Annotated in this window: 99 protein-coding genes, 4 tRNA genes and 2 riboswitches (1 of these 105 running past the window's edge); of the genes, 90 read left to right on the plus strand and 13 right to left on the minus strand. The window is 28.2% G+C overall.

The annotated features are described in order from the left end of the window. Positions 1 to 102 precede the first annotated feature (102 nt). From QP548_RS00005 to metK, 3 genes are all read left to right on the plus strand, one after another. Positions 103 to 178, plus strand: a tRNA-Thr gene (locus QP548_RS00005). Between the two features lie 5 nt (positions 179 to 183). Then, positions 184 to 269 (plus strand) — tRNA-Tyr (locus QP548_RS00010). 76 nt (positions 270 to 345) lie between these two features. Then, positions 346 to 451: riboswitch (SAM riboswitch) on the plus strand. Positions 452 to 699: 248 nt separating this feature from the next. Further along, positions 700 to 1,875 carry a methionine adenosyltransferase gene (metK, locus tag QP548_RS00015; protein WP_061429096.1) on the plus strand — a complete coding sequence of 392 codons (1,176 nt, stop codon included), beginning with the start codon at positions 700 to 702 and terminating at the stop codon, positions 1,873 to 1,875. A gap of 137 nt (positions 1,876 to 2,012) precedes the next feature. Here the strand turns inward: metK and nagA are convergent, their stop codons facing one another. Next, positions 2,013 to 3,149, minus strand: a complete 1,137-nt coding sequence (nagA, locus tag QP548_RS00020) for an N-acetylglucosamine-6-phosphate deacetylase (RefSeq protein WP_061429095.1) — start codon at positions 3,147 to 3,149, stop codon at positions 2,013 to 2,015. A 136-nt stretch (positions 3,150 to 3,285) separates the two neighbouring features. Between nagA and QP548_RS00025 the strand changes: the two genes are divergently transcribed. The 6 genes from QP548_RS00025 (at position 3,286) to prfB (ending at position 12,230) form a co-directional block, all read left to right on the plus strand. After that, positions 3,286 to 5,520 carry an ATP-dependent RecD-like DNA helicase gene (locus QP548_RS00025; protein WP_003462673.1) on the plus strand — a complete coding sequence of 745 codons (2,235 nt, stop codon included), beginning with the start codon at positions 3,286 to 3,288 and terminating at the stop codon, positions 5,518 to 5,520. Between the two features lie 17 nt (positions 5,521 to 5,537). Then, positions 5,538 to 6,500: a hypothetical protein gene (locus QP548_RS00030; protein WP_061429094.1), complete on the plus strand. Its 963-nt coding sequence runs from the start codon at positions 5,538 to 5,540 to the stop codon at positions 6,498 to 6,500. Then, positions 6,476 to 7,135, plus strand: a complete 660-nt coding sequence (locus QP548_RS00035; protein WP_061429093.1) for a ComF family protein — start codon at positions 6,476 to 6,478, stop codon at positions 7,133 to 7,135. Before QP548_RS00030 ends, QP548_RS00035 begins: the two co-directional genes overlap by 25 nt. 452 nt (positions 7,136 to 7,587) lie before the next feature. After that, entirely contained in the window at positions 7,588 to 8,127 is a 540-nt protein-coding gene (hpf, locus tag QP548_RS00040) for a ribosome hibernation-promoting factor, HPF/YfiA family (RefSeq protein WP_003452413.1), read from the plus strand. A gap of 234 nt (positions 8,128 to 8,361) precedes the next feature. Further along, the gene (secA, locus tag QP548_RS00045) at positions 8,362 to 10,881 is read left to right on the plus strand and encodes a preprotein translocase subunit SecA (protein ID WP_061429092.1); all 2,520 of its coding nucleotides are present in this window, start codon (positions 8,362 to 8,364) and stop codon (positions 10,879 to 10,881) included. Positions 10,882 to 11,134: 253 nt separating this feature from the next. Then, positions 11,135 to 12,230, plus strand: a protein-coding gene (gene prfB / locus QP548_RS00050; protein ID WP_096516759.1) for a peptide chain release factor 2 whose coding sequence is annotated in 2 segments (ribosomal slippage) — positions 11,135 to 11,212 and positions 11,214 to 12,230 — 1,095 coding nt in all. Because the reading frame shifts where the segments join, the coding sequence is not laid out codon by codon here. Between the two features lie 265 nt (positions 12,231 to 12,495). On the opposite strand, the gene QP548_RS00055 is transcribed toward prfB, so the two are convergent. After that, a complete protein-coding gene (locus tag QP548_RS00055; RefSeq protein WP_061429091.1) occupies positions 12,496 to 13,839 on the minus strand; it encodes a M28 family metallopeptidase in 1,344 nt (447 codons plus the stop codon). A gap of 111 nt (positions 13,840 to 13,950) precedes the next feature. Here QP548_RS00055 and tex point away from each other — a divergent pair, with 111 nt between their 5' ends. Then, positions 13,951 to 16,113, plus strand: a complete 2,163-nt coding sequence (tex, locus tag QP548_RS00060) for an RNA-binding transcriptional accessory protein Tex (protein ID WP_061429090.1) — start codon at positions 13,951 to 13,953, stop codon at positions 16,111 to 16,113. A gap of 102 nt (positions 16,114 to 16,215) precedes the next feature. Continuing rightward, positions 16,216 to 16,333, plus strand: a riboswitch (FMN riboswitch). A 125-nt stretch (positions 16,334 to 16,458) separates the two neighbouring features. Next, complete coding sequence (locus QP548_RS00065; RefSeq protein WP_003468145.1) at positions 16,459 to 17,055, plus strand: ECF transporter S component; 597 nt, start codon at positions 16,459 to 16,461, stop codon at positions 17,053 to 17,055. A 93-nt stretch (positions 17,056 to 17,148) separates the two neighbouring features. Here the strand turns inward: QP548_RS00065 and rimI are convergent, their stop codons facing one another. From rimI to tsaE, 3 genes are read right to left on the minus strand one after another with little or no spacing between them, the layout of a single operon-like run. Further along, positions 17,149 to 17,595, minus strand: coding sequence for a ribosomal protein S18-alanine N-acetyltransferase (gene rimI, locus QP548_RS00070; RefSeq protein WP_061429089.1), 447 nt, complete (start codon positions 17,593 to 17,595; stop codon positions 17,149 to 17,151). Further along, positions 17,595 to 18,299, minus strand: a complete 705-nt coding sequence (tsaB, locus tag QP548_RS00075) for a tRNA (adenosine(37)-N6)-threonylcarbamoyltransferase complex dimerization subunit type 1 TsaB (RefSeq protein WP_003457395.1) — start codon at positions 18,297 to 18,299, stop codon at positions 17,595 to 17,597. Before tsaB ends, rimI begins: the two co-directional genes overlap by 1 nt. Beyond that, positions 18,293 to 18,757: a tRNA (adenosine(37)-N6)-threonylcarbamoyltransferase complex ATPase subunit type 1 TsaE gene (gene tsaE / locus QP548_RS00080; RefSeq protein WP_003457392.1), complete on the minus strand. Its 465-nt coding sequence runs from the start codon at positions 18,755 to 18,757 to the stop codon at positions 18,293 to 18,295. Before tsaE ends, tsaB begins: the two co-directional genes overlap by 7 nt. Before the next feature lie 292 nt (positions 18,758 to 19,049). Between tsaE and QP548_RS00085 the strand changes: the two genes are divergently transcribed. The 16 genes from QP548_RS00085 to rpsA all read left to right on the plus strand — a co-directional run bounded on the left by QP548_RS00085 (position 19,050) and on the right by rpsA (position 37,935). After that, positions 19,050 to 19,670, plus strand: a complete 621-nt coding sequence (locus QP548_RS00085) for a CBS domain-containing protein (RefSeq protein ID WP_003457372.1) — start codon at positions 19,050 to 19,052, stop codon at positions 19,668 to 19,670. A gap of 242 nt (positions 19,671 to 19,912) precedes the next feature. Then, positions 19,913 to 19,988 (plus strand) — tRNA-Trp (locus tag QP548_RS00090). Between the two features lie 28 nt (positions 19,989 to 20,016). After that, positions 20,017 to 20,092, plus strand: a tRNA-Trp gene (locus tag QP548_RS00095). 157 nt (positions 20,093 to 20,249) lie between these two features. Beyond that, positions 20,250 to 22,427, plus strand: a complete 2,178-nt coding sequence (locus QP548_RS00100) for a 5'-nucleotidase C-terminal domain-containing protein (RefSeq protein ID WP_061429087.1) — start codon at positions 20,250 to 20,252, stop codon at positions 22,425 to 22,427. A 139-nt stretch (positions 22,428 to 22,566) separates the two neighbouring features. Beyond that, entirely contained in the window at positions 22,567 to 22,749 is a 183-nt protein-coding gene (locus QP548_RS00105; RefSeq protein ID WP_003452440.1) for an alpha/beta-type small acid-soluble spore protein, read from the plus strand. A gap of 280 nt (positions 22,750 to 23,029) precedes the next feature. Beyond that, positions 23,030 to 24,169, plus strand: a complete 1,140-nt coding sequence (locus tag QP548_RS00110) for a metallophosphoesterase family protein (RefSeq protein WP_061429086.1) — start codon at positions 23,030 to 23,032, stop codon at positions 24,167 to 24,169. After that, positions 24,159 to 26,927: an AAA family ATPase gene (locus tag QP548_RS00115; protein ID WP_061429085.1), complete on the plus strand. Its 2,769-nt coding sequence runs from the start codon at positions 24,159 to 24,161 to the stop codon at positions 26,925 to 26,927. Before QP548_RS00110 ends, QP548_RS00115 begins: the two co-directional genes overlap by 11 nt. A gap of 225 nt (positions 26,928 to 27,152) precedes the next feature. Continuing rightward, the gene (locus QP548_RS00120; RefSeq protein WP_061429084.1) at positions 27,153 to 28,049 is read left to right on the plus strand and encodes a metal ABC transporter substrate-binding protein; all 897 of its coding nucleotides are present in this window, start codon (positions 27,153 to 27,155) and stop codon (positions 28,047 to 28,049) included. Positions 28,050 to 28,219: 170 nt separating this feature from the next. Continuing rightward, positions 28,220 to 29,749, plus strand: a complete 1,530-nt coding sequence (gene ptsG / locus QP548_RS00125) for a glucose-specific PTS transporter subunit IIBC (protein WP_075808091.1) — start codon at positions 28,220 to 28,222, stop codon at positions 29,747 to 29,749. Positions 29,750 to 30,047: 298 nt separating this feature from the next. Next, positions 30,048 to 31,835: a MutS family DNA mismatch repair protein gene (locus QP548_RS00130; protein ID WP_061429082.1), complete on the plus strand. Its 1,788-nt coding sequence runs from the start codon at positions 30,048 to 30,050 to the stop codon at positions 31,833 to 31,835. Between the two features lie 181 nt (positions 31,836 to 32,016). Further along, on the plus strand, positions 32,017 to 33,762 hold the full coding sequence (locus QP548_RS00135) for a DUF262 domain-containing protein (protein WP_061429081.1): 1,746 nt from the start codon (positions 32,017 to 32,019) through the stop codon (positions 33,760 to 33,762). Positions 33,763 to 34,016: 254 nt separating this feature from the next. Further along, positions 34,017 to 34,919 (plus strand): 3'-5' exonuclease, encoded by a 903-nt coding sequence (locus QP548_RS00140; RefSeq protein ID WP_003452466.1) that lies wholly within the window; start codon positions 34,017 to 34,019, stop codon positions 34,917 to 34,919. 85 nt (positions 34,920 to 35,004) lie between these two features. Then, complete coding sequence (locus QP548_RS00145) at positions 35,005 to 35,415, plus strand: CBS domain-containing protein (protein ID WP_003452437.1); 411 nt, start codon at positions 35,005 to 35,007, stop codon at positions 35,413 to 35,415. A 165-nt stretch (positions 35,416 to 35,580) separates the two neighbouring features. Beyond that, positions 35,581 to 36,345: a peroxide stress protein YaaA gene (gene yaaA, locus QP548_RS00150; protein ID WP_061429080.1), complete on the plus strand. Its 765-nt coding sequence runs from the start codon at positions 35,581 to 35,583 to the stop codon at positions 36,343 to 36,345. Between the two features lie 104 nt (positions 36,346 to 36,449). Further along, complete coding sequence (locus QP548_RS00155; protein ID WP_003452305.1) at positions 36,450 to 36,653, plus strand: heavy-metal-associated domain-containing protein; 204 nt, start codon at positions 36,450 to 36,452, stop codon at positions 36,651 to 36,653. A gap of 145 nt (positions 36,654 to 36,798) precedes the next feature. Continuing rightward, the gene (rpsA, locus tag QP548_RS00160; RefSeq protein ID WP_061429079.1) at positions 36,799 to 37,935 is read left to right on the plus strand and encodes a 30S ribosomal protein S1; all 1,137 of its coding nucleotides are present in this window, start codon (positions 36,799 to 36,801) and stop codon (positions 37,933 to 37,935) included. 402 nt (positions 37,936 to 38,337) lie between these two features. Here rpsA and pyk read toward each other — a convergent pair whose 3' ends face one another. Beyond that, a complete protein-coding gene (pyk, locus tag QP548_RS00165) occupies positions 38,338 to 39,762 on the minus strand; it encodes a pyruvate kinase (protein WP_061429078.1) in 1,425 nt (474 codons plus the stop codon). A gap of 132 nt (positions 39,763 to 39,894) precedes the next feature. Between pyk and QP548_RS00170 the strand changes: the two genes are divergently transcribed. The 27 genes from QP548_RS00170 to QP548_RS00300 all read left to right on the plus strand — a co-directional run bounded on the left by QP548_RS00170 (position 39,895) and on the right by QP548_RS00300 (position 66,127). Continuing rightward, positions 39,895 to 41,346: an aminoacyl-histidine dipeptidase gene (locus QP548_RS00170; RefSeq protein WP_061429077.1), complete on the plus strand. Its 1,452-nt coding sequence runs from the start codon at positions 39,895 to 39,897 to the stop codon at positions 41,344 to 41,346. 321 nt (positions 41,347 to 41,667) lie between these two features. Further along, the gene (locus QP548_RS00175) at positions 41,668 to 42,486 is read left to right on the plus strand and encodes a PHP domain-containing protein (RefSeq protein ID WP_061429076.1); all 819 of its coding nucleotides are present in this window, start codon (positions 41,668 to 41,670) and stop codon (positions 42,484 to 42,486) included. A 261-nt stretch (positions 42,487 to 42,747) separates the two neighbouring features. Then, positions 42,748 to 43,551, plus strand: a complete 804-nt coding sequence (locus tag QP548_RS00180; protein ID WP_061429075.1) for an SPOR domain-containing protein — start codon at positions 42,748 to 42,750, stop codon at positions 43,549 to 43,551. A gap of 225 nt (positions 43,552 to 43,776) precedes the next feature. Next, on the plus strand, positions 43,777 to 44,355 hold the full coding sequence (locus QP548_RS00185; protein WP_061429074.1) for a Maf-like protein: 579 nt from the start codon (positions 43,777 to 43,779) through the stop codon (positions 44,353 to 44,355). Between the two features lie 46 nt (positions 44,356 to 44,401). Beyond that, the gene (gene radC / locus QP548_RS00190) at positions 44,402 to 45,085 is read left to right on the plus strand and encodes a RadC family protein (RefSeq protein ID WP_003471078.1); all 684 of its coding nucleotides are present in this window, start codon (positions 44,402 to 44,404) and stop codon (positions 45,083 to 45,085) included. Positions 45,086 to 45,104: 19 nt separating this feature from the next. Beyond that, on the plus strand, positions 45,105 to 46,133 hold the full coding sequence (locus tag QP548_RS00195; protein WP_003452282.1) for a rod shape-determining protein: 1,029 nt from the start codon (positions 45,105 to 45,107) through the stop codon (positions 46,131 to 46,133). A 3-nt stretch (positions 46,134 to 46,136) separates the two neighbouring features. Further along, on the plus strand, positions 46,137 to 46,988 hold the full coding sequence (mreC, locus tag QP548_RS00200) for a rod shape-determining protein MreC (protein WP_061429073.1): 852 nt from the start codon (positions 46,137 to 46,139) through the stop codon (positions 46,986 to 46,988). 15 nt (positions 46,989 to 47,003) lie between these two features. Next, a complete protein-coding gene (gene mreD / locus QP548_RS00205) occupies positions 47,004 to 47,501 on the plus strand; it encodes a rod shape-determining protein MreD (RefSeq protein ID WP_003452267.1) in 498 nt (165 codons plus the stop codon). 8 nt (positions 47,502 to 47,509) lie between these two features. Further along, a complete protein-coding gene (locus tag QP548_RS00210; protein ID WP_061429072.1) occupies positions 47,510 to 50,581 on the plus strand; it encodes a penicillin-binding transpeptidase domain-containing protein in 3,072 nt (1,023 codons plus the stop codon). A 246-nt stretch (positions 50,582 to 50,827) separates the two neighbouring features. Then, positions 50,828 to 51,463 (plus strand): septum site-determining protein MinC, encoded by a 636-nt coding sequence (gene minC, locus QP548_RS00215; protein WP_003452463.1) that lies wholly within the window; start codon positions 50,828 to 50,830, stop codon positions 51,461 to 51,463. A gap of 28 nt (positions 51,464 to 51,491) precedes the next feature. Further along, complete coding sequence (gene minD, locus QP548_RS00220) at positions 51,492 to 52,289, plus strand: septum site-determining protein MinD (RefSeq protein ID WP_003452408.1); 798 nt, start codon at positions 51,492 to 51,494, stop codon at positions 52,287 to 52,289. 10 nt (positions 52,290 to 52,299) lie between these two features. After that, positions 52,300 to 52,572 carry a cell division topological specificity factor MinE gene (minE, locus tag QP548_RS00225; protein WP_003452508.1) on the plus strand — a complete coding sequence of 91 codons (273 nt, stop codon included), beginning with the start codon at positions 52,300 to 52,302 and terminating at the stop codon, positions 52,570 to 52,572. 148 nt (positions 52,573 to 52,720) lie between these two features. Then, positions 52,721 to 53,845, plus strand: a complete 1,125-nt coding sequence (gene rodA / locus QP548_RS00230) for a rod shape-determining protein RodA (RefSeq protein WP_003454998.1) — start codon at positions 52,721 to 52,723, stop codon at positions 53,843 to 53,845. 151 nt (positions 53,846 to 53,996) lie between these two features. Then, entirely contained in the window at positions 53,997 to 54,839 is an 843-nt protein-coding gene (locus tag QP548_RS00235; RefSeq protein WP_061429071.1) for a peptidoglycan DD-metalloendopeptidase family protein, read from the plus strand. Then, complete coding sequence (locus tag QP548_RS00240; RefSeq protein WP_061429070.1) at positions 54,836 to 55,690, plus strand: site-2 protease family protein; 855 nt, start codon at positions 54,836 to 54,838, stop codon at positions 55,688 to 55,690. Before QP548_RS00235 ends, QP548_RS00240 begins: the two co-directional genes overlap by 4 nt. A 131-nt stretch (positions 55,691 to 55,821) precedes the next feature. Continuing rightward, the gene (locus QP548_RS00245) at positions 55,822 to 57,675 is read left to right on the plus strand and encodes a TIGR03960 family B12-binding radical SAM protein (RefSeq protein WP_004457875.1); all 1,854 of its coding nucleotides are present in this window, start codon (positions 55,822 to 55,824) and stop codon (positions 57,673 to 57,675) included. Continuing rightward, positions 57,659 to 58,360: a TIGR03936 family radical SAM-associated protein gene (locus tag QP548_RS00250; RefSeq protein ID WP_003455013.1), complete on the plus strand. Its 702-nt coding sequence runs from the start codon at positions 57,659 to 57,661 to the stop codon at positions 58,358 to 58,360. Before QP548_RS00245 ends, QP548_RS00250 begins: the two co-directional genes overlap by 17 nt. Positions 58,361 to 58,376: 16 nt before the next feature. After that, on the plus strand, positions 58,377 to 59,819 hold the full coding sequence (locus QP548_RS00255) for an Rne/Rng family ribonuclease (RefSeq protein ID WP_061429069.1): 1,443 nt from the start codon (positions 58,377 to 58,379) through the stop codon (positions 59,817 to 59,819). 125 nt (positions 59,820 to 59,944) lie between these two features. Continuing rightward, positions 59,945 to 60,256 carry a 50S ribosomal protein L21 gene (rplU, locus tag QP548_RS00260; protein WP_003452389.1) on the plus strand — a complete coding sequence of 104 codons (312 nt, stop codon included), beginning with the start codon at positions 59,945 to 59,947 and terminating at the stop codon, positions 60,254 to 60,256. 9 nt (positions 60,257 to 60,265) lie between these two features. Then, entirely contained in the window at positions 60,266 to 60,637 is a 372-nt protein-coding gene (locus QP548_RS00265) for a ribosomal-processing cysteine protease Prp (protein ID WP_011592937.1), read from the plus strand. Between the two features lie 3 nt (positions 60,638 to 60,640). After that, positions 60,641 to 60,943 (plus strand): 50S ribosomal protein L27, encoded by a 303-nt coding sequence (rpmA, locus tag QP548_RS00270; protein WP_003454907.1) that lies wholly within the window; start codon positions 60,641 to 60,643, stop codon positions 60,941 to 60,943. A 166-nt stretch (positions 60,944 to 61,109) separates the two neighbouring features. Further along, a complete protein-coding gene (obgE, locus tag QP548_RS00275) occupies positions 61,110 to 62,396 on the plus strand; it encodes a GTPase ObgE (RefSeq protein ID WP_003454769.1) in 1,287 nt (428 codons plus the stop codon). A 17-nt stretch (positions 62,397 to 62,413) separates the two neighbouring features. Further along, on the plus strand, positions 62,414 to 62,716 hold the full coding sequence (gene yhbY, locus QP548_RS00280) for a ribosome assembly RNA-binding protein YhbY (protein ID WP_003453740.1): 303 nt from the start codon (positions 62,414 to 62,416) through the stop codon (positions 62,714 to 62,716). A 1-nt stretch (position 62,717) separates the two neighbouring features. Further along, entirely contained in the window at positions 62,718 to 63,326 is a 609-nt protein-coding gene (gene nadD, locus QP548_RS00285) for a nicotinate-nucleotide adenylyltransferase (protein ID WP_003453701.1), read from the plus strand. Between the two features lie 2 nt (positions 63,327 to 63,328). Continuing rightward, entirely contained in the window at positions 63,329 to 63,898 is a 570-nt protein-coding gene (gene yqeK, locus QP548_RS00290; protein WP_003454731.1) for a bis(5'-nucleosyl)-tetraphosphatase (symmetrical) YqeK, read from the plus strand. 22 nt (positions 63,899 to 63,920) lie between these two features. After that, positions 63,921 to 65,234, plus strand: coding sequence for an LCP family protein (locus QP548_RS00295; RefSeq protein ID WP_061429068.1), 1,314 nt, complete (start codon positions 63,921 to 63,923; stop codon positions 65,232 to 65,234). Then, positions 65,231 to 66,127, plus strand: coding sequence for an RluA family pseudouridine synthase (locus QP548_RS00300; RefSeq protein ID WP_061429067.1), 897 nt, complete (start codon positions 65,231 to 65,233; stop codon positions 66,125 to 66,127). Before QP548_RS00295 ends, QP548_RS00300 begins: the two co-directional genes overlap by 4 nt. 32 nt (positions 66,128 to 66,159) lie before the next feature. Here the strand turns inward: QP548_RS00300 and QP548_RS00305 are convergent, their stop codons facing one another. Beyond that, positions 66,160 to 67,494, minus strand: coding sequence for a D-alanyl-D-alanine carboxypeptidase family protein (locus tag QP548_RS00305; protein ID WP_061429066.1), 1,335 nt, complete (start codon positions 67,492 to 67,494; stop codon positions 66,160 to 66,162). 195 nt (positions 67,495 to 67,689) lie between these two features. Here QP548_RS00305 and QP548_RS00310 point away from each other — a divergent pair, with 195 nt between their 5' ends. From QP548_RS00310 to QP548_RS00360, 11 genes are all read left to right on the plus strand, one after another. After that, positions 67,690 to 68,454, plus strand: coding sequence for a ComEA family DNA-binding protein (locus QP548_RS00310; RefSeq protein ID WP_061429065.1), 765 nt, complete (start codon positions 67,690 to 67,692; stop codon positions 68,452 to 68,454). A gap of 44 nt (positions 68,455 to 68,498) precedes the next feature. Then, on the plus strand, positions 68,499 to 69,530 hold the full coding sequence (gene selD / locus QP548_RS00315; protein ID WP_081109965.1) for a selenide, water dikinase SelD: 1,032 nt from the start codon (positions 68,499 to 68,501) through the stop codon (positions 69,528 to 69,530). Positions 69,531 to 69,546: 16 nt separating this feature from the next. Next, entirely contained in the window at positions 69,547 to 70,935 is a 1,389-nt protein-coding gene (selA, locus tag QP548_RS00320; RefSeq protein ID WP_061429063.1) for an L-seryl-tRNA(Sec) selenium transferase, read from the plus strand. Further along, positions 70,936 to 72,843 (plus strand): selenocysteine-specific translation elongation factor, encoded by a 1,908-nt coding sequence (gene selB, locus QP548_RS00325; protein ID WP_061429062.1) that lies wholly within the window; start codon positions 70,936 to 70,938, stop codon positions 72,841 to 72,843. A 186-nt stretch (positions 72,844 to 73,029) separates the two neighbouring features. Next, positions 73,030 to 73,479 (plus strand): RDD family protein, encoded by a 450-nt coding sequence (locus tag QP548_RS00330; protein ID WP_061429061.1) that lies wholly within the window; start codon positions 73,030 to 73,032, stop codon positions 73,477 to 73,479. Positions 73,480 to 73,506: 27 nt separating this feature from the next. Next, positions 73,507 to 74,874 (plus strand): 23S rRNA (uracil(1939)-C(5))-methyltransferase RlmD, encoded by a 1,368-nt coding sequence (gene rlmD / locus QP548_RS00335; protein WP_061429060.1) that lies wholly within the window; start codon positions 73,507 to 73,509, stop codon positions 74,872 to 74,874. A gap of 861 nt (positions 74,875 to 75,735) precedes the next feature. Further along, entirely contained in the window at positions 75,736 to 75,936 is a 201-nt protein-coding gene (locus QP548_RS00340) for a hypothetical protein (protein WP_061429059.1), read from the plus strand. 92 nt (positions 75,937 to 76,028) lie between these two features. After that, entirely contained in the window at positions 76,029 to 76,319 is a 291-nt protein-coding gene (locus tag QP548_RS00345; RefSeq protein ID WP_236907304.1) for a helix-turn-helix domain-containing protein, read from the plus strand. After that, positions 76,312 to 77,217: a reverse transcriptase family protein gene (locus tag QP548_RS00350; RefSeq protein WP_061429058.1), complete on the plus strand. Its 906-nt coding sequence runs from the start codon at positions 76,312 to 76,314 to the stop codon at positions 77,215 to 77,217. Before QP548_RS00345 ends, QP548_RS00350 begins: the two co-directional genes overlap by 8 nt. A gap of 306 nt (positions 77,218 to 77,523) precedes the next feature. Beyond that, positions 77,524 to 79,344, plus strand: coding sequence for a S8 family peptidase (locus QP548_RS00355; protein WP_075808089.1), 1,821 nt, complete (start codon positions 77,524 to 77,526; stop codon positions 79,342 to 79,344). A gap of 1 nt (position 79,345) precedes the next feature. Next, complete coding sequence (locus QP548_RS00360; RefSeq protein ID WP_061429056.1) at positions 79,346 to 81,100, plus strand: S8 family peptidase; 1,755 nt, start codon at positions 79,346 to 79,348, stop codon at positions 81,098 to 81,100. A 124-nt stretch (positions 81,101 to 81,224) separates the two neighbouring features. Here the strand turns inward: QP548_RS00360 and QP548_RS00365 are convergent, their stop codons facing one another. After that, a complete protein-coding gene (locus QP548_RS00365; protein ID WP_061429055.1) occupies positions 81,225 to 82,646 on the minus strand; it encodes an MFS transporter in 1,422 nt (473 codons plus the stop codon). A gap of 286 nt (positions 82,647 to 82,932) precedes the next feature. Here QP548_RS00365 and QP548_RS00370 point away from each other — a divergent pair, with 286 nt between their 5' ends. From QP548_RS00370 to QP548_RS00395, 6 genes are all read left to right on the plus strand, one after another. After that, entirely contained in the window at positions 82,933 to 83,382 is a 450-nt protein-coding gene (locus tag QP548_RS00370) for a GNAT family N-acetyltransferase (protein ID WP_061429054.1), read from the plus strand. A gap of 200 nt (positions 83,383 to 83,582) precedes the next feature. Continuing rightward, positions 83,583 to 84,629, plus strand: a complete 1,047-nt coding sequence (locus QP548_RS00375) for a hypothetical protein (RefSeq protein WP_061429053.1) — start codon at positions 83,583 to 83,585, stop codon at positions 84,627 to 84,629. Between the two features lie 12 nt (positions 84,630 to 84,641). Beyond that, on the plus strand, positions 84,642 to 87,875 hold the full coding sequence (locus QP548_RS00380) for a hemoblobin-interacting domain-containing protein (protein ID WP_061429052.1): 3,234 nt from the start codon (positions 84,642 to 84,644) through the stop codon (positions 87,873 to 87,875). Positions 87,876 to 88,046: 171 nt separating this feature from the next. Then, on the plus strand, positions 88,047 to 89,078 hold the full coding sequence (locus QP548_RS00385; RefSeq protein WP_061429051.1) for an FAD:protein FMN transferase: 1,032 nt from the start codon (positions 88,047 to 88,049) through the stop codon (positions 89,076 to 89,078). Next, entirely contained in the window at positions 89,079 to 89,453 is a 375-nt protein-coding gene (locus QP548_RS00390; RefSeq protein ID WP_003463119.1) for a NusG domain II-containing protein, read from the plus strand. Positions 89,454 to 89,470: 17 nt separating this feature from the next. Next, positions 89,471 to 89,986: a Gx transporter family protein gene (locus QP548_RS00395; protein WP_061429050.1), complete on the plus strand. Its 516-nt coding sequence runs from the start codon at positions 89,471 to 89,473 to the stop codon at positions 89,984 to 89,986. 336 nt (positions 89,987 to 90,322) lie between these two features. On the opposite strand, the gene QP548_RS00400 is transcribed toward QP548_RS00395, so the two are convergent. Next, complete coding sequence (locus QP548_RS00400) at positions 90,323 to 91,183, minus strand: 50S ribosomal protein L11 methyltransferase (protein WP_061429049.1); 861 nt, start codon at positions 91,181 to 91,183, stop codon at positions 90,323 to 90,325. A gap of 263 nt (positions 91,184 to 91,446) precedes the next feature. Between QP548_RS00400 and QP548_RS00405 the strand changes: the two genes are divergently transcribed. From QP548_RS00405 to QP548_RS00440, 8 genes are all read left to right on the plus strand, one after another. Further along, positions 91,447 to 93,204, plus strand: a complete 1,758-nt coding sequence (locus QP548_RS00405) for an SUV3 family DEAD/DEAH box RNA helicase (protein WP_061429048.1) — start codon at positions 91,447 to 91,449, stop codon at positions 93,202 to 93,204. 11 nt (positions 93,205 to 93,215) lie between these two features. Continuing rightward, the gene (locus QP548_RS00410; protein ID WP_061429047.1) at positions 93,216 to 93,506 is read left to right on the plus strand and encodes a DUF503 domain-containing protein; all 291 of its coding nucleotides are present in this window, start codon (positions 93,216 to 93,218) and stop codon (positions 93,504 to 93,506) included. Positions 93,507 to 93,638: 132 nt separating this feature from the next. Continuing rightward, positions 93,639 to 94,034 carry a hypothetical protein gene (locus QP548_RS00415; RefSeq protein WP_061429046.1) on the plus strand — a complete coding sequence of 132 codons (396 nt, stop codon included), beginning with the start codon at positions 93,639 to 93,641 and terminating at the stop codon, positions 94,032 to 94,034. Between the two features lie 201 nt (positions 94,035 to 94,235). After that, a complete protein-coding gene (locus QP548_RS00420) occupies positions 94,236 to 94,934 on the plus strand; it encodes a response regulator transcription factor (RefSeq protein ID WP_061429045.1) in 699 nt (232 codons plus the stop codon). After that, positions 94,924 to 96,372 (plus strand): sensor histidine kinase, encoded by a 1,449-nt coding sequence (locus tag QP548_RS00425; RefSeq protein ID WP_061429044.1) that lies wholly within the window; start codon positions 94,924 to 94,926, stop codon positions 96,370 to 96,372. The genes QP548_RS00420 and QP548_RS00425 overlap by 11 nt, the downstream gene beginning before the upstream one ends. A gap of 116 nt (positions 96,373 to 96,488) precedes the next feature. Continuing rightward, positions 96,489 to 97,748, plus strand: coding sequence for a hypothetical protein (locus tag QP548_RS00430; protein WP_061429043.1), 1,260 nt, complete (start codon positions 96,489 to 96,491; stop codon positions 97,746 to 97,748). Positions 97,749 to 97,766: 18 nt separating this feature from the next. Further along, positions 97,767 to 98,588 (plus strand): hypothetical protein, encoded by an 822-nt coding sequence (locus QP548_RS00435; RefSeq protein ID WP_061429042.1) that lies wholly within the window; start codon positions 97,767 to 97,769, stop codon positions 98,586 to 98,588. A gap of 522 nt (positions 98,589 to 99,110) precedes the next feature. Further along, entirely contained in the window at positions 99,111 to 99,527 is a 417-nt protein-coding gene (locus tag QP548_RS00440; RefSeq protein ID WP_061429041.1) for a DUF86 domain-containing protein, read from the plus strand. Between the two features lie 123 nt (positions 99,528 to 99,650). Here QP548_RS00440 and QP548_RS00445 read toward each other — a convergent pair whose 3' ends face one another. Next, positions 99,651 to 100,430 carry an EFR1 family ferrodoxin gene (locus tag QP548_RS00445; RefSeq protein ID WP_003463200.1) on the minus strand — a complete coding sequence of 260 codons (780 nt, stop codon included), beginning with the start codon at positions 100,428 to 100,430 and terminating at the stop codon, positions 99,651 to 99,653. A gap of 172 nt (positions 100,431 to 100,602) precedes the next feature. Between QP548_RS00445 and QP548_RS00450 the strand changes: the two genes are divergently transcribed. Both QP548_RS00450 and QP548_RS00455 read left to right on the plus strand, forming a co-directional pair. After that, positions 100,603 to 102,111: an ABC transporter permease subunit gene (locus QP548_RS00450; protein ID WP_061429460.1), complete on the plus strand. Its 1,509-nt coding sequence runs from the start codon at positions 100,603 to 100,605 to the stop codon at positions 102,109 to 102,111. An 18-nt stretch (positions 102,112 to 102,129) separates the two neighbouring features. Beyond that, complete coding sequence (locus tag QP548_RS00455; RefSeq protein ID WP_003451387.1) at positions 102,130 to 102,867, plus strand: amino acid ABC transporter ATP-binding protein; 738 nt, start codon at positions 102,130 to 102,132, stop codon at positions 102,865 to 102,867. 46 nt (positions 102,868 to 102,913) lie between these two features. Here the strand turns inward: QP548_RS00455 and QP548_RS00460 are convergent, their stop codons facing one another. The 3 genes from QP548_RS00460 to QP548_RS00470 form a co-directional block, all read right to left on the minus strand. Beyond that, entirely contained in the window at positions 102,914 to 103,219 is a 306-nt protein-coding gene (locus QP548_RS00460; RefSeq protein WP_003451687.1) for a PadR family transcriptional regulator, read from the minus strand. A 362-nt stretch (positions 103,220 to 103,581) separates the two neighbouring features. Further along, complete coding sequence (locus tag QP548_RS00465; protein ID WP_061429040.1) at positions 103,582 to 104,919, minus strand: lipid II:glycine glycyltransferase FemX; 1,338 nt, start codon at positions 104,917 to 104,919, stop codon at positions 103,582 to 103,584. 265 nt (positions 104,920 to 105,184) lie between these two features. Beyond that, a complete protein-coding gene (locus tag QP548_RS00470; RefSeq protein ID WP_061429039.1) occupies positions 105,185 to 105,862 on the minus strand; it encodes a DUF624 domain-containing protein in 678 nt (225 codons plus the stop codon). Between the two features lie 221 nt (positions 105,863 to 106,083). Here QP548_RS00470 and QP548_RS00475 point away from each other — a divergent pair, with 221 nt between their 5' ends. The 9 genes from QP548_RS00475 to QP548_RS00515 all read left to right on the plus strand — a co-directional run. Beyond that, complete coding sequence (locus tag QP548_RS00475) at positions 106,084 to 107,820, plus strand: sensor histidine kinase (protein ID WP_061429038.1); 1,737 nt, start codon at positions 106,084 to 106,086, stop codon at positions 107,818 to 107,820. A 4-nt stretch (positions 107,821 to 107,824) separates the two neighbouring features. Beyond that, on the plus strand, positions 107,825 to 109,348 hold the full coding sequence (locus QP548_RS00480) for a response regulator transcription factor (RefSeq protein WP_061429037.1): 1,524 nt from the start codon (positions 107,825 to 107,827) through the stop codon (positions 109,346 to 109,348). Positions 109,349 to 109,688: 340 nt separating this feature from the next. Then, positions 109,689 to 110,180: a MogA/MoaB family molybdenum cofactor biosynthesis protein gene (locus tag QP548_RS00485; protein ID WP_061429036.1), complete on the plus strand. Its 492-nt coding sequence runs from the start codon at positions 109,689 to 109,691 to the stop codon at positions 110,178 to 110,180. Next, positions 110,165 to 110,935, plus strand: coding sequence for a molybdate ABC transporter substrate-binding protein (gene modA, locus QP548_RS00490; RefSeq protein ID WP_061429035.1), 771 nt, complete (start codon positions 110,165 to 110,167; stop codon positions 110,933 to 110,935). The genes QP548_RS00485 and modA overlap by 16 nt, the downstream gene beginning before the upstream one ends. Before the next feature lie 3 nt (positions 110,936 to 110,938). Then, complete coding sequence (modB, locus tag QP548_RS00495) at positions 110,939 to 111,595, plus strand: molybdate ABC transporter permease subunit (RefSeq protein ID WP_060670964.1); 657 nt, start codon at positions 110,939 to 110,941, stop codon at positions 111,593 to 111,595. 36 nt (positions 111,596 to 111,631) lie between these two features. Then, the gene (gene moaC / locus QP548_RS00500) at positions 111,632 to 112,108 is read left to right on the plus strand and encodes a cyclic pyranopterin monophosphate synthase MoaC (RefSeq protein WP_003470675.1); all 477 of its coding nucleotides are present in this window, start codon (positions 111,632 to 111,634) and stop codon (positions 112,106 to 112,108) included. Between the two features lie 228 nt (positions 112,109 to 112,336). Continuing rightward, positions 112,337 to 113,305 (plus strand): ABC transporter permease, encoded by a 969-nt coding sequence (locus QP548_RS00505; RefSeq protein ID WP_170869532.1) that lies wholly within the window; start codon positions 112,337 to 112,339, stop codon positions 113,303 to 113,305. Between the two features lie 18 nt (positions 113,306 to 113,323). Beyond that, positions 113,324 to 114,280 (plus strand): carbohydrate ABC transporter permease, encoded by a 957-nt coding sequence (locus QP548_RS00510; RefSeq protein ID WP_061429033.1) that lies wholly within the window; start codon positions 113,324 to 113,326, stop codon positions 114,278 to 114,280. A gap of 318 nt (positions 114,281 to 114,598) precedes the next feature. Continuing rightward, positions 114,599 to 115,343, plus strand: partial view of an alpha-mannosidase gene (locus QP548_RS00515; protein WP_061429032.1) — the 5' end (the start) only. The gene runs 2,390 nt beyond the window's last position; the window shows 745 of its 3,135 coding nt (coding positions 1-745); its start codon is at positions 114,599 to 114,601; its stop codon lies off the right edge, out of view.

The following is a 115,343-nucleotide window of genomic DNA, read 5'->3' on the forward strand; positions in this document are numbered from 1 at the left end:
CCCGAGTGGCCAAAGGGGGCAGACTGTAAATCTGTTGTCGGACGACTTCGAAGGTTCGAATCCTTCTTCCACCACCATTTATAAAAAATAAAATATTAATATGCTGGTGTGGCTCAATTGGCAGAGCAGCTGACTTGTAATCAGCAGGTTATCGGTTCAAGTCCGATCATCAGCTCCATAAGTGGTGGAATTCCCGAGTGGCCAAAGGGGGCAGACTGTAAATCTGTTGTCGGACGACTTCGAAGGTTCGAATCCTTCTTCCACCACCAGAAAGAGACACTATTAATTAAGTGTCTCTTTATTAAAATAATATCTTAATAAAATAGAATAATTAGTATTTATATACTCTTATCCAGAGAGGTGGAGGGAAAAAGGCCCTATGAAACCCGGCAACCAGTGAGAAATCACTACGGTGCCAATTCCGGTAAAGAAATTCTTTACAAGATGAGAGAAGATAAATTTAGTATATAACTAAAATCTCTTCTTAAATCTTTAAAGGTTTGAGAAGAGATTTTTTTATTAACAAAAATATTTTAAAGGCGCGCATTAAAATAAAGTTTGTTAATTAAGCTTTAAAGATATTATTTTGAATCGTGGGAAGATAAATTAAGTTATTTGTTTAAATAAACAGGGTTGGAATAAATAAAAATGAAAGGGGTGAATTAGCTATCTTATTATGATAGTAAGATAGCATTAGCCATGAGAAGATTATTTACATCAGAATCAGTTACTGAAGGGCATCCAGATAAAATATGTGATCAAATTTCAGATGCAGTTTTAGATGCTATATTTGCAAAAGATCCAAATGCAAGAGTTGCTTGTGAAACAGCTGTTACTACAGGATTAGTAATGGTAATGGGAGAAATAACAACTAATTGTTATGTTGATATCCCTAAAATAGCTAGAGAAACTATAAAGAATATAGGATATGATAGAGCTAAATACGGTTTCGACTGTGAAACTTGTTCAGTTATGACTACAATAGACGAGCAATCATCAGATATCGCTATGGGTGTTGATGAAGCTTTAGAATCAAGAGCTGGAGAAAAAATTGACATAGATGCAGTTGGAGCAGGAGACCAAGGAATGATGTTTGGCTTTGCTACTAATGAAACTGAAGAATTTATGCCAGCACCAATAGCTATGGCTCACAGATTATCAAGAAGATTAACAGAAGTAAGAAAGAACGGAACTTTACCTTACTTAAGACCAGATGGAAAAACACAAGTTACTGTTGAATATGAAAATGACAAACCAGTTAGAATAGATGCAATAGTAATTTCAACACAACATGGTCCAGAAGTATCTCAAGAGCAAATACAAGCTGATTTAATGGAACATGTTATAAAAGCTGTTATACCAGCAGAATTATTAGATGAAAATACTAAGTATTACATAAATCCAACAGGAAGATTCGTTATCGGTGGACCTCAAGGAGATGCTGGATTAACAGGAAGAAAGATCATAGTTGACACTTACGGTGGATATGGAAGACACGGCGGTGGTGCTTTCTCAGGAAAAGACCCAACTAAGGTTGATAGATCAGCTGCATACGCTGCTAGATGGGTAGCTAAAAACTTAGTTGCTGCAGGAATTGCAGATAAATTAGAAGTTCAAGTTGCTTATGCTATAGGAGTTGCTAAACCAGTATCAATTATAGTAGATACTTTTGGAACTGGAAAAATATCAGAGGAAGAAATAGTTAATATAATAAACAAAGTTTTCGATTTAAGACCAGGAGCTATAATAAGAGATTTAGATTTAAGAAGACCTATATATAGACAAACAGCTGCTTATGGACACTTTGGAAGAACAGATTTAGATCTTCCATGGGAAAACTTAAACAAAGTTGAAGAAATAAAGAAGTGTCTTTAATATATAGAAAAGCTTAGGATATAATATCCTAAGCTTTTTATTTTTCTATAAATTTATTCTTTTAAGATGAAATAGTGATTTTAAAATTAAGATAAAATAAAAAAGCACTTTGAAAAAATCAAAGTACTTTTTTTATATTAAGCTTTATGAACTAATTTTCCATTAACTATTACATATTTTATATCTATATTATCATCAAAAAGAATTAAGTCAGCATCATAGCCTTCTTTAATTAATCCTTTTTTGTCATCAACTTTGCAGTGTTTAGCACCATTATAAGTAGCCATTTTTATAACTTCATTAAGTGGGTAATTAGTGTTAGCAAATATATTTTTAACTGCCACATCTAAAGTTAAAATTGATCCTGCTAAAGAACCACTTAATAATCTTGCAGCTCCATTTTTAACTTCAACATCTTGTCCTCCTAATGAATACATTCCATCAGGCATACAGCAAGCCATCATAGCATCAGTTATTAATAAAACCTTATCTGTTCCTTTTTGTTTATAGGCAACTCTTAAACTTGGATATGCTATGTGAATACCATCTGAGATTGTTTCAGTAGTTATTTCACTATCAAAAACAGCACCTACAACTCCAGGTTCTCTATGAGTAAATGGAGTCATTGCATTGAATAAATGAGTGGCATGAGAGCATCCACATTTTATTCCTTCCATAGCTTCTTCATAAGTAGCCTTAGTATGTCCCATTGAAACAACTATACCTTTTTCACTTAAGAATTTAATAAGTTCTTTAGCACCTTCTACTTCAGGAGCAAGAGTTATTGAAACAACATCATCTTCATTTTCCCCAACTAATTTATAGAAGTTTTCTTTTGTTGGAGGTATTAAGAAATCAGGATTTTGAGCACCTATTGCACTTGGGCTTATAAATGGTCCTTCTAAGTGAGCCCCTAAAACATTAGCTCCATCTGTTCCTTCAGTTTTTGCTTTATGAATAGCTTCCATTGACTTGCATACGTCTTCAGCAGCTACAGTCATTGTTGTTGGTAAAAATGAAGTAGTACCATGTTTAACTATAACCTTTGATATTTCATTTATAGCTTCATAAGTACCATCCATAGTATCGTGACCACCAGCACCGTGTATATGAACATCTATAAATCCTGGAGATAGGAATAAGCCTTCTCCGTCAATTACTTCACAATCACATTCTTCTTTAGGATTTATAGCCTTTATCTTTCCGTTTTCTATAAGTATATTTCCCTTTTTAATCTTATCTAAATATACTATATTACAGTTTTTTATTAACATACGAATCACCTTCCTCATAATAATCTTAAAATTTTAATTTGTGTAAGTCAACAAAATAAGCACTATGATTTAAATTTAATAATTGTGATATAATTAATAGTAATAACAATTCAAGAGAAACCTTTTAGGAGGTAATATGGAAGCATTAAATGGAATAGTTGAGAGTATAGTATTTAAAAGCTCAGATACAGGATATACAGTTATAAAATTTAGAGAAAATAATATTATTCATACAGCAGTGGGAGTTTTACCACATGTAAAAGAAGGTCAAAATTTAAAAATTACAGGAAGTTGGGTTAACCATTCCCAGTTTGGAAAACAATTTAAAGTAGAAGAATGTGAAGAGATATTACCTACTTCAAAGGATGGAATAGAAAAATATTTATCTTCTGGGATAATACAGGGGATAGGACCTGTTACGGCAAAAAAAATTGTAAATAAATTTGGAGAAGATACTCTTAATATTTTAGATAATAATATTGAGAGATTAAAAGAAATAGAAGGAATAGGTAAAAAGAAGTTAGAGACCATAATTGAGTCTTATAGAGAACAAAGAGAATTAAAAAATATAACTATATTTTTGCAAACCCATGGATTAAGTGTAAATCAGTGTTTGAAGATTTATAAAAAATATGGAGCTAGCTCAGTTGATACAGTTAAAAATAATCCATATATACTTTGTGATGAAATTTCAGGAATAGGATTTAAGACTTCTGATAAGATTGCTAGGAGTTTAGGAATAGAAATTGATTCACCTTTTAGAATTCAAAGTGGTATAAGATATGTAATAAATGAATTTTGTGCTAATGGGCATACTTTTATGCCAAAGGATGAACTTATAAAGGAAGCAAGTAATGTATTAACTGTAAGTGGAGATATAATAGAAGAAAATATTAAAAATGCAGCTTTAGATAGAAAGATAAAGTTAGAGAAAGTTAATGATAAAGAAGGTGTTTTCACAATACCTAATTATTATTGTGAGCTTGGAATAACTAATAGGATTTTAACTTTAGCTATAAGCAATTTCCAGGATATAAGTGTAGATGTAGATCACTTAATACTTCAATTTGAAAAGAAAAATAATATAACTTTTGCAGAATCACAGAAAGACGCTATAATAAGTGCTTTTCAAAATGGAATAGAGATAATAACTGGGGGACCAGGAACAGGAAAGACCACTATAATAAAGTGTATAATTGAAATTTTTGAAACTTGTGGATTAAAGGTTCTTTTGGGAGCACCTACTGGAAGAGCGGCTAAAAGAATGAGTGAGTCTACAGGAAAAGAAGCTACCACAATACATAGAATGCTTGACATGGGAGTCTTTGAAAAGGAAGAAAGTGTTTTTGTAACTAATGCAGAGGAACATTCCTTAGAGGCTGATGTGGTTATAATAGATGAGGCATCAATGATTGATATAACTTTAATGAATGCTTTACTTAAATCTATTAAGGTAGGTACTAGGCTTATAATAGTGGGAGATGTTGATCAGCTTCCATCAGTAGGAGCTGGAAATGTATTAAATGATTTTATAGAGAGTGGATTTACAAAGGTTGTACGTCTAAAAGAAATATTTAGACAAGGAAAAGAGAGTATGATTGTAGTAAATGCACATAAAATAAATAAAGGTGAGATGCCTAAGTTAAATGAAAAAGGTACTGATTTCTTCTTCATAAGAAATGATATTCAAGAGGGAATATTAAATACTATTATAGATTTAATAAATACTAGGTTGCCTAAGTTTAACTCAAATTGGGATAAGTTAAAAAGTATACAGGTTTTAGTTCCTATGAAAAAGGGTGTATTAGGAGTTACAAATTTAAATGAAAGAATTCAAAATGTCTTAAACCCAAAGGCTCCATATAAAAAAGAAAAAGAATTTAGAAGTATGGTATTTAGAGAGGGAGATAAGGTTATGCAGATAAAGAATAACTACTCTCTAAAATGGACCAGAATAGCTGGAAAAGGTGAGCATGAAGGCTTGGGTGTATTTAATGGAGATATGGGATTTATAGAAAGTATAGATTTAGAAGGAAAAAAACTATCTATAATCTTTGATGATGAAAGAAGGGTTATTTATGATTTTATGTATTTAGATGAATTAGATTTAGCTTATGCAATTACAATACATAAAAGTCAAGGAAGTGAATTCCCTGTAGTAATAATACCTGCATATATGGGTGCACCATTACTTATGAATAGAAATTTATTATATACAGGAATAACTAGGGCAAAAGAAATGGTTGTAGTAGTTGGAATACCTAAAGCATTAAAATATATGGTTGATAATACAAGGAGTATGGAGCGTTATTCCTCTTTAAATTGGAGAATAAAAGAAGTAATATCTAATGAGGTTTTTGAACAAGATTAAATTAGGGGGATTTAGAAGTGAGCTTATATGGCAATAATTTAAGGGTTGAGAATAGATATAGTCATATATTAAAGAAATGGTATGTAAAAAGCAATGATAGGTTTATAAATTTAATATGTGAGCCTTATCAAAAGTTGAACTTTATTGAAAGTTTAATTAGTGATTGTTTAATAAATAATGAAAAAGTTTTGTATGTAGGTAAGAGTAGAAAAGTTTGTAAGAATGAGCAATTAAATTCTATGAATTTTGATTTTATAAATTTTAATAATATTTTTAATATAAAAAAGAATTTTGATTTAATAATATATGATGATGTAAGTTTATATTCAAATAAGAGTAGTATTGAATGCAATGAGGATTTAATGTACTTAAAACGCCTATCTAAGAAAATAGTAATATGTTCAGTAGATAAGGTATTTAATAATATAAAGCACATAGAAATATTAAATAATCAAAGAAAAACACATTTCTTAGAGCCGAGACTAATAACAACTAGAGTTAATTTAGAAACTTCAATGCCTTATACCTTATATGATTATATTGAATGGTTTATAAGAGAAAAGAGAATCTTGGTTGTATATGTTCCAAATAAATTTAACTTAAATAAAATTTATGAATATTATACTGAGGATTTAAATTTAGAAAATAAGGTTAAAATAGTAAAAGAAGATAAAAAGAATTCCTTTTTAAATATAGTAAATGAAAGTAGATTTAAAAAAGAAGGAATTATTTTTATAACAGATTCATTACATGAATATTTTGATTCTATTCCAGAGTGTGATATGGTGATTTATTCTTTTGAAAAAGATATTGTTGATTACAAAAAAATAATATTTGCCTGTGGAGCTTTATGCAAAGATAAATGCACTGGAAGAGAAGTAATATTATTAAGTAATGAAGAGGGAGATAACATAGAAACTGCTAGGAGGTTAGCAAGAGGCTTTAACAAAACTTTATGGAGAGAGTCAGAGATAAGGTAGATTATTTATTTCAATGTTTTTTAGAAGCTATTTATCCAACAGAAGAAAAGTGTTATGTATGCAATAAAGATGGAGAAAAAATAATTTGTGATAAATGCAAAGGGGAAATACAAAAGGCAAATGAAACTCTGATTATTGAAGAATGTGAAATGTTAATCTGTTCTTATTATTCTTTTATAGTTAAGGATTTAATATTAAGACTTAAATATAAAGGAGATTTTCATGCTGGTGAAATATTAGTTATGTTACTAGAAGAAAAAATAAAAGAATCAAATTTAGATGTTGATTTTATAACATATGTTCCTGTAGCTAAGGATTCCCTTAGAAAGAAGGAATTTAACCAATGTGAATATTTATCAAAAGAATTAGGAAAGCGACTAGGGATTAAATCCATAGAAACTTTAAAAAAGAGAAATAAGGTGAAAGAACAAAAGTCATTATCTAAAGAAGAAAGAGAAAAAAATGTGAAAAATGCTTTTTATCTTAAAAGATATAAGAATTTAGAAGGAAAAAGTATTATACTTTTAGATGATGTAATGACTACAGGTTCCACATTAAAGGCCTGTGTAAGAGAACTAAAAAAAATTAAAGATATTAAAATTTTTTTATTGACTATTGCTAAAAGTAATATATAATAGTAATGTAGCTAGGTTTGTGGTTGAAAGTCGATGCCAGTCGCAGGCGAAACGATCCACGTAAGTTAAACAAAGTTTTAATGAGCATGGTGCGGCTTAGAAGTAAGACCTACCAGCCAATAAAGGCTGAGAGGGTTAGTAGTGAGAGGTTAACTCCGGGTAGCGAAAGCTCCAGTAGGCGAGTGTGGGGTCAAAGACCAGGTCAACTAGCTATAAAAAGGGACTATGATTTTCATGGTCCTTTTTTATTTTTTGTCAAGTTACATCTGTTATAAATAAATTAAGTAAAGAGAAGATTTAATTAGACAATTAAGATCTATATTATAAAAAATTAAGTTAATTAAAATAATTAAAACTTGTATAAAATCCTTTAACAGAGTACAATTATAGTATAATATTTAAACCTTTACATTGTTTAAGGTTACTTGTTTTTTTTGAAAGGGGCTGACGATATGAAAGTAACAGTACATGCTAAGAATATAGAGTTAACAAATGCTTTAAAGGATTGTGTAGAAAAGAAAATATCCAAGTTAAGCAAGTATTTTGAACCAGGAGTTGAAGCAAAGGCCACTTTAAGCGTAGAGAAAAATAAACAAATCATAGAAGTTATGATTCCTTTTAATGGAATATTATTAAGAGGTGAAGAATCTACAGACGATATGTATAAGTCAATAGACTTAGTTGAAGAAAAAATCGAAAGACAAATAAGAAAACAAAAAACTAGATTATCAAAGAAAAATAGATATGATTCATTAAGATTTGCTCATATAGATCCAATAGAGGATATGAAAGAAGAAAAAGAAGCAAAAATAGTAAAAACTAAAAGATTTGATGTTAAGCCAATGGGAGCTGAAGAAGCAGTTTTACAAATGGAGCTTATAGGACATGACTTCTTTGTATTCCAAGATCCAGAGACAAATCAACTAAATGTAGTTTATAAAAGAAAAGATGGTAATTATGGTTTAATTGAACCAGGATTAGGCGAAGAATAATAGAATAAATATAAAAAAAGATGTAGGTTTTTACCTACATCTTTTTATTTTTATGTAAAAGTTTTATCTAAATTATTACATTTATTGAAAATAGGTTACTATAAATGGTATAATCTAATGAGAATTATTTTAAATAATTTTTTTTGAAAATTTAGAATAATGTATATATGTGTTATAATGAGATAATTATTAGAATATTAAGCATATAAGAAAGTAGAATTGAGGGATATTATAATGGGATTATTTGATAAAATATTTGGAAGTTATAGCGATAGAGAAGTTAAAAGAATAACACCTATTGTAGACAAAATAGATTCGCTTGGGCCTGAAATGGAAAAACTATCTGATGAAGAATTAAAGCAAAAAACATTTGAATTTAAGGATAGATATGCTAAAGGAGAAAGCTTAGATGACATGCTTCCAGAAGCTTTTGCTGTTTGTAGAGAAGCATCAACAAGAGTTTTAGGAATGAAACACTATAGAGAGCAATTAATTGGGGGTACAGTTTTACACCAAGGAAGAATAGCAGAAATGAAAACTGGTGAAGGTAAAACATTAGTTGCTACTTTACCTGTTTATTTAAATGCTATAGCTGGTAAAGGTGTTCATGTAATTACAGTTAATGATTATCTTGCAACAAGAGATAAAGAGTGGATGGGTCAATTATATGAATTCTTAGGATTAACTACTGGGGTTATAGTTCATGGATTAACTAATGATCAAAGAAGAGAAGCATATAATGCAGATATAACTTATGGAACAAATAATGAGTTTGGATTCGATTATTTAAGAGATAACATGGTTATTTACAAAGAAGAAAGAGTTCAAAGACCATTACACTACTGTATAGTGGATGAGGTTGACTCAATTCTTATAGATGAGGCAAGAACTCCTCTTATAATTTCAGGTGCAGGAAGTAAATCAACAGATCTTTATAAGATAGCTGATTTCTTTGTTAAGAAATTAAGAGAAGAAGATTATACAATAGACGAAAAAGCACATGCTGCAATGCTTACTGATAAAGGGGTTGCAGAGGCAGAAAAAGCTTTTGGAATAGAAAACTACGCAGATGCTAATAACATGGAATTACAACACCATATTACTCAAGCATTAAAAGCTAACTATGTAATGAAGAGAGATAAAGATTACATGGTTAAAGATGATGAAATAGCTATAGTCGATGAATTTACAGGAAGACTTATGGAAGGTAGAAGATATTCAGATGGTCTTCACCAAGCTATTGAAGCTAAGGAAGGTGTTAAAGTTCAAAGAGAATCTAAGACTTTAGCAACTATAACATTCCAAAACTATTTCAGAATGTACACTAAATTAGCAGGTATGACAGGTACTGCACTTACTGAGGAAACTGAGTTTAGAGAAATATATGGACTAGACGTTGTTGTTATTCCAACTCATAGACCAGTTCAAAGGGAAGACCACTCAGATTTAGTATTTAAAACTGCTAAAGGAAAATATGATGCCATAGTGGAAGAAATAATAGAAACTCATAAGACAGGTCAACCAGTCTTAGTTGGTACAACTAGTATAGAAAAATCAGAATATCTTTCATCTTTATTAAAGAAAAAAGGTGTTCCACATAAGGTTTTAAATGCTAGATATCATGAACAAGAAGCTGAAATTGTATCTCATGCAGGTGAGTTAGGTAACATAACAATTGCAACTAACATGGCTGGTAGAGGTACTGATATTAAACTTGGAGAAGGTGTTTTAGAAGTTGGTGGTTTAAAAATCATAGGTACTGAAAGACACGAATCAAGAAGAATAGATAATCAGCTTAGAGGACGTTCTGGTCGTCAAGGAGATAAAGGTCATTCAAGATTCTATATCTCTTTAGAGGATGATTTAATGAGAATATTTGGCTCAGAAAAACTTCAATCTGTTGTTGATAGATTAGGATTAGAAGAAACTGAGGCTATTGAAAGTAAAATGGTTACTAAATCAATAGAAAATGCTCAAAAGAAAGTAGAAGGTAACAACTTTGATATAAGAAAAACATTATTAGGATACGATGATGTTATGAATAAACAAAGAGAAGTTATCTATAAGCAAAGATCACAAGTTTTAGAGGGTGAAAACTTAGAAGACAGCGTTCAAGCTATGATTGAAGATGTTGTAACTAGTGCTGTTCAAGCTCACTTAGGAAATATTGATGAAGATGATTTTGAAAAAGAACTTGGAGATTTAATAAAATACTTAGAAGATATAATGTTACCACATGGTAAATTCACTGTAGAAGAATTAAAAACTTCTTCAAATGAAGAAATTACTAGAAAATTCATTGAATGTGCTAGGGAAATCTACAAGGAAAAAGAAGAGTTCGTTGGCTCAGAGCAAATGAGAGAAATTGAAAGAGTTATAATCTTAAGAGTTGTTGATACTAAGTGGATGGATCACATAGATGATATGGATCACTTAAAACAAGGTATTGGATTAAGAGCTTACAAACAACAAGATCCAACTCAAGCTTACCAAATGGAAGGTAGTGCTATGTTTGATGAAATGATAAATAACATCAAAATAGACACAGTAAGATACTTATTCCATGTAAAAGTTGAAGCTGAGAAACCACAAAGAGAAAGAGTTGCTAAGGAAACAGGAGCAAGTCATGGTGGAGACTCTCAAGAAGTAAAGAAAAAACCAGTTAAAAAAGAGCCTAAAGTAGGTAGAAATGATTTATGTCCATGTGGAAGTGGAAAAAAATATAAATCATGTTGTGGAAGAGAAGTAGTTTAATATAATTAAAAGCCTTTGCATTATTTGCAGAGGCTTTTTTATATAATTTTATTAATAGATAAAATGCTATGAATTGTACATATAATATTGGAATGACTTGAACTTCTACTGATATTCAATTTTTTTTAAATATTTTTATGAACTTTAAGATTATATTTAAATTTTTTGCTAAATATGATTTTATTGTTTTAAATAGCTATAAAATGATATACTTTATAGTATGAAAATAATTAAAGCTAGGGGTGAAGTTTTTATGATTATGGAACTTGAAAATCAATTATCAAAGTTACATGAACTAAAAAATAATTTAAAGGAAATGGGGGCTTCACTTTGACTTAGCATCTTTAGAGAAGAAAAGTGCAGAATTAGAGCTTAAGATGCAAGAGGCGGGATTTTGGGATGATGTCCAAAAGGCCCAAGAAGTAACCCAAGAAGCAAAAAGAGTAAAAGATAAAATTGATAAGTTTAAAAATTTAAATGAAAGAATAGATGATGTAGAAGTATTAAAAGAGCTTATGGAAGAAAATGACGAGGAAACAGCTAAGGAGATAATAAGCGAAGTTAAGGCTTTAAGTAAAGAGATAGATACATTAAAAATAGAGACAATTCTTTCTGGTGAATATGATAGAAATGATGCCATACTAACACTTCATACAGGTGTTGGTGGAAGCGATGCTAATGATTGGACAGAAATGCTTCTTAGAATGTACACAAGATGGTGTGAAAAGAAGGGATATTCCTTAGAAACTATTGATTATTTACCTGGAGATGAAGCAGGAGTAAAAAGTGTTACGTTAAAAGTTAAAGGTGAATTTGCTTATGGATATTTAAAGGCTGAAAAGGGTATTCACAGATTAGTTAGAATATCACCTTTTAATGCTAATGGTAAAAGACAAACTTCCTTTGCTTCAGTAGAAGTTTTACCAGAGTTAACATCAGATCAAGATATAGAAATAAATCCTGTAGACTTAAGAATAGACACTTATAGAGCAGGTGGAGCTGGTGGTCAGCATGTAAATAAAACTGAGTCAGCAGTAAGAATTACTCATATTCCAACTGGAATAGTAGTTCAATGCCAAAATGAGAGAAGTCAGTTTTCTAATAGAGATACTGCCATGGGAATGTTAAAGTCTAAACTTATAGAACTTAAAGAGAGAGCTCATAAGGAAAAAATAGAGGATTTAACAGGTGAATTAAAAGATATGGGATGGGGAAGTCAGATAAGAAGTTATGTTTTCCATCCATATTCAATGGTTAAGGATCATAGAACTAATGTTGAGACATCTAATGTTAACGGAGTAATGGATGGAGATATAGATAATTTTATAATTGCCTATTTAAATTCATAAAAGGGTGACTATATAAAAAACTTATAAATAGATTATGAGAATTAATGAATTTGAATTAAGAATTTTAAGTAAGCACTTTGAAAACATCTTAAAAACTATTAAGCAGCTAGCCTAGTATTTAGTTTTTTAGGTTAACTTTTCTATATAAGGGCTTAAATGCTAATTTCTATTTAAAGGTACAGTAGATAGTTTTGTGTAAAAAACAAAATTATCTACTGTTTTTTGTATAATCACTTTTTAATTTTATATTTTTTAGTTATATAATTTAACTCCTTAACTTTAATATTAAACAAAGTAAAGCTGATAATATTAGCAATATAAGAACTTTTGAGTCTAATAAGAATAATCCAGAGGATGAGTAAGCTGAGTCAAATATTTCGCTCCACACCACAGAGAAACTTCTATCTATGGCTGTAGGACTTATATATTCAATTTTATCTTCTGGTGTGTGAATTCTTGTTACATCACCATCATTTATTGTTATTGCATCAAAACCTTCTTTAATAAAGCTTGCGTGGTCAGAGGAATCTTTATTTTCTATAATATTAGTTATGTTCTTTTCATTACAAATTTCACAAAGCCTATCTAGTAAATCACTGTGGAAGCAAGGATCTTCTCCTGCCATAAATGTGAGTGGGATATCTTTATCACTTCCGATCATATCAAAGTTAATAACTGTAGCATTTTTTAATAAGTCTTTATTTTCCTTAGCAAAATTTTTAGAACCTAGTAATCCAAATTCTTCAGCATTTAGAGAGACTATTATTATATCTCTTGATGGTTGAGGAAGAGAAGCTAGAAAAGAGCTTAATTCTAATAAAAATGAAGCACCAGAAGCATTATCTAAAGCACCTCTATAAATTTCACCAGAAAGTCCTTTCCCCATATGATCAAAATGAGCTGTTAAGACTAAAGGGGGTAAAAATGGATTTTTACCTTTTATAATTCCAGTAACATTGTTAACAACTTTCTCTTTAACCTCATAAGGGATAAAACAGTCTATTTTGTAACCTTTATTTAAATATGTCTCTAGTTCTTTTATAAGATTTGGAGCTACTACCACATATAAGTCACAAGGTGTATCCTCAATAAAAGAGCTTCTAAAATTAAAAGAATCTACTGGAGATGAGAGAAATACAACACTGTTATTAGATGAAGAAGTTCCTTTCATTATTGTAGGAAGAACTTTAAATTCATTTGTATTATCAAAAGTTATATGATTTACTCTAAAGTTTATAAAGGCTTCTTTAAAATCTACTCCATATTTATATGAAGATACTAACTTATTATTTTTATCGTAAACTTTTAAATAAGGCTCTCCTTCAACTAAAATAGGGGCTTTTACATTGAAATCTTGAAGATAACTAGAATTAAGTTTTTTTATGTTTGATTTAATAAAAGAATTTTCAATGAATTCTTGAGCTAAGTAATTACCTTCATTTCCGCAAAGTCTTCCTTCTAATTCATCAGAGGTTAAGTATTCTATATTCTTTAAAACACCTTCTCTTTCAAAGGGATCAAGCCTATTTTTATAAACTAGAGAGAGTTGTATAAGCAAAATAAATGTACAAAGAAGTATATTTATTGTGGCTATATATAATTTTTTCATATTATCCTCCATAAATAATTAGGTTATAATTAAAAGTATGAGATTTAAATTATGTTTATTCAAAAAATTACTATTAATATTAAATTAATAGATAAAACATAGGAGGACATTATGGACAATATAAATCATATTTTATCAAAGGAACTTGGTATTTCATTAAAACAGGTAACAAGCGTTATAGAAATGTTAGATGAAGGAAATACAGTACCTTTCATAGCTAGATATAGAAAAGAAAGAACTGGTGGATTAACAGATGAGGTTCTAAGAAAATTTAATGAGAGATTAACATATCTAAGAAATTTAGAAAGTAGAAAAGAAGATGTTTTAAGAATAATAGAGGAGCAAGAAAAATTAACTCCAGAATTAAAACTAAAAATTGAGAAAGCTACTACTCTTACTGAGGTTGAAGATATATATAGACCTTTTAAAGCTAAAAAGAGAACAAGAGCTACCATGGCTGTTGAAAAAGGATTAAAGCCACTAGCAGAGCTTATTTTATCAGGAGAGTTTAATGGTAATATAGTAGAAGAGGCTAATAAATATATTAATGAAGAAAAAGGTGTTAAAAATGAAGAGGAAGCTCTTCAAGGGGCTATGGATATTATAAGTGAAATAATATCTGATAATGCTGATTATAGAAAATGGATTAGAAATTTTGTTCAAAAGGATGGAATAATTCAGGTAAAAGGAAGCAGTGAAGAACAAACACCTTATGAAATGTATTATGATTATAAGGAACCTGTTAGAACAATTCCATCTCATAGAATATTAGCTATAAATAGAGGAGAAAAGGAAAAAATTCTTTCTGTTAAAGTAACTTGTAATGATGAAAGAATTATAGATTATTTAAATAAAAAAGTTTTAAAGGGAAATAAAATTACTGATAAGTATTTAGAAGAAAGTATAAAGGACTCCTTTAAAAGACTTATATATCCTTCAATAGAAAGGGAAATAAGAAGTGAATTAACCTCTAAGGGAGAAGAGGGAGCAATTGATATATTTAAGGCTAATTTAAAAGCTCTTTTAATGCAAGCTCCTATTAAGGGGAAAGTTGTAATGGGATTTGACCCTGGGTTTAGAACTGGATGTAAGGTAGCAATCTTAGATGAAACAGGAAAATTTGTTGAGAATACAACAGTTTATCCAACAGCTCCTCAAAATAGAATTGATGAAACAATAAGTACACTTAAAAAACTTATTAAAAAACATGGAGTTCAAGTTATTTCTTTAGGAAATGGAACAGCTTCAAGAGAATCAGAAGAAGTAATTGCAAAGATGCTTAAGGAAATAAAAGAGGAAACAAGAAAAGAATTATTTTATGTTATAGTTTCTGAGGCAGGAGCTTCTGTCTATTCAGCATCAGAACTTGCAAATAAGGAATATCCAGACTTAGATGTAACTGTAAGAGGAGCAATTTCTATAGGAAGAAGACTTCAAGATCCATTAGCTGAGCTTGTTAAAATAGATCCTAAGGCTATAGGAGTAGGACAATATCAACACGATGTAACTCAGAAAAAACTTGATGAATCTTTAGCTGGTATAGTTGAGGATTGTGTTAATAATGTAGGAGTAGATTTAAATATAGCAACTCCAGCACTATTAAGTTATATTTCAGGGATAAATGCTTCAATAGCTAAAAATATTGTTGATTATAGAGAAGAAAATGGTAAGTTTAAAAGTAGAAAAGAGCTTTTAAAAGTTAAAAGATTAGGACAAAAAGCTTATGAACAATGTGCAGGATTCTTAAGGGTTATGGAAAGTAAAGAAGCTTTAGATAATACCTCAGTTCATCCAGAGTCATATAAAGTAGCTAAGGAACTTATAAAAACTTTAGGATATACAGAAGAAGATTTAAAAAATGGCAAATTAGTAGATATAGATGAGAGAGTAAAAGCAAAAGGAATTTCTAACTTAGCAAAAGAATTAGAAGTTGGAGAACCAACACTTAATGATATTATAAAGGAAATTAAAAAGCCTGGAAGAGATCCAAGAGAGGAATTACCTAAACCAATATTTAAGTCTGGCGTAATAGAAATGAAAGATTTAAAACCAGGTATGATTTTAATGGGGACAGTTAGAAATGTATCTGATTTTGGTGCTTTTGTAGATATTGGAGTTCACCAAGATGGATTAGTTCATAAGAGCCAAATGGCAGATAGATTTGTTAAACATCCACTTGATATAGTTAAGGTTGGAGATGTAGTAGAAGTTAGAATATTAGATGTTGATTTAAAAAGAAAGAGAATTTCATTATCAATGAAAAAAGAAGGTTAAGTTAGAAAATTAATTAAAATAAGTGAAAATTTTAGTAGATAAAAATATTTAATATATTGAAATTTATATAAAAAAGAGTTAAAATTATAACAAATGAAATAAAAAAGTCTTCAGGGCGGGGTGTAAGTCCCCACCGGCGGTAAAGCCCGCGAGCTAGTTTTTAGCATGATTCGGTGAAATTCCGAGGCCGACAGTATAGTCTGGATGAAAGAAGATGAGTGTTTAATGATTTAAATTCTGAATCTATATGCCCTGATATAAGTATATGTATCAGGGCTTTTTATTTGAAAAAAATCATTAAAGACTTAATAGCCCCAGAGGAAATAACTTTTGGGAGGGGACAAAATGAAAACAAAAACCTTAAACACAAACAGATTCATTAAATTATCACTTTTATCTGCAATTGCAGTAATACTTATGTATATTGACTTTCCAGTAATACCTATATTTCCATGGCTTAAGATTGATTTAAGCGATGTGCCTGCACTTATGGGAGCCTTTGCTTTTGGTCCATTAGCAGGGGTAATAATAGAACTTATGAAAAATTTATTAATATTAATAGTAAAGGGAACTGGAACAGGATTTGTAGGTGAACTTGCTAATTTCTTAGTTGGAGTAGCTTTAGTATGGCCAGCAGCTTTAGTTTATAAGAAAAATAAAACTAAGAAAACTGCTATTTTAGGAATGGTACTAGGAGTTTTATGTATAGAAGTGGTAGGAATATTAGCTAATGTTTATTTATTGCTTCCAGCATACGGTATGGCTATGTCAAAAGCAGAGTTAATGCAATATGTAACAGTTGGATTAATCCCATTTAACGGAATAAAATCTATATTGGTTTGTGGAATAACATATGCTTTATATAAAAAGGTTTCTGTATCAATATTTAAGGTTGAACCTATGCTAGATAAACCAAAACAAATGAAAGAAAATTTAGGATAATAGAAAGGGACTATATCAAAATGATATAGTCCCTATTATTTTATATTAGTGTTAAAGATTTAGATAAAAATAAATACTAATAAAAAATATATTCTAAATATCATGTCTCCACATTATTATGGCATTTTCTTTTGGATTATTGTAGAAGTTTTTTCTTATCCCTTCTTCCTTAAATCCATGTTTTTTGTAAAGGGATTGAGCAGGAATATTAGACTCTCTAACTTCTAATGTAAGAGAATTTATATTATTTTCTTTACATAAAGTAATTAGATTATCTATTAAAAGATTTCCAACTCCTTGTTTTCTATATTCAGGATGTACTGCTACGTTAGTTATATCTCCCTCATGAAAAACAATCCACATGCCAACAAAACCAATAACCTTGTCTCCATGTAAAGCAACAAGATACTTTGCTAGTTTATTAGAAAGTTCTTTTTCTATAGAATCCATATTCCAAGATTCTGCAAGACTAAGTTTACTTACTTCAAAAACGCCCTTAACATGGGAAGAATTCATAAGTTGTATTTTATATGAATTCATTATTTTAATCTCATTCTTTCTTCATATTCTCTTTCAGCTTGAGATTTTCTTAAGTATATAGGAGCATATGTATTTAAATCATGAGAAACTCCTGACTCTAATAATCTTAAGCCTAATTCTCCAACTGATGCTGCTCTTGGATAAGATGAATGACTAGGTGCAAAAGAGCCATTAGGAAGAGCTTCTTTTAAAGCTTCCTTGTGTTTGCTTATTCCATCTCCCACAAAGATAACATCCTCATTTTTTTCTTTTATTTTTTCAATTAAATCAGTTAAAGAAATGCATTCTTTTTCACTAAGAGATACTAGCTCATCTCCTTCTTTTTTATATAGAGAAGCATATACATTTCCTCTAAGAGCATCTATAATAGGACAGATTATTCCATTAAATCCTGAAATATTATAAGCTAAAGCATCAAGGGAAGAAACGCAAACAGAAGGTTTTTTACTTCCAAAACTTAATCCTTTAACAGTTGCCATACCAATTCTAAGTCCAGTAAATGAACCAGGACCTTCACTAATAGCAAATCCATCTAAATCTTTAATCTTTAGATTATTATACTTAAGTAAATCATCTATTAAGTCCATTAATAAAACGGAATGTTGTTTTTTATCATTTAAGTTTATTTCTCCTAGAACTCCTTTTTCACTAACAAGAGCGCAAGTAGCTGTGCTAGAAGATGAATCAATAGCTAATACTAACATTCTTCTATCTCCTTTATGTAGTTATATCTATCACCATAACCATTAATACTTATTTTTCTAAAATTTTCACCCATATCAGGTAATTTTTCTATTTTTATATGTATATACTCTTCAGGAATAAGTTCTTCTATGTAATTAGCCCATTCAATTAAGCTTACTCCATCACCAAAGATATATTCATCAAAGCCAATTGCTTCAATTTCATCGGGATCATTAACTCTATAAACATCAAAATGATAAAGAGTTAATCTTCCGCTATGATATTCATTAACTATATTAAAAGTTGGACTAGTTATATGCTCGTCAATTCCTAATCCTTCTGCAATTCCTTTACTTATATGAGTTTTGCCAGTTCCTAAGTCTCCAGTTAAACAAAGAATATCTCCTTTATTTACAAGAGAACCAAGTTGTCTTCCAATATGCATAGTTTTATCTACACTATCTACTATAAATTCCATAAAGAACTCCTTTCAAATTAACACTCTTTAATCATTCTATCCAAATTTAAAGAAAAAGAAAAGAGAGAGTAGATTTAATAAGGTATTTAAAGTTTTATTATGTTTCTTAAATAGTTAAAAATTCTCCTAATATTTAATAAAACATATACCTATAAAATTATTATAATATTAACAATAAAAGTGGAAAAGTATCTTTAATTAATACTTTGATAAATTTAATATAATTGGATAACTATGTAATAATATAATAGTATAATAATAGTATATAAATTTAGGAATTGGGGGGATTTGTATGTTAGTAAAAGCTATTATGACAAAGAAAGAAAATCTAGATTTAGTTGATTCTAATACTAAACTTAAAGATGCACTAAAAATCATGGAGGATAATAAGTTTTTATCAATTCCTGTAGTAGATGGAGATAAGTTTAGGGGCGCAGTGGCTAAAAGCTCTATCTATAAATATTACTTTAAACATAATTTAAGCAAAGATGAAGTATTAAATAATATTACTGTAGGTGAAATATTAAAAACAGAGGTTCCTATAATAAATAAATCAGAACATATAGAAAAGGCAGTATCCATGTTAGAAAGAATGAGAATTTCTTTTGTGGCTGTTGTAGATGAATTTGATAATTTCAAAGGAATACTAACTCATAAGGCAGTTTTTAGAGAATTTAACAATGCTTTTGGACTTAATAAAGGGGAAAGAATAGTAATAAGATCTTATGATGTCCCAGGACAATTATCAAAAATAACTAAGACAATATCTGAAGAAGGTGGAGATATATTAAGCATAGTTATTGTAGATACAAAGAGTTTAACTGATGTTAAAGAGGTTATAGTTAGGGTTAAAAGCATAGATGTTGAAAATATTAAAAAGAAATTAAAAGAGTCAGGATTTAAATTAGCATAGTAAACTATTATAAACACATAAGTATAGAGCATATATAATATTGATTTTTTAAATTTATATTATATATGCTTTATTTTAATTGATGAAATAATTACTTTAAATTTAGCTAAAGATATTTTTTTATTATCAAATATTATATTGTTTTATTAGGGGATTAATATAGACTTTTTATTAAAAATAAAAAATTACATAAAAAACTCTTGCGTTAAGTTTATTTTTAATATATAATAAATTCTGTGTTCAGGGGTATGGCTCAATTGGTAGAGTAGTGGTCTCCAAAACCATTGGTTGTGGGTTCGAGTCCTACTGCCCCTGCCAATTAACACAATAAGTAACATAATATTATAGGGGTATGGCTCAATTGGTAGAGTAGTGGTCTCCAAAACCATTGGTTGTGGGTTCAAGTCCTACTGCCCCTGCCAAAAAATCAGTGAATTAATTCACTGATTTTTTTTTGCTTAATTTTAAATGAAAGATTATATACTAAAAACATGTAAATTATATATAAATATTGTAAACAATTTCAGAACAATGTATAATGTTAAGGGTAAAGTTTAAAATTTAGGGGGATGAAAAATAGTGAGAAAACTAATTAAACCATTAAGTGTAGCTACAATGATGTTCTTATCATTAAATTTATGTTTTTTTAATGGTAAGGTTGTTAAGGGGGAAGAGATTTCTAATGAAACTAAGGTTACCATCTTAGGAACCTCAGATATACATGGAAGATTTGTTCCTTGGGAATATTCATCAGATACTGAAAATAAATCAGGAAGTTTATCACAAATATCAACAATTGTTAAAAAGGAGAGAAATGAAAATCCAAATTTAATTCTTGTAGATGCAGGTGATTCAATTCAAGATAACTTTGTTGAAACTTTTAATAAAGGACCTCACCAACCTATGGTTTTAGGTATGAATAAGATGAAATATGATATTTGGGAAATGGGAAACCATGAATTTAATTTTGGATTAGATGTGCTTAAACATGTAACAAGTCAATTTGAAGGAAAGGTATTAGCTGGTAATATCTATAATGATGATGGAACAAGATTTATGGATGGATATACCATTATAGAAAGAGATGGTATAAAGATAGGTATTATAGGTATGGATACTCCAATGATAAAAGAGTTTGAAAAACCATATAATATAAAAGGAATTGAATTTAGAGATCCAGTTAAAGAAACAAAAAAGATTATAAAAGAATTAGATGGAAAAGTTGATGCCATGATTGGAGTTATGCATATGGGATTAGATAATGAAAATGCTATTTCCAATACAGGTGTTACAGATATTGCTAATCAATGTCCAGAGCTTACAGCAATTGTAGGGGGACATATGCATAAGTTAGTTAAAAATGAGGTTGTAAATGGAGTTATTATAACTGAGCCAGGAAAGTATGGACAAGCTGTATCAAAAATAGATTTAACATTTAAAAAAGAAAATGGGAAAAATGTACTTAAAAATAAAAATGCAGATACTATCTCAGTAGCTAATGTAGAATCAGATAAAGAAATAGAAGATCTATTAAAACCCTTCCATGAAGAATTGCGTAAAGATGCTAACTCAGTTATTGGAAGACTTGAAGGGGTTAACATGGTAGATGAAGATTACATAAAAGGAATACCTACTATACATATAGAAGATACTCCATTAATTGATTTCTTTCATGAAGTAGGAAAGTATTATAGTAAAGCAGATGTAATAGCTTTATCTATAGATAATGATAAGGCTAAGTTAAATGTAGGTGATATAAAAAAGAAAGATATAGCTTATAACTATAGATATACTGGTGGAGAAATAAGCGTTTATGAAGTAACTGGAAAAGACTTAAAAAAATATATGGAGTGGGCAGCTGGCTATTTTAATACATTAAATCCAGGAGATATTACGCCAAGTTTTAATCCTAAAAGAAGAGCATCAAAGTATAGTACTAATGATATGTTTGGAGGAATAACTTACAAAATTGATTTAAGAGAAAAAGAAGGTAATAGGATTAAAGATGTTAAGTATAAAGATGGAAGAGAACTTAAGGATACAGATGTTTTAAAATTAGGAATGAATTCATATAGACTTGGACAATTACAAGGAAAAGGAGGAATCTTTGAAGGAAAAGAATTTAAAAAACTTTGGGATTCTAAGACAGCTTATGGAGAAGAAGAAGTAACAATAAGAAATTTAGCTATAGATTATATTAAAAATGTTAAAAATGGCCTTATAAATGCAAAAAAACAAAATAATTGGTGTCTACTAGGAATAGATCCAAATTCAGAAAACTATAAAAAGGTTAGAGATTTAGTTAATTCAGGAGAATTAAAAATACCTACATCAGAAGACGGAAAATATACTAATATAGCATCAATAAATGAAAAAGATTTACCTCAAGATAATAATACATCTAAAGAAAATGAGGAAAATATAAACTTAGATTCTATTAATAATAAAAATAATAATAAGGATCAAGGAGTTAATGAAGAAAGTAAAAAAGATGTGCTTAAAGTAGATGAAAACATAGAAAAACAAAAAAATAATAAAGAAAATAATTCAAATGGAGATAATACTTTAGTTAAAGAAGATAGTAAATCTAAAGAAGTGAATGAAAAAAATAATGAACAAAATAACATTGAGGAAGTTTCTAAAAAAGAAAATAAACTTCCTAACACAGGATCTCCTATAGGTGCAGAAGCTATGTCACAAATAGGTATGTTATTATTAGGTGCAGGTGTAATATTAAAAAAGAAAAATAAAAAATAGATGCTTCTTGGAATAGAATGGTTAAAAATCCTTCTATTTCATAGGTTTATAATCTGAATTATGGTTAATATAATAGTGTAAGCAAGAGATAAACAAATTTCAAGCTTACAAATTACCAAAGCCAAAGGAGGAATTAGAAATGTCAAAATCATTAGTTCCAGAAGCAAAAAATGGATTAAGTAAATTCAAAAACGAGGTAGCTAGAGAATTAGGTGTACCATTCTCAGATTACAATGGAGACCTAAGTTCAAGACAATGTGGTTCCGTAGGCGGCGAAATGGTAAAAAGAATGGTAGAAGCTTACGAAAGTCAAATAAAATAACAAACCTTTCGCTAATACTGAATTAAAGAAAAAAGATTCATTAAAAAAATAGGAATAATTATAATGATTATTAAATAACCATTATAAAAATCCTATATTATGACTCTAAAAATTTATAACAGGAGAAAGTGTTATGGAGGGTAAACCGCCAAAACATGATGCTTAAACTTCTACCGCAAAAAAGATTACATAGAGGATTTATATCCTCTATGTAGTCTTTTTTTTTGACAATCTCTATGATAAAATTAGAATAAATTGGAATAAGAGAGGTGTCATATTGGTGAAAAAGGTAAAAATATTGCATTGTAGTGATATTCATTTTGATACTCCTTTTAAAGAGTTACCAAAGGAAATTGGTACAATGAGGAGAGCTGAGTTAAGAGAAAGCTTTAGTAAAATAATAAATAGAGGAATTGATGAAAAAGTTGATTTAGTTCTTTTAGCGGGAGACCTTTTTGACAATGATACTATAGAAAAGAGTACTCTTACTTTTATAAAGGATCAAATGGATAAACTTAAAAAACACAATATAAGAGTATTTATTTCAGCAGGAAATCATGATCCATATAATAAAAAATCTTTTTATAATATGGTTAACTTAGGGGAAAATGTTCATATATTTAAGGATGAAATTGAAAGGATAGAGATACCTGAATTAAATACTGTTGTTTATGGAGCATCCTTTAAGGAAAAATATATAAGAGAGTCAAAGCTTAAGGATTTTACTCCGAAAGAAGAGGATAAGGATTTAGTAAAAATAATGGTTCTACATGGGGATTTAGGGAATAATGAAACAGGAGAGTATAATCCCTTATTATTTAAGGAAATAGAAGAGAGTAAGATGGATTATATTGCTTTAGGACATATTCATAAATTTTCGGGAATAAAAAGAATCGGTAATACTTATTATGCATATTCAGGATGTCCAGAGGGAAGAGGATTTGATGAAGAAGGGGATAAAGGAATAATATTAGGAGAGGTATCCCTTGGAGTTGTAGACCTAGATTTTATAAAGACTAATAAAAGAGAGTATTTTCTTAAGGAAATTGATATATCAAATTGTAAAACTAAAGAAGAGGTTATAGATAAGATACTTAATACTATTTCAAAAGAATCAAGAGAAAAAAATCTATTTAAAATCATCTTAAAAGGGAATATAGAAGAGTCTTTTAAAATAGATAGTGATTTAATAGAAAACTTAATTAGAGATAAATTCTTTTACTGTAAGATTGTAAATTCTACTAGAATGAAAATAGATATTGATGAAATGAGCAATGAGTATTCAATTAAGGGTATTTTTTGTTCTTTAATCAAGGATGCTTTAGAATCTAATGAAGAGGATGAAGAGATACTAGATATAGCTTTTAGAATTGGTATGGAGAGTATTTTAGATGGAGAAGTGAATTTAAATGATAATTAAGAAAATAAATGTGAAGTCCTTTGGAAAATTAAAAAATAAAGAAATAGAATTAAAAGATGGATTAAACATAATATATGGTGAAAATGAAAGTGGAAAAAGTACATTACAATCTTTCATAAAGGTAATGTTATATGGTGTTTGTAATAAAAGAGGCAAAAAAACTTTATCAGATAGAGCAAAGTACACACCATTAGGGGAAGGAAGTTTTTCAGGAGAGTTACTTGTAGAGGATAATGGTGAGGAAATTTTAATAGATAGAAGTTTTGGTAAAACAAAAAAATATGATGAGGGAAATATATTAAATAATATAACTGGAGAAAAGATAAATAAATACTCATGGCAAGAACCTGGTAAGGATATATTTAATCTTTCTAGCGAAGGATTTAAGAATACTCTATTTATAAGTCAAATGGGGTGTACTGTAGAGAGTTCAAAGCAGGATGATGTATTAAATAAAATTATTAATATCTTAGAATGTGGAGCTGATGAGGTTTCTTATAAAAAAATAAAAAATAATTTAGAGGAAAATAAAAAGTCCTTAACTAATTCAAGAAAAACAGGAAAAATTGATTTATTAAGAATTAAAGAAAGTGAGCTTTTAGAAGAAAGATATAAAAGAGTAAAAATTCATGATGAAAATATAGAAAATGAGGTTTACTTAAAAGGATTAAAAGAAAAAAGAACTGATTTAAATTTAAAAATAGAAGAATTAGAATTACATAAGAGAAATTTAAAAAAATCAGAATTAAAAAGTGAGTATGAAAATATAAATGAGTATTTAAATAAAAAAGAAAAGTTAGAAGAGGAATTAAAAGTTTTATTAGAAGAGTTAAAAGATGTACAAGCTATCTGTGATTTAAAAAAGTTAAATAACTTAAGAGATGAGTTTAAAAATTATGAGTTTCTAAAAGAATCACTAAAAGAAAAGGAAGATAAAATAGATAAGCTAAAAGAATCTATTTATGATTATAATGAAAAATTAAAGAGTTATGGAATTTTAAATGAAATATCAAATAATTTAGAAACTAAATTAATAGAGCTTAGGATTGAAGATGATAGATTAAGAGAAAATTACAATGTTATTCAAAAGGTAAAGGAAGAGCTTTATCAGTTAAATGAAAAGAAAGATGATTTTTTAAGTCATTTAAATGCCTTGAAATTAAATGATAATTTGGTGTTACAAATAGAAAAGGATTTAGAAAAATATAATAATGAAAAAATATATCCTTCAATAAATGCAAACTTAAAAGACGAGAAGAATATTATTGAAGAGGAAAGTAAAAGTTTTTCAAGAAAAATTTTTCTTTTTAGAGTTGGGGAAGTAATAAGTATTTTATTATGTGCTTTCTTATTTATATCCTATTTCAAGAGCGAAAATATAATAACCTTAGCACTTTCAATTTTAGGTATGTTATTATTTATATTTTTATTAGCTAAAAGTAGCTTAAATAAAAAAGAAAAAAATAATATAAGTAAAAGAATAAATGAAATAGATGAGCTTATAAATGAGAAAAAAGAAATAGAAGTATTAAAAAGTAAAATTGATGAATATAAACAATTCCTTAAGGTAAAAGATGAGTATTCTATTAAAGAAACTTTAGAGGATTATAGATTTATTAAAAAAGAGTTAGATATTCTCTATGTAGAAATTAAGGAAAAAGAGAAAAGTTTGATTTTATTAAAAGAAGATGAAACTAAGGAAAAAATATTAAGTAATGAAGCTTTTATAGATAAGTTACTAAGAGTTACAGGGGCAGGTTCTATAGATGAAATCTTAGAACTTTCAAGGGAAAAGAAAAGCCAGGAAGATTTATTAATAAGAAAAAAATCAGAATTTAATGAGGTTAAGGAAGATTTAAATCAATTAAATAATAGAAGATTAGAAATAGAAGAAAAAATAAAAGCTTATTTAGAAAATACATCACTACAAAGTATTCCTTTAGATGAAGTATATTCTAGATTAGAAGAAATAGAAGCTAAAATAGAATATAAGGAAGGTTTAAAAAATAAGTTAAATAGTGTAGAGGAAAACTGTAATCTATTACTTAAGGGAAGAGATATTTTAGAAGTTAAAAATGGACTTTCATATGAGGAATCAGAGATTAAAAATGAAGTTTATAACAGTGAAGAAGAAATCTTAAATGAAATAAAATTAAAAAATAATGACTTGTTAAATATTGAAAAAGAAATAAAGGATGTAGAATATTTAATTAGTAGCAAAGAGTTAACCTGTAGAAGTTTATTTTTAATAGATGAAGAGATAGCCGAAGTTAAGGAAAGGATTAGTTCCTTAGAGAAAAAACTTAAGGGGGTTGAGATTGCAACAAACTACATGGAAAAAGCCTTTAAGGAACTTCAAAAAAGTTTTGGACCTGTTATAAATAAAAAGGTAGAGGATATCTTTAAAGATGTAACTAAGGGTGCTTATAAAGATTTAAGAGTATCAGAAGATTATAACTTAGTTGTTAAGGATACAAAAAGCAATAAAATTATGGATGCTTCTTATTTAAGTAGTGGAACATATGACCAAATATATTTAGCATTGAGACTTGGAATAATTGACATAATATTTGAAGATAAAAAAGTTCCAATAATATTAGATGAAAGTTTTACTCAGTATGATGATAATAGATTAAAAACTATGTTAGATATAATATATAAGAGAGTTTATAAAAATCAAATAATTTTATTTACATGCCAAAAAAGAGAAATAAATATTCTTAAAGATAAGGAAAAAGTAAATATAATAGAGCTTTAATTTAAAATGAAGGGCTTATATCAAAATAAATTTTATATAACTTACAAACAATTATTAGCTATACCTAGTAATTCTAGGAATATGTTTATAAGTTTTATTTATAATATATTTTGATTAGGCCTTTTTTATTTTTATGATAGTTTTATTATAAATATTGACAATAATAGAAAAGTAATATAAAGTTTATATTATAATAATGCAAATCATTTGCAAACAGGAGGAAGTATGAGAAAGAAATTAGTATCGATTTTTTTAGGAGTAACAATGGCTGCTTTTTTTGTTGGGTGTCAAAGTGCTAAGACAGCAGAAAATAAAAAAGATAACGGTAAGGTTGATGTTACTGTAAGTATTGAACCTTTAAGAGAGTTTACTGAAATAGTTGGTGGAGATAAGGTAAATGTTAAGACTATGGTTCCAAATGGAACAGAGCCACATGATTTTGAACCAAAAACTCAAGATTTATTAGAGTTAAATAAGGCTAAGGTTTTTGTTTATAATGGATTAGGTATGGAACATTGGAAAGAGCAAGTTCTTAATACAATAGAAAATAAAGATGTGAAAGTGGTTGAAGCTTCTAAAGGTGCTGAAGTATTAAAAGAAGGAGATAAGGTAGATCCTCATCTTTGGTTAAGCTTAGATGGAGCTAAAATAGAAGCTCAAAACATAAAAGATGCTTTAGTTGAGGTTGATTCAGATAATAAAAGTTATTACGAAGAAAACTTTAAAAAGTTTGCAGAGAAATTAGATTCTTTAGCAAATGAGTACAAAGAAAAGTTTAATGGATTAGCTAATAAGGATTTTGTTACTGGTCATGCTGCTTTTGGATACTTATGTAGAGAATTTGGATTAAAACAAGTTAGTGTAGAAAACTTATTTGGAGAGGGAGAAATAACTCCTCAAAAAATGCAAGAGATAGTTGAGTTCTGTAAAAAGAATGATATAAAAACAATTTTTATGCCTGAGTTAGCAAGTGAAAAAATTTCTCAAACTTTAGCTAATGAAGTTGATGGAAAAATTGAAAAAATATATACTCTAGAAAGCAATGAAGATGGTATAAGTTATATAGATGCTATGAAAGAAAATCTTTCAAAAATATATAATGCATTATCATCACAAAAATAAAAGAGAATACTTAGGATTGTTACTTAATTAAATGGCAAGACTTAGATTTATTATTCTAATACCTATTAATAATAAAATAGGTGTTTTATAGGAATAATAAATTTAAGTCTTTATTTTTTGTGTATTTTAGGAATTATAAAGAAAGAAATCATTTAAAAGGAGAGATTAAGATGAAGAAAGCTTTTGGAGTTTTACAAAGAATAGGTAAAGCTTTGATGTTACCAGTTGCTTTATTACCAGCGGCAGGTTTATTACTTGGATTTGGATCAATGTTTCAAGATCCTCAGTTTTTAAGCTTAGTGCCAGCATTAAATGCAGGGTGGTTTCAATTAATAGCTACAATAATGTCTGATGCAGGTAATATAATATTTTCAAACTTAGCATTATTATTCGCAGTTGGGGTAGCTGTAGGATTATCAGAGGGAGACGGTGTTGCAGGTCTTGCAGCAATAGTTGGTTTTTTAATACTTAATGTAACAATGGGAATTGGTGGAGGAATAACTGCCGACGTGGTTGCTAACACTAGAAATGGTATGTATGCCACAGTTCTTGGAATACCAACACTTCAAACTGGAGTATTTGGTGGAATTATTATGGGAGTTATAGCCGCAGCTTTATATAAAAGGTTCTATAAGATAGAATTACCTTCATATTTAGGATTCTTTGCAGGTAAAAGATTTGTCCCAATAATAACTGCTATTTCTGCCTTAGTACTTGGAGGAATAATGGTATTTGTATGGCCTCCAATACAAGGTGCACTATTATACTTCTCACAAAATATGATAAGTGCTAATCAAACCCTATCAGCTTTATTATTTGGAATAATAGAAAGAGCATTAATTCCATTTGGATTACATCATATTTGGTATAATCCATTCTGGTTCCAATTTGGAGAATATACAAATAAAGCAGGTCAATTAATAATGGGAGATAATCAAATATTCTTTGCCCAATTAAGAGATGGAGTTCCATTTACAGCAGGTACCTTTATGACTGGTAAGTTCCCATTTATGATGTTTGGATTGCCAGCAGCAGCCTTAGCAATGTATCATGAAGCTAAACCAGGTAAAAAGAAAATAGCTTCAGGTATTTTATTCTCAGCTGCCTTAACTTCCTTCTTAACAGGAATTACTGAGCCTTTAGAGTTTGCATTCTTGTTTGTTGCTCCTGTATTATTTGCAATCCACTGTGTATTAGCAGGGTTATCATTTATGATAATGCAATTATTAAATGTTAAAATAGGTATGACTTTCTCAGGTGGACTTTTAGACTTTATACTATTAGGAGTAATTCCAAATAGAACTAGATGGTGGTTAGTAATACTTGTAGGATTAGGCTTTGCTGTAATTTACTATTTCTTATTTAGATTCTTTATTAGAAAGTTTGATCTTAAAACTCCAGGTAGAGAAGATGATGATATATTTGATGATATGGATAATGAAACTGTAAATGATGACTTAGCTGCTGAAATTTTAATAGCTTTAGGTGGTGCAGGCAATATAAATAAATTAGATGCTTGTATAACTAGATTAAGAGTTACAGTTAACGATTCAAGCAAAGTTAATAAAGAAAGATTAAAAGAGCTTGGAGCAGCTGGTGTAATGCAAGTTGGAGAAAATATTCAAGCTATATTTGGAGGAAAATCAGATATACTTAAAACTCAAATTAGAGAAATTATGAATGGCATGGGAGAAAAGTAGCAAAATTAAATAGGAAAATTAGTTAATTGTTTGAGATAAATTTTTAAAAATACAAAAAACATAAGAAAAATAGGTCATATCAAAATAAATTTTATTATTAGGTTTTGATATGGCCTTTTTATTTAAATTTTAAAGCTTAATTTAAGTATATTTTTAATTTTTATATAGACTTTATTTATAAGAGATTTAAATCATTTTTTCATATAAATTTAGAAAGTGTCATAGTTTAAAGGAGAGTCTTGCATTAAAATATGTTAACTATGGTATAATATTAAAAAAGTGTTTTGAGAGGATAAATATGGAGAATAGAAAAGATATTTATGAAAAAAGAATAGAAGAGTATTCAAGTGCTTTAAAGAGATTAAAGAGGGACTATAATATAATCAGTGCATTAAGATTAGTAGTTTCTTTAAGTATTTTATTTTTTATTTACTACGCTTATAGCATAGGGTCAATAAGCTTTGGGATCATATTATTTTTGCTAAATTCTATATTATTTTTATATTTAGCAAAGGTTCATGAAGGTATAGTAAATAAAATAAGTAAAAGAGAAGCTCTTATAGATGTTAATAAAAAAGAGATTCTTAGGTTAGAGGGAAAGTGGAGAGAATTTAATGACTTAGGAGGAGAATATTTAGATAATAAGCATCCTTTTATAAATGACTTAGATATATTCGGAAAAAACTCTTTATTTCAATGGATAAATGAAACTGGTACTGTCTATGGAAGAGAGAAATTAAGTCATTTATTAAAGTTAGAAGAACTTCCAAATAAAGAAGAAATTTTATTAAGACAGGAAGCTTTAAAGGAGCTTTCTAAAAAAGTGGATTTTAGACATGAATTTATAGCTTCATTAAAAGATAAAAAAGGAAAAAAAGAGAAGTATTTGGGGGAATGGTTAAAAGAAGACAGTAAAGCCATATCGCCTTTATTAAATATTCTTAGAATAATAATGCCAGTAATAAATATTGGAATTACTATTTTAGTTGGTATGAATATTATTTCATGGCAAATACTATTAATTTCTCTTGTTATAAGTTATGGTATTTTGAAGCTTGGCAATAAGGAAGTTATTAAAGGGTTAAATATATTTGAAGATTTAAAATATAGAATAAAAACCTATGTAGAGGCTTTAGAGTTAATAGAAAAAGAGAATTTCCAGTCTAATATAATACAAGGTATAAAAAGTAATTTAGATATGAATGGTAAAAGTGCTAGTAAAGAGCTTAAAAGCTTAGAAAAGATAACTAGCTGGCTTTATGATAGGGGAAATGCCTTTTATCTTTTATTAAACTGTTATTTACTTTGGGATTATCAAATTCTATCAAAGCTTGAAAAGTGGAAGAGTTCTAATAAAGATGAGTTTTATAAATGGATGATTTCTTTAGGAGATTTTGAGGCTTTAGTTTCTTTAGCTGGATTTACGTATAATAATCATGGATGGGCTACCCCAAAAATAAATGATGACTATACTTTAAAAGGGAAAAATCTTAGCCATCCTATGCTAGGAGAAAAGGGCGTTGGAAATAGTTTTGATATTAATAAGGATAAGAGAGTAATCTTAATAACAGGATCGAATATGTCTGGTAAGAGTACATTTTTAAGAACTGTTGGATTTAACTGTATATTAGCTTATCTAGGACTTCCTGTAAAAGGAGAAAGTTTTGAAGCTCCAATATTAAAAGTTTATACCTGTATGAGAACTGGAGATAATCTTGAAGAGAGTATATCTTCATTTTATGCAGAGATACTTAGAATAAAGATTATAGTTGAAGGGGTAAAAAGAGGAGAAAAGATTTTATTCTTGTTAGATGAAATATTTAAAGGAACAAACTCCTTAGATAGACATGAGGGAGCAGAGATATTAATAAATCAGCTTTTAGAAGGAAACACCTTAGGATTAGTTTCAACTCATGATTTTGAACTTTGTGATATGGAGAAAAAAGATTCTACTATACAAAATTATAATTTTAGAGAATATTATGAGGATAATAAATTAAAGTTTGATTATATTTTAAGAAAAGGTGTTTCACAAACAAGAAATGCTAGATATTTAATGAAGATGGCTGGAATAGATATTGAATAAAATTATACTTCTATATATAAACAGCAAAATAACTTAATTTTAGACAAATTAAATTAATTTTGATATAATAAACAAATGATGTATTTAGTGAAAAAGCCTTAAATGGCTTTTTTTCATGAGTAGAGTTATTAGTAAAAGAGGACTTAGAATAAATAGCAAAAAATTAGGAGGCATGTATATTTTGTTTACAGAAAAGGTAAAAGCAAAAGAATATTACATAAAGGATTTATTAAGTAATAAGTTCTTATTTGAAATCCCAGATTATCAAAGAGCATATTCTTGGACTAAAGAAAATTTAAAGCAATTAGTTGAGGATATTTGGGAGTCAGTAGAACTAAATAAAGCAAGAGGAAATAAAGAATTTGATCAATATGAGCCATATTTCTTAGGAAGTATTGTTTTATGTTCTAAGGAATATAAAGATGATGGCTGTGGAATATATGATGTAATAGATGGACAACAAAGACTTACATCTATAATCATGTTAATTGCTGCAATAAGAGATTTAATAGATAATGAAGAGTATAAAAAAGTATTATCTGATTTAATATATCAAAAGCCAAATGTTCTTATGGGAATTAAAGAGAGCATAAGAGTTAAGGCTAGAGGAAAAGAAGAAGAGTTCTTTAAAAAGTACATATTAACTAATGGTGGAACAGAATTAGTTAAAGATTTAGATATGGAAGAACTTTCAGAAGCTAAACAAAATATGGTTAATGCAATAGAAGTATTTAGAGATAGTTTCTTTAATGAAAATGGAGAACTTTTAGAAGAAAAGTTAAATGAGTTTATAGTTTACTTACTTCAAAAAGTTGTATTAGTTGTAATAACAACAGAATCATTTACTTCAGCATTTAGATTATTCAATGTAATAAATGCAAGAGGTTTACCTTTAACAGATTCAGATCTTTTAAAGAGTGAAAACTTAAGAGTTATGAACCCTGAAATAAGAAAAGAGTACACTGATATTTGGGAAAGTCATGAGCAAGATTTAGGTAAGGAAAAACTAGATCAAATCATAGGTTTCATGAGAACAATGAAGCTTAAAAATAAAGTTGAAGAAAGCGTATATGAAGAGTTTAGCAAAAAGATATTTAGAAATGAACCAGAATATCTAGGAGTTAACTTTGTAAATCATTTAACTGCTGTAAAAGCTTTATATGACAAGTATATAATAGACGGTAATCTTGAAGGGGTATCAGAGGAAGAAAAATCTTATTATAAAAATTTAATAAACATAATGAGAGAGTTCTTACCATATGATGATTGGATGGCAGCAGTTATTAGATTTGCTGAGAAATTCAATGATGATAAGTTAGTTTTAGAATTTGTTAAAGTTTTAGAAAAGAGACTTGTTATTGACTGGGTAAACGGAAATTCATTTGCTGATAGATTAAATAGAGTTTATGGAATTTTAGAATCTATAGAAGAAAAAGATTCTTTAGAAGAAATAAAAGAAGCACCAGTATTCTTATATGACTTAGAGAGAACAACTGCATACTTTGAAAATGCTTTAAATGATATAGATTTCTATAGTAAGGGTAGAATGATGATACCTAAGTATATCTTCGTAAGACTTGATATGGAAAAGAGGGCTAATGAAGTTTTAGATTATAGCGATAAGATTATGATAGAGCATGTTCTTCCTAGAAATGCTAAAGAAGCTTATTGGAAAGATAACTTCTCAGCTGATCAAAGAAGGAACTGGGCTAATAAGTTTGGTAACTTAGTTATAATAACAGGCGCTAAAAATACTAGAGCTAACAATAAACCATTTGCTGAAAAAGTTGAACAATACTTAAGTAAGAAAAGTGATTTCGCTATAACTAAAGAAGTTTTAGAATTATCTGATTGGAATATGGATTCATTAAAAGATAGACATGAAAGCTTAGTTAATAGAGCCTTAGAACTTTGGACTAAGTTTTAGAAATTAAAAGGGCATGTATCAAAATAACTTTTGTTGTTATATTTTGATACAGCCCCCTTTTTTATTTAAATAAAAGTTAAGTTTTGTCTATTGAAAATTGGGAATTAACTCAATAAAATAAAAGTTATTAGATGGGATAATTAAGATTTATTATTAAAAAAAGTAGTAGATAAATAATAAATCAATTTTAATGAAAAAATCCAAAATTCATGGCATAATTATATATGGATATAGATAGTGAGAGGATGTAGAGAATGGGGTATGTAATAATAGACCTAGAATTTAATAATATGCAAAATATTACAAAATTTTATCCTAATATTTATAATGAGCAGAAAGATTTAAAGGAATTAGATTCCTATAATGAAATAATAGAGATTGGGGCTATAAAATTAAATAAGTTCATGCAAGAAGTAGATGAGTTTAAGACATATATTAAACCATCAGTATTTAAGGTTTTAAATCCAAAGATAATAGATATAACAGGAATAACTGAAGATCATTTAAAAGATGGAATTAAATTTGAAGATGCTATGGACAACCTTAAAGACTTTATTGGGGAAGATGATATACTTTGTTCCTGGGCTACTGATGACATTGTTCACATAGTTAATAATGCTAAGTATCATTCATACAAAAATATAAGTTGGATAAAAAAATATATTGATATACAAAAATATTGTACAAAGATATTAGCGCATAAAAAATCTTTAAGTTTAAAACATGCTTTAGAAGAGTTAAAGATAAAAATGGATAAAAGTAAACTACATGATGCACTAAATGATGCTGTTTATACGGCAGAGGTTTTTAAAAGATTATATAATGGTAAAAAGGTAAAAGAGTATATAGTAGAAGATGTCTACAATATGCCTTCTATAAGGGTTAAAGATTTAAAGAATTATAATTTAGAGTGTGAAGATGTAGAATTCAAATGCCCTAAATGTAATATTAAAGTTGAAATGGACCATCCTTTTAGATTATTTAGTTGGAGATTTGTATCAATAGGAAAATGTCCAAAATGCAATAGAAATGTTAGACAAGAGGTTGTACTAAAAAAGACCTTATCAGGCAATTTAGTTTATGAATCTACAAACTCTTTAATAAATGACACAGAATACATTGATCTTGACTATAAATTTAAAAAGTTAGCTAAATGACAATAGATTGTCACTTAAAAAAACATATATATGATAAAATAAAAGTATAACAATTATTATAAAAAATTAGGGGAACTGATATATTATGAATATTGCTTTTTTTCTAACACCAAAAAGTGAAGTAGCATATGAATATACTGATGCAACAATGAGACAAGTTATCGAAAGAATGGAGCATCATGGATATACAGCTATTCCACTTATAGATAAAACAGGAAAATATGTGGGTACATTAACAGAAGGGGACTTACTTTGGACTTTAAAAAGAAATCCAGAGCTTAATTTTAAAAATACTAACACAGTTAGTGTAAAGGAAATACCAAGAAGAGTTAAACACAAAAGTGTTTGTATTAATGAAAATATGGAAAGTTTAATATCATTAGCAATCTCTCAAAACTTTGTACCAGTTGTTGATGATAATGGGATATTTATAGGAATAATAAAAAGAAGTGATATAATAAATCACTGTTATAACAGTCTATATAAAAATAATTAAGGTCTTTTGGCCTTAATTTTTTTTATAAATATATTGATTGAATCTTCTGAAAGTATTATTATTAAGTATATTTAAATAATTCTATAATAATATGTTTAGAGTAGTTTTAAATAAAATTATTTTATTATATAATGTTTTTAACAAAATTAGAAAGAGGTGATACTTGTGATAGCTTTATTATCACCTGCAAAAACTTTAGATTTAACAAAACCAAATTTAAATATAGAAACAAGCAAACCTATTTTTATCAGTGAGGCTGAAGTAATCATGGATAATTTAAAGGAATTAGAAATTCAAGATTTATGCCCACTTATGAAAATAAGTGAAGATTTAGGAGTGCAAACATTCACCAAAATTCAAGATTGGAATACAATTTACTATGGTGATGAAAAACCCTTTGTACTATCTTTTAAAGGGGAAGCCTATAGAGGGCTAGATGCAGATAATTTTACTAAAGAAGATTTAGAATTTTGTAATGACTCTTTAAGAATATTATCAGGACTTTATGGGGCATTAAAGCCTTTAGATGGAACAAAGGCATATAGATTAGAAATGGGAACAAAAATTTCAATTGATGGCTCTAAAAATCTTTATGACTTTTGGGGAAATAAAATAATGGACGCTGTTTTAAAAGATTTAGAAAATCATAAGGAAAAAGTTATTATAAATTTAGCTTCTAATGAGTATTATAAGTCTATAAAGAAAATTGATAAAAAAGTTAGAGTTATAACCCCTGTATTTAAGGAAAGAAAAGGTATTGAATATAAGGTTGTTACGGTGTATGCTAAGAAGGCAAGAGGACAAATGGTTAGATACATAACGAAGAATAGGATTACTAAATCAGAAGATTTAAAAAACTTTGATTTAGATGGATATGAATTTAATGAGAGGCTTTCTGAAGGAGATACATGGGTATTTACTAGAGATTAGCTAAAAATCATAGATATTAAAAACTTAAGGGTTAATATTTATGAATTATTATATAAAATTAAAATAAATAATATAAATTAAAATTTTAAGGAGAGATTTTTTTTATGAGCAAACTTATTTTAGAGATTGATGGAATGTCATGTTCAAATTGTGTTAGACACGTTGAAGCAGCTTTATTAGACGTTGACGGAGTAGATGTTTTAGAAGTAGAAGTTGGCAGAGCTGTTGTTGATACTGAAGTTGATGAAGATACTTTAAGAGATGCTTTAGAAGAAGTTGGTTATGAATTAGTTTCAATTGAAGATTAAATTGTTTAATTACCTAATGGCAATATGTTATTAGGTAATTTTTTATTTATATAAAACTACAATAAGCTATATGCCTACTTGTTTTATAACATATAGTTATGTAAAATATTTTATAAAGTAAGCCTTAAATAAAGGAGATGTAAATATGAGTGAAAATCTTACAATGTCAGAATTAATGGATAGCTTTGAGTTAAAGCATTTTCATAAAGGTGAAATAGTTAAAGGGAAAGTTATAAGCGTAAAGAATGATGAAATAATAGTTAACATTGGTCATTTTGCAGATGGTGTGGTACCAAGAAATGAAATTTCAAATGATAAGAATTTTGATATAAATTCAATAAATGTAGATGATGATATATTTGTAATGGTATTAAGTGGAGATGATGGAGATGGAAATGTTCTTCTATCAAAGAAAAGAGCAGATGCAATAAAGGTTTGGGACGATTTAAAAGAAGCATTTGAAGAAGAAAAATCAATAAAAGTTTCCTTAAAAGAAGTTGTTAAAGGTGGAATAGTAGGAGATTTTAATGGTCTTAGAGTATTTATGCCAGCTTCTCAATGTGCAGGAAGAAGAATAGAGAATTTAGAAGAATTAGTAGGAAAAACTTTAGAAGTTAGAGTTATAGAATTTAATAAAGATAATAGAAAAGTTGTTGTTTCAAGAAGAGTAATAGATGAAGAAATAAGAAATAATGAAAAGAAAGCTCTTTGGTCTTCAATTAAAGAAGGAGAAAAAAGAAAAGGAAAAGTAACTAGATTAGCTAAGTTTGGTGCTTTTGTTGATATTGGTGGAGTAGAAGGATTAGTTCACTTAAGTGATATGTCATGGTCAAGAGTTCATAAGCCAGAAGAGGTTGTATCAGTTGGAGATGAAGTAGAAGTATTTGTATCAGAAGTTGATATGGATAGAGAGAGAATAGCACTTTCGTTAAAAGATGTTATTAAAAATCCATGGGAAACCTTAGAAGGATTAAAAGTTGGTGATGTTGTTTCTGGAAAAGTAACTAATTTTATAAAGGTTGGAGCTTTTGTTGAAGTATTACCAGGAATAGAAGGATTAGTTCATATTTCAGAAATTACTGATGAAAATATAGCTAAGCCATCAGATATTTTAGAATTAGGCCAAGAAGTTAAGGTTAAAATCTTAAATATAGATGATGAAAACAAAAAAATGAGCTTAAGCATAAAAGATGCTGTAGAAACTTCAAATGAATATATGCAGTATAATGATGAAGAAGAAGGTTATTCATTAGCTGACTTATTCAAAGGATTAAATCTATAGTTTTTAAAAATAAAACTTATTAATAATTTAATAAGATAATAGATTTCATTAAGAATTTATAGGCTTTATAGATTAGAAAAGGGCATGTATCAAAATAGCTTTTTATAAAACTTACAAACAGTATGAAGAGAATATCTAGATGAGCTTTAGAATTTAAATTATTACGTAGAAAATATCACGTTAAAAAGCTGAGACTGTTAATTCCTTATGAATACAATCTCACAAAGTTCGATTGCATAAGTTCAAGAATCCAAATTGAAAATTTGGACTTTCACTTAAGTTTCGAAGCTTTAGTGATATTTTCGAAGTAATGATTATAAATTCTTAGCGAAATCTAGTAATTCTCGGAATATGTTGTAAGTTTTATTATTATATTTTGATATAGCCCTTTTTTATATTAAATTATATTTTTTCAATTTTTAGCATGTTTGTTCCACCAGTTATTGATGTTGGGAAACCAGCAGCTACCATTATATTATCTCCAGTTTCAGCTATTTGGAATTCTTTGGCTACTTTTCTAGCTTCATCTATGATCTCATCTGTACTATTAAAATAAGCGCATTTCTTAGAAATTATTCCAAAGTTTAAAGCTAAGCTTCTTCTAACTTTTTCATATGGAGTAATAGCTATTATTGGACAGCTAGGTTTATATTTTGATAATATCTTAGCAGTTGAACCAGTCTGAGTGGCTGCTACTATAGCTTTTGTAGGGAATTTGCTAGCTGTTTTTGATGCTGAATAACTTATGGCATCTGCAAAGGCATCAGGATTTGGATTTGGATCCTTTAATCTTCTTAAAAGATAATTATAGTCTAAGTTAGCTTCTGCTTTTTTTGCTATTCTAGACATTGTCATTGCTGCCTCTATAGGGAAACTACCAGAAGCACTTTCACCACTAAGCATTATGGCATCTGTACCATCAAATATGGCATTACATACGTCAGAAGCTTCAGCCCTAGTAGGTCTTGGATTTCTTATCATAGAATCTAACATTTGAGTTGCCGTTATAACTATTTTCCCTGCTTGATTACATTTCTTAATTATATTTTTTTGAATTATAGGTACATTTTCTATAGGAATTTCTACTCCCATATCACCTCTAGCAACCATTACACCATCAGTAACTTTAATTATTTCTTTTATGTTATCTACACCTTCTTGGCTTTCTATTTTTGATATTATTTTTATATCTTTTCCACCATGAGAGTCTAGAATTTCTCTAACTTCAAGCACATCCTCAGGTTTTCTTATGAAAGAAGCTGCTACAAAGTCTACTTCCATCTCACAACCAAATATTAAGTCAGATCTATCCTTTTCAGTCACTGCAGGGAGTTTAATTGGTACATTAGGTACATTTACACCTTTATGGTCTTTTATAGTACCGCCTTCAATAACTTCACATATTATATCAGTTCCACGGACTTCCTTTACTTTAAATTCTAAAAGTCCATCATCAACAAGTATTGATCCACCAGGTTTTATGTCTTCATATAGTTCTTTATAAGAGATTGAACATTTAGTGTTATCACCTAATATTTCATCTCCGCAAGAGAATGTGAATTCATCACCATTTTTTAATTCAGCTTCACCATTTTTAAAATTATGTGTTCTTATTTTAGGACCCTTAATGTCTAATAAGATAGCTGTAGCTGATTTTTCTTCTTTTCTAAGTCTCTTAATAAGTTCTATCTTTTCTTTATGACTTGCATGGTCTCCATGTGAGAAGTTTAATCTAGCTGCATTCATACCAATTCTTATGAACTCTCTTAGAATTTCTTCTGAATCACTTGCAGGACCAATTGTAAATATCATTTTTGTTTTTTGCATAAAAACCACCTCATTTTGTTTAAACTAAAATAGTTTAGTGATTGCTTTAAAAGTTTGATATATTTGATATAATAGAATAAATTATTAAATTAATTATATTTTACCACAATAATAGGAAGGGATGGGTAAAAAATGAATGTATTAAAAGGTTTAGAACCACAAAGTGTTTTTAAATATTTTGAAGAAATATCACAAATTCCAAGAGGATCAGGTAATGAAAAGGGAATAAGTGATTTCCTAGTTAACTTTGGAAAAAGTTTAGGACTTGAAACAATACAAGACGAATCATTAAATGTAATAATAAGAAAACCTGCAACTCCAGGATATGAAAATGCACCAGGAGTAATAATACAAGGTCATATGGATATGGTATGTGAAAAAAATAAAGATACTATACATGATTTTGAAAAAGATCCTATTGAACTTAGAGTAGATGGAGATTATATATATGCTACAGGAACTACATTAGGAGCAGATAATGGTATAGCAGTAGCTTATGGAATGGCTGTTTTAGCTTCAAATGATATAGCACACCCTGCTATAGAGCTTTTAGTTACAACTGATGAAGAAGTTGGAATGGGTGGAGCTATCGCTTTAGATGGAACTTTATTAAAAGGTAAGTATCTTTTAAACATAGATTCAGAGGAAGAAGGAAAACTTTTAGTAAGCTGCGCAGGTGGAGCTAGAAGTGAAGTTACTTTACCAATAAACTTTGAAGAAATGGAAAAAGATTTTGAAGTTTATGAAATCATGCTAAGAGGACTAAAAGGTGGTCACTCTGGAATGGAAATAGATAAACAAAGAGGAAACTCTAACAAGCTAATGGGAAGAGTATTAAATGATATTAATGCTAACTGTGATATTAGATTAATATCAATTAATGGTGGATCTAAGGTAAATGCTATTCCAAGAGAATGTGATACTTTACTAGCTGTTAAAAAAGAAGATGTTAAAAAATTAGAAGAATTAATTCAAAAATGGGATTCAATATTAAAGGATGAATACCATGCTAATGATAATGGAGTTAATGTAACTTTAGTTAAAAAAGAAGAAAATCATAAAGTATTTTCTAAAGACACTACATTTAAGGCTATAAAAATAATGAACTTAATTCCTGATGGAGTTGATACTTATAGTATAGAAATGAAAGGATTAGTTCAAAGTTCAACAAACCTAGGTGTTGTTACTACAGAAGGGGATAAAATTGTCTTTGCTAGTTCAACAAGAAGTTCAGTTGAAACTTTAAAAACTAAACTTTTAGAGGAAATAGCTGACGTTGCAGAAGTATTAGGTGGAGAATTTGAAATACAAGCACCATACCCAGCTTGGCAATATAATCCTGATTCAAAAATAAGAGAACTTTGCAGCAATGTATATAAAAATATGACAGGAAAAGATCCTGAAATAATAGCTATACATGCTGGATTAGAATGTGGATTATTAGGAGAAAAAATAGAAGGATTAGATATGATTTCATTTGGTCCTAATATGTATGATGTTCATACTCCAAATGAACATGTTAGCATATCTTCAGTAAAAAATGTTTGGGATTTCTTAGTTGAAATATTAAAAGCTATAAAATAATTAAGAATTAATTTAAGGTTGTATCTAAATTACCTAAAAAACTTATAAATATATTTTAGAATTATTGGACTTTTATAAGGGTTTATTGAAGGTTTCTAATAAATCATTATAAAGATTTGAACTTAGCTTAAGCCTATAATTTCTATGGCGAGAATTAAATTCTAAATTTTATCTATAATATTACTTATAAGTTTTACAATTAAGGCTAGATACAGCCTTATTATTTTATAGAGAGATATGAATAAATATATTAAAAGGAATAATCTTTTTATAAATTAAATAGTAAATAATAAACATATTAGACTATGGGAGGATATAGACATGAATTTAGTAAGAGCTGATTTACATATGCATACTAGAGCTTCTGATGGAACACTTACACCAAAGGAGTTATTAAAGGAAATAGTAGAAAAAGATATAAAACTATTTTCAGTTACAGATCATGACTCTATAGGAAGCTTAGAGGAAATGCAAGATTTAACGGAGGGAATGGATATTAAATTTATTCCAGGGGTAGAGGTTTCAAGCATAATAAATGGAGAACAATTTCACATATTAGCTTATAATTTTGATAAAAACAATAAAGAGTTAATGAGCTTAATAGAAAATAATGATAGATTGCTTCAAGAGAAAGACGATAATTCAATAAAGCAATTAATTGATGCTGGATATGATATAGATTTTGAAGATTATTTGGCTTATGAACATGATCCTTCAAAGGGTGGATGGAAAACTCTTAACTTTTTAATTGATAGAGGAATATGTAAAAATATTGATGAATTTTTTAATAAAATATTTGTTGGTGAAAGAGCTTTGAAATATCCAGATTTTCCTCATCCTAAAGAAGCTATAGAAACTATAAAAAAAGCTAATGGAATTGTTGTTTTAGCTCACCCTAAGTATGGAAAGTCTCAATTTAAATTAGATGAAATGTTAGAATTATTTAAAAACTGGGGTGTAGATGGAATAGAGTGTTATCATCCGCATCATGATGAGGATACAATAAAATATTTAGTAGATTATTGTACAAAAAATAATCTAATAATAACAGGTGGATCTGATTATCACGGAGGACTTATATCTAAGAGAAGTTTAGGAACACCAGAGTTTTATGCAAAATATGATTTGTTAGATAAATAAATTGTTATTAAAATAATATATTAGTTTAGTTTGTAAGCTTTATTGAAAATAATGCTTTATGGAATTTATTGATTTGAATTCTAAAAGCAAATTTCAATAAAGCTTTTTATTTATTATTAAAATGTAAAATTTAAGAAAAATAAAATTAAAAGAAGGAATTTTACAAATTATGTAAAATAAATATATAAAGAGGGGCTTTACATAATTTGTAAAAAGAAAAATGCTTAGTAAAGTTAAATTAAAAGAAAGGTTGGGGGAAGGGTGAAGTACACTAGAATTGATGTAAAGAATAAAAAAAGGAGTAATGGATATAACAACAATAATAACAATGATGGTAAAAGCTTTATATTACTTTTTATTGGGGTAATTGTTGTGGCACTTGTAATATCAACTGCAATGTCTAAGTTTATATGGCCTGAAGGAAAGAAAACAGCAGAAAAGGAAAGAATAGAAGCAACTTCTGGAGAAAATAAAGAGACAAGTGAGAAAGATAAGGAAAATAACAAAGCATCAAAAGAAGATGAAAAGCCGAAAGATAATAAGGTAATGGCTGAAAGTGTAGGTGGACAAGAGTATGTAATGATTCAATGTGGTTTCTACTCAAATAAAGAGAATGCAAATAATGTAAAGGCTCAATTAGAAGATGATTATATTGCAGTATCCTTAAGTGAAGCGGAAAATTATAGGGTAATAGTTCACATTGGAAATGAAGAAGAAGCTACTAAACTTTCTAATGAATTAAATGAAAAAGGTGTTAGTAATACAAAGGGAAGATTTATGATTCCAAAAACTGATGTGTGTAGTAATGAGATTATAGAGATAGTAAATGGTTATGTAAATATAATAAATAAATTAAAAGAGGATTCTGTTAAGGGTGTTAAGACAACAGAGTTTAAAGAATGGGTTAATAGCTTAGAGGAACACAGTGATTCTGAGTATTTTAAAGTGTTTAAAGAATTAAAAGATGGTATAAATAAAATTCCAGATGAAATAACTAAAAAAAATATAGAAGAAAGTTACCAAATAGTGTTTAATACTTTAAATAATTTTAAAGTAAACAAATAATTGTAATTTATTTTTAATTTATAGTAACATATTTTTAAATTATAATGAAAATGAAAGAGTTAAATTCTCTTTCATTTTTTTCTTTATAATTTACTATACACGTACATTTATACTTGTTTATAAAAATAATAAATGATAAACTATATAGGATAAAGAATACAAGACCTTATTTAAGGAAAAATAAGATTATTTAAAAGTTTTTTAGATATAAGGTAAGGTGGAAAAATGAAGGTTATTTTAGCATCAAAATCTCCAAGAAGAGTTGAGATTCTTGAAAAAATAGTTAAAGAATTTGAAGTAGTTCAGTCAAACTTTGATGAAAATACTATAGACTTTAAGGGAGATATTGAAAAGTATGTTAAAGATTTGTCTAGAAATAAAGCTATAGAGGTTTCAAAAAGACTTAATGAACCATCTATAGTTATTGCTGCGGATACAGTTGTTTTTCAAAGTGGAAAAGTTTTGGAAAAACCTAAAAATGAAGAGGATGCTTTTAGTATGTTATCTTCATTAAGTGGTAATACTCATAAGGTATATTCAGGTATTTGTTTAATAAATACTTATGATGATACTGTAGTGACTGATTGCGACTGTACAGAAGTAAGATTTTCAGAATTAAATCCTAGACAGATAAGAAATTACATAAATTCTGGTGAGCCTATGGATAAAGCAGGAGCTTATGGAATTCAAGGCTTAGGTGGTGCTTTTGTAGAGGGAATAAAGGGATGTTATTACAATGTCATGGGATTGCCCTTGAATAAGCTATATAAAGCATTAGAAAACTATGACATAACAATACTTTAAAATTACTTTCAATGGGCATGTTAATTTCTAAATAAGGAGTTGTAATATGTCTAAAAATATAAGAATTAATGAAATTCCATCTGGTGAGAGGCCAAGAGAAAAACTACTTTTTTATGGAGCTCAGTTTTTATCTAATGAGGAACTTTTAGCTATAATTCTTAGAACTGGAAATAAGGATTCAAATGTAGTTGAATTGTCTTATAGAATAATACATAGTGTTGGTGGATTGAATGGACTTTTTAAAGCTTCAGCAAAGGAGCTTATGGAGGTAAAAGGTGTTAAGGAAGCTAAGGCAACTCAAATTTTAGCCATGTGTGAATTATATAAGAGATTTAAGGTTTCTGAGTTAACGCAGGTTAAAATTTCAAAGCCATCAGATGTAGCAAAATTGGTTTTAGATGAGCTTAGAATGCTACGTCAGGAAGTGTTGATTCTAATAAACCTTGATACTAAAAATAAAGTAATATCTAAAAAAGAAATTTTTAAAGGTGGGCTAAATTCTTCTTTAGTACACCCAAGAGAGATATTTAGAGAGGCTGTTAAAGATAGCGCAGCATCTATAATTATATGTCACAATCATCCTTCAGGAGACCCAACACCTAGTAGAGATGATATAAACATAACAACAAGACTAAAAGAGTGTGGAAAAATGATGGGTATTGAGCTTTTAGATCATTTAATAATAGGAGATAACAGATTCATAAGTCTTAAAGAAAAAGACATATTGTGATTAGGAAAGGGGATTAAAAATGGGTTTATTTAATTTTGGAATGACAAAAGACATGGGTATAGATTTAGGAACTGCAAATACTCTAGTGTTCGTTAAAGGAAAGGGGATCGTATTAAGAGAACCTTCAGTTGTTGCTATAAACAACTTAACAAAAAAATCATTAGCTGTTGGTACTGAAGCTAAGCAAATGATAGGTAGAACACCAGGAAACATAGTGGCTATAAGACCATTAAAAGATGGAGTTATTGCTGATTTCGATGTTACTCAAACAATGCTTAAGAGATTCATAGAAAAGATAACAAATAAAAGTGCATTCACAAGCCCAAGAATAATAGTATGCTTCCCTTCAGGAGTAACTGAAGTTGAAAGAAGAGCAATAGAAGAAGCTACTAAGCAAGCAGGAGCAAGAGACGTAATATTAATGGAAGAGCCAATGGCTGCTGCAATCGGAGCAGGACTTCCAGTTGATGAACCTACAGGAAGTATGATAGTTGATATCGGTGGAGGTACTACTGAGGTTGCTATCATATCATTAGGTGGAATAGTTACTAGTAAATCATTAAGAGTTGCTGGAGACGAGTTAGACCAATCAATCATAAACTACATTAAGAGAGAATTTAACTTAATGATAGGTGAGAGAACAGCAGAGCAAATAAAAATGGAAATTGGATCAGCTTACAAAGTTGATGAGAATGAAGAAGAACAAACAATGGATATAAAAGGAAGAGATTTAATATCAGGACTTCCTAAGGTTGTTGTGGTTGATGCAGGACAAATAAGAAACGCTTTAAAAGAGCCAGTTTCATCAATAATAGAATCAATCAAAACTACTTTAGAAAAAACACCACCAGAATTAGCAGCTGATATCATGGATAAAGGAATAATGCTTGCTGGAGGAGGAGCATTCCTAAAAGGACTAGATGAACTTATATATAAAGAAACAGGAATGCCTGTTCATATAGCAGAATCACCTCTTGACTGTGTTGCACTAGGTACAGGAAAAGCTTTAGATAAGTTTGATTTAATAGTTAAACAACAAAGAGGATAGAATATGAAATTCTTCAAGAATAAACTGGCAGTAACTGTTATAGTACTGTCAGTTGCCTTTTTAGGAATAATTATATTTACTGTTAAGAGTGATTCTAAAAATCCAATTTCAGGTGGAGTTGGTACTGTTTTAAACCCTGTGCAGAAGGTTGTATACACAATAAGTGATAAAGTTCATGATGTCTTTGATTTCTTCTATAACTTTTCAGATGTTAAGAATGAAAATAATGATTTAAAAAAGAAAAATTTAGAATTAGAAAATCAATTAGTTGAATACAATGAGTTAAAGCGTCAAAATGATGTTTTAAGAGGAATAGTTGATTTTTCTAAGGAAAATAATCAATATAAATATATCGGTACAAACATAATAGGAAAAAGTGGAAATAGCTTTGTAGAAGGTTACACTATTGATAAAGGATCAAGTGAAGGGATTAAAAAAGATTACATAGTGATTTCTCCAGATGGATTAGTAGGAGTTGTAACAGAAGTTCACTCAAACTGGTCAAAAATACAGACTTTATTAAATGAAAACGTAGCTGTTGCGGCAACTATTGAAGGAGATAGCAATTCAGGAGACGGAATAGTTAAAGGATATAGAAATGGTAGTGAGATGCAAGCAGAGATAACTAACTTACCTATGAATTCTACAATAAAAGAGGGTGAGACAGTAGTTACTTCAGGGCTTGGAGGATATTATCCTAAAGGAATAAGAATTGGTGAAGTAACATCAGTACAATCAGATGATGTTAAAGTTATGAAAACCGCTATATTAAAAACATATGTTGACTTCAATAATTTACAAGAATTATTTGTAGTTGTACCACCATCAGAGAGAGATGGTATAGTTAAGTATTAGAAAAGAGGGAGTAAAGTGAAAAGATTAATACTAATATTAATATGTCTTTTACTATTTATAGTAGATAATACTCTGGTACCTTTTTTCTCTATAAAAGGTGTTTATCCTAGTTTATTATTCACCTTTGCTGTACTATATGCTCTTATGAGTGGGTATTGGGAAGCGGTATTTATAGGAGTTTTATCAGGTTTCCTTCAAGATGTTTATTTTGTAAATGTCTTTGGGGTAAATATGTTAGTAAATATGTTAGTGTGCTTAATAGCTGCGTATATTGGGGAAAGTGTATTTAAGCATAAAAAAACAATTCCAGTACTATCAGTAGGTTTACTTACCATAATAAAGTTTTTTGTAGTGGCATTTATATTAAATTTAATTAATATAAGAATAAACTTATTAAGCTTTTGGATTATGGTACTTTATAACGTAGTTATAGGATTCTTTATGTATAATTGGGTTTATAAATTATGCAACAGAGATCTTATGAAAAGAGAATGGAAAATAAGTGAAAAATAGGTGGTTACATGAGAAGTTCAATAAATGGAAAAACGCCTATAGATAGATATAAAATTCTCATAGGAATAATGATAATAGTATTTGTATCTATAGTAGCAAGATTAGTTTATCTTCAAGTATTTAATTATGAAGAATTTAAACAAAGAGCTGATACTAGATCTATGAGATTTCTATCAGAACAGGCTCCAAGAGGTAAAATTTATGATTCAAATGGGGACATTTTAGCTACTAATAGACAAACATACACATTAACATTTACTGAAACAGATGAATCTAAGAAAAACTTTTATACTACTATAGATAAAGTTTATTCTATTTTAAAAGAAAATAATCAAAGTATATTAGATAATTTTAAGATTAGAATTAATGAAAATGGAGAACTTTATTTTGATGTTTCAGGTGATACTGAAAAACTAAGACTTTTAAAAGATATTGGAATGGGTGATAAGGTTAAAAATGTTCTTTTTAAGAATAAAGAAGGAGATTTAACTGCTGAGGAAGAAGATCAAATAGATAAAGAACTTCTAAAGATTACTCCAGATGAGGCTTTTAATTTCTTAGTAAAGGAATATCAATTATATGACGTTTTAAATCCTACAGAGGAAGAGGCTAAGTCATATAAAAATATGGAACCAAAAGAGATAACAGATATATTGTTAAAGAAATATTCTCTTCAAGATATAAGAGGATATATGCTTGTTAAAAATGCTATGAAAATGCAAAGTTTCTCAGGATATAAACCAGTTACAATAGCTAAGGACATAAACAAAGAAACTGCATTTATATTCTATCAAAGACTTAATGATTTACCAGGGATAGATGTAAGCATAGAGCCAATGAGATACTATCCATATAATGAGTTAGGTTCTTCATTCTTAGGATATGTAGCTTCTATAAATGGAGATCAAAAAGCTAAGTATGAAGCAAGAGGATATGATGCTTCTACTGATTTAATAGGAAAAGCTGGTATAGAAGCAGCCTTTGAAAATGAACTAAAAGGTGTTAAGGGAGGAACTACAGTTAAGGTAAACTCTTCTGGTAGAAAAAAAGAGGAACTTTATGACTTAGAATCTTACCCAGGAAATAATGTACATTTAACTATAGATAAGGATATTCAATATTCAGCAGAAACTTCAATGAAATATCTTTTAGATTTTCTTCAAACAAGGAATACATGGGATTCAGGTGTAAATACTAAGAACGCAACAAGAGGAGCAGCGGTAGCTATAGAAGTAGATACAGGAAAGGTTTTAGCTTTAGTAAGTTATCCAGGATTTAATCCAAATGAGTTTGCTAAGGGAGAGTTAGATCCAGTTGTGGCAAAGGAATACTTCCAACCAGACTACGAAGCCTTTGCACAACAGTTTATAGCTAGAAATGCTTTAAATAAAACAGTAGATGATCTTTTCCCTAAAAATTCAAAAACTGGATTAAGGGAAGATTTATATGACCTTTATCCAAAGAGATTCTATAACTATGCTACTTTAGGTATGATTCCGCCAGGATCTACATTTAAACCTGTTACCAGTGTTGCTGCCTTAGAGGATAAGGTTATAACTCCAAGTTCAACAGTTTATGCTAATGGACAAAACTTTGGTCAAACATATCCAGAGATATTTGGTAAAAATCCTGCAAACTGGCCAAGAGATAAGAACTATACAGGATATGCAGATTTATATACTGCATTACAGCATTCATCAAATACATATTATTTTGACTCTGCTGTAAAGATGTATTATAAAAATGGTGGAGATCCATATGGAGATGGAAGATATAAGAAGAGTAGTACGGAAGCTTTAGATTCTATTGCAAAATATGCATGGCAGTTTGGATTAGGTGTTGATCCAAATTCAGATAAAAAGGCTTCAACAGGAATTGAAATATCTGAAAATTTTGGTCAGGTTTATAATTTTGAATCTTTTAAAAATCAAACAATAGCTCTTATGAGATTTACCTTAGTTGATTCTCTTGAAAAAGGAACCTTTGTTAATTCTTCTTCACCTGATTTCCCACAGGTGAATATAGGGGTTAATGATAGGGATTCTAAAGAGTTAGCAGCGGCTAAGGAATCTATAAAAAAAGATATAGAGAATTCTCTAAATAAGCTTGGAGATGGAAATACTATTGATGAAAAAGCTTTAAGTGAGTCTTTAAAAAAGGATTTTAAAACTTTATATAATTTAGATTCTGCCTATCAAGAAAGTATTAAAAACTTTAATGGAATAAAAGGTAAGGATGAAGATGAAAAAGTTGATAAGGCAATAAACTTAACAGTTCAAAAAACAGTTGCTTGGGTTGTTGGAGATATTGCTTACCAAATAGTTTCACCAAGAAACCTTACTGACTCTGCTATAGGACAGAGTATAAGTAACTTTACTCCAGTACAGCTAGCAAGTTATGTGGCAACCTTAGCAAATGGAGGAACAAGATATAAAACACATTTAGTTGATAAAATAACTGATGCTCAAGGAAACTTAGTAGAAGAATTTAAACCAGAAGTTTTAAATAAGGTTGATATGTCAAAAGCTACTTTAGATGCTGTTAAAGAAGGTATGAGAAGAGTTAATGCTAATGGGTCAGCAGGGTCTATAATGTCTGGATTCCCTATTGTAACAGGAGGTAAAACTGGTACTGCTACTTTCAGAAATGATCAATCAGATTATGGAAGAACAGACTACGGAGTTTATATTTCCTTTGCTCCACTAGATAATCCTAAGATTGCTGTGGCAACAGTTCTTTATGATGGTGGTCATGGATATTATGGATCATTTATAGCAAGAACTATTTATGAAACTTACTTTAGAGAAGAGTTAAAGAAAGATTATCCTGATTATAAGCCTAAAAATCTTGATTTAAATACCTATGATTATTCATTGAATCCACCTTTAGAAGCTATCAAGGATTCAAATATAAATAGTAAGGTAGAAAATGCAGAATTAGATTCTTCAGGAAAACCAGTTGAAGAGTCAACAACTAATAATTCTGAAAATAAAAAAGAGGATGATAAATCTCAAAATAATAATCAAGATAACAATAATCAAAATGATAAAACTAAAGTAGATGAAAATAAAGCTCATTAATATAAAACCTACAGAATTAATTTCTGTGGGTTTTTAAATTATTATTACTATTTTAATGAAATAATTAAACAAATTATAAATAGGTTTTTAAAATACGATTGATTTTTTCAAAATTTTACTACTTTATTTCATAAAGTCCTTTTATAAATTAAAAATACTTTATATAATATAAAGTGAGAATTAATTTAATGTATAATTTACCTTAAGAATAAAAGGGGTTGGATACTTGGAGGATAGTAATTTACTATGCGTGATGATAGAATTTTTATAAAAGGAAATAAACTAGGAATAAATGCCATAATAAATATGGACAAGTTTGGTAATTTTGATGAAATGCTTGATTCTTTAGTAGAGAAGTTAAGTAGAGGAAAAAAGTTTTATAAAGGGGCTACTTTAACTGTAACTACTGATTTAAAATATATAAATGAAAGACAAATATCAAAGTTAAAAGATGTACTTTTTGATGAGATACTTATAAAGGATTGTATATTTGAAGAACGATTAGAAAAGCAAAGTAGTGTTTTTTCGGGAGTTTATGAGGGAAGAACAAAATTTGTAAGAAAAACTGTTAGAAGTGGTCAATGTTTAAATTACGCAGGTAATTTGATAATAATTGGTGATGTTAATAATGGGGGAGAAGTTAGAGCACATGGAAATGTAATTGTGCTAGGTGACTTAAAAGGAAAGGTTTTTGCAGGAGATAATGGAAATGAAAATGCCATAATAGCGGCCTATTCTTTAGAACCAGAATTAATTTCTATATCAGGTAAAATAACAATATCACCGGATGATTTTGAGAAAACAGGATATCCGGAGGTGGCTAGATTGAATGAAAATAATATAATTGTAGAGCCTTATTTACCGGATAAATATTCTTATTAATATTACATAATTTAATGGAGGGAAAGTAATGGGAGTATCGATAGTAATAACATCAGGAAAAGGTGGAGTTGGAAAAACAACTACTACAGCTAACATTGGAACAGCTTTAGCGGCACAAGGGAAAAAGGTAGTCGTTGTTGATGGAGATACAGGTCTAAGAAACTTAGATGTGTTAATGGGATTAGAAAATAGAATTGTTTATACAGTAATTGATGTAATTGAAAATAGATGTAGAACTAAGCAAGCTTTAATAAGAGATAAGAGATTTAACAATTTATACTTATTACCTACTGCTCAAACTAAGGATAAAAATGATATAAGTCCTGAGCAAATGTTAAGATTAGTAAATGAATTAAAAGAAGAGTTTGATTATGTAATTTTAGATTGCCCAGCTGGTATAGAGCAAGGATTTGAAAATGCCATAGTTGGGGCAGATAGAGCTATCGTAGTAGTTAATCCAGAAATAACTTCTGTAAGAGACGCTGATAGGGTTATTGGAAAACTTGATGCTAAGGGATTAGAAAATCATGAGGTTATAGTAAATAGATTAAATTATGAAATGACTAAAAAAGGTGATATGCTAGACATTTCAGATATTATAGAAACTCTTTCTGTAAAACTTTTAGGAGTTGTTCCAGATGATAGAAATATAACAGTTTCTACTAATAAAGGAGAGCCTATAGTACTAGATGAAAAAGCAAGTGCAGGACAAGCATTTAGAAATATAGGTAGAAGAATAATAGGAGAAGATGTTCCAATAATGGATTTAAACACAGAACATCAAGGAATATTTAGTTCTATATTAAAGTTGTTTAGAAGAGGGTAGGTGAGAGAAAATGAGTTTTTTAAATGTTTTTTCTAGTAGACCTACGCCGAAACAAGTTGCTAAGGATAGATTAAAGGTTATTTTAATCCATGATAGAGGGGAACTATCAGATGAAGTTTTAGATAAAATAAGACTTGAAATATTAGATGTGCTTTCTAAATATGTAGAGATTGAAAATGAGGATGTTGACATAACTGTTACAAAATCAAATCCAATAGAAGGAGAGTCACCATCTTTAGTAGCAAATATACCAATAAAAAATATAAAAGGTAAAGCTAGATAATTTTAAAAATATAAGCTATTTCAAATTTTTTGAGATAGCTTTTTATTAGTCTTTTAAAAAGTTCAGAATTTTGTAATTGAAAATAGGTAAAAATAAAGTATTATATAAATAGTTATGTTAAATAAATAAAATTTATGGAGGTACTATAATGCTTAGTAGACTAAAACTAGATAGTAAACTAAGAAGAGAAATTGATTATAAGCTTTTAGTATCTATGATATTAATAGTACTGTTTGGAATATTAAACATATACTTAGGTACAAAGTCTCAAAGAGGATTTTTTTTCGCTAAGAAACAGTTAATATGGTTTATAATATCAATGGCTGCATTGTACATAATATTACTTTGGAATTATAACATAATTTATAATTATGTTGAGATATTCTATTGGGGATCCATAGTTCTACTTATAATAACCAGATTTGCAGGAAGTGTAATAAATGGTGCTAGAGGATGGATTGTATTAGGTCCTGTAAGTATTCAGCCCTCGGAACTGGCCAAAACGGCCATGATACTTATGCTGGCCAAGAAGATGGAACAAGTTGATTTAAGAATAAATGACTTTAGAAATTTTATTAAGGTTGCCATGTATGCAATAATACCAATGATATTTATAGTTGTACAACCTGACATGGGTATGACTATGGTTTCATTTTTCATAGCACTTGGTATATTCTTTGCAGCAGGATTAGATATGAAAGTAATAGGTGCAGGGCTTTTATCAATAATAGTGGCAATAGCCTTAGTTTGGAATTCAGGGCTTATAAAAGACTATCAAAAGGATAGACTTGTTGGATTCTTAAACCCTGATGGAGATGAATTAGGTATAAATCTTCAATTAACTCAATCAAAAATAGGGATTGGATCTGGAGGATTCTTTGGAACTGGGTTAGATTTAAATGGAGAAGTTGGTGGTTATTCCTCAGAATTCGTACCAGAAAGGCAAACAGACTTTATATTCGCTGTAATAGGTGAACATTGGGGAACAGTAGGAGGAATGGTACTATTATTATTATACGCAATAATGATATATAGAATAATAATGACGGCCAAAACCTCTAAGGATATATTTGGCTCCATAATATGTGTTGGATTTGCCTCTTATTTTATATTTGCTATATTACAAAATATAGGAATGACAATAGGTATAATGCCTATAACAGGAATAACATTACCATTAGTAAGCTATGGAGGAAGTTCATTGCTTACAACTATAGTGAGTATAGCCTTGGTTTTAAACATATCTATGAGAAAGAAAAAGTTAAAATTCTAATAAGAATAAAAGTATTAAGATCAATAATGATTTTAATACTTTTATTTTTTTTATATCTATTATATTTCACTTTGTAATAAAAGTTCTATAAGATGCATAAAAAAAATATATATTAAGTATAATTAAAGATTTCTAGAAAGGAGAAGAAAAAATGGGTAGCTATAACAAAGAATATGAGAAGTATTATAGAAAAATAAATAAGACAAGAAAAACTTCTCCTAATCATGAAGTGAATTTCAAAGCTAAAGGCTCTTATAAGAGAAGAGAGAAAGATAGTTTGGGAAAATACGTAATTAAGGAAGTTGTTTTCTCATCAATTTTAGGATTTTTTATTTTTTCTAGCTTTTTTTTAATGGGACAAGTAGAAAATGAATTTTTAGTAGGATTAAGTAGAAAATTTAAAGAGGTAATATCAACTGATGGATACTATAAAAACTTAGATTTAAATGAAAGTAAAATAGTAGCTACTATTAGTAGTGGAATAAAGGATGGTTTTAATTTAGAGAATTCTAATTTAAAAAAAGAACCTAAACAAGCTAGTGAAGAAAAGGTATCTGAAAATAGTGGAGAAGTAAGTGCTTTTAATAATTTTCAGGTTATTGAGAAGGAATCTATAGACTTTTTAAAGGAAAGTAAAGTAATTCCTTTTAATGGAGAAGTCAAAACTTTGGAAAATAATAATTTAAAGGAAAAAAATCTTTATTTAAGTGGTTCAAGGGGTGAGGTGAAAAGTCTTTTAAAAGGAACCATAAGTGAAGTGAAAAATGAAAATGGAACATATACTGTGAAGATGAATTATTATGATGACTTAGAAGTTTTATATCACAATTTAGAAGAGGTGGTAAAAAAAGAAGGAGACAGTATAGAAGAGGGAGATAAAATAGGTATTTCATCTGAGAATGAAAAAGTAAAAGGTGTAATAATTCAGGTATTATTTAAAAATGAGTATGTTAATCCAGAAGAAAGCATGAGGTTTTTAGGAGATAAGCAGTGAAAATCGATAAAAAGATAATTATACAGCTTGTTACATTTTTTATTTTAGGATTTAAATTTAACTTAGCTTTAGCTTTTTTTTGGATTATAATACATGAATTAGCTCATTATTTTGTTTTATTAAAATTAAATATAGAGTCAGAGAAATTTAAACTTCATATTCTAGGAGCTAGACTAGAGATAAAAGATTATGAAGATTTAAGCTCAAGAGAAAAATTAATAGTATGCTTTGCAGGTCCTATTTTAAATGGAATTGTTGCCATAATTTTTTTCTGCATTTATAAATTAATTTTTAAAAGTGAATATATTTATTCTACCTATGAAATAAATTTAGTCCTATTTATTTTTAATTTGCTTCCTACCTATCCCTTAGATGGAGGGAAAATATTGGGGGCAATATTAGAGGAGAAGATGATTTTTAAGGATGTCAATAATATATTAATCAAAATAAGCTATTCATTTGGAATAGCATTTATTTTGTTGTCTATATTAGGAGTTGTGATTTTAGGTGAAATAAATATAACTAGTATATTAGCAGGAATATTTATAATCTATTTAAGTTATAATGAGAGAAGAAAGGTAATGTATATAATTATGGGTGATATAACTAAAAAGAGAGAACGATTAATTAATAAGAAATACATAGACAGTAGAGTAACTTCTGTATATTGTGAACAAGATATGGTTAATCTTCTTAGAATTATTGATAAAAATAGATTTAATATATTTTATGTTTTAGATGAAGAAATGAATTTGCTTTATGTCTTAAGAGAAAATGAAATAATAGAGACTCTAAAGACAATTGGAAACATTAATTTAAGAGAATATTACATTAAGTATAGAAAAGAATAAATATATTGGTTATAATTATTCTTTGTGATAGAATAGAAATTGTTAATATGAGAGAAGTATAAAGAGGTATACTTCTCTTTTTATTATAGATATTAGCTTTAATATTTTATAAAAATGTAGGAGGAAACTAAATGGTAAGAATAACTGATGATATTTTATATAGAGTTGAGAAGCCATCTAGATATGTAGGTGGAGAACTTAATGAAGTGATAAAAGACCCAAAAGAAGTTGATATAAGATTTGGATTTTGCTTTCCAGATGTTTATGAAGTAGGGATGTCTCACTTAGGATCAAGAATTTTATATCATGTTTTAAATCAAAGAAAAGATACATATTGTGAAAGAGTATATGCTCCATGGCCAGACATGGAAAAGCTTATGAGAGAAAATAATATTCCTTTATACGCTTTAGAAACTAAAGATCCTATAAATGAATTCAACTTTTTAGCATTTACTCTTCAATACGAAATGAGTTATACAAATATATTAAATATGCTAAACATGGGTGGAATTCCACTTAGAGCATCAGAAAGAACAGAGAAGGATCCTTTAGTAATAGCTGGTGGACCTTGTGCATATAATCCAGAGCCTTTATATGATATAGTTGACATATTCCAATTAGGTGAAGGTGAAGAAGGATTAAATGATCTTTTAGATCTTTATCAAAAACATAAAGATAACTTTAACAAGGAAGCTTATTTAAGAGAAGCTAGTCATATTCCAAGTGTTTATATTCCATCATTATATGATGTTACATACAACGAAGACGGAACAATAAAAGAATTTATACCTAAGTACGATGATGTACCTAAAAAGGTTAAAAAGAGAATCATAAATAACTTTGACCAAGTTGATTTCCCAGAAAGTTTAATAGTACCTTATAGTGAAATAGTTCATGACAGAGTTGTTTTAGAATTATTTAGAGGATGTACTAATGGATGTAGATTCTGTCAAGCTGGAATGATATACAGACCAGTTAGAGAAAAGAGCAGAAAAACTTTATTAGATCAAGCTAGAAAAATGCTTAAAGCTACAGGATATGATGAGGTTTCATTAGTTTCACTAAGTACTTGTGATTATTCTGATATTCAAGGATTAGTAAAAGATCTTATAGAAGAGCACGGAAAGAATAATGTAAGTGTTGCCTTACCATCAATAAGAGTAGATGCTTTCTCAGTTGATCTATTAAAAGAAATTCAAAAGGTTAGAAAAACTGGGTTAACTTTTGCACCAGAGGCTGGTTCTCAAAGAATGAGAGATGTTATAAATAAAGGGTTATCAGAGGAAAGAATATTAGAAGCAGCTAAAAATGCTTTTGAATCAGGTTGGAGTACAATAAAATTATACTTTATACTTGGAGTTCCTTATGAAACAGTTGAGGATGCTGCAGAAATAGGATTATTAGCAGAGAAAATAGCTGATCAATACTTTGCTGTACCTAAACATATAAGAAATAAAGGACTTAGAATTACTGTAAGTACTTCTATTCTTGTACCAAAACCATTTACACCATTCCAATGGGCACCAATGGAAAAAATGGACATTGTAACTGAGAAAATCAATGCTGTTAAGGGTGCTATAAAATCAAGAAGCATAGTTTACAACTATCATGAGCAAAAAACATCATATATGGAAGCTGTTTTAGCTAGAGGAGATAGAAGACTTTGTGATGTATTAATAAAAGCTTATGAAAAAGGTGCTAAATTCGACGGATGGTCAGAATACTTTGACTTTGAATTATGGCAAGAAGCTTTAGCTGAGTGTAATGTAGATGGAGATTTCTATGTTTACAGACAAAGAAGCTACGATGAAATTTTACCATGGGATTTCATAGATATTGGAGTAACAAGAAAATATCTTGAAAGAGAAAATGAAAAAGCTAAAACTGGTGAACCTACTCAAAACTGTAGAAAAGGATGTACAGGTTGTGGAGTAAATGTAAACTTTAAAGATGGGGAGTGTTTTGAAGGTGCGATACTTAATTAAATTTACTAAAGATGCAGATATAAAATTTGTTTCTCACTTAGATTTAATGAGAACAATTCAAAGAATAGTAAGAAGAGCTGAGCTTCCAGTTGAATATTCAAAAGGATTTAACCCTCATATGGCCTTAGCAATAGCACAACCTTTATCAGTTGGTGTATATTCTGAGGGAGATTATTTAGACTTAAATTTAACTGAAGATATGAATGAAGAGGCAGTAAAAGAAAAGTTAAATGAATTCTCAGCAAATGGTATTAGATTTTTAGAAGTTTCAAAGAGTCCAGTTATACACAATGTTAAGAGATTACCAGCAGCTATGGCTCTTTTAGATGCTGCAAATTATACAATAAAAATAAGATATAATGATATTTCTAAGGCTGAAGAAGAAGTTAATGCTTTAATGGCTCAAAAAGAAATAATAACAATAAAAAGAACTAAAAAAGGCGAAAAAGAAGCTGATATAAAACCATTTATAAAAGATTTTAAATGTTGGACTAAGGACAATTATTTAATTGTAAATACAACTATAAGCTGTGGAAGTAGAGAAAATCTTTCAGCAGATCTTTTAGCAAATGTTATAAAAGAAAATACATCAAATGTTAATGAAGAAGCTTTCGTAGAAATAAAAAGAGTTGAGATGTATGCATACAAAGGGGATACATTAGTTCCTCTATATAAATACATCTAAATTAGGAAGTGAATTCATGAGAGATATATACGTAGAAAGAAGAGAAAATTTATTAAGGGTTGCCATAAAGAAAAATAATCTTTTAAGTGAGTGCTATATAGAAGAAGAGAGTCTAGAACCTGTTCAAGGAGAGATATATAAAGGTATAGTGAAAAGAGTAGTTCCAGGAATAAAGAGTGCCTTTATAGATATTGGGTATAGTAAACAGGCCTATATGATACTTGGAGAAGATGAGAAAGATCTTAAACAAGGAGATGGAATAGTTGTTGAGGTATTAAAAGAGCAATTTGGAAGTAAAGGGGCAAAAGTTACTTCAAAAATATCTTTAGCAGGAAGATATTGCGTCTTAGAAACTTCAAGAAATGATATTTCAATTTCAAGAAAGATAGAAAATCTAGAGTTTAAAAAAGAACTTGAAAATTCATTGATAAAACCAAGTGAATTAGGGGTTACTGTTAGGACAAAAGCCCAATCAGCTAGTATTTTTGAGATTCAAGAAGAAATAGAAGAACTATATAGAAACTATAAAGAGGTTATTAGAGAAGGTAAATTCTCCTTAAATCCAAAAAGATTATTGGGTAAAGGAGACCTTATTAATAAGATAATTAGAGATGACATTGATGCTTATACTTCTTCAATAATTGTTGATTCTATAGAAGATTACGAAAGAATAAAAGATAGTATTTCTAATTCTGAATATTTAAAAGTAATTCTTTATGATGATGCTAGAAGTCTTTTTGATTATTATGGTATCGAAAAAGAAATTCTTAGCCTTAGAAATAATAGAGTTAATTTAAATTGTGGTGGAGACATAGTTATAGAAAAAACAGAGGCTATGTATGTTATAGATGTTAATTCAGGTAAGAATACAAATCATAAAAATAAAGAAAAAACTGCCTATGAAACTAATAAAAATGCGGCAATAGAAATTGCTAGACAAATTAAAATTAGAAATTTAGGTGGAATAATATTAGTTGATTTTATAGATATGTATTCACAGGAAAACAAGAAAAAAATATTAGAAATATTAAAAGATGAATTTAAAAGTGATAGCCAAAGAGCTAAAATTTTTCCTTTTACAGAACTTGGGTTAGTACAAATAACAAGATATAGAAAAGGAAAAAGTATTTATGAATATATAGAAGAAAATTGTTCAGCATGTAATGGTCATGGAAAGAGATTAAAGTTATCTTATATAAATCTTCTTTTAAGAAATGAGATTTTGAAGAAAAATGGAGAAGGAAAGATAAAAGATTTCCATATAGAAATAAACTCTATTTATGAAAAAGATATTAGAGGAAATATTTTTGAGTTTTTAAAAGAAATTGGAGCATTAGATTTAAATATTTACTTGAATTTTCAAGAATCTAAAGACTTTTATAAAGTAGAACCATTGATCTTTAAAAATCAAATAGAAAGCGTAAAAGAGTATTTGGTGAAGAATATCGAAAAATATTAAATTTAGCTTTACAAAAGGCTTTGGCTATGATAGAATGGCTTTTGTAAACCGCTCACGAATAGGTTTTAAAAATAACTTTAATTAGTTTACCTTAAGTGGCGAGACCGTTATGAGGAGGTGTTTTAATGTACGCAGTATTAACTACAGGAGGAAAACAATACAGAGTTCAAGAAGGAGACGTATTATTCGTTGAAAAACTTAACGCTGAAGTTGACTCAACAGTTGAATTAACAGAAGTTCTTGCAGTCGCTAAAGACGGAGAAATCAAAGTTGGTGCACCAGTAGTTGAGGGTGCTAAGGTTGTAGCAAAAGTATTAGCTCAAGGAAAAGCTAAGAAAGTTGTTGTATTCAAATACAAAAGAAAGAAAGACTACAGAAGAAAAAATGGTCACAGACAACCTTACACTAAGATCGTTATCGAAAAGATCGAAGCTTAATTTTCTGATATGATTAGAGTTAAATTTCAATCAAAAGAAGATAACATAATTTCCTTCACTATTAAAGGACACGCAATGGAATGCAGAGATGCTATTCTAGCTGGAGAGGCGTACGATATGATATGTAATTCCGTATCAGTATTATCTCAAAGTGCAATCATTGGTTTAGATGAGGTTTTAAAACTTAATGTAAACTATGAAATGAGTGATGGATATTTAAAACTAGATCTAAATGGATTTACCCATGAAGAAATAGTTGAAGCTCAAGTTTTACTTAAAACTTTTGAAATGAGCTTAGCGAGTCTAGTCCTAGGGCTGGATAGCAGTTTAGGAAAGAAAACGCGTTGTAAATATATAGAGATAATAAAAGAGGAGGTGTAGACTATGTTAAAAATGAACCTTCAATTATTTGCACATAAAAAAGGGGTTGGTAGCTCAAAGAACGGTAGAGATTCTGAAGCTAAAAGACTTGGTGTTAAATGTGCAGATGGACAATTCGTTCTTGCTGGAAACATCTTAGTAAGACAAAGAGGAACAAAGATTCATCCAGGTGCTAACGTAGGTAAAGGTGGAGACGATACTTTATTCGCTAAGATCGATGGTGTTGTTAAATACGAAAGACTTGGAAGAGACAAGAAAAAAGCTTCTGTTTACCCAGTAAACGTAGAAGAAGTTATAGCTGAATAATATATTTAGTTTTATAAAAGCACCCTTACTTAGGGTGCTTTTTGATTAATAATAAAAAAATTAACCATATGAGAACATAGCATTAAAAAAGCTGTGTTTTTATATTAAAGTAAGGTTATAATATACTAAAAAGGAACATTTTATAGAGAAAGCAAGGTGAGAAAACATGTTTATAGATACGGCCAAGATATTTGTGAAATCTGGAGATGGTGGTCATGGTTCTGTTTCTTTTAGAAGAGAAAAATACGTTCCACTTGGTGGACCAGATGGTGGAGATGGTGGAAAAGGTGGAGATGTTACTTTTGTAGTAGATCCAGGAATGACAACTCTTTTAGATTTCAAATATAAGAGAAAATTCGTAGCAGGCAGAGGACAAGACGGTCAAGGTTCTAAATGTTACGGAAGAGATGGTGAAAATTTAACAATAAAGGTTCCAATGGGAACTATAATAAGAGATGTTGAAACTAATAAGGTAATGGCAGACCTTTCTCATAGAGATGATACATATACAATCTGTAGAGGAGGAAAAGGTGGTAAGGGAAATTGTAAGTTCTGTACACCTACAAGACAGGCGCCAACTTTTGCTGAGCCAGGAATGCCAGGGGAAGAAAGATGGGTTGCTTTAGAATTAAAACTATTAGCAGACGTAGGACTTTTAGGATTCCCTAACGTTGGTAAATCAACATTACTTTCAGTGGTAACTAAGGCTAAACCAAAGATAGCTAACTATCACTTCACAACTTTAAAACCTAATTTAGGAGTTGTTGCTGTACCAGGAATAGAGCCATTTGTTATGGCAGACGTACCAGGTATTATAGAAGGAGCTTCAGAGGGTGTAGGTCTTGGATTAGACTTCTTAAGACATATAGAAAGAACAAGACTTTTAATACATGTTGTTGATATTTCAGGAGTTGAAGGAAGAGACGCAGTTGAAGACTTCAAGAGAATCAACGAAGAATTAAAGAACTACAGTGTTAAACTTTGGGATAGACCTCAAATAGTAGTAGCAAATAAATGCGATATGTTATTTGATGAAGAAATTTTTGAAAACTTCAAAGCTGAAGTTAATAAAATGGGATTTGATAAGGTATTTAAAATGTCAGCAGCTACTTCACAAGGAGTAGAGGAAGTAATAAAAGAAGCAGCTAGAATGCTTAAAGATATTCCTGTTACTGACTTAGAAATCCCAGAAGATGAAAGATTCATTCCAGAGGATAAGAAGTTTACATATACTATAAATCCAATAGAAGAAGATGGATTAAAGGTTTATGTAGTAGAAGGTTCATTTGTAGACAGATTATTATTAGCTGTTAATGTAAATGATCCTGATTCATTAAGATATTTCCATAAGGTTCTTAATAATAAAGGAATATTCCATGAATTAAGAGAAATGGGAATAGAAGATGGAGATATGGTAAGATTAAATGACTTTGAGTTTGAATACTTACTATAATTAATGGAGGATAAATAATGATAACAACAAAACAAAGAGCATATTTAAGAGGATTAGGTGCTAAATTAACTCCTATATTTCAAATAGGTAAAAACGGAATAGAAGATAACTTTTTAAAGCAAGTTGATGATGCTTTAGAAGCAAGAGAGATTTTAAAAATAAATGTTCTTGAAAATAGTGGATTAGAGACAAGAGAAGCTTCAAATTTCATCTGTGAAAGATTAGGATGTGAAGGGGTTCAATCTATAGGAAACAAAATAGTTCTTTACAGAGCATCAAAAAATAATCCTAAGATAGAATTACCTAAAAAAGGGAAGTAATATGAAAAAAATAGGAGTATTTGGTGGAACTTTTGACCCGATACACATAGGCCATATTTATATAGCTTATGAAGCCTATAAAATATTAGAACTAGATGAAGTTATATTCATGCCAGCAGGCAATCCACCTCATAAGAAGTGGAAAGATATAACTGATGAAATAATTAGATATGAAATGGTTAAAAAAGCTATAGAGCCATATAGCTTTTTTTCCATAAATAACTATGAAATAGAGAAAAAAGGATTGAGCTTTACTTATGAAACTTTAAGATATTTACATGAAAGTTTTAAAGAAGTAGAGCTCTATTTCATAACCGGAGCAGATTGTCTTATAAACCTAAATTCATGGAAAAATATAAATGAAATTTTTAAATTTAGTAATTTAGTGGTTTTTAATAGACCTGGATTTGATAAAAATGATTTATTAAAGAGGAAAGAAGAGTTTGATAGAGAATATTGTACTAATATAGTATATTTAGATTTACTTAATATAGAGATAAGTTCTACTCTTATAAGAGAAAGAGTTCATGATTCTCTAGAAGTTAAATTCTTTTTACCGCCAGGTGTAGTGGATATAATAGATAAATATAATTTGTATAGGAGAGAGTAACTATGTGGTCATTAGAGGAAATAAATAATTATGTTAAAGAGACTATTAAGGGAAGTAGATACTCACATACTTTAGGGGTTGTTGAAACTGCTAAAGAACTTGCTAAAATAAATGGCGAAGATATACAAAAGGCAGAATTAGCTGCATTAATTCATGATGTAGCAAAATATATTCCTGTAGATGAACAAGTAAAAATATTAGAAGAGCATGGTTATGAACTAGATGAAATAACCTTAAAATCACCTCAAGTTTTACATGGATTTGTTGGTGCCATAGTAGCTAAAGAAAAGTTTGGAATAGAGGATGAAATGGTTTTAGATGCTGTAAAATATCATACTTTAGCCAAAAAAGATATGAGTACTCTAGAAAAAATAATATATATAGCTGACTATATTGAGCCAGGTAGAGATTTCCCAGGTGTTGAAGAATTAAGAGAAATAACAAGAGAAGATTTAGATAAAGGAGTATTAAAAGGCTTAGAAAATACAATTTTATTTGTAATAAAACAAGGCAATTTAATACATCCCTTAACTATAGAAGCAAGAAATTTCTTAATAATGCAAGAAAAATAATCAAATAATTGGAGAGGGTTATATGGGGAATGAAGAAAATAGATTTGAAAAAAGACAAGATAAGAAAAATATCAATAAAAAAAGCTTGGTAAAAAGAATAATTTTAGGTGCTTTAGCTTTTATTCTTATTTTTTTTATAAGTATTTTTGGATATTTTTATTTTAAATATGGCAGTTTTTTAGGGGAAGTTTTTAATATAGTTAAAGACGTAAAACAGGATGTAATAAAGGTTGAAGAGCCAATTAATGTACTCTTATTAGGAATGGATATTGGTGATACAAGTGATGTATCAAATAAAGATGCTAAGAGAACAGATACTATAATTTTAGCAAACTTTGATCCTATAACAAAAGAGGCTAAGTTAATATCTATACCTAGAGATACTAGAGTAAAAATTGGAGGAAAGCCTCAAAAGATAAATGCTGCTTACCCAATTGGGGGAGAAAAGCTTGTTAAACAGCTTGTTGGAAATATATTAGGGGTTAAGGTTGATTATGTTGTTAAAGTTGATTATGAAGGCTTTAGAGGCATAATAGATGCCATTGGTGGAATTGACATGTATATAGAACAGGATATGAACTATGACGATCCAGGGCAGGATTTACACATACATTTCAACAAGGGGGAAACTGTACACCTAGATGGTAAAAAAGCTGAAGAGTTTTTTAGATGGAGAAAAAATAATGATGGTACAGGATTAGCTAATGGAGATGTTGATAGAATAAAAAATCAACAAAAGTTTATAAATGCTGTAATAGATAAGGTTTTATCAGTATCTACCATAACAAAGATAGATAGTATAGCAGAGATTTTAAATAAAAATATAGAAACTAATATTCCTTTAGATGTTACTGTTGCATATGGACTTAAAGGATTAGAGACTGATAAGAATAATATAAAAATGATGACTTTACCTGGAGAAGGTAAATATGTTGGAAATGTTTCTTATTATATTCCTGATGAAAAGGCTACTAAAGAATTAAGAAGTCAATTAAACAGTAGTAATTTAAGTGGAAGAAAAAATGTTATTCCTAGTGCTGCTAGAGGAGATTTATCCATAAAAGTTTTAAATTGTACAAAAATAAATGGCTTAGCTGCAAATGTACAAAAACAATTAAATGAAAACGGATATGATAAAGTTGATGTTGGAAATGGAGATCCAAGAGAAAAATCAGAGATTTTGATAAAGGATGAAAGTTCTAGAGCTTTTATGGAAAATGATTTAAAGATAGATAATATTAAAAAGGGCATTTCATCTAAGTATGATGGAAATGGAAACTATGATGTAGTAATATTACTAGGAAAAGACTTTAAAAATTTCGGAGAGATGAAATGAGTATTTTAGAAAGTAAAATAACTAAAGAGTATGATAAAAGAAAAATAAGAGAGTTTTTAAAAGAAGAGTTAGGATTATCTTCAAGATTAATAAGAAGTGCAGCCATAGACAAGAGAATTAAGGTAGATGGTGTTGCAGTAAAGATGAACTATGTTGTTAAAACTGGGGAAGAGATAAAAATTGAGCTTTCGAAAAAGGAATCTCAAAATATTGATCCAGAAAAAATGGATTTAGAAATAGTTTATGAGGATAGTGACATATTAGTTTTAAATAAGAAGCCTTTTATGGTTGTACATCCTACAAGAAGCCATCCTAATGGAACTTTAGCTAATGGTATATTATATTACTTTAAAGAAAGTAATCAAGATTGTATAGTTAGACTAGTTAGTAGATTAGATATGAATACTTCAGGGCTTATAATCATAGGTAAAAATCAATATGCTCACATGGTTTTATCTAATGAAATGAAAACTGATAAATTTCAAAAAAGATATTTAGCTATAGTTCATGGAAATTTAGAAGAAAAAGAAGGAACTATCAATAGACCAATTTATAGACCAGCAGAGGATACTATAAAAAGAGTTGTAGATGAAAGAGGGCAAGAGAGCATAACTCACTACAAGGTTATAGAAAGTTATAATGGTGCTGATTTAGTTGAATGTCTACTAGAAACAGGAAGAACACATCAGATAAGAGTGCATCTAAGCAGTTTAGGTCATCCTATATTTGGAGACTCTTTATATGGAACAGAGGATGAAGAGTTTATATCAAGACAGGCACTTCATGCTTATGGATTAGATTTTTATAGTCCAAAGACCAAGGAACCTTTAAGTTTAAGGGCAGATCTTCCAGAGGATATGAAAGAGTTAATAAATAAATTAAAAAACAAGTAGTTTTAAGCATTGGCTTAAAACTACTTGTTTTTTTAATTATAAAAATATGAATTACGTTTTTTTCTATTTCTTATTCTTTTTATAGTTGATATAAGTCTAATCATAAATAGTATTAAGATTATTAAAAATATTAAACCTATAACACCTAAAGCTATGTAAAATCCACTAAAACTCTTTAATTTAAACATAAGTTTTTCAAAACTTGTATAAGTTATATCATTACTGTTTAAAAGATTTAAGGTTTTATAAGGAGTATTTCCAATCATAAGTGTTCCAGTAAAAGAATCAGTATCTTTTAATATGTCAGTACCCCTAGATATAGGTTTATTTGCTTTTACCGAAAAGTCTATGTTTAAATTTTTCTTTATTTCATCTGTAGATAAGTTCTCTATTTCAGAGTTCTTAAATGTTTTATAAATATCTTCAGGAACTACTAAAGATAAAGTATTTTTATCATCAATGTAATATTCTTTTACAACATCATCTTTAGAATATAATTTAACTAAAGAAAAATTATTAAAACCATAGTCTAAAAGATTTTTTGTATCTTCATAGTATTGATCCTTAGTGTCGTAACCTAATAGAGTAAGGATTAATTTTCTATCTCCTTTTTTTGCTGCACAAGTAAATGTATGTCTTGATTTAGTTGTATATCCTGTTTTGTTACAAAAAATATCTTTATTATAATATGGGCTTGTTTGGTGAATAAGTTGATTATTATTATTTGCCCATATAGGTTCTCCACTTACAACGCTTTTAGGCATTTCATAAGCAGTTTTTTCTGTAATTTCAGCGATTAATGGATTTTTTGAAGCAGCATTCATTATTAGAGCTAGATCATAAGGGGTAGTCATATGATCTTCTTCAAAAAGTCCACTAGCATTAACAAAGTGAGTATTTTTAGCTCCTAATTCTTCTGCACGCTCATTCATAAGCTTTGCAAACTTTTCTTCAGAGCCAGAAATATGTTCAGCTAAAGCTACAGCAGCATCATTAGCTGATTGTATTAATAATGCATTAAGCAATTCTTCTACTGTATATTTATCTCCTTCTTGAAGACCAACACGGGTTCCTTCAGCTAAAGGAGGATTCTTTCCTATAGTAACAACATCATTTAAGTTAGCTTTTTCTACTGTAAGTAAAGCTGTCATAGTTTTAGTAGTAGATGCAGGAGCAAGTTTTTCATTAGCATTTTTTTCAGCTAACACTTCTCCAGTAGTTCCATCCATAAGAACCATTCCTTCACCTTTAATTTCCGGTACATTACTTTCAGCAAAAACATTAGTACTTAAAATTAAAGAGAAGATAAAAGCCATAGATATTATAAAATTAAGTCTTATTTTTAAATTCTTAAACTTTATACTCATAGAGCCTCCAAAATTTTTAATTTTAATTGCAATAATTATTATAATAATAATAGAGTATATTTTCTATAAATTTGTATTAATTTGGTACTCAAAAATGGAGAAATTGTCAATAATGTTAAAGAAATATGAGAATTTATTGATTTGAAACTTTATTTTTTAATAAATTTCTAAGAATTTATATAATATGGAGGGTTCATGAAGAGAAAAGAAAAAATTATAGGTAGTTTAATAATTGCTGTAATAGCTATTTTATTTTTATTTATTGGTTACTCAAAGACAAATGATAGAAAAATAAGTGATAGTGATATGGAAAAACTATTTTTAGACAGAGAGGAATCAGAAGACAATAATGAATTAGAAGATTTCAATGAAAAAGAATCAGATTCGAAGAAAGAAGAGAGTAATAATATTAAAGAAGAAAAAGATAGTGATATAGAAAGTGAAAAAGAAGAAAAAGAAACTAACTTAGGTGAAGAAAAAATAGTTGTAGAGATTAAGGGCGAGGTAAAAAAGCCTAATGTCTATGAATTGAAAAATGGAAGTAGAATTTATGAACTTATAGAGGAAGCTGGGGGACCGACTAATGAAGCGGATTTAAGTAATATAAATAGAGCTTTATATTTAAGTGATGGGCAATGTATAGTAATTAAAAATATAAATGATGTTGAAAGTGAAGAGGTAAATTTAAATGAAAGTTTAAATGCTGAAGTTACTAATAGTATTCCTACTAATTCATCAGGTGACAAAGGTGAGAAAAATGAAAGTTCAGTTATAAATATAAATACTGCCTCTAAAGAAACACTTATGACCTTAAATGGAATAGGAGAAAGTAAGGCACAGGCCATAATAGATTATAGAGATGAAATCGGTGGATTTAAAAGTGTTGATGATATTACAAATGTAAGTGGTATAGGAGAAAAAACTTTAGAGAAGATAAAAGATAAAATTTCTATAAAGTAATATGATATAATGAATATTATTATTTAGAAAAGAGGTGGAGTTTTATGATAGAAAAAAGATTAACAGAGCTATCAAAGACTTCTGGCTGAGCAGCCAAAATAGGGCCGGGGGCTCTTTCAGAAATTTTAAGTAAATTACCAAAGATGAATGATAAGAATTTAATTGTTGGAATAGATACATCTGATGATGCGGCAGTATATAAATTAAATGATGAAATGGCAACAATACAAACATTAGATTTCTTTACTCCAATAGTAGATGACCCATATACCTTTGGACAGATAGCTGCAGCAAACTCCTTAAGTGATGTTTATGCCATGGGAGGAAAGCCTATAGTGGCATTAAATATAGTTTGTTTTCCTAATTGTCTAAATATGAATATATTAGGTGAAATATTAAGAGGGGGAGCAGATAAGGTATTAGAGGCTGGAGCTGTAATAGTTGGAGGACATACCGTTCAAGATGATGAACCTAAATATGGTTTATCTGTTACAGGAATTGTTCACCCAGATAAAGTTCTTAAAAACTATGGATCAGAGACAGGTGATATTTTAATATTAACTAAGCCAATTGGTCTTGGAATAATAAATACAGCTATTAAGGCTAAGATAGCTTCTAAGGAAGCTTATGAAAAAGCAGTAAAAGTAATGGCATATTTAAATAAGTATGCAGGTGAAATAATAACTGACTATAATATAACATCATGTACGGATATAACAGGATTTTCACTAATAGGGCATGCATATGAAATGGCAGAACCATCTAAAAAAACCTTTAGAATCTTTAAAGATGCAATTCCATTTATTAAAGAAGCTAAAGAATATGCTAGTATGGGCTTAATACCAGCTGGGTGTTATGAGAATAAAAGATACTTAGAAGGAAAATATCTTCTAAATAATGTTGAAAGTTGGATGGAAGATATATTATTTGACCCTCAAACATCAGGTGGATTATTAATCAGTTGTAAAGAGAAAGATTACATAGACATACTGACTAGCTTAGAAAAGTTAGAGGTAGAAAGTTCTGTTATAGGACGTGTTGAAGACTTCAATGATGCATATATAGTAGTAGAGTAATTTTTAGGAGGATAACATGACAAAAGAACTTCTTAGAGCTTTGCCTAAGATAGATGAAATACTTGGTATTTTTAATGATGACTTTTTAAATGAAAATGGGAGAGAAACAGTTGTAAGTGCTTTAAGAGATATAATCAATGAAAATAGGAAAGCTATTCTAAATGAAGAGGTAGATTATGCCTTAACTAAGGAAGAAGCTAAGAGTAAATGTGAGCATAGATTACTTAAAAAAAGAGAAAGAAATTTAAAAAGGGTTATTAATGGAACAGGTGTTGTTATTCATACTAACTTAGGAAGATCTTTGTTAAGTAAAGAGGCCACTGAAGCAGTTGCTTTAGCCGCTTCAAGCTATAGCAATCTAGAGTATGATTTAGAAAAGGGAGAAAGAGGATCTAGATACTCCCTTATAGAAGGTATCATAAAAGATATTACAGGAGCTGAGGCAGCCTTAGTGGTAAATAATAATGCGGCAGCCATAATGCTTGTATTAAATTCTCTTTGTGAAAATAAAGAGGTAATAGTTTCTAGAGGAGAACTTGTAGAAATAGGGGGCTCTTTTAGAATTCCAGAAGTTATGAATTTTTCAAGAGCTAAGCTTGTAGACGTGGGAACAACTAATAGAACACATTTATATGATTATGAGGATGCCATAACAGAAGAAACTGGAGCCTTTTTAAAAGTTCATAGCTCAAACTTTAAAATAGTAGGTTTTACTAAGAGTGTAAGTGCTAATGAGATATGTAACTTAGCAAAGGAAAAGGATATACCTGTAATAGAGGACATTGGAAGTGGTGTTTTAATTGATTTAAGTAAATATGGATTAGAAAAAGAGCCTACAGTAATAGAAAGTTTAGAATCTGGAGTAGATGTTGTAACATTCTCTGGAGATAAGATGCTTGGTGGAGCACAGGCTGGGATTATTGTAGGTAAAAAGAAATTCATAGATAAAATAAAAAGGAATCAATTAACTAGAGCTCTAAGAGTTGATAAATTTACTTTAGCTGCTTTAGAAATTACTTTAAAACATTATTTAAATGAAAAAGAGGCAATTGAAAAAATACCAACTCTTCATATGATGACTTTAGATTTAAAGGAAATAAAAGAAAGAGCTAATAGACTTTATAAGAATTTAGAAGGTTTAAATAAGTTCTATAAATTTTCTATAGAAGAAGGTGAATCAACAGTTGGTGGAGGTTCAATGCCAGATAGTAAATTAAGTACTTATTTACTTAGAATAGATTCAGATAGCATAAATGAAGTTAATTTAGAAAGAGAGATAAGAGAATATAAAATACCTATAATAACTAGAGTTTATAAAGGGGCAGTTTATATAGATCTTAGAACAATCTTAGAAGATGATTATGAAGTCATATTTAATGCTTTAAAGGAAATAGGTGAAAAATAGATGAAACATGTGATTATAGGAACATCAGGGCATATAGATCATGGTAAAACAACTCTTATAAAGGCTTTAACAGGTAGGGAAACTGATAAGCTTGATGAGGAGAAGAAAAGAGGTATATCAATTAACTTAGGGTTTACCTTTTTTGATTTGCCTTCAGGAAAAAGAGCAGGCATAATTGATGTTCCAGGGCATGAAAAATTCATCAAAAATATGTTAGCAGGAGCTACATCATTAGATGTAGTTCTTCTAATTATTGCCCTAGATGAAGGAATAATGCCTCAAACAAAGGAACATTTAGAAATATTAGAACTCTTAGAAGTTAAAAAGTGTATAGTAGCCTTAACTAAAAGGGATTTAGTTGATGAAGAATGGGCAGAAATGATAAAAGAAGACATAAATAATTATTTAAAATCAACTAGTTTTAAAGATGCAACCATGATAGAAGTTTCTTCTAAAACTAAAGAAGGAATTGATGAATTAATAACTGAGATAGATAGTGCAGTAGAAGAAATAGAGCAAAAGGACAAGGAAGGCCATTTTAGACTAGCTGTTGATAGAAGCTTTTCAGTAAGTGGATTTGGAACAGTAGCCACAGGAACTATATTAAGCGGAAGTGTAAAATTAGGTGATTTAGTTCAAATTAATCCAAGTGGAATAGAAGCTAGAGTTAGAAATGTTCAAGTTCATGATGAGAATGTTGAAATAGGGGAAGCGGGTCAAAGATGTGCATTAAACTTATCAGGTGTTACTAAAGAGGAAGTAACTAGAGGAATGGTTGTTTGTACAGCTAATACTATTGAGCCATCTTACATGGTAGATTGTAAGTTTAGATACTTAAAGTCTAATGAAAAAAACTTAGTTAATAGACAGAGAGTAAGAATATATCATGGTACATCAGAGATATTTGGAAGAATAGTCCTACTTGATAAAGAAGAGGTAAAGCCTGGTGAAGAGGTATATATACAGTTAAGACTAGAAAGTGAAATATGTGCTCAAAAAGGCGATAACTTAGTTATAAGAAATTATTCTCCTATGACAACCTTAGGTGGAGGTAAAATAATAAATCCCGTAGCAAAAAAAGCTAAAAGGTTTAAAGAGGATTATTTAAATGAACTAAAGCTTATGGAAAAAGGAAGCATAGAGGACATAGTTGAAAATGTAGTACTATCTTTAAGTGAAACCTTCCCAAATTCACAAGAGGTTATAAAAGGATTAGGAAGAAATATAGAAAATATAGATTTTATATTGGAAAAGCTTTGTGAGGATAAGAAAATTATAGGAATAGATAATGGTAAATCTAAAGTATTTATTCATAATAAATTTTTCACTAAAAAGAGTGAAGAAATTTATGAAATTCTAAGAAGATTTCATGAAGAAAATCCATTAAAAGTAGGAATGAATAAAGAAGAACTTAGAAGTAAAAGTTTTTCAAATAAGATTAAGCAAAAAATATTCCAAAGTTTCTTAGAACTTATGAAGGAAAAAGAAATCATAAAGGAAGGGATTAATATAATTTCACTAAAGGATTTTGAGATAAAACTAACAAAAGCTCAAAAGGGGATTAGGGAAAAAATATTAAAATCTTATTTAGGAAGTGGAATAGTTTCTCCAAAGATAAAAGACATCATAGAAGATAAAAAGTTAGAAAAGGAATATATAAAAATATATAATCTTTTAATTGAAGAGGGAACTTTAATTAAACTTCCAGAAGATGTTGTAATGCACAAAGAGGTATTACAAAGTGTTAAAGATAAAATAATAGAATGGCTAAATAGAAATGGCTCGGTTACTTTAGGAGAAACTAAGGAGCTTTTAGGCGTTTCCAGAAAGTATTTAGTAGCAATTTTAGAGTATTTAGACAATGAAGAAATAACTAAAAGAGTAGAAGATAAGAGAGTTTTAAATTAAATAGAGAGTTCTAAAAGGGAAGTTTGGTCTTATAAGCTTCTCTTTCTTATATTCATAATTAAAATGTAATAGTTTTGCCATAATAATACACTATAATTAAATAGATTTGATTTACATAAGATAATAAATATAGTATATTTAATTAATGTATTTCAGAATAATATTTAATGCTTTTAGGAGGATATTATGGACGATAACAAATTCACTAAAGAGCAAGAAAATGCTTTAAAAAGTGATGAAACATCAGTAACAAATGAGAAAATGGACTCATATGAAAAAGAAGCAGCGGTATTAGAGAGTATATCATTAGATACTAATACTATGGCTATTGATGAGGAATTTATGAATAAACAAGATAAAGACAAAAAAGATATTGGTAAAAAAGGTGAGAAAGAGACTTCTTTCTTTAAAAGAATATTAGAAGGAATTATAGATCAAACAGTAGTATTATTACTATCTTTAGCAGCCTTCTTTATAGTAGATTTGCTAATGAGACCTTTTGGCTATAAGATATCTTTAGAAGGAAGAATTCCTTTTTATTTTGTAATATTTGTTATTATGAACATACTTTACAGAGCTATAATGGAAGGTAGAAAGTTCAAATTAACATTAGGTGAAAAAGTTTTTAGAAAATAAATAATTTATTAGTAAGGGAGACAACTAATGAGAAAAGGTAATGAAATAGAATTATTAGTAGAGGGAATAGAGTTCCCTGCTAAAGGATTCGGCTTTGTAGATGGATTAAAAGTTTATGCTAAAAATACTTTCCCAGGACAAAAAGTCTTTGGTAGAGTAACTAAGAAAAGAAAAGAGTATGCAGAAATTAGAGTTTCTGAAGTAAGAGAAAAAGCTAGTTATGAGGAAGACCAAAAGTGTCCACACTTTGGAGTATGTGGAGGATGTTCTTCTCAAACAATTCCTTATGAGAAACAATTAGAGCTTAAGGTTGAACAAGTTAAAGATTTATTTAAAGAGGCTGAAGTTCCAACAGGAGAGTTTTTAGGTATAGAAACTAGTCCGATTCAATGGGAATATAGAAATAAGATGGAATACACTTTTGGAGACGAAGAAAAAGGTGGAGAACTTACCCTTGGAATGCATATGAAGGGAAAATCTTTTGGAATAGTAAATGTTGATAAGTGTGTATTAGTTGATGAAGATTTTAGAAACATACTAGATACAACAGTTAAATATTTCAGAGAAAAAGGATTACCTTTCTATAAAATAATGCCTAGAACAGGGTATTTAAGATACCTAGTAGTAAGAAAAAGTGTTAAGACAGAAGAAATTCTTGTGAATTTAGTTACTACAACTCAAATAGATTTTGATTTAACAGAGTTTACTGAGCTTATAAAAGGATTAAACTTAAAAGGAAAATTAAAATCAATAATACATACAGAAAGTGATGCTTTATCAGAGGCTGTTATACCAGAGAAAGTAAACATTCTATATGGTGATGATTTTATAACAGAAAATCTTTTAGGATTAAACTTTAAAATATCTCCATTCTCATTCTTCCAAACAAACTCACTAGGAGCTGAAAAGCTATATAGTATAGTGAGAGATTTTATGGGAGCTGCTGACAATAAGGTAGTATTTGATCTTTATTGCGGAACAGGAACAATAGGTCAAATAGCAGCGGGAAAAGCTTCTAAGGTTATTGGAATTGAACTTATAGAAGAGGCAGCTATGGCAGCTAATGAGAATGCAAAATTAAATGGATTAAATAATTGTAACTTTATAGCTGGAGATGTAGCTGAAGTTATAAAAACAGTTAAGGATAAACCAGATATAATAATTTTAGATCCACCAAGAAGTGGGGTACATCCAAAGGCATTAGACTACGTTATAAAATTTAATGCTCCACAAATAATATATGTTTCATGTAATCCAAAAACTCTAGTAACTGACTTAAAAGTTTTAGAAGCTAAGGGATATGAAATAGAAAAAACTTTACTTATGGATATGTTCCCTAACACTCCTCACGTAGAGACAGTTGTTAAACTAATAAAGGAATATAGGGATTTATAGTTATTTTAAAGTTTAGAAATACTATTTTTTATTAATTTACCACCAAAATCAGATTTTTGGTGGTAAATTTTTTGCTATTATTACCAAATGAGTGAACAATATTATTTTATTATTTGCATATTAATAAATGTCCATTTTGTTGATAAGTGTAATGAGTTCAAATATTTTCTTTATTATTTAATTAACTTATAAATGTAAATTAGGAATTTATTATATGTTCATAGCAGATATTTATATTAGATTTATGGATGAAATCTCATCTTGATATTAGGAAGCATAAATATATAGATTCTTGATATTATGACTATAGCGATTTTGAATATCAAGAGATAAAGAAAGTTTTATTACAGGAGTATATACTAAGCTTAAGAGTGTTAAATATAGAAGGATATTTTATATTGTTTGCAAATATTATTGGAGTTGAAAGAAACAAATTATATAAATTAATAGAGTTAATTGGATGATAGAACTAAGCTTTAATTATTTATATGTTGAAAATTATATATTATAAAATTAAATTCGCTATTTGTGAATTTATATTGACAAATGAAAAAATATGTTATAGTATAAAACTACAATGATGTTAATTTATATTAACAAGGTTTTTCCCCTAATTTGGAGTGGATGTATATTCACTTGTGGAGCAAGAATAATGCTCTAATTTTTTCGTGTTGGGATAGCATATACACACAAGCATAAGAGTAGAATAATAGCTAACCAAGCAAAGGCCAGTCACAAGCGGGAGCTTTGTGCCTGGCGGCAATTTTATTAGACAGATTTTTGTGCCTTACATGTACCTTCTCTTTTCGCGGGAGACTGCTTTATAGAAAAAATAAGTAAAGTAGTTGAAAGGAGTATATAATGAAAAAAAAGAAAAAAAATACTAAAAATCATTGTTCTTGTAAGGCGGTTTCTATGAAAAAAGGAAGAAATAAGAAAGTAACCTTTTTAAGAGTTTTTTTTAAGAAACATTCAAAGCAAATTTTCAAGTATTCTATTAAGATACTTGAAGTTGTGAAAGTAATTGTTGATCTATATATTAAGATTAGAGGTCTTAAGTAACTCTTTATTCATAGAAATCTGTCTAATTTTGAATTTAAGTACGTTAGTACATAATATATATATTATCATTAGATAGAAAGGAGATTGTTTTATTGGGTGAAGTTTTAAGGAAAATTAGAATGATATATGGATATAAAGCAAAAGAAATGAGTAGACTCTTAGATATATCTCCTAGCTATTTATCTGAAATTGAAAATAATAAAAAGAAACCTACGTTAGACTTATTAGAAAAATACTCAAAGATTTTTCAAATAAAAGTATCATCAATAATTGCAATGTCAGAGAATTACAATGAAGATTTGAAGAATAATCTTAATATAAATAAAGTAATGGTAAGACTTATGAATTATTTAGCAGCTTTACATGGAGATGATGATGATTAAAAAGTATGATATATGCCAAAGTCCACTTTATAAATTAAAAAATAAAAGAAGATTAGAAAAAATACTAGGATTAGAAAAATATGAATTAAATAAATTGAAATTTTGGAATAAGTACAAAAGTGGAAAAATTCCTAAAGATGATGGTGATTTTAGAGAAATTAATATTCCTAATTTCAAATTAAAAAAAGTACAGAAGAAACTTCAAATATTATTATCTAAAATTCAAAGGCCTGAATGGTTAATATCTGGAGAGAAAAATAAATGTTATATTAACAATGCTCAATATCATATAAAATCAAAGTATGTAATAACTGCAGATATTAAAAAATTTTATGATAATTGTTCTAGAGAGAGAGTTTATTTATCATTAGTAAATAAATTTAAAGTATCAAGTGATGTTGCTGGTGCTATTACTGATATAGTAACTTACAATAAACGTATACCTACAGGAGCTTCAACTAGTCAATTAATAGCTTATTATTCATATGAAGATATGTTTAATGAAATAAATACTATTTCACATAAATATGGATGCAAGTTTTCTTTATATGTAGATGATATGACATTTTCAAGTATTAATCCTATCAATGTACAATCTTTAAAAAGACAAATTGATATTATTTTAAGAAAATATGGGCATAGATTAAAATCTAATAAGTTTAAATATTATTCTAAAGATGAGGATAAATTAATAACAGGAGTTACTCTTAAATCTAATAATAGTTTAGCTGTATCCAATAGGCTTAGATATAATATAATTAAAGATTTTAAAGGAATAAAATATCGAAAAGATTCCAATATAAAACTACAAAGTTTAAAAGGGAGAATAACTGCAGCTAAAATGATAGAAAAAAGTATATTTCCTCAAATAAATAACTATGTTTCAAATTTAAATTAAGTTTTCTATTATACTTTTGATAGTATATATTTTAAAAGATTGATGTAATGAATTTAGCGTTAAGATACGAATTTATAATGAATATACAATGTTAGATATAATTTTAAAGTTAAACAAGAAATACTACATTAAAAGTATAGTTAGAATGGTTTGATGAATTACCGATAACTAGCTTATATATAAGCTAGTTATCGGTAATTTTTTATAGAAAATTAATTGAAAATATAAGAGAAAGGAATTATCTGTAACATTATTTAAATTATAGAGTAAATTAAAATAAGAGTTAGTTTTAAGAGGTGAGGAGCCATAGAATCAGTACAATGTCCAAACTTTTTAAGTGAAGATTCTCCAGATTATTTAGTTGAATATAGAGGAAACTTAAAAGAAGAGTTAGAAAAAATTCCTTATGCATGTGGAGATTCAATTACTGATACCTTAGGTGTTGTTTCAACACCACCACAGTATTTAAAACAATTAAGGAAGGATGTTCCATCAATTCTTTATATACAGACAAGAGTACCTTATGTTTTACAGGAGGTATCTCCACAAGAAACGGATAATATATCCACAGTTGTGAATAATCCTTATTTAGGACTTGATGGAAGCGGAGTTATAGTTGGAATAGTTGATACTGGAATAGATTATCTTAATAAGGAATTTATGAGAGAAGATGATACCTCTAGAATACTTACTATTTGGGACCAAAAGAGTACTAAAAAACCTAATGATTCAGTTTATGTAGGGTCCATATTTACTAATGAAGACATAAATAATGCTATTAAAAGTAAGGCAGATGGAGGAGAGCCATATGATATTGTTGATAGTAGAGATGAGATAGGACATGGAACTAAACTAGCTAGCATAATAGGAGCCCGTGGATATAATAGGAATATTAAAGGTATTGCACCTAATTGTGATTTTGCTATTGTAAAATTATTAACTTCTCTTAGTTATGAAAAAGCCTTTAGAGAAAATGGAATAGAGGATGTTCCAGTTTATAATGAAGCTGAAATTATAGCTGGAATAGAATATCTTAAAAATTATGCCTTTAGTCTTAAGAGACCACTAGTAATTTGTTTAGCAATAGGATGCACTGAAGCAAGTCATGATGGAAGGGGACTTTTTTCTAGATATTTAACTACAATTGCTTCAATAAGAGGAGTTGCTGTAGTTGCTGGAGTTGGAAATGAGGGGAGCTCACAAGGGCATGCATCTGGAGTTATAGAACTAGAAAATAGTGTTGAAAAAGTTGAATTATCAATACCGAGAGAAATAAAAAATTTTAACTTAGCTTTTTGGATTCAAAGACCTAATATAGTATCCTTAAATATAAAATCTCCTAGTGGAGAAGAATCTTCATTCATAGATGCTAAAATTTCTCTAGAGAGATCATTTAAATTTATATTAACGGATACCAGTGTTAATATTAACTATTATGTTCCTGATACCTTTACAGGAAATGAACTTATTTATATAGATTTTAAAGATATTAAGCCTGGAATATGGACTTTTGAATTAAGAGGAGATTATATAACCAATGGAAGATATGATGTATGGTTAGCTCCAAGTTCTTTATTGCCTGAAAATACAAAGTTTCTTAGACCTAATCCATTAAATACTCTTATGGTTCCATCTACTGCTAGATATATAATAAGTGTAGCTTATTATAATAGTCAAACTCAATCTTTGTTAGCGGAGTCTGGAAAAGGTTTTAATATTAATGGATGGATAAATCCAGATATAACTACTGCGGGAAAGGATATTTTGACAATGTTTCCTGGAGACAGAGTTGGAAGAATGTCAGGGAGTTCTCCAGCAACTGCAATAATTGTAGGGGTATGTTCTTTATTATTTCAATGGGGAATTATAAATGGAAATGATAGAACAATGAATTCTAGTAAGTTAAGAAGCTATTTAATATATGGTGCTACTAGAATTCCAGGGCAAACATATCCTAATGAATCTACTGGATATGGGTATTTAGATTTATATGAGATATTTAAAAATATAATAGCGGTTCCTTTAGCACCTTATAGAAGTTCTCAGGTTCATGAAGATTATACTGAGTACTATTGTGGAAGGATGTTAGTTAGCGTGCCTTCTGATTTTTATTATGGAGGAGAATAGAATGGAATTTAAGTCTTCAGCTCCAGAAAATGTATTTAATAATGAAAACTATATAAATTATTTAGTTCAATATCAAGGTGATATTATAGGAGAGTTTAGTGATAAAGAAGGAATATTTGCAACCTTAATTAATAATAGATATGCCATAATAACTATTGATAAAAACTTGCAGGAATATGAAAATGATATATCTATGATTAAATATAAAAAAGAAAATGGAAGAGATGTAGAGATTGATACAATTACTTATATAAAGAATCCAGAAGGATATGTACTTCAGGAAATAAGCCCTTTAGAGGCAGCAAATATTGAATATGTTCAAATACAATCATACTTTAATCTAACAGGCAGAGGTGTTATTGTTGGGATTTTAGATACTGGAATAGATTACTTGAATGAGGAGTTTATGGATTCAAATGGGAATACAAGAATTTTAGGAATATGGGATCAGACAATTTCAAGTGAGAGTTCAAGTAATGATAATTTGCCTTATGGAACTTTTTATTCAGAAGAAGATATAAATAGAGCAATAAGACTGAGTAGAGAAGGAGGCGATCCGTATACAATAGTTCCATCCAGAGATGAAGTAGGTCATGGAACATCAATGGCAGGAATAATCGGATCCTCAGGTAAAAATCCTAGTTTAAAGGGCGTGGCACCAGATTGTAAGTTCTTAGTTGTAAAGCTTGCACAGTCACTTTATTATAAAAAAGAGTATGAAGTAGATATACCTCTTTACAATATTACTGAGGTATTTACAGGAATACAGTATTTATATTCATACTTTTTAAATGGATCTCAAAGTATGATTATATATTTACCCCTTGGGACTAATAGAGGAAGTCATAAAGGAACAAGTATTTTAGAAGAATTTTTGGATTCTATTTTAATAAGTAGAGGAATTGCTGTAGTTACTGGTGCTGGAAATGAAGGGACTGCATTATTACATGGATCAGGAACTATAAAACCTGATGGGCAAGTAACTACTCATGAATTTAATATAGATGAAAATCAAAAAAAAATTATTATTGAAATTTGGATACAAATACCTAGTATTGCTTCCATAGAAATAGTTTCTCCAACTGGGGGAACTACAGGAACAATTCAACCTTTCTTTGGAAAAGGAGATAGATATGATTTTACAATTGAGCGTACTACGGTGTTAGTAAGTTATTATGTACCTGAAGAAATATATGAAGATGCTTTGATATTAGTTATATTAGATAATGTTCAGCCTGGAACATGGAGTTTTAAATTTAGAGGATTAAAAGAAATAGAAGGAAGATATGATATTTGGTTACCTCCAAGGGGGGTAAGTAAAGAAGCAACTAGAATGATACCTTCTGACCCATATGGAACAGTAACTGTCCCAGGGACTAGTGCTTCTGTAATAACAGTAGCTGCATACAATCAATTAAATAATACACAGTTAAATTATTCAGGGAGAGGATTTCAGGATAATTATATTGATATAATAGATGTGGCTGCAGGTGGGGTAGATGCACTTACTGTTGCACCAGATAATAAGACAACTTTAGCAAATGGTACAAGTGTTGCAGCAGCTATAGTAGCTGGAATTTGTGTTTTACTTTTTCAATGGGGAATTGTTGAAGGAAATTATCCCTATATGTTCTCTCAAACTTTAAAAGCTTTTATTGCAAGAGGTACAAGAAAGAGAAAAGGGGATATCTATCCAAATCCAGAGTGGGGATATGGAATAGTTGATATATTTAATATGTTTAATCTTACTAATTAATTTACCTTATTATATAAAATATATTTTGAAAACTTATTATATTAAATTAGATAGGAAAAATAAAAAATACTCTGATTAAACTTATTCATAAATCATATGTTTAATCAGAGTATTTAATTTATAATTATTTTAAAGTTTCTTCTATACTATCATCTACAGAGGATACAGCTGTTTCGGCATCGGCTTCAATTACCTCTGAATCATTATTAGCTCTATTATATTTTTTAGTAAATACTATAAGAAGTAATATACTAGATATTAGATAAAGAGCACCTGCTATATAGTAAGCTTTTCCATAACCAGATTCTGTCTTTAATAAAGAATATCTTGTATAGATACCAGCTACAATTCCTATAAGTGAATTAACAACTAATATAAGTGAATTATAAGCTGAAACTAAATTTTTAGGAACAAAGGTTAATGGTAAAGAACTTTGTATTGGAGCAGAAACATTTGCTATACCAGATCTTAAAAATAGTATTATACCTACTATCATAGCAACATTACTTCCAAACATAGCACCGTTAGCCATTAATAACATAAGTGGTACACAAAGTATAGTAGTTGCGGCTATGGTTATTATTGAACCAAATTTCTTTTCTAGGTAAGGGGTACAGAAATAACCTATTACCATAGATACTGTTTGGAATGTTATGATAGATGATACAGTACCTCTGCTTATATGTAAGAAATTATTTAAATAAATTGGGAAGAATGGTGTTACCAATAAAGCACCAAATCTTACTATTCCAAATATAAGAATCCATAAGATAACATATTTATTAGCGAATAATTTGAAATCAAAGGCTTTTTCTCCTTTTCTAGCTTGAATTTCTTCAGGAGTTTCTCTATAATCTTCACTTTTTTCTTTTAAGAATAATAGAAAGACTGAAGCTATTACTGTTAAGGCTATTGCGATCCAAAGTACAAATTTATATGAATCTGAATATGCCATTAATTGAACAGAACTTAAGGCATCTTGATTTTCTGATAAAACAGAAGCATTATCATAAGAGACACCTAAAGATTTAGCAAATTTCCAAACAACAATTTTACCATTGAAAAATGTTAAAATTGATTGGCTAATAAGGTTACAGTACATAACTCTAGAGAACATTTTAGTTCTTTCTTTTCTAGGAGTATATGATGTAAACATTACAGGATAAATACAGTCAAACATTCCTAAACCAACATTTACAACTATATATGCAAAGGTTATGATTAAACCATTTTTGCTATATATACAAACCAATAAACCAACAATTGAAAGAATAGGTGCAAGTAATATTAATTTCTTGAATCCTACTTTATGAGTTAATAGTAAAAGCATTGCTATTATGAAGGTTCCAATTGATGCATAGGTAGGAAGTGCTTTAACTACATTAGGAACAGTGATGTTTAAATAAGATAAATAAGAGTCATTAGTTATTCCTGTGACAGCCCCCATGAAAATATAACATAATATAAACATTGCACAGTTATACTTCCATCTTTTGTCCCAGTTTTCATCTTTGCTTGTAATTAGATTAACTAAATCAGCTTCCATTTGAATTTCCCCAATTTTATAAATTTGTTTAAATTTTCAATTTAATAATAACCCTTTACATATAAAAAAATCAAAACAATAAAAAATGTATTAATAAAAAAATATATATAATAATAATTAAAATAATAACCGCTAAAGTAAAAATATAACATAAATAGAAAATTAATAAGTTTTTAAAATAAAATTAACATTTATTCGAGATTAATGTAAAAAATCGTTTTTAAAAGATAAATTTTGGTGTAATATATAAAGAAAGTAATATAGATGTAAACATAGGAGGGTTGCTATGATAAAGAGTGTTGATAATATAGAGTTAAAGAAAGAATTAACATATAATTTAATAAGTGATTTTGAAAATGAAGTTTATAATAAAAATATTATTGAGAGGATTATAAAGAAAATAGAGAAAATTCCTTTCTATGCATATATAGAAAAAGGAAAAGAAATAGGATTTCTTTCAATGAAATCTTTAACTGAAGAATCAGCAGATATTTATTTCATAAAAATATTAGATGAATATAAAGAAAAGGGCTTTGAAGAGGAGCTTATAAATAATGTAGCAACCTTTTACAAAGAAAAAGGTTATAAACTTTTAAAAGTTAAGATATTATTAGATGGTAAACATGATAAATTAATAAATTTTTATAGATCAGTTGGCTTTTTTAAACTAGAAGAAAGGGTAGAATCAGGAGACATAGAAAATAAAGTTTTGGTTATGATAAGACCTTTAATATAGAAATTATGGATAAGCGTAGATTAGTAATAGTGCTAATTTACGCTTATTTTTTTATTTATTAACACATAGTTTTTAATAATTTAAAAAACTTGACATATTTCAAAAGTGTAATATAATATTAATGAAAATCATTATCAATTAGGTGAAATAAAATTAGGGGGGAGTAAATTAATTTTATAAAAATTTTAAGGGGGATAAATATGTCAAATAAAAATAAAATAATTATAGGATTAGCCTCATTTTTGGTTTTAATTGCCGTAGGTTTTGCTGCTAAATCAAAAATGAATGTGAAAAATAATAGTGTTATGGAGGAAGCTGTTGTTTCTAGTGCCTCTGAGAATAGTGAAGAAGCTAATGAAAAAGATAAAGATATGACTAAAGAAGAAAATTCTAATGATGATACAACTAGCAGTGCATCTAAAAGTGATGAAGATGTAAACGGTGATATTAAAAATAATACAGATAGTAATAAAAAAGATGCCTTAAGTAGTGCATCAAGTAAATATAATAGTAAATCAAAAATTTCAAGTCAAATAAATTCTAAAGGTATAACTTCAAGTAAAGATAAATCAAATGCAATAAGTAGTGCCTCAATAAAAACTAATACTTCTAAAAATGGATTTGAAGCTATAAGTCAAAGTCAACCTAGTTCTAGCAAAGTAAATAAAAATAATTCAAGTAAAGATGTAATAAGCAGTGCTTCTGTAAAGTCTAATAATTCTAGTAAAACAGATGGAGCCATAAATCAAGATCAGCTTATTTCTAAAAATTCAGATGAAAATAATGTGAAGAAAGATACAGTAAGTAGTGCTTCAGAAAATAATCATGGAACAAATTCAAAAGAAAATAACATAAATAATCAAGTGGTAAGTAAAGTAGAAAATAATAGTGGTAAGGATTCAATAAGTAGTGCCTCTAAAGAAGAAAAACATAATAGCATAAAGGATTTAACTAATAACAATAGTACAAAATCAGGTTCTTTTATAGAAAAAGCTATAAATGAAAAATATACAAAATTAGTTGATTTAGGTTGGGTTAAATATATAGTAGTTACTTTTAATCAAGGAACTATAAATGATTATGATTTATATGTTTTAGATAATGGAAATTACAAACTTATAAATCCAAGTAATGTTGATGACAGTGGAAAAATTGTTAAGTGGGAAATAGATAAATTAGGCTACAATACAATAAAAGTTAAAAGTAAGAAAACTGGAGAAGAAGGAACTTATAAGTTTGTAAAGTAAGGGGTGAAGGTAATGAATAAGAAAAAACTAAGTATATTAACAGCTATTATAGCAATATCAGCGTGCTCAATTTCAAAAACAGCTAGTGCGGCACCAAGTAAAATATTAACTTTTACTAATATGCCTGTTTGGGATTATCATCAAAGAAATTATGATAAGCATGGAAATCTTAGGATTAGCACTGCAAAAACCACATTTAATTTAAATAATGAGGAAGAAAAAGCTAGTTACATTCCTATGTTTAAGGTGGATGAAGCTGAATTAAATTCACCAATAAATATTCAATGTGAATTAAAAACTGATGAACAAAAAGATTGGTTTGAAAAAATAAATAAAGTAACTCTTGAGGATGCAACAAAGAATCCAAGTTTAGAGCGAAACTTAGAATTTGAAAAGAGTGAAAATAAAATTATTATTAAGGGAAATCAAAAGGCTTTAGATAATAATAAATTACATACTATAAAAATATATTCAGAAGGAAAAGATTGGGCTTCAATTTCTGTTAACATAGTACAAGCTGAACCTATTAAGGTTTTAGTATCTTATCCTATGAATCCTAGAACAGGAGAGGATGTAAGATTTAAGCTTGATAACTTTAATTATGCTATTTTAAATCCGGTTAATAGAGTATTTTTAACACATAATAATGTTAGAAAAGAGCTAGTTAAGTTTAAGGATTATCATGTTATTTCAGAGTACCTTACAGTTTATGCTGAAAATGTAGATACTGAAGAAGGAAATCTTTTAGAGCCAGGAAAGTACACTTTAGAAATATATGCTGATGGATTTAAAAAAGCAGAGAAGGATTTTGAAGTAATTAAAAATGAAGTTATGGCATCAGAGAAAAATAATTCTAAGGATAATATTAAAATAAAACCTGTAACTTCAAAGATAACAAATAAAGAAATTAAGCCTTCATCTGTAGATACCCTAAGTAGTGCAAGTGTTGGCTCAAGTAAGGGAGCAGATAATTCTGGCTCTGAGGAAACATCAGGTTCAAGTATTATAATGCAAACAAATTTAATTTATAACCATGATTTACTTGCAAATGCTTTAATATTAAATGAATTAGGCCTTGGAACAGAGGAATCAGAGGGAATAGCTAAAAGATTTGAGTTAAATACTATTTCTTGGGATGCGGTAATGAATGAAGATGGAACTCACATAAATGATTTTAGAGATTATCTAAATGCCGTAAAGGATGCAGCTTTAAAAGGTGATTATCTAACTTATGATGAATACATAAAGAATGAAAATAGTAAGGAATATAAGAATAGACCATATAATGTAAAAGAAGTTTTAGAGGATAATCTTTTGGGGGATGCTCAAAACTTTAGAACTGTGCTTGGTTTAGAAACTCCAAGTTTAGAGGTTAAGAGTGCAGTTATGGATAAGGATTTAATTCTTGAAAGTAGTGATGAAAATTATTTAAAAAATATAAAATCCATAACAATAAACGGGGGAATAAAAGAATTAGATAAGAGTTTATACTCTATAAAGGACAATCAATTAATAATAAATAGTAAAGTTGTTAAAGGGGATAAAATAAAGATTTCAATTTCAGCTACTGGTTATAAGGACAAGGTTATTGAGACAAAACTTGAAAAAATCTTAGATGATATAAACCTAAAATTAGAAAAAGAATATAAAACAGGGGAAGATGTAGTAGTTACAGGTTTAAGTGAAGACTTTATTAAGAATATCAATAGTATAAAGTTAGATGGAAAACTTCTACTAACTAAAGAACAAGGGGGAAGTTATGGAAATACATACTATGAAATTTCAGGGAATAAATTAACACTTAAATCAGGCTTATTTAAAGAAGATAAAAATTATAAGTTAGAAATAGACTCAAAATATTATGGTAAAAAAGAATTAGAATTTAACATTACAAAAGGTGATGAAAAAAGTAATGAAAAAACTGAGATCATAGAAGAGAAAAAAGAATTACCTAAAATAAGTGTAAAAATTGATAGCAAATCAACATTTATGAAGAAATATGATATTAAATTCTTAAATTCAGGAGAATGGATAAATAATATAACAGGTGTTTCTGTAAATGGAGTTGAATATAAATCAGGTCTTGTATGGGGAGATTCAAAAGACCGTTATGCTATATATAAAAGTGATAATAATATAGGAATAGGATATGAAGGCTTTAAACAAAATGAAGATAATATAATAAAAGTTAAAGCTAAGGGTTATAATGATTTTACTTTTATAATATCTAAGGACGGACAAATAGTATTAGATAAAGAAGAAAAAGAAAGTGCTAATATTGAAGAAAAATCAGAAGTGGAAAAAGAGATAGATTTTACTAACAATATAAGCATAAGCAAAGAATCAATACTTATAAAGAAATATAATATTAAATTCTTAAATTCAGAAGAATGGTTAAAGAATATAACAGATATTTCAGTAAATGAAGTTCCATATAAATCAGGGCTTTCATGGTGGGAATCAAAAGAACGTTATGCTATATATGAAGCTGATAAAACTTTAGCCATAGGATATGAAAGCTTCAATAATGAAGGGGAGAACCTTATTAAGATTAAATCAAAGGGATATAAGGAATATGCGTTTATTATTAAGGATGGACAAATAACTTTAGTTCAGGATGAAAAGAAAGTTGAAAGTGAAGATACAAATAAAGAAGCAGTTAAAAATGAGGAAAGTAAAAAGGGAGAGAGTAAAGAAGAAATAAAAGAAAAAGAAGAAGCTCAAAAGGGAGAAAAAAAAGAATCCTCAATAAACAAAGATGAAGCTAAAGAAAAAGAGAATGGAAAAGTAGAAAATAAGGACGGAAATAAAGAAGAAGCCAAGGAAGTAGGAGAAAAAGTGGAAGTTAAAGAAGAGGATTCTAAGAAAGAAGCAGAGAAGCAAGACGTAGAAAAAGAAAATAAAGAAGTTGAAGAAAATAAACAAAATGCTGAGAAAGATTTCTCTGGTAATATTCCAACAATAACTAAAAGCTTTTTTGGAGATAAATACGATCTTAAGTTTTTAGGAGAGGATGAATGGCTTAAAAATGTAGAGAGTGTTTATGTAAATGATGTTGAATATGAGAAAAAACCTTTAATCTGGGGTGATAGTGCAGGGCGTTACAATATATTAGAGAGCGATAGTACTATATCCATAGGAATTGGCAATTTCAATAAAGATGAAAACATCATAAAAATCAAATCAAAAGGATATAAAGAATGTACATTTATAATAAAAGATGGAAAGATAAGCTTAGTTAAATAGAAATATTTTTGGAAGTTTAATAAAAAATAGTTATGGTTATGAAGAAAAATAAACTTATTTAAAGACAAGTTTACTTAATTAGATTTAAAAGATGATTTTGCTTAATCAAAGTCATCTTTTAATCTAAATGTGTATTTAAATTTTAAGAGATATTTATTGGAGTCAAAATATATGTTGAAAAAGAGAGCAATTATTATTTTATTAGTTTCTATACTTTCTATGGGATTAATATCTTGTGATAATTCAAAAAAAGTGGAAAACAATAATAAAGAAGTTAATTCCTATGAAAAAACAGAAAAGATTTTAGGTACTGTAGTTAGTGGAGTAGCATATGGAGATAATGCTAAAGAAGCCTTAGAAAAAGCTTTTAATAGAGCAAAGGACATTGAGAATATGATGTCAGTAAATATAGAGAATAGTGAGCTTAGTAAGGTGAATTCTGAAGCTTTTCATAAAAGTGTTAAGTTATCAGATGATTTATATTATGTCATAGAAAAATCTATATATTATGCCAATTTAACTGATGGAGCTTTAGATCCAACTATTGGACATGTAATTGATTCTTGGGGAATAGGAACAGAACATGCTAATATACCTGAAAAAACTCTAATTGATAAGTATAAAGATTTGAAAAACTATAAGAATATAGAATTAAATCCTCAAACTAAAGAAATAAGATTTTTAAATGAAAATATAAAATTAGATTTAGGAGCCATTGGAAAAGGATATGCTGGAGATGAAATGAGAAAAGTTTTAAGGGAAGAAGGAATAAATTCAGCATTACTTAATTTAGGGGGAAATGTGGTTGCCTTAGGAAATAAGATAAACAATGAAAATTGGAGCATAGGAATAAGAAATCCTAAGGAAGAGAATGAGATTTCAGCTTCTGTAAAAATTAATGATGAAGTTGTGGTAACATCAGGAAATTATGAAAGATATTTTATAAAAGATGGAGTTAGATATCATCATATATTAGATCCTAGTACTGCTTGTCCAGCTGAAAAGGGACTTATAAGTTCAACAATAATCACTAAAAATGGAATAGATGCAGATGCCTTATCAACAGCTACTTATATTTTAGGAGCAGAAAAAGCTAAGAAACTTATTGAAGGATTAGATGGTGTAGAGGCATTATTTATAAAAGATAATATGGACTTCATAGAAACAAGCAACTTGGATAACAAAGGATTTAGGGGGATGTAAATGAATAAAAAAGTTCAAGTGGTAATAATTTTTACAATTTTATTGTTATCTACTTTGTTATGTTTTTTTATACATAATAAAAAGGTTAAAAATCCAGTAGCTAAGATATATAAAGATGGACAACTTATAAAATCTATTGATTTAAGTGAAGTAGAGAAGAGTTATGAAATTAAAATAGGGGATGAAGAGCATTATAATATTCTTCAAGTTAGTAAAACAGGAGTAAAGGTAATTGAGGCTACTTGTCATGATAAAGTTTGTATGGAAACTGGAGAAATACATGATTCTCTTTTACCAATAGCTTGTCTTCCAAATAATTTAATAATAAAAATTGAAGGGGGAGAGGAAAATGAAGTTGATACAAAAACTTATTAAAGGAAAGGTGGATATTTATGAATAATATTAATAAAATAGTTAGATTATCAATATTAACCACCATTGCTTTAACTATATTTATGATAGAGCTTCACATTCCTCCTTTGGTACCAATACCTGGGGTTAAGCTTGGATTGGCTAATATAATAACCTTAATAGTATTATATTTATATGGAATTAGGGAAGCTTCAACAGTTCTCATTATAAGAATACTTTTAGGAAGTATGTTTTCTGGACAAGTAGTAAGTTTATTATATAGTTTATCTGGTGGCTTAATGTGCTTATTAGTCATGATTCTTTTAATGAAAATAGTTGGGAAAGAGGGAGTATGGTTTGTTAGTGTAGGTGGAGCAATAGCTCATAACATAGGACAAATTATCATAGCAATGATTCTTTTTCAAACAACAAGTGTATTATATTATTTACCAGTTTTAATTTTAAGTGGAGTAATAACAGGAGTATTTACAGGAATGTTAAGCAAATATATGATAACTAATAAAGTTATAAATAGATTAATATCAAATAGTTTGTAATTTGCTTAGTACATATTTTTAGTAAAGAGGCTGTATCAAAATATATAAAGCTTACAAACATATTTCGAGAATTACTAGATTTCGTTAAGAATTTATAATTATTACTCCGAAGACATTACTAAAACTTCGAAACTTGCTACGCTTCGAACAGTCTCAGTTTTTTAACGTAATATCTTCTCCATAATAATTTAAATTCTAAAACTCATCTAGATATTCTCTTCATATTGTTTGTAAGCTTTATTAAAAGTTATTTGGATACACGCCCAATATAAAGTAAGATAGTAGATAATTTTCTGTAAAAGAAAAGATTATCTAATCTCTTTAAAGCTAGTTATTTTATTTTGAGAATATTGCAGTACACCATTCATTTGTTTGGAATTTTTTATTTAATTTAAAGCCTTTATTCTCAACCTTTTCTTTAACCCAATCAAAGCTCCATTCAACTAAGCCTGAAACTAGAAGTTTTCCTGTCTTTTCTATATGTTCTTCAATAAAATCCATAAACATTGCAGTTTCTTCTCCTCCAATATTTATAAATATCCAATCAAATTTTTCATCTAATTTATAATCTTCATGAAGAACATTTCCAACTACTACTTCTATATTTTCTAGTTCATTTAAAGAAGCATTTAAAAGAACTTCATCTTCTACATCTCTTATATCTACTGCCACTATTCTTGAAGCACCTTTTACTCCAGCAGCTATAGAAAGTATTCCAGAACCTGTTCCTAAATCAAGAAGAGATTTTCCTTCAAAATCTTCTTCAACTATGAATTTTAATATATCTTGAGTAGTTTCATGTAATCCAGTTCCAAAGGCACCTTGAGGAGTAAAGAAAATTTCTTTTTTATTTTCAAAGTTATCAGTTGGGGCACATAAAACCCATTGATCATTTAAATGAATTGGATCAATATAAAATTCTTCAAATTCATTTTTAACTTCATCTATTGAAGCAGGACTTTCTTTAAGTAATGAAGAAACTTGAGATTTAAATTTTTCAAAGTCTTCTAGATTACCATCAAAGGCTACTTTTAAATCAACAATAACATTTTCCTTTTCTTTATAGCCATATCCAAACATATCTGTTGTTATGTCTAGTGGAGACTCATAATAAACATTGAATATATCATTGATTTGAAGTAATTCTATTTGTTCATCAATAAGTTCCTTTGGCATTTTATAAGTAATTATAAACATATATATGTATCTCCTTATATTAAGTTTTAATTTATGTATAAGAAGATTATAGCATATTAGAATTAGTGAGGAGTTTTATTTAAGATTAAGCTTTCTATAAAATAAATATTTACTTTTATAAAGGGACTAATATTAAAATATATTTTGAAGAAAATAAGAAAAGGGAGAGAAAAATTTTAACCGTTTGAGATATTTATAGAAAAAGATTACAATGAGAATATATAGGTTAAATCATTATAGAATTTTAACTCGGAGGAATTTTAATGAAAAAAAATGCGGCTCAAAGGGAGTATAAAAAATTATCAGGTCAAATAAATCAAATAGAAAACATAGTAAGACATTCAAAAGCAGGAGCGCTTTTTGAACATGAATCAACCTTAAGAAAAAAAATATTGCAATTAAAAGAGATGAAAGATCAAGGATTAAAAGGATATGAATCTCTTTATGATAGATATGAAGAATTATTAGAAGAGGTAGGAAAGAGAATTCTAGAAAATTATAATAAGAAAAATGATACTAATTTTGATTTTTATGAAGTCTTAAGAAACAATTATAATGTATTTCTTAATTCAGGAATTATGACTCTTCTTGTAAAACATCATATTCCAGAGTTAATATCTAAGGAGTTTGATGAGAAGTTTCCAGCAAATCCAAAGGATGAATATCTTCATACTAGAAGGCTTAAAAGAAAATTCTATCTTCACTTAGGAGAAACGAATACTGGAAAAACCTATACTGCTATGCAGAGACTTAAAGAGGTTAGAAAAGGAGTATATTTATCTCCTCTTAGAATTTTAGCCTTAGAAAATTTTGAAAGATTAAATAATGAGGGTGTTAAATGTAATCTTCTTACTGGAGAAGAAGAAATATTATTTGAAGATGCAACACATGTATCCTGTACCATAGAAAAAGCTAATATACATGAAAGATATGATGTGGCAGTTATAGATGAAATTCAAATGATAGATGATTCACAAAGAGGGTATGCGTGGACTAGAGCTTTACTTGGTTTATATTGTACTGAAATACATATATGTGGAGCCTTTAATGCTAAGAATATATTAAAAGAAATTATAGAAGATTGTGGAGATGACTATGAGATTATAGAATATCATAGAGATATTCCACTTATTATAGAAGATGAAAGTTTTCATCCTAAAAATGTTCAAGAGGGAGATGCCTTAGTTTTATTTTCAAAGAAAAAAGTTCTTCAAATGGCTGAGCAATATTCACAGATGGGAATTAAATGCTCAATAATCTATGGAGATTTACCACCAGAGGTTAGAAAGAAGCAGTATGAAGAATTTATAACTGGAAAAAATAAAATTTTAATAACAACTGATGCCATTGGAATGGGAGTCAATCTTCCTATAAAGAGAATTATTTTCTTATCAATAAGTAAATTTGATGGAGAACAAATGAGAGAGTTAACTTCTCAGGAGGTTAAACAAATTGCAGGAAGAGCAGGAAGAAAAGGCATATATGATACTGGATATGTAGCTACTTATAGAGATAATAAGGAATTTATCGAAGAGAGATTAGAGGAAGAGGATATTAGTATAAAAAGAGCAGTTTTAGGACCTTCAGATGCAATATTAGAAATTGATAATCTTCCTTTAAATGAAAAATTAGCTTTATGGAGTACAAAGAAATGTGAAGTTCCATACTATAGAAAAATGGATATAAGTGAATATTTAATAATATTAGAAAGATTAAAATCATATAAACTTCTTGAAGAAATTCAATGGGAGCTTTTAAAAATCCCTTTTGATATATCTAAAGATGACTTAATGAATCAATTCTTAAATTTTGTTGATCAGCTATTTATAAATGATCAAGAAGAACTATTTAAACCTCAATGTTACTCAGGAACTTTATATGACTTAGAAACTTATTATCAAATGGTAAATATGTATTACTCTTTTAGCAAGAGATTTAATTTAAATTTTGACTTAGAGTGGATTGAAAATGAAAGGCTTACTGTAAGTGAAGAAATAAACAATATTCTTATGAGAATTTAATAGGTGATTTTATGAGAGTTTTAAATTTAAAAATAACTTTAAGAGCATCTTGGGTACATTCTTTAAAAGAAAAAAGAATGGTGGTTAAGAGCATAGTTCAAAGATTAAAAAATAAATTTAATGTTTCTGTGGGAGAGGTTCATGAACAAGATATTCATCAAATTATAGTTATAGGAATTTCAGCAGTTTGTGGAGATCAAAAGCAAGTTGATTCAACATTAGAAAATCTAATAGATTTTGTAGAAGAAAATACAGATGCAGAAATTATAAACATAGAAAGTGATAGCTATATATTTAAATAAAGTAGTGAAAATAAATTTTAAATTTATAATATATGCTGAAAATGGAAAAGTATATTCCAAAACTATATAAGTATAAGGCTTTTAGGTGAGGGAAAACTAAAATAAAATAAACAAGAGTAGGAGGCGATTAGTATGAATCCATACGAAGCACCAGAAAATAACTATATTTTAGTTATGCCTGACGGAAGTGTAGTAGGCTTTGAAGAAAGTGATATGGCACAGGCATACATAAACAGATATTATCAAGAAAAAATCACTTCTTATTGTGATAAAGTAGATTATTCAGAATATGATATGACAGAGTGGAAATCAACAGAGAATATATGTACAGCTTTAGGAGCATATGAAGGTTTATGTATTTTATATAAGCTAGAAGACTTTATATCTAGTATTCAGCAATCATCAATATTTGAAGATGAAAAAAATGAATTAATATCAAAATTAAGATGTAGAAATATAGATATAAATATAAATGATTATCAAATTGATGATATATTATCTAATATTGATGGAGTAATATATCAATAAGAGGATTAAAATTAAATTTAATAAAAGAGGCTTGTATCAAAAGCTAATAAAAAACTTACAAATAATATGAAGATAATGCTTTGTAAGTTTTTAAAATTTATTTGATACACGCCTTTTTTTTATTTTGGTAAAGAGTTGATAACAATTAAATTTGAAAAATATAGTAAAATTAATTTAACTATGTGGGTAGAGGAGAAGGATATGGAAGAAAAGATTTTAATAATTGAGGATGAACCTGATATACAAAATATTTTAAGATACTCCTTTATGAAAGAGGGATTTAAAGTTAGATGTGTTGATAAAGGAAGACAGGGTATAGATATATTTAAAGAGTTTAATCCTAGTTTAGTGATTTTAGATTTGATGTTACCTGATATTAGTGGATTTGATGTTTGTAGAGAGTTAAATAAATTAAATGCAAATATTATAATGCTTACAGCTAGAGATGATATTGTGGACAAGGTTCTAGGACTAGAGTTAGGAGCAGATGATTATATAACTAAACCCTTTGATATAAGAGAATGTGTAGCAAGAGTAAAGGTTGCATTAAGAAGAAAAGAGAAATTTTTAAAGGAAAGCAATAAAAGTACAGTTAAAGATGAATTTATAATTGGCCCTATTAAAATAAAAAGGCAGTCAAGAAAGGTTTATTTAAATGAAGAAGAGATAAGATTGAAGCCAAAAGAAATAGAACTATTACTATATTTTTTAGATAATCCTAACATAGCCTTATCTAGAGATCAGATATTAGATGGGGTATGGGGAGATGAGTATTTTGGAGATTTTAGAACTGTTGATGTTCATGTAAGAAGATTAAGACAAAAGCTTAATAATGAAGAAATAATAGAAACTATTTTTGGATTAGGATATATGTTTAAAGGTGAAAAATATGAAAGTTAAACATAAATTCTCAGGAGGATTTTTAATAATATTTCTAATTGCCTTTATAATTTTAAATTGTTTTTTAGGTAAAGCTTTTATTAATTATCATGAAAATAAAATTAAAAATGAAATGGATTCTTTATATAAAAGTAGCTACAGTATTCTAAGGTTATATTTTCAAGTAAACAATTTGGAAGGAAACAAGGGGAATTTTAATAGATATATTCCTAAAATATCAAATGATATTAGTGAACAAGGAAAGTGCCAAATTGATGTTTTTAATGAAGATTTAGAAAAGGAATATAGTTATTATTTAGATGATTTTTCTTTTGATTATGAAAAGGATGGGGGATATGATGTTTTAAAAGAGGCAAATAAGAATAAGGCTGCATTAAACATTTATAGAGATGAAAATGCGGTTAAAGCATACTTAGCTTTTCCAGTTTATGTTGATGATAGTTTTTTAGGAAATATACTTTTAAGCAAGGATTATTCAAAGGAATACTTAGAGTTAAGAGATTTAATGAGCAATATAAAATTCATTGTTTCAATAACATTTTTACTTATATTAATTTTCACATATTTTCTTTTTGAGAGAATAATAAATCCTTTAAATTATATAAAAAATTCTTTTAAAAGAATTGGTGATGGTGACTTTAAAATAAACTTAAAAGTTAATTCAAAGGATGAAATAGGAGATTTAGCCTGTGGAGTAAATAAAATGGCAAATAAAATTGAGGAACAGATTGAAAAAATAAATGAAGAAAAGGAAAAGGTTTTAACATTAGAAAAAACTAGAACAGAGTTTTTTAACAATATTACTCACGAGTTAAAAACTCCATTAACTAATATTTCAGGATATGCTCAAATTATGAGTGAAGAAGATTTCAATGATAATGATTTTAGAAAATTTGCTTTAGAGAGAATAAACAAGGAAAGCAAAAGAATGCATGAACTTATAGTAAGTTTGATTGAAATTTCCAAAAACAAAAGCGATATAGAAAGTGGAGAAATAGAAAATGTAAACTTAAAAACATTAATAGAGGATTTATGTGAAGATTTTAAAGTTAAGGGAGATAAACAAGGGATATGCATTTCTAATAATTTAGAAGATATTGAGTTTATGTGTAGAGAAGATGAAATGAGAAGAATTATTATAAATCTTTTAGATAATGCCATAAAATATTCAATAAAGGATAGTGAAATAAAGATTAGTCTATTTAAAGATAAAGAAGAAAAATTTATAGAGATAGAGAATTTTAGTGATGAGATTAGTAGTGAGGGAGTGGAAAAAATATTTGAGCCATTTTATAGAGAAAATACTAAAAAATCTAGAGAATTAGGGGGAAATGGCTTAGGACTTTATATATGCTCAGAGCTAGTGAAAAAATATGGAGGGGGTATTTCCTTTAATTATTCTAACGGTAAGGTAAAGGTTAGTATTATTTTTAAATAATTTATATATTTAATTTTGGAAATATTTTGGCAATAAGATTTAATTTTTTAGAAAAAACTCCTGTGTAAAATAAAAGCAAATAGTAATTTTATAAGAAGATTTTGAAAGGAGTATTTATGAAAAGGGGTAAAATTTTAATTTGGGTTTTAGCTGGGGTGATTACTACAGGACTTTTAATAAGTTCCTTTATAAGTTATAAAAGTACTAATAAGTATGGAGGGGAGTTATATATACTATCTAATAATGCTGCGGAGGATTCAGAAAATAATAAAATAAAGGTTATTAAGGAGCATGATTTTAAATTAGAAGAAGGACTATATGACTATGAAAGCTTATTAGTTAGAGATGAAAAACTTTATTTAGAAAGCAGAAATAGGGATGGAAAGCTCTTAAAAACAGAGGAAATTATTTTGGAAGGAAATAATTCTAAGAGGGTTGAAGTTGAAAAGTTAAAAGAAGCTCCAAATCTTAGAGATATTGAATTTATACTAGATAACTGTGAGTTTGAAGATTTAGGAAACGGTAATTGGAAGGTTTTTAGTAAATATTATGAAAAAGAAGAGATAGTTAATATAGATAAGTTTAATAAAAATAACTTTGCAGAAGAGACCTTAAAGGAAACAAGGGAATATTATGTTTTAGAAGATTATTTGATTTTTTTTATAAATAGAAGATTTGATTTAGGAGAAGGAATTTGGGATAAAGATGGAACTTATAAAGAAATAAGATGGTATGACTTTAACAATGAACTTTGGGATAATATTGAAGTACCTAAAGAAGTTTATTTAGAGAGAAGTTTAATAGGTGTAGTAGATAATAAAGTTTTTATTTCAGGAAGTAATATAAAAGGTCAACAATTTCCAAGTAAAATATATTCTTTAGATTTAAAAGAAAAAGTTTTAAAAGATGAAGTTGATTTATTAGAAGATGGAGGGGAAGCTTACTACGACTTAGCTTTTTTAAATGATGAAAAAATTTTATTTCATTGTGGAAGTAGTGAGGGAGAAAAAGTTAAAATGATAGATTTAAGAAATAAAGTCACCACAGAATTATATAAATCTAATCTAGACTCAGAAAGATTCTTTTTATCTCAGAAAGTAGCTCCTTCAGGAGATAAGATTTTTTATCTTTCTCAAAATGGAGGGAACATGGAGGTTAAGGCTTTAAAGATAGGGAATAACAAAACCATAGCTGAAGGAAAAGTTTATGATTATGAATATAATAAAGCTGCTCTTATAAAGGAGTATGGAGAGGATTATATTGACCCAACACCACAGATCTTATGGAGTAATGATGGAAAATATTTAATCATAGGAGAAAAAGAAAAGGGAAGTATAAAAATATCAAATATAAAAGTTTTAGAATTAAGCCAGTAGAATTTGTGAGGGGATTTTATGAAAAAAAGAAAGGTTTTAGGTGGAGTTTTATTTAGTTTAGTACTAATAACATTAATTACTCTAATTATGTTTTTTAGAGAAAATACTATTAGTAAATTTGTAAATTCTGAAACCATAAAAGAATTTACTAGTGAATGTAAGACTAAAAATGAATTGAATTTTAAAGCAGAAGATGAGGAATATTTTTCTTGTGAATTAGTTATTAATGATGAAAAATTATACCTACAAAAAAGAAATGATGATGATAAAGTTGTGGATAAGTATGAAATAGTATTTGAAAAGGATGAAGTTAAAAAAATAAAGTGTAATAATTTAAAAGATGAAAGTATAAGAGATGAAATTACAAAAGAGGACATAGATGAAAGGGAATATGTTAATGGCTATAAATATGAGGATTTAGGAAATGGAAAAGGGCAGTTTTTTGATTTAGCATATAATAAAGGTTTTAAAGTTGATTTAGACAAATTTAATAAGGATGATATGGCTAAAAAAACTTATGGAGAATATAGTTATAGCAAGATAGTTAAAGATAAAATTTTCTTTTTTATTAGGAGAGATCCAGGAAAAATAAAGTGGTTTTCAGAGGATCATAGTAGATATAAGGAACTAAGATGGTATGATTTTAATGAAGAAATTTGGGATAGTGTGAAGCTTTCAAAAAATCAACATGTTCAAAGCATTATAGGAATTGTAGATAATAAGATTTATTTAACTGGAACTGAAGAGTGGGGCAGTCAGTATCCAAGTAAAATCTATAGTGTAGATTTAAAGAAAAAGAAAGTAAAAGAAGAAATAAAATTAAAAGATTTATGTATATAAATTAATAAAAAGGACAATATAATAATGTAACGTGGAGGAGATAACTTAAAGATTTCTACCGAAAGTTACATTTTAAAAATTTTAGTGTATGGCAAGGTAAGAATTATTTTTCTTACGGAAGTGGCGTAACTAAAATTTTAGAATATAAATCTTAATCAGAAGAGATAATTACTTTTACTGAACTAAGATTAAATATTCTAATAAAAAAGCTCTTTGATATCTTATAGTAATCTTAGAGTTTTATCTTAAATAAAGGTATTAGGTAATTTAATTTACATGAGTTTGCTTAAGTTATTAGGTATTTTTATTTAAGAGAAGGGATAAGTTGTTTGTTTACCAACTTATCCCTTTTTGCTTTTAAAGTTATTTTAAAAGAAATACTCACTTAAAATATTGGATAAAATAAACATAGATTAATAAAAAATTTTGTAATGAAAATTTTAATATTAATTATTTATAAAATAAATTTTAGGTTTATGATATATAATATATTTAACAAATACAAATGAGTAGGTGAAATACATGTCAGTAGATAAAAACAGAATAAATCAAGATTTAAAGTTTATTTGTGAAAATATTAAAAAGTTAGAAATATTAAATAGACTAGGAGAAGAGGCGTTTTTAAAAGATTTTAAAAATGTGGATAGTACAAAGTACTTATTAAGAAGTTCTATTGAAGCAGTTTTAGATTTATCAAACTATGCTGTTATTTCTAATGGATGGGATATGCCAGAGAATATAGAGAAAACTTTTAAGGTTCTTAGGGAAAAAAATATAATAAGAGATTTTGAATTTGAAGAGTATATGGAGCTTATGAATTTAAAGGATAAACTTACCTTCATGTATGCTTCTATAGAAGATGAATTCATATTTAATGAGTTAAAAAAGACAATAATAAAGTTAAAAAATATAAAAAAATCCTTAGATAATTTAAAATAAAATTATATTTAAAATGAATATTGATTTCTAGACAGGGTTAGAAGTAACTTAACTTTTTTATTCTTTATTAAGAAATTTCTTAGCCTTATCTAGAAATCAATATGAGCTTAAGAGAGGGATTTCTTACTTTCTAAGAAGCTCGGAGGTTAATATATATGGATTTTTATATCTATTCTTCTTTTTAGTTTTATTTCCTATATTTATGCACTTATGAGGACAGTTATTTACACATCCCATGCAATCACAACAATTTCCTTTCCATTTAGGGCCTTCATCTACAATTTCTATATTTTTATTTGGACAGATTTTAGCACAAATTCCACAAGCAGTACAAAATTCATTGGTGCTAAAATTCTTATCTTTATTTTTAAAACCATCTTTCCAAAGTTTATATAAAAGTAAATTAATTCTAGTATGTTTTTCCTTTAAGTCTTTAGACTCCCTATTTAATATTGAAAGAGTAAAATTTTCTATTTTAAACTTGTTTGAATCAATTACTTTTTTTGCATCTTCTCCTACCTTAGGATTTCTACCCATTCTTATATAGTTTGAGTTAAGTAAAAACTTTTCCCCATTAGATAAACTTAAGTTCTTAGGATAAAGTAATTTATTTATCATGGAAAAGGTTATGCCTTTTCCGCCACCGGTACATTCAGCTGCAAAAATATATGAATCTTTATTTAATTGTAATTTAGAGATAAATTCACTTACCATAGGAGGAAGGCCAGAGGCATAAATAGGATATACAAAGCCTATGGTTTCTGCTTCATATTTAAACTCTTTTTTATAGAAAGCATCTACTATGGAGATTATTTTTGCATCCTTTAGATGTTTAGCTATTTCCTTAGCGGTGTAAAGTGAATTACCTGAGGTTGAAAAATAAAATATTAAATTTTTCTTCATATAATATCCATCCTTATTAAAAAATAATTCATTATATTCATTTTAATATTAAAAATACATAATTTCTATATAAAGGCTAAATATAATTAATACGAAATAAAAATCAAAGTTGACAATTTTGATGGGAATTAATATAATTGGAACTATATTAAAATGGAAAGAGGTTAAGCTAATGAAGAAAAAATTAATGTTATTATTTCTAACAATAAGTATTTTAATGATGGTATTAGTTGGTTGTAGCAATAATAGTAATAACATTCAAAAAAATAGCACTAATAAAGAAAAGATAACAGTAGCAACTTCAGGAACATATTATCCATTTACTTTTCTAGAGGGTGGAGAACTTAAGGGGTTTGAAGTTGATGTATGGAATGAAATAGGAAAGAGATTAGGGTATGATGTTGAGTTTAAAACAGCTTCTTTCAGCGGATTATTTGGAATGCTTGAAAGTGGAAAGGTTAATACAATAGCTAATCAAATAACTGTAACTCCAGAAAGAGAAGAAAAGTATTATTTCTCAGAGCCATATGTATATAGTGGGGCTCAAATAATAGTTAAAAAAGGCAATGATTCAATTAAATCCTTTGATGATTTAAAGGGCAAAAAGGTTGGAGTTGACCTTGGAAGTAACTATGAGAAAATAGTTAAAGATAAAGATGAAAATAATGAGATAAAAATATTAACTTATCAAAATACAGATGCTGCTTTCAATGAACTTTTACTTGGAAGAATAGATGCTGTAGTAATAGATAGGGTTTCAGCTATAGCTGCCATAAAAGAAAAAGATTTAAATTTACAACTAGCTGGAGAACCAATAGATAAAATAGAAAATGCCTATCCTTTTGTTAAGGATGAAAAAGGCAAAGATTTATCAGAAAATGTTAATAAAGCTTTAGATGAAATGAAGAAAGATGGAACTCTTAAAGCTATTTCTGAAAAATGGCTAGGAATGAATGTAAGTGTTCCTAATAACCAAGAAAATAGTAATAATATTATAGATAATAATAAAAATAATAGTATAGGTTTTGATTTTATGTATTCATTAGATTTAATACCTATGTTATTAAAGGCTATTAACGTAACAATATCTTTATCAGTATTCGGTATGATATTAGGATTAATAGTTGGTATAGCTCTTGCTATGATAAGAGTTTACAAAATTCCTGTACTAAAGCAAATAGCTGAGGTTTACATATCATTCTTTAGAGGAACACCTCTTTTAGTACAATTATTTTTACTTTATTTTGGTGTGCCACAGGTAATACCTTCACTTCAAAATATGAGTGCATTTACTGCGGCATTAATAGGTTTAGGGCTTAATGCATCAGCTTACATAGCAGAAATATTAAGATCATCAATAGATGCTATAGATAAAGGGCAAATGGAAGCATGTCTATCATTAGGTATGACAAGGGCTCAAGCTTTAAAAAGAGTAGTTTTACCACAAGCATTTAGAATAGCAATACCTCCTTTAGGTAATATATTTGTAGATACAGTAAAAGGATCTTCATTAGCATTTACTTTAGGAGTTGTAGAATTATTAGCTAAGGCTCAAATGGAAGCGGCAGCTAGTTATAAATTCTTTGAAAGTTATGTGGTAGTTGTAATTATGTACTGGATAATCATAGGCTTCTTTAATTACCTACAAAAGATCTTAGAGAAAAAACTTTCAGTTTATTAAGAGGGGAGGAGAGAAGTCATGATAAAGGTTAAAAATCTTAAAAAGAGCTATAAAAATTTAGAGGTTTTAAAAGATGTTAACATGGAAGTTAAACAGGGAGAGGTAGTTGTTATAATAGGACCTTCAGGTTCAGGTAAATCAACCTTTCTAAGATGTTTAAATTATTTAGAATCACCAGATAAGGGAGAAATCCAAGTTGGTCATGTAAAAGTAAATGCTGAAAAAATAAGCAAAAAAGAAATTAATGACTTAAGAAAACAATCAGCAATGGTATTTCAGCATTATAATTTATTCAATAACAAAACAGTTCTACAAAATGTTACGGAAGCATTAATTGTAGTAGAAAAAATGGATAAGAAAAAAGCTGAGGAAATTGCCTTAGAAAATTTAAAGAAGGTAGGTATGGTTGATAAAAAGGATAATTATCCAAATACCTTATCAGGAGGACAAAAACAAAGGGTTAGTATAGCGAGAGCTATGGCTATAAATCCCAATGTTACCCTTTTTGATGAACCTACATCAGCCTTAGATCCAGAATTAGTAGCAGAAGTATTAGCTGTTATAAAAGATTTGGCTAAGGAACATAAAACAATGATAATAGTTACCCATGAAATGAGTTTTGCAAGGGATGTAGCAGATAGAGTTGTATTTATGGATGGAGGAATAGTTTTAGAGGAAGGTACTCCAGAGGAAATTTTTAAAAATCCTAAAAATGAAAGAACAAAACAGTTTCTTGAAAGATTTATAGTTAATTAAAAAAACTATAGTGGTATAGAAAATTAATATATACCACTATAGTTTTTTATTTTATTTCTTTAAATAATTCAAATGCTTTACTTTTAGCTTCTTCTAATATCTCATTACCTTCTGATGTAATACTATAATATTTTCTTATCTTACCATCTATTAATCTATCTTTTCTTAGTAGTAAACCATCTCTCTCCATATTATGAAGTATTGGATATAAAGTTCCTGGACTCATAGAATATCCATGTTCCCTAAGTTCTTCAATCATTTTTGATCCGAAAAAAGGTTCAACTTTTGCATGGTGTAAGATATGGATATGTATAAAACCTAAAAATAATTTTCTTAAAACTTTTTCTTGCATGGGGCCATCTCCTATAACAAAATAAATATATATATAAATACGATATCGAAAATAGATTGCTGTTAATGCTTTCTATTATATTATACTTCTTAATTCTTTCAAATCAAAAGATTAATATATGGTATTATGCTTAAAATTTAATGTAAAATGGTCTTGTAGTTTAATTAGATTATATAAAGTTAACTATAAGGAGTATTTGTTATAAATAGTTAAAATATTGATTAAAAGGTAGGGTTATACTAGGGAAAAGAATGAAATTAGAAAATAAAAATTATTTAATTTTAAGTATGTATAGAATCTTTTTTAGAGAAATTTTTTATATAAAGTTTTTAAATAAAAAAAGAATGCATAAGCATTCTTTTTTATTGTTTCTTATTCATTATAGCATTTCTTATTTTTTTGAATTGTGGGAAAGCTTTTTTATAAAGTGTGTATATTCCATTATCAACAACAATATCAAACTCTCCTATAAATTCTACGAAGTTTCCGTTAAATCCTTTTTTGAATTTATAAAGTCCATATAGTGGATTTTCAGGATTTAAGTCTCCAGAAACACCTCTAAAGTCATATACATCACAACCTAGATCAATAGAGTCACAAATCATTGACCATTGCATAGCAAAGTTAGGCATTGTATCTCTTAATATATTTTCTGAAGCTCCGTAAAGATACCATGCTTTGTTTCCGTAGTATAAGTATATTGATCCTGAAAGATATATTTCTTGACCTTTGAAAGGTTCTATATCAGATATTTTCTTTTTAAAGCCTTCTATTTGTCTTTCAGCTTCTTTAAGTCTCTTATCTTGGTCATTTAATTTCTTTTCAATTCTTGATTTCTTATCTTCATCAGTTTCAGCCTCAAGCTTTACTTTAAGCTCTTCTATTTTGTTAATAGCCTTAGTTTTAGCTTCTTCTTGCTTGTTTAATTTTTCTGATAATCTGTTGAAGTCATTTTCGTAGCTATACTTAACCATGTATAATCTACAATGTGGATATAAGTAATCTATCATGTCCTTAAAATATTCTCTATGTCTTACTAAGAAGTTATCTCTCTTACCAGTTGTAACCATGATTTCATGGAATCTGTCTAATACATCTTCATTTAAAGTTTCTTTATCATAAACCTCAACTGATAATCCTCTTTCCTCAGCAACTTTTATGTTATATCTAGTTTTACTAGAGAATTTTTTAAATACAGCCTTCTTAATATCCATTTTATTCCCTTCAGTTGGAAGTGGAAGTCTAAATACAAAGTTTGGTTGTATAGCTTCAAAGTTTTTACTATCTGTGTTTTTATAACCTAAACTCTTAAGGAAGTTCTTTATTTCAGTACCTTCTGAAAGAGCTTCTTCATTTTCTTTTAAATGGATATCTGGATCTATTGTTATAAAGCTTATATTATTCTTTTTAGCAAACTCTCTTAGATATTCAGTAAATTCTATTAATAATTTTTTATTGTTGTAGTCACATGTAAAACTTCTTGGAATATATCCCATATATTTATTTATGTATGGTGCTTTTCTTAAAAGTATAGTAGCTGTGATAACCATATTATTATCATTATCATATCCTGCTATAAACTTCTTCTTCCAATCTTTTTTTAATTCAGCCCAATAAGATGTTTGGAATATGTGACCCTTTCTATCAGATTCATTAAATTTATCAATTTCTGATGAATTTATTTCTACAAATTTATACAATTTAGTTTCCTCCTTAAACTTCATCAGTTCTAAACATATATATACATTAAGACATAATAAGTATATTGTAATATGAAATAATTTTCTGTTCAAGTGTAACATTGCTATTATACAGGAATATTAGGGCTTTATGTAAGCTTTGTAAAAAAATAAAGATGCCATATCAAAAGCTAATAATAAAACTTACAAATGTATTAGGAAATTACTAGAGATTTCTTAATACTATTTGCAAGTTTAATTAAAAGTTATTTTGATATAACATCTTTTAAGCTTGTGAACTCTTGGTTTCTAAACTTTCTAAAAGATTTTTATTTAAAAACATTATTAAATAAGATACTATGCTTGCCATAAAAATTACTGTTGTTCCAGGACTAATTTCAAATAGCATAAGTGAAAATAAAAATATAACTATATTTCCAATAGAAACTACTGGTTTAGTAAAGGTTAAAATTACACTAGCTCTTAAAATATCCATTGAACTCATAGAGAATCTTGAGATTAATACAAAAATATATGTTGTAGTTAATAGCATTAACACCATTAATACTATAAATACACAAGCAAGAGGTAAACTATAGTAAACAGTTGAAAATATTCTTAAGTTAAAACTTAAAAGGAATATTAAAAATAATTCTCCACACCACATTAAGGTAGATTGTTTCCAATTATATTTTAAACCTTTAATAAAGTCACTAAATAAATCTAAATCTTTATATTTCACTAATTTTCTCATACAGTAAAGCAGTGCTGTAAAACTTGCTCCAAAAGGAATTAGAGAAACTAAAAATAAAGGTAAATATGTTGTTATATTACTAAGTCCTACAAACAAGAAGAACAAGATTACAGGTATATTTAATATAGAGAAAAATATATTAAGCATAAAAAACCAAAAGATGTAATTAAAAAAAGTAAGTAGTTTTTCAAGATTAAAAAATTCACCCATTTTTATCACTCCATAAAATAATGTAATGGTTTAACTGATTTGTAATTATAGTTTAAGATAAGTAGAGGGTAAAAACAATTTAAATATGCATGAAATTTAAATGAAACCATAAAAAATACATAAAAACAATAAAATATCATAATTTGATAAGCTTTTCAGATAGGGGAGAATATGATTTAATAAAAATTGACTAAGGTAATGTGGGTGAAGAGGGGAATTAAATGAAGTTTAGTAAGTCAAATCTTTATAAAAGACTATTTATAACATATACAATAGTTATATTATCCGTGGTTAGTATTTTATGCATTTACTTCTTAAGTAAAACTTCTGAAGAGATTAAGAGAAATAATCTTTATATAAATGATAAAATACTGCAAGATGTAAATGAAACTCTAGAGTATAATAGTAGCACATCGAGAAGAATAATGAATATGCTCTATGAAGATGACTTTAGGTTAAATGATGTTATAAAGTATTTAAATTCAGATTTAGTTGATTATATAAAAGGCAAATTAGATTACTATAGTGCAAGTGATAAACTTTATTATAATGGTATAGAAAGTTTTGTTAAGAGTTCATTTCAATTAAATAACTTTTTAAAAAATATATCATTTATAAGCTATTCTAGAAATGAAATATCAGTTTTTAATAGAAAAGGAGAAATAAAGACCTATCCTTTTAATTCAAATGAATTATTAGACAAAAAGGATATTGAATATGCAATCTATAACAAAAATGAGATTAGTATAATCAATGAAATAAGAGATTCAGCTTCTTTAAAGCCAGAAGGAATGCTTATGACTACTTATGATGTAGGGGTAATTAGTGATGTGATAAAAAAATATAAGGATACAAATTCAGAGGTTCTTATATTAAATAAAGAAGGAATGATTTTATTTGATTCAGAAAATAAATATGACTATGAGCATTATCCATACTTTGACAAGCTTAAAATAGGTAGTCATGAGCTTTTATTAGAAGATAATTATTATGTAGATATATTACCAGATAATAATGGATTAATATCTGTAGTTAGGATAAAGGTAAGTAATGCTACAAAAGTACCTATTCTTTTTAAGGTTTCAGCCTTTTTAGTTAGTTTATTCTTATTTATAATTGCAGAGTGTGTTCTTTATATAAAATTTAAAAATTTAAGTAAGAGAATGGATTCACTTGTTTTAGCTATGGAAAAGGTTGAAAAAGGAGATATAGATGTACATATCCCTTTAAGTAATGATAGGGATGAAATAACATTCATTGCAGATAATTTTAATAAAATGTGTGAAAAGTTAAATGATCATATAAGGAAGAGTTACTTAGCAGAATTACGCCAAAGAGAAGCTGAAATTGTAGCCCTTCAAAATCAAATTAATCCACATTTTCTTTATAATACACTAGAATCAATAAGGATGAAGGCAATATGCAATGGAGATAAAGAAGTAGGAAAAATGCTCTATAGCTTAGCATTTTTATTTAGAAGTCAAGTAAAGGGAAATCTTATAGTTTCAATAGATCAGGAAATAAAATACTGTAATAAATATTTGGAACTATTTAAGTTTAGATATGATGAGAAGTTTAAGTTCAAAATAGAATGTGAAGAGGATTTATATGATAAGGCAATTGTTAAATTTACTCTTCAACCTTTAATTGAAAACTATTTTGTTCATGGTATAAGGTTAGAAAGAGATGATAATGAATTAAAAATATATATCTATAAACATTTAGAAGATATAGTTGTAGAAGTAATAGACAATGGTAGAGGAATTCCTAAAGAGAAATTAGATGATATAAATAGAAGAATTAGGGAGTGTGATCATTCTGGTAAATCAATAGGGATGCTAAATGTTCATGAAAGGATTAAAATTAAATATGGGGAACCTTATGGGTTAACTGTTACTAGTGAGGAGAATAAGGGAACTAATATGATTTTAAGATTCCCGCTTAGAGAGGTGGAGTAGTAATATGTACAAGGTTATGCTAGCTGATGATGAGAATTTAATTTTACAAGGACTTGAGAATATAATTGAATGGGAAGAACTAGGGTTAGAAATTGTAAATAAGGCAAGTAATGGTCAAGAAGCCATAGATAAATTTAAGGAAAATCCAGTTGATATAGTAGTAACTGATATTAACATGCCACAAGTTACTGGATTAGAATTATTAAAGGAATTAAAGAAGTTTAATTCTGATGTTAAGTTTATAATATTAAGTGGATATGATGATTTTTCTTATGCTAAGAAAGCAATAGAGTTAGGTGTTGAAAATTATATATTGAAGCCCATAGATGAAGAAGAATTAGAAAAAACTTTAAAAAATACAATAAATAAAATAAAACAAGAAAAGGAAGAAAATAAATCAAGTTTAGGAAAACATAACCTACTTATTAAACTTATTAAGGGTAAATTAGCTAAAGGTGAAATAGAAGAAAATAGAGAAAGTTTTTATATGAATTTAAATTCAGAAAGATATTCTTTATGCATTATAAACACTAGAAGTAGATATGACAGTGAGGAAATGTTACATAACATAGTTAATGTAATAAAGGAAAATACTGAAAATAAATTTGAAATAATATACACTTTAGATGAGGAACTTATTTTAATAAACTCTTGGGATGAAGCCTTAAGTAAAAAAGAGATTAAAAAATATTATGATAAATTAAAAGAACAAATAATAAATGAGTATGGAATAGACGTATTTTTAAGTGTTGGAGAGCCAGTTTGTGATTTCTATAAAATTAGTTCAAGTTATAAGGAAGCAAATAACTTAAAAAAATATGTTCTTACCTTAGGGTATAATAAGTGTATAACAACAGAAGATGTTAAGGATATAAATGAGAAGAATATAAACTTTAGTGAGGTTTTAGATAAATTAAATAAAAGAATAATTGCTAAAGATATAGAAGGGGCAGAAAAAATTATTGAGGAAACAGTTGAGGATAAAAATTTAAATCCAAGAAATATATATGATTTATCTGTAAAAATACTATTTTTATTGGATGGTATAGTTGAAGAATTTAAAGTTGAAAAACAATACACAGGAAATAGTTTAGGAGAGGAAATCGTTGCTCTTTGTAGTGAAGATACAAGGGAAGATATTAAAACTTTATTATGTAGTGAAATTAGGGAAGTTATAGAACTTATGCACCCAACAACTATAAAATATAGCCCTGTAATTCAACAAATTATAAGTTATGTAAATGAAAACTATTATGAAGAGGTAAGTCTTAAGACTTTAGCTCAAAAATATCATATAAATACATCTTATTTAGGACAGGTATTTACAAAAGAAGTGGGATGTTCATTTTCTGAGTATTTAAATAAAACTAAAAATATGAAAGCTAAAGAGCTTATATTAAATACAAATATGAAGATAAATGATATAGCTAAAAAGGTAGGGTATTTAGATACTAGTTATTTCTATAGAAAGTTTAAGAAGTACTATGGAGTTTGTCCATCAACCTTAAGAAATATAAAAAATTACTAATTATAAAGCTATGGAATATTAAGCTGTATTCAAAGATAAATTTTGAGTACAGCTTTTTTTATGAAACTTTGTTAAAAAAATAATATTTAAAACAAGAATTAAGCAAATAATAATAAAGAGTAATATAATATTTAAGTAGAACCCTCCTTAAGTTTTATATATTATGTGATAAAAATCACATTTTCCAAAGTTTTGGAATGATAAAATTTAAACAATTGAAGAAAGTTATTATATTAATAATTGTTTTAGGTAAATGTTGATTTCTAGCTATATATTTAGAAATCAATAATAGTATAAGATAGACTTTTTTATTAAATTTAAAAGGTAGGTGTTTTAGAGTATGTATAAATTAGGAATAATAACTAGCAGTGATAAAGGATATTCAGGAGAAAGAAAGGATGAAAGTGGATTAGTAATAGCTCATATTGCAAAGGAAAAAGGATTTAAGATAGAAAAGTATATAGTTTTACCAGATGAAAGAGAAATGCTTAGAGATGAGATGATTAACATGGCTGATAACTTAGGTGTTGATCTTATACTTACAACTGGTGGTACTGGATTTAGTAAAAGAGATGTTACTCCAGAGGCAACTAAAGATGTTATAGAAAAGGAAGCATTAGGAATACCAGAAGCTATAAGAAGTTATAGTATGACAATAACTAAAAGAGCTATGCTTTCTAGAGCTACTGCAGGTATAAGAAAAGATACTCTTATTGTTAATATGCCTGGTAGTCCAAAAGCTTGTAGAGAAGTTATGGACTATATTTTAGATGATTTAAAACATGGAATAGATATTATGAAGGGAGATGCTAGAGAATGCGCAAGAAAATAAGCCTATTAATAATAATGGCAATAGGAATGTTATCATTATTATTTGTAGGATGCACTAATAACAAGGAAGAGAAAACTTTAACAGTTAGTATTGCTGCAAGCCTTCAAAAGCCAATGGAAAAAATTGCAGCTAATTTTGAAAAGGAAAATGGAGTAAAGATTCAATATAATGTAGGTGGCTCAGGAACCTTAAAAAAACAAATTAGTGATGGGGCTGATGTAGATTTATTCTTCTCAGCAAATACTAAATATGCAAAAGAACTTATAGATGAAGGGCTTGTAAATAAGGATGAATCCTATAAGATTTTAAATAACCAATTAGTTTTAATTGAAAACAATGATTATAATAAACCTATAAATTCTTTAGAAGACTTAAAAAATGTAGAGGGTAAAATTGCAATTGGTGAAATCTCAACAGTTCCAGCAGGACAGTATGCTAAAGAAAGTCTAGAAAAAGTAGGAGTTTATAAGGACATTGAAGATAAATTAGTTTCTGCTAGAAGTGTAACAAATGTTAAGACATATGTTGAAAATGGAGAGGCTAATTTAGGATTTGTATATAAGACAGACGCTTTAGATTTAAAAAATAGTAAAATAGTTTATGAGGTACCTAATGATTATCATAAACCTATAGAATATGAACTATGTTTATTAAAAAATAGTAAAAATAATAAAGAAGCAAAGAAGCTTATTGAGTACTTAAAAGGTGAAGAAAGTAAAAAGATATTTAGTGAGTATGGTTTTGAGGTGAACTAAAAAATGATATGGGAAGCCTTATTAATATCCTTAAAAGTTGTATTAGTAGCAGTATTTTTAAGCTGTATTTTAGGAATATTACTTGGCTATTTTATGGTGGAAAAAAATTTTAAGTTTAAATACATTATTGAAACAATAATAATATTTCCTATGTTTTTACCCCCTTCTGCAGTAGGATATTTAATTCTTTTAATATTAGGCAAGAAGGGAGTAATAGGTGAATTTCTATACAATAATTTTGACATGAGTATTATATTTACTTGGATAGGGGCTGTTATAGTAGGAATAGTTGTTTCAATACCTATTATGTATCAAAGTTTAAAAACATCCTTACTTAGTGTTAATGAAGATGTAAAAAATGCTGCTAGGGAAATGGGAGCAATAAATTTTAAACTTTATAGACTTATAAGTTTACCTCTTTCTAAAAAAGGATTATATACAGGTATTGTACTTAGTATAGCTAGAGTTTTTGGAGAATTTGGAGCTACTATTTTAGTTGCTGGTAATATTCAAGGTAAAACTCAAACAATACCTATGGCTATGTATTATGCTATTGAGAATGGTGATTCAGGTTTAGCAAATAAGATATTAATACTTATAGTTTTAATATCAGTGATTTTAACTTTTTCTTATAATAAAATAATTAAGAAAATAAAATAGAACTTTTAAAGTTTAGAGAAGAGGAGAGTAAAATATATGGATAATAAACTTACTCATTTTGATAATAAAGGAAATGCAGTTATGGTAGATGTAAGCAATAAAAATGAAACTGAAAGAATAGCTATTGCAACAGGTACTGTAAAGGCATCAAGTGAAACTATAGAATTAATAAAATCAGGTCAAATAGGAAAGGGTGATGTTTTAGGGGTTGCCAGAGTTGCAGGTATAATGGCGATGAAAAATACTAGTAATTTAATACCTATGTGTCATCCTGTTATGATTACAGGATCTAGTATTGATTTTGAAATTGATTCTGAAAAAAATGAAATAAGGATAACAGCTACTTCAAAGGTAGTTCATAAAACAGGAGTTGAAATGGAGGCTCTTACAGGAGTATCTATTGCAGCCCTTACTATTTATGATATGTGCAAAGCTGTAGATAAAAGAATGGTTATAGGAGATATACACCTAGTAAAAAAACTAGGTGGAAAAAGTGGAGAATTTAATTTTTAAATGATTCATGTGAAAAAGTGAGTTAGAGTTTAGCCTCTAACTCTTTTTTTATTATAAATATAAGTATATAAATTATATATTTTATGGACTTTCTATTGTTATTAAACTTTTTTAATATTTGTAATTGAAATTTATACAGTAAAACTAAATATTTTCAACTTTTCCCAAAACGCATAAAATGATAATATTTTATTGTAAGAAACGTTTACAACAAAAGGGGGAAGAAGTGTGAAGAGTAAAGCTAAAAAGCTTCCAAAAGAGAAGCTTACAATGAAAGATAGAATGAAACGTTTTAGAAACAATAAAGAATTATTACTACTTACTATACCAGGAGCAATATGGTTTTTAGTATTTGCTTACTTACCAATGTTTGGAGTAATTGTAGCATTTAAAAGATGGAGAATCCATGGAGGCTTCTTTGAAAGCTTAATGAATAGTAAATGGGTTGGATTTGATAACTTTAAATTCTTATTCCAAAGTAGTGATGCTTGGTTAATAACTAAAAATACAGTTTTATATAATCTTGTATTTATAATTTTAGGAATAGTACTTCCAGTAACATTAGCAATTTTATTAAATGAGTTATTAAATAAAAAGCTAGCTAAGTTCTATCAAAGTAGTATGTTCTTACCTTATTTCTTATCATGGGTTGTTGTAAGTTATTGTTTATATGCATTCTTAAGCCCAGAAAAAGGATATGTTAATGGTATTTTACAATCTATGGGTGGAAAAGGAATTTCATGGTATACAGAGCCTAAATATTGGCCATTTATAATAATTTTCATGAGTCAATGGAAAGCAGTTGGATACGGAACAGTTGTTTATTTAGCTTCAATATGTGGTATAGATAAGAGTTACTATGAAGCAGCAATGATAGATGGAGCAAGTAAGTTCCAACAAATAAAATATATAACAGTTCCATTATTAAAACCTGTAATGATCATAATGTTCATAACTTCAATTGGTGGTATGTTCAGAGGAGATTTAGGTCTATTCTATCAATTACCAAAGGATTCAGGTGCTTTATATCCAGTAACAAATGTAATAGATACTTATGTATATAGAGGTCTTATGAACTTAGGAGATATAGGTATGAGTTCTGCAGCAAGTTTATATCAATCATTTGTAGGATTAATACTTATCGTAACTTCTAACGCTATAGTAAGAAAAGTAGATGAAGAAAACGCATTCTTCTAAAAAAAGGTGGTGTAATGTGTGTTAGAAACTATTAAACAAAAAAGACTTCAGAAAAAAGCGGAACCAAAAGAAGAGGTAAGCAAGTTTAATGCTGTCTCAAAAAAGAGTAACTTTTTATTAAATGTTTTATTCGCAATATTAGCTTTCTTAGCAATAATGCCCTTCGTATTTGTTATAGCTATATCATTAACAAATGAGCAATCATTACAATTAAATGGATATAGATTCATACCAGAAGAGTGGAGTTTTGAAGCTTATAAATATATATTCTCATCAGGTAGCCAGATTTTAACATCATATGGAGTTACAATTATAGTTACAATTTTAGGTACTTTAATTGGACTAGCTATAATGTCAATGTATGGATATGCTTTATCAAGAAAGAGTTTTGCTTACAGAAAGTTCTTTACTAAAGTAATATTTATACCAATGTTATTCTCAGGTGGTATGGTTGCTTCATACTTAGTAGTTACAAGATTCTTAAACTTAAAGAATACAATATGGGCACTTATACTTCCAATGTGTGTAAGCTCATTCCATATAATTATTTTAAGAACATTCTTTAAAACATCAGTACCAGACGCTATTATAGAATCAGCTAAAATAGATGGAGCATCAGAGTGGAGATTATTCTTAAGAATAGTATTACCAATATCTCTTCCTGGTATAGCAACAATAGGATTATTCTTAACTTTAGGATACTGGAATGACTGGTTCAACGCTATGTTATATATTGATGAACCAAACTTAATACCATTACAGTACTTATTAATAAGACTTGAAAACTCAATGGAGTTCTTAGCAAATAATGCAACATCACTTGGTGCAAATGCTATAGAGGCTACTAAGAACATGCCAAAAGATACTGCTAAGATGGCTATAGTTGTTATTTCAACTTTACCAATTATATTTGCTTATCCATTCTTCCAAAGATACTTTGTAAATGGATTAACAATTGGAGCAGTTAAAGAGTAATTAAATAGAATGATATTTTAAAAGGGTTGTATCAATAGCAACTTAAAATAAAACTTATAAATATATTTCGAGAATTATTGGATTTCGCTAAGAATTTATAGCCATTACTCCGAAGAATTTACTAAAGTTTCGAAACTTGCTTCGCTTCGGACAGTCTCAACTTTTTAACGTAAAATCTTCTACGTAATGGCTTAAATTCTAAAGCTTATCCAAATATTCTCTTCATACTATTTATAAGTTTTATTATTTTAAGTTTTGATACAACCTTTTTGTTAAAGTTTGAGGTTTGTAGAAAATAAGGATAAGGAGAAAATTAGTATGAGATTTATATCAGAAAGAATAAGAAAGACTTATGAAGAAATAGGAAGATATGTTTATTCTAATACTTTAAACATAGATAATTATAAATTTATAGCAGGAAAGTATGATAATATAGATGAAATAAAAAATGCACCTGAAGAAGGGTGGATAGATTTTAAAACAGGAGATCTTTGGGGCGAGGAAAGCCATGGATGGTTTAAAACTTCTGTTAAGGTTCCAGAGGAGTTTGCAGGACAAACTATTGCTTTAAGCTTTCATACTTTTTTAGGAGATTGGGATAATACTACAAATCCACAGTTTATCCTTTATGTAAATGGAGAACATATTCAAGGGTTAGATGTAAATCATCAGGAAACAATATTAACTCATAATGCTGTGGCAGGAGAAGTTTATAATATAGACTTGCATGCACATATAGGAAGAATTGAGGGCAAAAAATCAACTTTACATGGTAAGCTAGTAACAATAGACGAAGAAGCTAGAAAATTATACTTTAACTTAAGTGTTCCTCATATAGTAGCAACTAAATTACATGAGGAAGATAAGAGAAGAATAGACATGTTAACTGTGTTAAATGACACAATAAACTTAATTGATTTAAGAAGACCATTTACTAAAGAGTACAATGAAAGTTTAAAAATTGCTAATAAATATATAGAAGAAAATTTCTATGATAAAATGTGTGGACATGAAGATATGGTAGCTACTTGTGTTGGGCATACTCATATAGATGTGGCTTGGC

Origin of the sequence: Clostridium sp. UMB9555A (genome assembly GCF_030222355.1) — a bacterium.
GTDB classification, from domain to species: domain Bacteria; phylum Bacillota; class Clostridia; order Clostridiales; family Clostridiaceae; genus Sarcina; species Sarcina perfringens.

What these genes read in the sequence shown, in the direction of transcription:
- metK (WP_061429096.1), top strand. Translation starts at nt 700, where the DNA reads ATGAGAAGATTATTTACATCAGAATCAGTTACTGAAGGGCATCCAGAT.
- nagA (WP_061429095.1), bottom strand. Translation starts at nt 3,149, where the DNA reads ATGTTAATAAAAAACTGTAATATAGTATATTTAGATAAGATTAAAAAG.
- QP548_RS00025 (WP_003462673.1), top strand. Translation starts at nt 3,286, where the DNA reads ATGGAAGCATTAAATGGAATAGTTGAGAGTATAGTATTTAAAAGCTCA.
- QP548_RS00035 (WP_061429093.1), top strand. Translation starts at nt 6,476, where the DNA reads ATGGAGAGAGTCAGAGATAAGGTAGATTATTTATTTCAATGTTTTTTA.
- hpf (WP_003452413.1), top strand. Translation starts at nt 7,588, where the DNA reads ATGAAAGTAACAGTACATGCTAAGAATATAGAGTTAACAAATGCTTTA.
- secA (WP_061429092.1), top strand. Translation starts at nt 8,362, where the DNA reads ATGGGATTATTTGATAAAATATTTGGAAGTTATAGCGATAGAGAAGTT.
- QP548_RS00055 (WP_061429091.1), bottom strand. Translation starts at nt 13,839, where the DNA reads ATGAAAAAATTATATATAGCCACAATAAATATACTTCTTTGTACATTT.
- tex (WP_061429090.1), top strand. Translation starts at nt 13,951, where the DNA reads ATGGACAATATAAATCATATTTTATCAAAGGAACTTGGTATTTCATTA.
- QP548_RS00065 (WP_003468145.1), top strand. Translation starts at nt 16,459, where the DNA reads ATGAAAACAAAAACCTTAAACACAAACAGATTCATTAAATTATCACTT.
- rimI (WP_061429089.1), bottom strand. Translation starts at nt 17,595, where the DNA reads ATGAATTCATATAAAATACAACTTATGAATTCTTCCCATGTTAAGGGC.
- tsaB (WP_003457395.1), bottom strand. Translation starts at nt 18,299, where the DNA reads ATGTTAGTATTAGCTATTGATTCATCTTCTAGCACAGCTACTTGCGCT.
- tsaE (WP_003457392.1), bottom strand. Translation starts at nt 18,757, where the DNA reads ATGGAATTTATAGTAGATAGTGTAGATAAAACTATGCATATTGGAAGA.
- QP548_RS00085 (WP_003457372.1), top strand. Translation starts at nt 19,050, where the DNA reads ATGTTAGTAAAAGCTATTATGACAAAGAAAGAAAATCTAGATTTAGTT.
- QP548_RS00105 (WP_003452440.1), top strand. Translation starts at nt 22,567, where the DNA reads ATGTCAAAATCATTAGTTCCAGAAGCAAAAAATGGATTAAGTAAATTC.
- QP548_RS00115 (WP_061429085.1), top strand. Translation starts at nt 24,159, where the DNA reads ATGATAATTAAGAAAATAAATGTGAAGTCCTTTGGAAAATTAAAAAAT.
- QP548_RS00120 (WP_061429084.1), top strand. Translation starts at nt 27,153, where the DNA reads ATGAGAAAGAAATTAGTATCGATTTTTTTAGGAGTAACAATGGCTGCT.
- ptsG (WP_075808091.1), top strand. Translation starts at nt 28,220, where the DNA reads ATGAAGAAAGCTTTTGGAGTTTTACAAAGAATAGGTAAAGCTTTGATG.
- QP548_RS00130 (WP_061429082.1), top strand. Translation starts at nt 30,048, where the DNA reads ATGGAGAATAGAAAAGATATTTATGAAAAAAGAATAGAAGAGTATTCA.
- QP548_RS00140 (WP_003452466.1), top strand. Translation starts at nt 34,017, where the DNA reads ATGGGGTATGTAATAATAGACCTAGAATTTAATAATATGCAAAATATT.
- QP548_RS00145 (WP_003452437.1), top strand. Translation starts at nt 35,005, where the DNA reads ATGAATATTGCTTTTTTTCTAACACCAAAAAGTGAAGTAGCATATGAA.
- QP548_RS00155 (WP_003452305.1), top strand. Translation starts at nt 36,450, where the DNA reads ATGAGCAAACTTATTTTAGAGATTGATGGAATGTCATGTTCAAATTGT.
- rpsA (WP_061429079.1), top strand. Translation starts at nt 36,799, where the DNA reads ATGAGTGAAAATCTTACAATGTCAGAATTAATGGATAGCTTTGAGTTA.
- pyk (WP_061429078.1), bottom strand. Translation starts at nt 39,762, where the DNA reads ATGCAAAAAACAAAAATGATATTTACAATTGGTCCTGCAAGTGATTCA.
- QP548_RS00170 (WP_061429077.1), top strand. Translation starts at nt 39,895, where the DNA reads ATGAATGTATTAAAAGGTTTAGAACCACAAAGTGTTTTTAAATATTTT.
- QP548_RS00175 (WP_061429076.1), top strand. Translation starts at nt 41,668, where the DNA reads ATGAATTTAGTAAGAGCTGATTTACATATGCATACTAGAGCTTCTGAT.
- QP548_RS00185 (WP_061429074.1), top strand. Translation starts at nt 43,777, where the DNA reads ATGAAGGTTATTTTAGCATCAAAATCTCCAAGAAGAGTTGAGATTCTT.
- radC (WP_003471078.1), top strand. Translation starts at nt 44,402, where the DNA reads ATGTCTAAAAATATAAGAATTAATGAAATTCCATCTGGTGAGAGGCCA.
- QP548_RS00195 (WP_003452282.1), top strand. Translation starts at nt 45,105, where the DNA reads ATGGGTTTATTTAATTTTGGAATGACAAAAGACATGGGTATAGATTTA.
- mreC (WP_061429073.1), top strand. Translation starts at nt 46,137, where the DNA reads ATGAAATTCTTCAAGAATAAACTGGCAGTAACTGTTATAGTACTGTCA.
- QP548_RS00210 (WP_061429072.1), top strand. Translation starts at nt 47,510, where the DNA reads ATGAGAAGTTCAATAAATGGAAAAACGCCTATAGATAGATATAAAATT.
- minC (WP_003452463.1), top strand. Translation starts at nt 50,828, where the DNA reads ATGCGTGATGATAGAATTTTTATAAAAGGAAATAAACTAGGAATAAAT.
- minD (WP_003452408.1), top strand. Translation starts at nt 51,492, where the DNA reads ATGGGAGTATCGATAGTAATAACATCAGGAAAAGGTGGAGTTGGAAAA.
- minE (WP_003452508.1), top strand. Translation starts at nt 52,300, where the DNA reads ATGAGTTTTTTAAATGTTTTTTCTAGTAGACCTACGCCGAAACAAGTT.
- rodA (WP_003454998.1), top strand. Translation starts at nt 52,721, where the DNA reads ATGCTTAGTAGACTAAAACTAGATAGTAAACTAAGAAGAGAAATTGAT.
- QP548_RS00235 (WP_061429071.1), top strand. Translation starts at nt 53,997, where the DNA reads ATGGGTAGCTATAACAAAGAATATGAGAAGTATTATAGAAAAATAAAT.
- QP548_RS00245 (WP_004457875.1), top strand. Translation starts at nt 55,822, where the DNA reads ATGGTAAGAATAACTGATGATATTTTATATAGAGTTGAGAAGCCATCT.
- QP548_RS00255 (WP_061429069.1), top strand. Translation starts at nt 58,377, where the DNA reads ATGAGAGATATATACGTAGAAAGAAGAGAAAATTTATTAAGGGTTGCC.
- rplU (WP_003452389.1), top strand. Translation starts at nt 59,945, where the DNA reads ATGTACGCAGTATTAACTACAGGAGGAAAACAATACAGAGTTCAAGAA.
- QP548_RS00265 (WP_011592937.1), top strand. Translation starts at nt 60,266, where the DNA reads ATGATTAGAGTTAAATTTCAATCAAAAGAAGATAACATAATTTCCTTC.
- rpmA (WP_003454907.1), top strand. Translation starts at nt 60,641, where the DNA reads ATGTTAAAAATGAACCTTCAATTATTTGCACATAAAAAAGGGGTTGGT.
- obgE (WP_003454769.1), top strand. Translation starts at nt 61,110, where the DNA reads ATGTTTATAGATACGGCCAAGATATTTGTGAAATCTGGAGATGGTGGT.
- yhbY (WP_003453740.1), top strand. Translation starts at nt 62,414, where the DNA reads ATGATAACAACAAAACAAAGAGCATATTTAAGAGGATTAGGTGCTAAA.
- nadD (WP_003453701.1), top strand. Translation starts at nt 62,718, where the DNA reads ATGAAAAAAATAGGAGTATTTGGTGGAACTTTTGACCCGATACACATA.
- yqeK (WP_003454731.1), top strand. Translation starts at nt 63,329, where the DNA reads ATGTGGTCATTAGAGGAAATAAATAATTATGTTAAAGAGACTATTAAG.
- QP548_RS00295 (WP_061429068.1), top strand. Translation starts at nt 63,921, where the DNA reads ATGGGGAATGAAGAAAATAGATTTGAAAAAAGACAAGATAAGAAAAAT.
- QP548_RS00300 (WP_061429067.1), top strand. Translation starts at nt 65,231, where the DNA reads ATGAGTATTTTAGAAAGTAAAATAACTAAAGAGTATGATAAAAGAAAA.
- QP548_RS00305 (WP_061429066.1), bottom strand. Translation starts at nt 67,494, where the DNA reads ATGAGTATAAAGTTTAAGAATTTAAAAATAAGACTTAATTTTATAATA.
- QP548_RS00310 (WP_061429065.1), top strand. Translation starts at nt 67,690, where the DNA reads ATGAAGAGAAAAGAAAAAATTATAGGTAGTTTAATAATTGCTGTAATA.
- selA (WP_061429063.1), top strand. Translation starts at nt 69,547, where the DNA reads ATGACAAAAGAACTTCTTAGAGCTTTGCCTAAGATAGATGAAATACTT.
- selB (WP_061429062.1), top strand. Translation starts at nt 70,936, where the DNA reads ATGAAACATGTGATTATAGGAACATCAGGGCATATAGATCATGGTAAA.
- QP548_RS00330 (WP_061429061.1), top strand. Translation starts at nt 73,030, where the DNA reads ATGGACGATAACAAATTCACTAAAGAGCAAGAAAATGCTTTAAAAAGT.
- rlmD (WP_061429060.1), top strand. Translation starts at nt 73,507, where the DNA reads ATGAGAAAAGGTAATGAAATAGAATTATTAGTAGAGGGAATAGAGTTC.
- QP548_RS00340 (WP_061429059.1), top strand. Translation starts at nt 75,736, where the DNA reads ATGAAAAAAAAGAAAAAAAATACTAAAAATCATTGTTCTTGTAAGGCG.
- QP548_RS00350 (WP_061429058.1), top strand. Translation starts at nt 76,312, where the DNA reads ATGATTAAAAAGTATGATATATGCCAAAGTCCACTTTATAAATTAAAA.
- QP548_RS00360 (WP_061429056.1), top strand. Translation starts at nt 79,346, where the DNA reads ATGGAATTTAAGTCTTCAGCTCCAGAAAATGTATTTAATAATGAAAAC.
- QP548_RS00365 (WP_061429055.1), bottom strand. Translation starts at nt 82,646, where the DNA reads ATGGAAGCTGATTTAGTTAATCTAATTACAAGCAAAGATGAAAACTGG.
- QP548_RS00370 (WP_061429054.1), top strand. Translation starts at nt 82,933, where the DNA reads ATGATAAAGAGTGTTGATAATATAGAGTTAAAGAAAGAATTAACATAT.
- QP548_RS00375 (WP_061429053.1), top strand. Translation starts at nt 83,583, where the DNA reads ATGTCAAATAAAAATAAAATAATTATAGGATTAGCCTCATTTTTGGTT.
- QP548_RS00380 (WP_061429052.1), top strand. Translation starts at nt 84,642, where the DNA reads ATGAATAAGAAAAAACTAAGTATATTAACAGCTATTATAGCAATATCA.
- QP548_RS00385 (WP_061429051.1), top strand. Translation starts at nt 88,047, where the DNA reads ATGTTGAAAAAGAGAGCAATTATTATTTTATTAGTTTCTATACTTTCT.
- QP548_RS00390 (WP_003463119.1), top strand. Translation starts at nt 89,079, where the DNA reads ATGAATAAAAAAGTTCAAGTGGTAATAATTTTTACAATTTTATTGTTA.
- QP548_RS00395 (WP_061429050.1), top strand. Translation starts at nt 89,471, where the DNA reads ATGAATAATATTAATAAAATAGTTAGATTATCAATATTAACCACCATT.
- QP548_RS00400 (WP_061429049.1), bottom strand. Translation starts at nt 91,183, where the DNA reads ATGTTTATAATTACTTATAAAATGCCAAAGGAACTTATTGATGAACAA.
- QP548_RS00405 (WP_061429048.1), top strand. Translation starts at nt 91,447, where the DNA reads ATGAAAAAAAATGCGGCTCAAAGGGAGTATAAAAAATTATCAGGTCAA.
- QP548_RS00410 (WP_061429047.1), top strand. Translation starts at nt 93,216, where the DNA reads ATGAGAGTTTTAAATTTAAAAATAACTTTAAGAGCATCTTGGGTACAT.
- QP548_RS00415 (WP_061429046.1), top strand. Translation starts at nt 93,639, where the DNA reads ATGAATCCATACGAAGCACCAGAAAATAACTATATTTTAGTTATGCCT.
- QP548_RS00420 (WP_061429045.1), top strand. Translation starts at nt 94,236, where the DNA reads ATGGAAGAAAAGATTTTAATAATTGAGGATGAACCTGATATACAAAAT.
- QP548_RS00425 (WP_061429044.1), top strand. Translation starts at nt 94,924, where the DNA reads ATGAAAGTTAAACATAAATTCTCAGGAGGATTTTTAATAATATTTCTA.
- QP548_RS00430 (WP_061429043.1), top strand. Translation starts at nt 96,489, where the DNA reads ATGAAAAGGGGTAAAATTTTAATTTGGGTTTTAGCTGGGGTGATTACT.
- QP548_RS00435 (WP_061429042.1), top strand. Translation starts at nt 97,767, where the DNA reads ATGAAAAAAAGAAAGGTTTTAGGTGGAGTTTTATTTAGTTTAGTACTA.
- QP548_RS00440 (WP_061429041.1), top strand. Translation starts at nt 99,111, where the DNA reads ATGTCAGTAGATAAAAACAGAATAAATCAAGATTTAAAGTTTATTTGT.
- QP548_RS00445 (WP_003463200.1), bottom strand. Translation starts at nt 100,430, where the DNA reads ATGAAGAAAAATTTAATATTTTATTTTTCAACCTCAGGTAATTCACTT.
- QP548_RS00450 (WP_061429460.1), top strand. Translation starts at nt 100,603, where the DNA reads ATGAAGAAAAAATTAATGTTATTATTTCTAACAATAAGTATTTTAATG.
- QP548_RS00455 (WP_003451387.1), top strand. Translation starts at nt 102,130, where the DNA reads ATGATAAAGGTTAAAAATCTTAAAAAGAGCTATAAAAATTTAGAGGTT.
- QP548_RS00460 (WP_003451687.1), bottom strand. Translation starts at nt 103,219, where the DNA reads ATGCAAGAAAAAGTTTTAAGAAAATTATTTTTAGGTTTTATACATATC.
- QP548_RS00470 (WP_061429039.1), bottom strand. Translation starts at nt 105,862, where the DNA reads ATGGGTGAATTTTTTAATCTTGAAAAACTACTTACTTTTTTTAATTAC.
- QP548_RS00475 (WP_061429038.1), top strand. Translation starts at nt 106,084, where the DNA reads ATGAAGTTTAGTAAGTCAAATCTTTATAAAAGACTATTTATAACATAT.
- QP548_RS00480 (WP_061429037.1), top strand. Translation starts at nt 107,825, where the DNA reads ATGTACAAGGTTATGCTAGCTGATGATGAGAATTTAATTTTACAAGGA.
- QP548_RS00485 (WP_061429036.1), top strand. Translation starts at nt 109,689, where the DNA reads ATGTATAAATTAGGAATAATAACTAGCAGTGATAAAGGATATTCAGGA.
- modA (WP_061429035.1), top strand. Translation starts at nt 110,165, where the DNA reads ATGCGCAAGAAAATAAGCCTATTAATAATAATGGCAATAGGAATGTTA.
- modB (WP_060670964.1), top strand. Translation starts at nt 110,939, where the DNA reads ATGATATGGGAAGCCTTATTAATATCCTTAAAAGTTGTATTAGTAGCA.
- moaC (WP_003470675.1), top strand. Translation starts at nt 111,632, where the DNA reads ATGGATAATAAACTTACTCATTTTGATAATAAAGGAAATGCAGTTATG.